Origin of the sequence: Labrenzia sp. PO1 (genome assembly GCF_012273635.1) — a bacterium.
GTDB lineage: Bacteria > Pseudomonadota > Alphaproteobacteria > Rhizobiales > Stappiaceae > Roseibium > Roseibium algicola.
In genome coordinates, this window is record NZ_JAAXCR010000002.1 from 1263576 (window position 1) to 1378918 (window position 115343).

Genomic DNA, 115343 nt, shown 5'->3' on the forward strand with positions numbered 1-115343 from the left:
GTCTGTTTTGTCGTCTTGCGGCGCGAACCCTCGGGTGCGCGCGAGAACCCTTCTTATTGCTCTTTTTCTGACGGCCTTTGGCACAGCATCGTCCTATGCGGACCCACTCGACCGGTTCAATCCCGCCACGACCGACCCTGACCTCTTCCGGCTAGCGGTCCGTTATCCCGACAGAATGAAGGTTCCGGATGGAGCCGCAACGGTTCATGTTGTCCTGTCCGACAAGGAAACCGGGCGCGTTGTCCAGGAAAAGCGGATCGAGCTGCAAAGGACCACAACCGGCGAACAGGCAGCTGAAGTGCGTACGGAGGCACCGGAAAACGTGGTGACTGTGTATCGGATCCCGGCAAAACAGGTGGCTGAATTGCGAGCACTGCAGGCCAAGTATCTGGCCATGCCCCAGTCTCGTCAGCAAACGATTGGCGGATCCCTGTCGATCGACGTCACCGGCTGCAAGCTCGATGCGGCCGACACCGGCGAAATGCTGATTTCGACTTATCTCAAGACATCGGAACTGGAGACCTTCGTGGCTCTGGCGGAGAATTTCGACCTGCGAAACACGCAGGCTTCAAGCCGCAACGACCTTGAGAGCTCGATCCCGCCCTGTTCATGACCGGGGAAGCGGGCAAGGCCTCCCCAGACCTTGCCCACCCCTGCCACGGACAATCACACTCTCCTGTCTTCGGATCGAAACGCACTTCCCATGTCGCCCCCCTTTTCAAGCCGCTCGCTGCATGCGGTTATGCTTTGCCTGCCCCTGTTTCTTTTGGCTGCATGCAGTCATGTTCCAGTTGCCACCATGGTCAAACTGGCAAACTTCGACCTTCTGAAAACCAACCCGGCAGGCTTGCGGGTTGCCGTCAGATATCCGGCCAGCATCCGTATCCCGGAAGGCGGAGCACGCATGATGCTGACGGTGAAGGACAAGAAGACCGGCAAACTGGTTATGGAGGAGAAACTTGCTTTCGTCCGCGTATCGTCCAAAGCCGAGCGGGCGGAGCTGAGCGCCGAACTGCAGGAAGGCCGGCGGATTGCGATCTACCGGCTACCGGACGACAGAATCCCCGCCTTCAAGGCCTTTCAGACGTACCTTCTGACAATGGACAAGGCGGAACGGGACAAGATCGAAGGCAATATGGAAGTCGGCGTCGACGGCTGCCTTGCTTTCGAGCACCGGCCCGCGCGTATCCTGGTCAGCACCTATCTGAAAGCGGATGAGCTGGGCGGCTACATACCACTGCTGCGCGATGTCGATCTTGAGGAACAGATGGCTGACGGCAAGAACGACGTCGATGGTGGCCTGCCGCGTTGTACGGACGCCCGCGCCGCTACTGAAGAATAACGGCTCAAGCGAGCGCACTGTCCGTCCGTCGAGACCGGCAGACGGCACACCTTTGGACGAGGCAGCGCATGTGCCCTGCCCGGTCCAACAGGATTACGCGCTCACCACACCTTCCGGTGCTGCTTCCAGGCGGAAGGCGGCAGCCATCAGGGCCTTGGTGTAATCGGTCCGGGGCGCATCGAAGATCTGTTCGGAAGCGCCCTGTTCCACCACCTTGCCCTGACGCATGACGATAACCTCGTTGGCCAGGGCGCGGACAACCTTCAGGTCGTGGGAAATGAACAGATAGGCAAGACCGTGCGCCTTCTGCAGATCTCGCAACAGATCGACCACCTGGGCCTGGACACTCATGTCGAGGGCTGAAGTCGGCTCGTCCAGCATGACGAACTTCGGCTCAAGAACCATGGCCCGTGCGATGGAGATGCGCTGACGCTGGCCTCCTGAGAATTCATGCGGATAGCGATGCCGGGTGGACGCATCGAGCCCGACTTCCTCCAGGGCCTTGGCGACCTTGCGGTCGCGCTCATCGGCCGAAATACCGGGGAAATGCACCTGCAGGCCTTCACCGACGATTTCAGCCACCGACATGCGCGGGCTCAGCGCACCAAAGGGATCCTGAAACACGATCTGCATGTCCCGGCGCAGCGGGCGCATTTCCTTCCAGGAATTCTTCTGGATTTCGGCACCGTTGAAGGCAATCCGCCCGGTGGAGGAAATCATGCGCAGGATCGCAAGACCGAGTGTCGTCTTGCCCGATCCGCTTTCGCCGACGATCCCGAGCGTCTGGCCCTGCCGCACTTCCACATCGATCCCGTCCACCGCCTTGATGTGGTCGACGGTCTTGCGCAGGAAGCCCCGCTTTACCGGGAACCACACCTTCAGATCGTCTGCCTGAACGACAATCGGCTTGCTCTTGTCCGTCGCCGGTGGTTCGCCCTTGGGCTCCGCGGTGAGAAGGTGCTTGGTGTAGGCGTGCTGCGGCCGGTCGAAGATATCGGCAACCGGTCCCTGCTCGACGATCTTGCCCTTGGTCATCACGCAGACCCGGTCGGCGAACTTGCGCACGATCCCAAGGTCGTGGGTAATGAACAGCATCGCCATGCCGTGGCGACGCTGAAGGTCCTTCAGCAACTCCAGGATCTGCGCCTGAACTGTGACGTCGAGCGCCGTGGTCGGTTCGTCGGCAATCAGCAGATCCGGTTCGTTGGCCAACGACATGGCAATCATCACGCGCTGGCGCTGGCCGCCGGAAAGCTGGTGGGGATAGGAGTTGAGACGTTTTTCAGGATCGCGGATGCCCACCTGGTTGAGCAGTTCCAGCACGCGCTCACGTGCCTTTGTATCGCTCATGCCCCGGTGGATCTTCAGAATTTCCGAAACCTGCTTTTCCACCGAGTGCAGCGGATTGAGCGAGGTCATCGGTTCCTGGAAAATCATCGAGATGCCGTTGCCGCGCACCTTGCGCAGTTCGGCTTCCTCAACCGCCAGAAGATCCTGACCATTCATCAGGATCCTGCCGGAGGGGTGCGAGGCTGCGGGATAAGGCAGAAGCCGCAGGACCGACTGAGCGGTTACGGACTTACCCGAGCCGCTTTCCCCCACCAGTGCGACGGTCTCGCCTTTCTTGATGTCGAAGGTGATCCGGTCGACGGCAAGGTTCTTGCTGCCGCCTTGGGAAAAGGCGACGGACAGGTCTTCGACGGAGAGGAGCGTTTCTTTTGTCATCTTGTGTTCCTCACCCCAGACTTTTACGCGGGTCGAACGCATCACGCACCGCCTCGCCGATAAAGATCAACAGGCTCAACATCAGTGAAATGACCATGAAGCCGGTGATCCCGAGCCAGGGCGCCTGAAGGTTGTTCTTGCCCTGCGCCAGCAGTTCGCCAAGTGATGCCGACCCTGGCGGCAGGCCGAAGCCGAGGAAATCCAGCGCCGTCAGGGTGGAAATCGAACCGTTGAGAATGAACGGCATGAAGGTAAGCGTCGCCACCATGGCGTTGGGAAGCAGGTGCCGCCACATGATCACCGGATTGGAAACGCCGAGTGCCCGGGCTGCGGATATGTATTCCAGGTTCCGGCCGCGCAGGAATTCCGCGCGCACGACACCCACGAGCGCCACCCAGGAAAACGCCAGCAGGATGGTGAAAAGGGTCCAGAAGCCGGGCACCAGAAACGACGACACGATCAGGATGAGGTAAAGCGTCGGCACCGCTGTCCAGATCTCGATGAAACGCTGGAACAGGAGATCGGTCCAGCCGCCATAATAGCCCTGCACGGCCCCTGCCGCGATGCCGATGACGGAGGATGCCAGCGTCAGCGCCAGGCCGAACAGCACGGAAATCCGGAAGCCGTAGACGAGACGCGCAAGCACATCCCGGCCCTGATCGTCCGTACCGAGCCAGTTCCAGTTACCCATGACGCAATTGGGGTCTTCCGCGCCAAGCGGATAGCGCGAACAACGCTTTTCCTTGTCCATCGTCCAGGAGGGAGGTGCAGGTGCCGGGACCGGAATGTCATTGTTGACCGATCGGTAGGAATAACGCACCGGCGGCCACAGCATCCAGCCGTTGGCGCTGATCTCTTCCTGGATGAACGGATCGCGGTAGTCGGTCACCGCCAGGAAGCCGCCGAACTTTTCTTCCGGGTAATCGACGAAGACCGGCGCCAGCAATTCGCCGTTGTAGGAAACAAGGATCGGCCGATCATTGGTCAGGAATTCTGCCAGCATCGCCATGACGAACAGCACCAGGAAGATCCAGAGCGACCAGTATCCGCGCCTGTTGGCCTTGAAGTTCACCAGCCGCCGCTGATTTATCGGCGAGAGGCGTGCCTTGGAACCCTTTGCCGGGACGACAAACGCTTCGCGATCATCCGTTACAGCTGCCTCGAAGTAGGCCGCCCTGGATCGCTCGCGGCTTTCGGCTTCATATCCGCCAGCCTCATGTCCGCCACTGCCGGTCTCGTAGTTTGCACTTCCTGCATCACTGTCTGAATCGGTCGCCATCGATCAGACCTCCCTGCTTTCGAAGTCGATCCGGGGATCGATCCAGGTGTAGGTCAGGTCGGAAATGAGGTTCACCAGAAGTCCCATGAGCGAGAAGATGTAGAGGGTTGCGAAAACAACCGCGTAGTCGCGATTGATCACCGATTCAAAACTGAGCAATCCCAGGCCATCGAGCGAGAAGATCGTCTCGATGAGGAGCGAGCCGGCAAAGAAGGACGAGATGAAGGCCCCCGGGAAACCGGCCACCACGATCAACATGGCGTTGCGGAACACATGTCCGTAAAGCACCTGGCTTTCCGTCAGTCCCTTTGCCCTTGCGGTGATCACGTATTGCTTGCGAATTTCATCCAGGAACGAGTTCTTGGTCAGCAAGGTGGTGGTGGCAAAGGCCGACAGAGCCATGGCCGTCAAGGGCAGGGCAAGGTGCCAGAAATAGTCGGCGATCCGGGCAGGCCACGAGAGCTGTTCCCAATTGTCAGACACCAGCCCCCGCAAGGGAAAGATATCCCAGAAGGACCCGCCGGCGAAAAGCACGATCAAGAGAACCGCAAAGAGAAAGCCCGGTATGGCGTAAGCCACGACGATGACACCGGAGGTCCAGACGTCGAACCGCGAACCGTCCGAAACGGCCTTGCGGATCCCGAGCGGTATCGACACCGCATAGGATATCAACGTCATCCAGAGGCCGAGCGAGATTGAAACCGGCAGTTTTTCGGCAATCAGATCGATGATCTTGATGTCGCGGAAATAGCTTTCACCGAAATCGAAGCGGGCATAGTCGCCCAGCATCTTCAGGAAGCGTTCCAGCGGCGGCTTGTCGAAACCGAACTGCGCTTCCAGTTCCTTGATGAATTCCGGGTCAAGCCCCTGGGCACCGCGATATTTCGAACTGGCCGAGTCTGCAGTTGCGCCACCACTGCCACCGGAGGCGTCGTTGCCGCCCCCCAGCATGTCGCTGCCACCACCGCTGATGCGTGATGTCGCCGAAACGTCCGTTCCCTGCAACTGGGCAATGACCCGCTCGACCGGACCACCTGGCGCAAACTGGATGATAACGAAGTTGATTGCCATGATCCCGACCAGCGTCGGTATCATCAGCAGCAAGCGGCGGAGGATGTAGGCGCCCATGGAGTGTGTGCAGTCCCTTTTGTCTTGGCCTTCTGGAGCGGGCCCGAGGTTTCGCTGGAAATATTACCCGGCTTTGCCGAGTTTTTCCGCCTTTTCCTTGTCTATCCACCACAGTTCTTCAACCGGGAAGAAGTAGCGCGGAGTTTCTTCGGGAAAGCCGTAGACATCCCACATGGCAACAGTGTGGACGTTCTTGAACCATTGCGGGATCCAGTAATGACCGGCCCGCAACACGCGGTCGAGGGCCCGCGCCGCGTTGGTCATCTCATCGCGCGTTGTCGCCGCGATGGCCTTGTCGATCAGTGCATCGACAACCGGGCTGGATATGCCGGATGTGTTGTAGGTGCCCGGAATTGTCGCCGCCTTGGAGCCCCACATCTCGCGAATGGTATCCGACAGTGTCGGCGAAAGGCTGAGCCTGCGGCTGGCGATATCAAAGTCGTAGTCGTTGAGCCTGGCCTCATATTGCGCCGGATCGACGATCCGCAGGCTCGCCTTGATGCCGAGCCGTTCCAGGTTCTTGATCATCGGATTGACGATCCGTTCGTAAGCGGCGGTGTTGTTCAGGAACTCGATCGTCAGCTGATTTCCGTCCGGGCCGATCAGGTCGGTCCCCTTCCGGGTAAACCCGGCTTCGGCCAGAAGTTCGCTCGCCCGTTTCAGCAGCTTGCGGTCATTGCCGGATCCATCGCTGACGGGCTGCATCACCGCTTCGCCGAAGACAGCCTCCGGCAACTGGTCCCGGAAGGGCTCCAGCAATGCAAGTTCCGCAGCCGAGGGCATCCCCTCCGCCTTCATGTCGGAGTTTTCGAAGAAGGACTGAGTTCTCGTATAAAGCCCGTAGAACAGGTTCTGGTTCGACCATTCGAAATCGAAGGCGTATCCAAGAGCCTCGCGCACACGCGGGTCCTTGAACTTGTCGAGCCGGGTGTTGATGAACCAGCCCTGCGCCCCTGACGGCCGGCCATCGGGAAACTCGCGGCGGATGACCTTGCCTTCTTCCACAGCCGGAAAATTGTACTCCGTCGCCCAGTTCTTGGACGTGAATTCCTCGCGGTAGAACGTCTTGCCCTTCTTGAAGGCTTCGAATGCCGTTTGGCGTTCGCGGTAGAACTCCACCCGTATAACCGCGAAATTGCAGTGCCCTACCCTGACCGGCAGATCCTTTGCCCAGTAGTTTTCGACCTGGTGGTATTCGACATAGTGACCGACGGCATGTTTTCCGACCTTGTAGGGACCGGAGGACAGGGGCGGTGTCAGGGTCGATTGCTTGAAATCGTAGGCGGTGTAATACCGCTTGGAAAAGATCGGATAATCGGCCGCAACGACGAGCGGCAGGTTGCGCGACTGCGAGCCGTCGAACTGCAGCGCGACCTTGTGATCGTCCAGAATGACCGCGTCCTTCAATGACGACAGCGGCTGGCTGAGCATGGGGTGACCGTCGGCCTTCAGAAGCAGAAGCGAAAAGGCGACGTCCTCTGCAGTCAGTTTGGAGCCGTCGTGAAATCTGGCTTCAGGCCTGAGATTGAACGTGAAGACGTTGCCGTCCTCCGACACCTTGACCGTTTCCGCCAGCAGGCCGTAGACCGCGTCCGGCTCATCGTAAGCGCGCACCATCAAGGTGTCGAAACACAGCTCCATGCGGGGCGGGGCATCGCCTTTCAGGATGAAGGCATTGAAAGTGTTGTAGGTCAGGACATTCTGGTTGAAGTACCAGTAGGGCGCCTGAAACGAGAAGGTCCCGCCTTTCGGAGCCAGCCGGTTGACATAGTCGAACTGGGTGAAATCCGGGCCGTATTTCAGATCGCCGAACACGGACAGGCCGTGAACGGGGCCATCCGGATAGGCGGTTTGTGACGCGAAGGCCGTGGACACTGGCCAGGGCGCTGCCGACGCAAACGCCGCGGCGCTGCTCATTTGCAGGAAACGGCGCCGGGAAGTCGTCAGAGCCCCACTCATCGCGCGGCTCCCGTCTTGGCGGCCAGGGCCTCGTCGTACCACCAGATAGTCGGGAACCCGGTGCTGTATTCCGGCATCTGTTGCGGATGGCCGAAGCGGTTCCAGCGTGCCGTGCGAGTTTCGTCGGAATAGAACTGCGGCACCACATAATGGTTCCACAGCAACACGCGGTCGAGCGCGCGGGTGGCAGCCACCAGCGTTTCCCGGTCTTCGGCAAAGATGACCTTGTCGATCAGCTTGTCGATCGCGGGGTTCTTGATGCCGGCATAGTTGGCCGAACTTTCGTTATCAGCAGATTCAGACCCCCAGTACTCCCGCTGCTCGTTTCCGGGCGACAGGGACTGGCCGATCGCCAGGACCACGGTGTCGAAATCACGGCTGCGGACACGATTGACGAACTGCGAGGTATCGACCAGACGCAGGATCGGCTTGATGCCAATGGCTTCCAGGTTCTGCGAATACGGCAGAAGAGTGCGTTCGCTGGCCTTGTCACGGTAGAGGAATTCGATGCTGAGCTGTTCGCCGGTTTTCGGATCGACCATCTTGCGGTCTTTCAGCTCATAGCCGGCCTTGCGCAGCAACTTGACGGCTTCACGCAGGTTCGCGCGCACGTTCTGCGGATTGCCGCCAACCGGGTTCTTGAATTCTTCCGTGAAGACTTCGGGCGGCACCATGTCCCGCACTTCCTCCAGGATCTCCAACTCCTTGCCCTGCGGCAGACCGCTGGATGCCAGCTCCGTGCCGGCGAAATAGGAATTGACCCTCTTGAGAAGATTGGCGGAAACGATCTCGTTGGTGGTTTCGAAATCGTAGGCATAGTTCAATGCCTGACGGACATCAGGGTTCTGGAATTTTTCACGGCGCTGGTTCAGGAAGAACCCCTGCATGACGCCCCTGGACTTGTCCGGGAAGATTTCCTTCACCACCCGGCCATCCTTGATGGCTGGGAAGTCGTAGCGCTTGGCCCACTGGCTCGAGCTGCGCTCGGTATGGAAGTCGTACTGGTCACCCTTGAAGGCTTCGAACTGCACGGAATCATCGAGGAAGGAGATGTAACGGATCTCCTCGAAATTATCGGTGCCGACGCGGATCGGCAGGTCCTTTCCCCAATAGTCCGGCACACGCTCGTAGATCACCTGACGGTTGGGCGAGAACTCTTTCATCTTGTAGGCACCGGAACCGAGTGGCGGCTCCAGGGTGGTGCGGGAGATGTCACGCTGTTCTCCCTTGCTATTCGTGCCTTCCCACCAGTGTCTGGGCAGGACAGTCAGCTGGCCCATGATCTTGGGAAGCTCGCGGTTTCCGCTGACATCAAAGGTGAAACGCACGGTGCCATCGCCGACAATCTCGGACTTCTGGACATTCTGGAAGTAGTACTTGCGCTGCGGGTCCAGCTCGATGGACTTTTCAAACGACCAGATGACATCGTCGGCGGTTACCGGCTCGCCGTCATGCCACCTTGCATCCGGGTTGAGCCTATATTCGACCCAGGAATAGTCGCCGGGAAAGCGGACCGCTTCGGCCAGGACACCGTATTGGGCACTGATGTCCTCTTCGTCCAGAGAGGGCTCCATCAGGCTTTCGTAGATATTCAGGATGCCAGGGGCGATATTGCCCTTCTGCGCCAGAATGTTGAACGTATCGAAACCGCCGCTGGCGGCTAGCCGAACCGTGCCGCCTTTGGGGGCATCGGGATTGACGTAATCGAAATGCTTGGCGTCAGCGCCGTATTTGGGTGTTCCGTTGAGGGCGGCCGCATGATGCCATTCCGGTTCAGCCGCGAAAGCCGGTACGGATCCGATCCCCGACATCACCACCACACTTGCCAGTGCAAGCCCAGCTGCGGCCCGCTTCCCTACATGCCATTTGAACACCATCGGCTTCTCCGTCCCCTTCCGGTTCCTGAACCCAAATCACGGGTTTAGAGAATCAGTGTAGGGACCTGTTGGCCCTGCGTCACCTGCTGGCTGTCGAGATGACAGAAATTTAACCTGTCTGGGGGAGGCCGTTTCCGGGAATATCCTGTGAATTTCTCTTGGACTTTGCCTTTTGCGCGTACATTCTACCGTCAGCAACCCTAAGTAAATCTTCCACCGTAGCGGCATCGCCGGGATAGCTTGCAGAACCAATACTGGCCTTCACGTCGATACGGGCACCCGAATACTCGAAAGCCTCGGTCACACGCTCACCAAGTCGATTGAGAAAGGTGTCCTTCTCCTGGCGCCGCATGTTGCCTGGCGTCAACACGATGAACTCGTCGCCACCGACCCTGGCGACGGTATCCGTCTGCCGGATCTGGTTCTGCAGCCGCTGCCCGACCTCGATCAGAAGCTGATCGCCAACTGCGTGACCATAGTTGTCGTTGACCGGCTTGAAGGCATCCAGATCGACGTAAAAAATCTCGAAGCCCGCGCCACTGCGCTCGCACATGGCGGCAAGCTGGTGCATGCGGTCTTCCAGCAGGCGCCGGTTCGCCAGTCCTGTCAGCGGGTCATGCAGCGCCATGGAGCGAACCTTGTAGACCTCGCTGATCAACAGAAACGCCATGGCGCCAAAGACGAGCGAGATCAGACTGCCGACGAGTTGCGTGATCCAGACCTGGTTGCCCGTGCTCGACCAGCCGGCCTCCGGAAGGCCGACAAGCTCCCAGTTCAGACCGCCGGGAAGATGCAGAGGCAGGGACACATGGTCCTTTTCAAGGAGAGACTGGCTGCCGAAAATCATGTTGTTGGAGGCAACCGCGCTCCGGTTCACAAGGCCGATGCGGATGCCGTTGATGACATCCGTGATGCCGGCAGTCTTCATCATGCCCTCTTCGTCCAGCACCAGGGTGGCGACACCCCAGTAACTGCGCTCCTTGAGCGGTTGCCCTAGGAAGCTGGCTGGAAAGATGGGAATTCGGATCAGGAGGGCCCTGCCCCCCTGCACAAGTTCCAGTGGGCCTGCAATAACGACTTCACGCGTCACCATCGCCTGCTGGATTGCGGGCCACTGCGCCGTGTTCATGCGGTAGTTCAGACCGAGCGCCGCCTGGTTTGGCTCCAGCGGAAACACTGCGCGAAGAATGTTGTTGGGCGCCAGGCCGATAGAGCGGATGGACGGATTTTCCTCGATCAGTTCGACCGCGATTTCCCGGTAGTCTTCCATATCGAATGGCTGTTCGACGAACTGGGACACATAGGCCCGGATCCCGAGACCGTGGGCCACTGTCCGGTTGATTTCGCCTTCAAGGCGCGCCCGCGCTTCGGAGAGCGAGGCGACGGCCTGACGTTTGTGCTGGGAAACAAGTTCGTTGCGGACCAGTTGACCGACGTGCGCAGTGACGGCGATACCAGCGAGAAAACAGACGGCAGCAACGATGGAAGCGATCCACGTTCCATTCGACTTAGAAAATACATTCCTCGTCAAGTTGATGCCCATAGGGTCCTTGCCCGACCTTAGCCCACTTTTAACAGAACTACGTAACGTAAGATTTGTTAATTTTTCTTATAAATCAAATAAAAAAGCCGGGTAGTTAACCCGGCTTCTCTACAATTCAAGTCACGTCTGCGATGTCGACGAGATTTTACTCGGTCGGCAGCGGTGCAGGCGAATCGGCCTGTTCACGCAGGTAGGCAATCAGGTCTGCCCGGTCTTCCGGTTTACGCAGACCGGCAAAACCCATCGTGGTGCCGGAGATGAAGTTCTTCGGGGACTCCAAGAAGTGATCCAGCTCTTCGTAGGTCCACTCCGGATTTTCTTCACCGAATGCGGTCATTGCGGAAGAATAGCCGAAACCTTCGTGGGAACCAGGCTTGCGGCCGACGACATCCCAAAGACCCGGGCCAACCTTGTTGGCACCGCCCTGCGTGAAGTCGTGGCAGGCGGCGCATTTCTTGGCCACCTTCGCGCCGTCTTCAGCAGATGCTTCGACCAGACGCTCGGAGATCGGCACCACTTCCGGAACCGCGCCGACTTCCGAGGTGCTATCCTCTGCAGACGCCACGACGATTTCATAACCCGGTTTACCCGGGATCGTCGGATGGAAGATGATGTCGGAGACAATGCCGACACCCATAGTCAGAATCAGAACCATCAGTACCGCACCAGCGGCCTTGTTCAGCGTGAAGGAATCCATTCTCTCCGGCTCCAAGCTCATACGCGTCCGGGCCCGCAGCGTCGCTGCGACCCCTATCAGCTTTTCGAATTTTGCCGGAACCTACAAATTTTTTGACCTTGCTGTCCATAGCTTTAAAAGGGCATCTGATACGACAAACGGACGCGGCACGTGTTTTTTTGCATTTCTTCCGCCCGTCCGGCTCCATGGAGACCCGATTGACCGCTGCTCTTGTGATTATCCCGGCCCGCCTCGCTGCCACCCGACTGCCGCGCAAACCGCTTGCCGACATCTGCGGAAAACCCATGATCGTGCGTGTTCTGGAACAGGCCCGCAACGCGGATATCGGCCCGGTGGCCGTTGCATGTGACGACAAGGACATTTTCGAAGCGGTGCAGGACCATGGCGGCAAGGCAGTCATGACGCGTGCCGACCACGCTTCCGGATCTGATCGCATTCACGAGGCAGCGGGACTGATCGATCCGGACGGAAAGCACGATGTCATCCTGAACGTGCAGGGCGATGTGCCGCTGATCGCACCGGAAGCCATCCGGGCGGCCTTTGCACCGCTCGCCATTGCCGATGTCGACCTGGGCACCATCATGACCGAGTTCACCAATACCGCCTTCCGGGACGATCCGAATTTCGTCAAGGCAGTCACCACGCCCAACGGCCACGGCCATCATCGCGCGCTTTACTTTACCAGAGCCGTCGCCCCGCACGGTGACGGCCCGTACTACCACCACATCGGCATCTATGCCTACCGCAGGGCAGCCCTGGCGAAATTCGTCCAGCTGCCGCCTTCGCCGCTGGAACAGCGTGAAAAGCTGGAGCAGTTGCGGGCCCTGGAAGCGGGTATGCGGATTGATGCCTCCGTCATCGACAGCGCGCCGATGGACGTGAACACGCCCGAAGATCTGGAACGAGCCCGGGCGGCCTATCAGACAAACTGACGAAAGACTGCCGAAAGGCGGAAAGACATATGACCGACAGAAAAAGAATCGTGTTCCAGGGAGAAACCGGTGCCAATTCGCACATGGCCTGCCGGAGCGTTTATCCCGATTACGAAGCCATCCCCTGCGCCACCTTCGAGGACTGCTTTTCGGCCATGGCCGACGGGTCGGCAGACCTTGCCATGATCCCGATCGAGAACTCCGTTGCCGGCCGCGTCGCGGACATTCATCATCTGCTGCCCAAATCGGACCTGCACATCATCGGCGAATATTTCATGCCGATCCGGTTTCAGCTCATGGCGGTCAAGGGCGCAAAGATCGAAGACCTGAAAAAGGTGCAAAGCCATGTGCATGCCCTTGGCCAGTGCCGGAACGTGATCCGTGAACTCGGCCTGACGGCCGTCGTCGGCGGCGATACCGCGGGCTCCGCCCGGCAGATCGCCGAGCTGGGTGATCCCAGCGTCGGCGCTCTTGCGCCGGAAATGGCCGCCGAAATCTACGGTCTGGACATTCTGCGCCGGGATGTGGAGGATGAGGCGCACAACACGACCCGCTTCGTCATTCTCTCGCGCGACAAGATGGAGGCCGCGCACAACGGCCAGCCGGTCATCACGACCTTCATCTTCCGGGTTCGCAACGTCCCGGCAGCGCTCTACAAGGCCCTGGGAGGATTTGCCACCAACGGGGTCAACATGACCAAGCTGGAATCCTATCAGCTTGAAGGGCAGTTTTTCGCGTCGATGTTCTATGCGGACGTCGAAGGCCATCCGGAAGATCCGAAGGTGGCCCTGGCGCTCGAGGAGCTGGCCTTCTTCTGTGCCGAGCTGAACATGCTCGGCGTCTACCGGGCAAGCCCGTTCAGGGACAAGATCAGGGAGCCGGAATCCAACCGTGCTCTCCGGCCCAATCCCTACTCGTAACGGCGGCTACCCGACACCACCAGAGGAACTCTATGACTGAAACAAGATTTGATGCCCTGTGCATCGGCAATGCCATTTGCGACGTCTTCGCCCATGTCGAAGAGGATTTCCTGCTTCAGGAAAACCTCGTCAAAGGCTCCATGCGCCTGATCGACACCGACGAGGCAGTACGCCTGTTCGACAAGATGGGACAGACCGTCCGCATTTCCGGCGGCAGCGCCGGCAACACGGCGGCTGGCATTGCCTCGCTCGGCGGACGCCCTGCCTATTTCGGCAAGGTTGCCGAGGACGAACTGGGCGACAGCTATTATCATGACATGAACGGCACCGGCGTCTATTTCAACACGCCCCGCCTCAAGGTAGGCAAGCCGACCGCCCGGTCGATGATCCTGATCACGCCGGACGGCGAACGCACGATGAACACCTATCTGGGTGCATGCACCGAATTCGGCATCGCCGATGTTGACGAGGAAGTCGTTGCCGCCGCAGCCGTCACCTACATGGAAGGCTATCTGTGGGACCCGGCAGACGCCAAGAAGGCGTTCCTGAAAGCTGCGGAAATCGCGCATACTAACGGGCGTCAGGTGGCGATCACTCTGTCCGACTCGTTCTGTGTCGACCGCTACCGCAGCGAATTTCAGGCCCTTCTGACCGATGGTGTCGTCGACCTGATGTTTGCCAACGAGCATGAGCTGAAAGCCCTTTACGAAACATCGGATCTGGACAGTGCGGTAAATGCGGCCCGGGACTCCGGTGCCCTGACCGCCCTGACCCTCGGCGAGAACGGCGCGATGGCAATCAGCCGCGAGGAAACCGTCAAGGTTCCTGCGCAGACTGTCGACAACGTGGTTGACCTGACAGGCGCCGGCGATCTGTTCGCCTCCGGCTTCCTGTTCGGCCTTGCCCGCGACTACAAGCTCGCGGAAGCCACCGAGCTTGGTTGCCTGTGCGCCGCGAGCGTCATCAGCCACGTCGGCGCCCGGCCGGAACGGGCCTTGAAAAACATCGCCGGCCAGAGCGGCTTCGAGATCTGAACCTTTTCAGGGGCGGCCTTCGGGCCGCCCTTTTCAGAACCGGCAACTGCTACCGACGCATGCCGTGTTCCTTCGATTGCATTGCTTCAATCGCCGCCGCGATTGCCAGCACCTTTCGATCTGCCCCCGGTAGCCCATCGATTTCCAGGCCTGCGGGTACTCCGCGAACACTCCGTGCCATTGGCAAACTCACGCCAGGGGCGCCAAAGAATGTCGCCGGCACCGTGTTGCGCATGGTCTTCCAGACAGACACTTCCTTGCCGTCAACGACGACACGCCCTTCTTCACCAAGTGCCGTTGCCGCAATCGGTGTCGTTGGAAAAATGATCGCGTCAAGTTTGTACTGCTCCAAATGCGCGCAGTATTGCTTGCGACACCGGGGGAGCGACACGGAAATCACATGCTCGTATCGTGCTGCCAGGTCCTTGGCGTCCGCACCACGCAAAGCCTCGTCGAATTCCTCACGAACGTATTGCCCGGCTATGCCGGCAACGAGCGACCGAACATCGACGGCAGCGCCAGAAACCGACAAGTACGCTTCCAGCGATCTTTCCAGCTCCCACGCACGGATTGGCTCCGAGATTTCGCCAAGCCAGCTTGAAACCTCCGGCATCTCTGCCTCAACCACCGTGACACCCCAAGAGACAAGCTGGTCAACGGTTTCCTCAAACGCCTGGGCGACGCCGCTTTCCAGGCCGGACAGGAAATACTTTCCGGGAAGGCCAAGCCGCAGGCTTCGAAGGTCGATGGCAGGCCGCTCACTCTGCTCACACAAAACGGCATCCAGAAGCAGCAGATCTTCTGCAGATCGCGCAAATGAACCAGGCACATCGCGCGTTGGAAACAAGGGCATGACACCGTCAGTCTTGTAGCGACCACTTGTGGGGCGAAAGCCGAAAACCCCGCAAAATGATGCCGGAATTCGCACCGAACCTGCCGTGTCCGTGCCAAGAGCAGCCGGAACCAGACCCGCGGCCACGGCAGCGGCAGAACCACTGCTGCTTCCCCCCGCTGAGCGAGAAGGATCGTGCGGGTTTCGAACGGGGCCAGTGTGATCGTTGTTGCTGGTGATGCCGAAGGCGAGCTCGTACATGTTTGTCTTGCCGAAGACCAATGCCCCGGCGTTTTCCAGTTTCGTGACCACCGATGCGGTCCTGTTGACCACGTGATCTTTCAGGCTTGGCGTTGCAGCAGTCGTCGCCATGCCGGCAACGTCGATGCAGTCCTTGATGGCAACGGGAATGCCATGCAGCGGCCCCAAAGGTCCACCGTTCGCCTGGTGCTCATCGGCCTTGCGCGCAGCGCTGCGGATGTTTTCCGGGGCAAACTGGGTGAAGGCATTCAGGTCAACGAACCGTTCTGATCTTTCAATCAACACCTCGACATAGTCTCGGCAGGACATTCTGCGGCCACGAAACATCTCCACTGCTTCAACAACTGTCAGCCGCCAAAAATCCATGTCGGTTTCACCCCAAGCATCGGAACCTTCGTATCATCGCTGGTTTGCAGCCCTTGTCACTTGCTGTTCTCAAAAATAATGAAGTTGGCCTACCCGGTTAGGCGGCAGCTTCAATCGCGTCTGTAACGCGCAAAATTTCCCTGACAAGCAACTCGAGGTCATCGCTTCGTGTGCGATGGTTGCAAATGGCGACGCGAAGGCTGTGACGACCCCTGACAGTGGTATCCGAGAGCGCTGCAATGCCTTCCTCCTGAAGGCGAAGCATGATTTCCGTATTCAGAGCTTTCAGCGAAGCTTCGTCCATTCCGCCCGGGTCGTACCGAAAATTCACGATATTGATCACGGTCGGGGCCATGAGCTGCAGCCGCGGTTCGTTTTCGATCCTTGCCGAGAGCTCTTTTGCCTGAGAGATGTTCTGATCGATCAGGCGTCCGAATTTTTCGACGCCGTTTTCCTTCAACGCCATCCAGATCTTCAGTGCTGCAAATCCCGCGGATGTGCCCATGTTGAGATCGTGCAGAAACGGCGCACCGGCGATCCCGCGAGGTTTCTCCTCCAGGTATTCCGGCGACAGGGTAAAGGCCTTTCGGTGAGCCTGGGCATCGCGCACCAGCGCGCACCCTGCAGTAAACGGAACATGCAGCCATTTGTGCGGATCGAGCGCCAATGAATCCGCGGTCTCCAGTCCGGCAACAAGCCCGCGGCTTTCCGGAGCAATCGCGATCAGGGCACCGATGCAGCCGTCGACATGAAACCAGAGCCCCTCGCGTTTGCACAAGGCACCGATTGCATTCAGGTCATCAATGGCGCCCGTGTTTACGGTGCCTGCAGTCGCGATCACGCAAGCAGGCTTCTTCCCGCCGGCACGATCGCCGGCTATCGCTTTTTCCAGTGCTGAAAGATCAATGTTTCCATCAGGTCCGGTTGCGACACGAACCAGCGCCTTGTTGCCAAGCCCCAAGGCTTCAAGCGACTTCTGGTGGCAAGAGTGGACCTGATCGGATGCGTAGAAACGCAACTGCGAGGGGATTGCCGCCACCCCTTCGCTTCGAACATCCACACCCGCCATCTGGTTGCGGGCAATGGTCAGGCCGATCATGTTCGCCATGGATCCACCGCTGACGATCGTACCACTTGCCCCTTCGGGAAACCCGACCATCTGCTTGAGCCAACCGACGACCTGTCTGTCGACGAGGGCAGCCGCCGTGTCGCCGCCACCAAGATTGGAACCGTCGATAGCAGCCAGGAAGTCCGCGAGTGCACCTGTAAAGCTGCCCGATCCCATGAACCACATCCAGAAGCGCGGATGCAGGTTTCCCATCGAGTAGGGAAGCAGGTCTTCCTTGAGTTCCTCCAGGACGTTGTCGAGCGACGTAGGTGCTTGGGGCGCGCCTCCGGTAAATCTGGCGCGCACCTCGGGCGGCAGCTGGCGCCAGAGTGGTCTGGAGCGAACGTTGCGGATATGCGCGAGCGAATACGCAAGCGCCTTTTGCGCCGTGGCTTCCATCCGGTCCCAATCATCGGGATCAAGCGTTTCCTCGGCCTTGCGGGATACGGCGCCTGCCTCGTTTATCATTACTGCTCTCCCTCGATTGGAACGAACGCACGGAATGCGAATTGCGACCGCGATGATCATCGGCCCAGCTGATGCCTGCGACTTTCAACGCGGGCGGTGCTGCTCGTTTGACCTTCCGCCTTTCGTGGCCTGGAAGCTTGGAGAGAACCTTCAGAAAAACTTTAGAACCCCCGATTTTTTGATAATCTCGAGGGATGCTATTCCGTTTTGACACTTTCGAACTGGATACGGATCGGGTTGAGTTGAGAAGATCCGACGGCACGGCTGTGCCTCTGGAACGGCAAGTCTACCAATTGCTTCTGTTGCTGGTTTCCAACGGCGATCGGTTGACGACACGTGACGAGATCGTCGAAAGCATATGGGATGGTCGGCCCATCTCCGACGCCGCGATCGACAGCCGCATCAGCGCCGTGCGTGCCGCCGTCGGTGATGCTGGGCGCGAACAACGGCTGGTGCGCACCGTTCACGGCAAAGGTTTTCGCTTTCTGGGACGTGTCACTTTCGGGCAGGCAGGTCCTGAGCGCACCGAGCGAGGCCCGCCCTCGATCGGCATCCTGCCGCTTCAGACCTACGAACCGGATCCGGACCTTCAGCTTCTGGCCGAAGCCTTGCCGCACGAACTCATCCTGCAGCTGTCGCGCTTGCGCTGGCTGACCGTCATTTCACGTGGCACGACATTTCGCTTCCGGTCCCTGCCGGAGGCAAAGGCGGAGACGATCGGCGCAGCCCTGGATGCCCGCTACCTTCTGTTCGGTCAGCTTGAAAGAGACGGTACACACTTTGCGGCTACGGTTCAGTTGCTCGATACGGACTGCGACACCGTCGTCTGGGCGGAACGGTACCTGCTTGCGAAAGATGATCTTCTTCATGCGCGGGCTGTCATTGCGAGTGCGATCACTGCGGAAATTGATCTCAGAATTCATACGCTCGAAGCTGCCCACGCCCAGAAAACGGGAACGGACCAGCTCGACGCCTGGTCGTCCTATCACCTTGGCCTGCAGCAGATGTACCGCTTCAACGCGAATGCCAATGCGGTTGCCGCAACGCATTTCCGCAGGGCCGTCGAACTCGACCCCAAGTTCGCCCGTGCGCATGCAGGCCTGTCGTTCACCCGGTTCCAGGACGCATTTGCACACTACGACGGCGACCGAGAGGCGGCCCTCACACAGGCCAAGACCCATGCGGCAAAAGCGATGGAAGCGGATTCCTTCGATCCGTTTTCGAATTATGTCTGGGGACGGACATTCTGGCTGGATGGTGAGCTGGATACCGGCATCGTGCACATCGAGCGTGCCGTATCCCTCAACCCGAATTACGCGCAAGGACACTATGCGCTCGGCTTTCTTCAGGGGTTGTCGGGAAACGCGGAAGAGGCGATTTCGCGCGGCCGTCTTTCCTACCGCCTGAGCCCTCTTGACCCGCTGGCCTACGGAACATTCGGCACGCAGGCCATGGGTTTCCTGCATCAGCACAGGCTTGCCGAGGCTGCCGAAATGGCCGAACGCAGTGCGCTGACACCGGGAGCCCACTACCTCGTCAGCATGATCGTCGTTTCATTTGCAACCCTGGCCGGACAAACCGAACGGGCCGAGCGTTGGGCGAAAGATGTACGGTCCCGACGTGCCGACGCGACCAGGCAAATGTTTCTGGAGGCTTTTCCCTTCAAGGACCCGCAATGGCGTGCCCGTATCGATGCCTCATTGGATGCGCATGGTTTTTAACCGCGTGTGAGACCGGTGACGGCAGCGTAAATTTGCCGCCGCCACCGGTCATTTCACCGGGTCTTACCAGGGCTGATTGGCCGGACCGACGGTGAATTCGTTGACCGTCGTGTCCTCCGGCAGCGACACTGCAAACTCGACGACCGCCGCGATCCGGTCGGCGGAGATGCCGTACTGGTCGTAAAGGGCCTGGAACGCTTCGGAACTGCCCTTGTCGCTGATCGTATTCAGAAGTTCGGTGTTGATTGCCGCCGGGTAGATGGTTGCCGTGCGGATGTTGGTGCCTTCCATGGCAGATTCCATCCGCAGGACTTCCATGAACGAGCGCACGAACCACTTGGTACCGCAATAGACCGCACCGCCAGGATAAGCCTTCAGACCAGCAACGGAAGAGGTCGCGATGACATGGCCGGACTTCTGTTCGGCAAAGGTGGGCATGACGGCTGCAACACCGTTCAGCACGCCCTTGACGTTGACGTCTACCATCTGCTCCCACTCGTTCGTCTTGAGTGCGGAAATCGGCGAGGACGGCATGAGCCCCGCATTCAGGAAAATGACGTCGAGTTTTCCGTAAGTGTCCTTCGCCAGTTTGACGATAGCCTCGTTTTCAGCCGGCACGGTGACGTCCAGCGCCTGATAGATGGCTTCGCCGCCAGCAGCCTTGATCTCGTTCGCGATGGTTTCCAGCTTGTCGGTGCGCCGTGCACCCAGCACGATCTTCGCCCCCTTGCTGGCCAGCAGCTTTGCGGTTGCTTCGCCGATGCCGGAGGAGGCTCCGGTAATGATGACGACTTTTCCCTTGATGTTGTCGGACATGATAGTCTCCTTGGGTTCTGAGTGTTCTTGTTCAGGCAGAGGAATGGCCCGGTTCACCGGGTCCAGACAGATCCGTTCTGCCGAAGCGAAAGCGTTTTCGAAGGTGTCGAAAATGAAGACACCTGCAGTCAGGCAATCCCGACGGGTGGACAGCCCGTTCCAGAATTTGCCGATCTTTGGCCGTATCAGTCGGCCGCTTCGATGCGGACCGAAAGCGGTCCATCACCCAGAAGGGCATCGATCGACCCGTCGAATACGCCGAGCCTCACGAGGCCCCGGGAATTCTGAAACGGCTTGTAGAAGATCGCGATGTTTCCCCAGGGCGCGTAGTGCGTGATGTCGCCCTTTCGCGGCGTGTAGCTTGCCGGGGCTTCGGAGATATCGAGCTTGCGTGGCAGGTCCGCGACCTTTTCTGTCCCGTGATAGTCGGTCAGGGTCAGGTCGAGTGGCAACTGGGCCGCGAAGTCCCTGCCGGCGAGCGTATCGTCAAGCGTCGCCGGAAGCACAACGTCTTCTACGATCACCTTGATGCGGATCATGCGAGCCTCGTTCGATGGTTCGGTTGCGTTTCCGGAAGCCCCCGCCCCGGCGCAAAACAGTGTCATTGCCAAGGAGAGCAATCTTGACCTGAAAGCGGGCATAGCGGGGTTCCTCCGTTCTGTTGCTTCCAATCTAGGCGTCAGACCGACAAGGATTAAGCCCCCTCCAGGTACTGCCTCTCATGAGCAGCACTCATTAATCCGCACCCAGGTCACACCGGAAGGAGTGGAGCTCGTGAACAGACGGACAGCTCCACCGGGTTCATGAGTGATCCTCATGACTGCTTCCGACAGAGCCACCATTATCCACGCGTGCGTCTTGCCTACGTTCTTGAGGAAGGCCGAAAGGCCGCCTCACGACTGATGGAGACGACCTGAGATGAAACGCACCCTTGCAACGCTCGCACTCGTTCTTGCGGCTCCGGCTGCATTTGCACAATCCATGGAAATAACCCGCTCCGAAACCCTGGCGGGCCAATTGGGAAGCGGCGACTATTTTACCGGTACAGCCTATGTCGCCCCTGTTTTCCCGCCCGTCATGAACGATGTCAGCGCCGGTCACGTCACGTTTCTGCCCGGAGCCCGCTCCGCCTGGCACACGCATCCTGCGGGCCAGATGCTGGTCGTGACATCGGGGACCGGCTGGGTGCAGGAGCGCGGTCAGGAAAAGCAGATCATGCAGGCAGGTGATGTGGTCTGGTGCCCGCCTGATGTCGAGCATTGGCACGGCGCGACCGACACCACGTCCGTTTCCCATTACGCAATTCAGGCGACGGTTGACGGGTCCGCCGTTGCCTGGGGCGATCATGTGACGGACGAAGAATATGGCCAGTAAGCTTGCCGTCCACTTTTGTGGCGTCTTGTTTGCGATGCTGGCACCGGTGTCCGCCTCTGCAGCGGACACCGTGCTGAACGGCCTCGACTATCCCTGGGATATCGAAGCCCATGGCGGCAAGATCTATGTGACAGAGAAGAGCGGAACAGTCGGCATTCTTGCCGAAGGTTCCTTCACGCGCCTTCCCGTCGAGACCAGTCAGCCGATCCTGGATGACCGCGGCGGCGGCCTGCTTGGTCTTGCCATCAGCCCGGACTTCCCGGACACCGGCCGCATCGTGCTCTACCAGCACTACGGCACCCCGGACGCCCGGATGAACCGTGTCATCGAGGCCGAGCGTCTCGGGGATCGATGGAAAGAGACACGTGTTCTTATCGACGCCATTCCGGGCCACCCGCTTTACAACGGCGGACGCGTGGCCTTCGGTCCCGACGGCATGCTTTATGTCACCACCGGCTGGACCGAAAACCGGGAGCGTCCGCAAGACCTCGGCAGCCTTGCCGGGAAGATATTGCGTGTGACGCCGGACGGCGAAATCCCTTCGGACAATCCGTTCGCGGGTTCACCGGTCTGGTCGCTCGGCCATCGCAATCCCCAGGGCCTTGCCTGGGACGCCTCCGGGCAGCTCTTCGCAGCCGAGCACGGCCAGTCCGGCCATGACGAGGTGAACCGGATTGAGCGGGGCGGCAACTACGGCTGGCCGCTGATCCAGGGCGATGAAACCCGCGACGGCCTGCTCGCACCGCTGGCGCATTCGGGCCAGAGCACCTGGGCGCCTTCCGGCCTGACCTCGGACGGTGACCGGCTGCTTCTTGCGGGCTTGAGAGTGAACGGCATTCTGGAAGTGAGCACCGATGGCCGGGTATCCGAAGCCTACCAGGCCGGAGAACGTATCCGGGACGTGCTTGTGTCGGATAGCGTGATCTATGCAATCACCACAAACCGGTCTCCCCGGCGGGAAGGGGCTTCTGAAGACAGGCTGATCCGGCTGGATCCCTGATTGCATAATCGATGGACCTCATGAGCCCGGCACATATATGTGGGAGAGACAGTGATGATTCTGGATGATCAGAACGGGACCTCCCACATGCTCCGAGAAAATATCAATGATCTCATCGCGCTTGCGGCTGTTGCGGAGGAACGCAGTTTCACGCGGGCCGCAGCGCGGTTGAACGTGTCTCAGTCCGCCCTGAGCCACACGATCAAGGGACTGGAGCAACGCCTGGGCCTGAGGCTTTTGACGCGGACGACCCGCTCCGTCGCTCCCACGATCGAAGGCGAAGACCTTCTGGCTACCCTGACACCGTGCCTCGAAAAGATCGAAGCCCGGCTTCAGGCACTCAACGATGCACGTGACCAGCCCACCGGAACAGTGAGGATCGTCGCCACGGAATACGCCATAGAAAGCCTCCTCTGGCCAAAGCTGTCTCCGGTTCTCAAGGCCCATCCGCTGGTCAATGTCGAATTCGTCATGGACTACGGCTACACGGACCTTGCCGATTCCCAATGTGACGCAGGTGTGCGGTATGGCGAACAGGTCAGCGAGGGCATGATCTCGATGCGTATCGGTCCGGACGAGCGCATGGTCTGTGTCGGATCACCCGACTATCTGGACAGGGTTGGCGAGCCGGAAACACCCCAGGATCTCGCGGACCATAGTTGCATCAACCTGCGGCTTTCCACCCATGGCGCACTCTATGCCTGGGAGTTCGAAGACAAGGACGGCAACGAAATCCGGGTGAAGGTAAAGGGACAAGCCTGCTTCAATACGATCAACCCGGTCATGCGTGCGGCCGTGGACGGTCATGGACTGGCACTGGTTCCCGAAAGGCTGGCGCAGGAACATCTTGCGGCCGGAACCTTGCGCACATGTCTTTATGACTTCAGCCCGTCGTTTCCCGGTTTTCACCTTTATTACCCCAGCCGGCAAAAGCCCTCGTTCGCCTTCCAGGTCGTCCTGGATGCCCTGCGGGATCGTGGTTGAGCCCACTCATGAGGTGACGTCATGAGTGGCTTGAAAGACCCGGTTATTAAGATACGTTTTTTGCGCTCCAGATTAGCAGGGTAATTGCCCACTTGCCGAAAGGGAGCTCCCGATGAAATCCATTCTCACCGCAGCCGGTCTGGCGTTGATGGCCACGACTGCAGCCGCTCAGGACGCGGCAGGAACCTTGCCTGCAGCCGTTGGCCGCGTTGCCCCGGCACTTGAAGCCTATGCGAAGGACGATCTATTCGGTGCGGAATGGAACGGGGCAGGCCTTTCCAAGAGAGACCGGGCACTGGTCACCTTTGCCGCCCTCATGACGCGGCACGAAACCGGAAATCTTGCAAGCCATGTATCGTTGGCTCTCGATTCAGGCGTTACCCCGGCAGAGATCTCCGAAACCATCACCCACCTCGCCTTCTATACAGGCTGGGGCAATGCCACCGCGGCCGCCGAAGCAGCCGCGCCGGTGTTTGAGGAAAGGGAGATCACCATTGAAGACCTGCCGGCCTCCGACCCGGACCTGCTGCCGCTCAACGAAGAGGCCGAAGCTGCCCGTGAAAACCTCGTACGCGGCAACTATGCGGATGTGAGCATGGGTGTCGTGGACAACACGCGTGAGCTGCTGTTCCGCGACCTCTGGCTGCGTCCCGACCTCGCGCCCCGCGACCGGAGCCTCGTGACGGTGGCCGCCTTGATTGCAGCCGGTCAGCCCGAACAGATGACATTTCACCTCAACCGCGCAATGGACAATGGCCTGACACAGGAAGAAGCCGGTGCCATGCTTTCTCACCTGGCATTCTATGCCGGTTGGCCGAAGGTGTTTTCGGCATTGCCGGTTGCCAAGGCCGTGTTCGAAAAACGCGCGCAGTAACCGGTACCCGCCGGAGCCGGCCTTGCCGCATGAAAGATCGGAACTGAGACATGAAGATAGGCATTCTGGGGTCAGGTCTGATGGGCGCCAAGCTCGGACAGCTCTGGGCGCGTTGCGGCCATGATGTGACCTTCGCCTATTCCCGCAGCCGCTCGAAGCTCGAGCGTCTCGCCCAGGCGGCAGGCGCCTCGTACGGGTCGGTGGCGGATGCGGTCGAGAATTCGGACGCGCTGCTGCTGGCCGTACACTGGTCGCGGGTGAACGACGTCCTCGCGCAAGCCGGGGATCTATCCGGAGCCGTGGTCCTGAACTGCTGCGTGCCCCTTGATCCGACGAACACGGATCTGGTGGTCGGTATCCAGTCGTCCGGAGCCGAAGAGCTGGCCGCCATGCGCCCGCAGGCCCGCTGGGTTTCCTGTTTCAACACGGTTCCCTCCGAGGCTTTCATGCCGGTTTTTTCGCAAAAGGAACGGACACCAAGGCCGCAAGTCCTGGTTTATGGGGACGATGCCGGTGCGAAGGAAGTCGCCGGTCTCCTGATCCGGGATATCGGTTTCGATCCTCTTGAAGCCGGCCCACTTCGCACGGCCCGCTTCGCGGAGCCCTTTGCCATGGTCACCGCCGAGTTGGCTTACAGCCAACCCGGTGGGCCTGCCTTAACCTACCGTTTTGAAAAGCTGCGCGGCTGACCGCGCAACAAGCAACAGGGAGTTGAAAATGAAAATCATCCGTTCCGGGACTGCTTCGTCCGTCAAGGGGCCCGACGACTGGTTCACTGGCACTGTGCGCATCGACCCGCTTTTCCAGGCCGAAGAACCCGGTCGGACCGGCGGTGCCCATGTCACCTTCGAGCCCGGCGCACGCACGGCCTGGCACACCCATCCGGCCGGACAGACGCTGATCGTGACCTTCGGCCGTGGCCGGGTTCAGCGCGAAGGCGGCCCCGTGGAAGAGATTTCCCAGGGTGACGTCGTCTGGTTTCCCGCAGGAGAAAAGCATTGGCACGGTGCCGCACCCGACACAGCCATGAGCCACATCGCCATTCAGGAAAGCATCGACGGCTCCCCCGTCACCTGGATGGAGAAGGTCTCGGACGAAGATTACACCGGCTGACCAACCGCCAGCCGGGCCCAAAGGCCCGGCTGCCATGCCTCGGAGAATGTCCGTTTTCCGACACCTGCGACTGACGTCCCCCGTGCTGTTCACCAACGGTTGGAGGACCTTCACGAATTCACACCGATTGCCGGCTGTTCCCGTCAGGCAATTCCTCGTCGTCGGCACTCCGGGGAGTGGAATTGGCGGCCTTGGACCTGCGGCCGAAGAGCTTCGAAACGACGACGTAGAATGTCGGCACCAAAAGCACTGCAAGCACCGTTGCCGATATCATTCCTCCAAGAACACCCGTACCGATTGCTCGCTGGCTGGCCGAACTGGCACCCGTCGCAAAAGCAAGCGGAACCACGCCGAGAATGAAGGCGAATGACGTCATCAGGATCGGCCGGAAGCGCAGTTTCGACGCTTCGACCGTTGCTTCCAGCAGGGAACGCCCCTCGTTCCTGAGATCCCGGGCAAACTCGATGATCAGGATGGCGTTCTTGGCAGACAGTCCGATGATCGTGATCAGCCCCACCGTGAAATAGATGTCGTTGGGCAGGTTTCGCATGGTGACCGCAACGATGGCCCCGACTGCGCCAAGCGGAACGACAAGCATGACGGCGATTGGAACCGACCAGCTTTCGTAGAGCGCGGCAAGGCACAGGAACACGAAGACGAGCGACAGGCCGAGCAGGAAGGGAGCTGCGTTGCCTGAAGCCTTTTCCTGGTACGACAAGCCCGTCCATTCGTAGCCGAAACCATGCGGCAAAGACTGGAAAAGCCGTTCCATTTCTGCCATCGCCTCGCCACTGGTGTGGCCGGGCGCAGGGCTGCCGCTGATCTTGATCGCCTGGAGACCGTTGTACCCGACCACTTGCGTCGGCCCCAGTTCCCAGCGCGCACTCGCGAAGGCGGAGAGCGGCACCATCTCGCCGCGGCTGTTGCGGGCGTTCAGGTCAAGCAGGCTCGCAACGTCCATCCGCTCGGCCGCTTCGGCCTGAACGATGACACGCTGCATCCGGCCAGCGTTTGGAAAGTCCGCGACATAGCTCGATCCGATCGACGTGGACAAGACCGCATTGATTTCATCGAAGGCGACCCCGTAGGCGTTCGCCTGCCGGCGATCGATATCGAGCATGATCTGCGGAGCAGGCGGCAGACCTTCGATGTAAGGGTATTGCAGGATCGGGCTTTGCCAGGCCATGCCCAACAGGGCGCTGGCAGCCTGCACAAGCGCGTCATTTCCGTGATTGGCACGGTCCTGCAAACGGAAACTGAACCCGCTGGCATTGCCGAGCGCTGCAATGGGCGGCGGCGTCAGGGTGAACACGGAGCCTTCCGGAATGCCAGCAAGTGCTCCCAGGGCCGAACCGACGATGGCTTCGGAAGAATCCCCCGGTCCTCTTTCCGCCCAGTCCTCGTAGGTTGCGAAGGAGATCCCCGCGTTCTGGCCGTTGCCGTTGAACCCGAAGCCAAGGATCGAGACGATTTTCCTGACGCCTGACCTGTTCATGAAGAAGTCATCGACCTGATCAAGAACACCGGCGGTCCGCTGCGCGGTAGACCCGGCCGGCAATTGCGTCGCGGCGATAGCATATCCCTGATCTTCCACCGGCAGAAAGCCCGAAGGCAGGCGAACATAGGTGTAACCCAGGCCCGCCAGGATCGCCATGTAGATCACCATCATGCGGTAATTGCGTTTCACGGCCCCGCCGACGACGCGGCCGTAGCCATTCGTCGTCTTGCCGATCAACCAGTCGAACCCACGGAAGAACCAGTTCTTGTGATGGGCATGGCCTTCGGGGATTGGTTTCAGGATCGTCGCGCACAGCGCCGGCGTAAGGGTCAGAGCCATGAAGGCCGAAAACACCATCGACATGACGATCGTCACGGAGAACTGCTTGTAGATGATCCCGATGGCCCCGGGAAAGAACGCCATCGGCACAAACACCGCAATCAGGACGACCGTGATGCCGATGACGGCACCCGTGATTTGCTTCATAGCCTTGACGGTGGCCTCCTTGGGTGGAAGACCTTCCTCGGCCATGATGCGCTCGACGTTTTCGACAACCACGATCGCATCATCGACCAGGATACCGATCGCAAGCACCATCGCGAACATGGTCAACACGTTGATCGAGAACCCGAATAGCTGCAGCGCGGCACATGTTCCCAGCAAGGCGATCGGCACGACAAGCGACGGGATCAGCGTGTAGCGGAGGTTCTGCAAGAACAGGAACATGATGACGAAGACCAGCACCACCGCCTCGATCAGCGTGTGAATGACCTTCTCGATGGAAATCGAAACAAAGGGCGTGGTGTCATAAGGGATCTCGAAACTGACGCCCTGGGGAAAGTTTGCCGCCAGTTCCGCCATCCTCGATTTGACAGCGTCGGCGGTCACCAGCGCGTTTCCACTCGCATTCAGCTGGATGCCGATCATCGCGGCTTCCTGACCGTTGATACTCGAGGAGATCGCATAACTTTGCGCGCCGAATTCCACGCGCGCCACGTCTCCGAGGCGCACCACGGATCCATCGGGGTTGGCCCGCAGTACGATTTCCGCAAACTCCTCGGTGGTCGACAACTGACCCGTGGTCGAGACGGTGGCCGTAATTTCCTGGCCAGCCGCACTCGGCTGGGCTCCAATGCTGCCGGACGACACCTGTGCGTTCTGTCCAGCAATCGCACCAGTCACGTCCCTGGCTGTCAGGTTGAGGCCGACGAGCTTTTTCGTGTCGATCCAGACGCGCATCGCCCGTTCTGTTGCGAACAGTTGCGCCTTGCCGACACCAGGCAAACGCCGCAATTCATCAATCACATTCCTGGCTGCGAACTCGCCCAGGTCGACAGCGTTCAAACGGCCATCCGTCGAGACAAGGCCGACAAAGAGCAGAAAGGAGCTGCTGGTTTCCTCGACCCGCACCCCTTGCTGGCGAACCGAAGGCGGCAAGCGCGCCTCCACACGGCTGATCCGGTTCTGCACATCCACGGTCGCGACCTGCGGATCGGTGCCCGCTTCGAACGTGATGTTGATGGTCACGCTGCCTTGCGCATCGCTGACGGAATCGAAATAGAGCATCCCCGTCGCGCCGTTCATCTCCTGTTCGATGAGCTTGGTGACACTGTCATAGAGATTTTCCGGTGTGGCGCCGGGATAGCTGGTTGTCACCGCAATCGTGGTTGGTGCCACGTTCGGATATTGGGAGATGGGCAGGAACGGAATTGCGATCGCACCTGCCAGGGCAATGGCAAGTGCGATGACCCAGGCAAAAACGGGCCGTTCGATGAAATACTGCGGCATTTGGAAGGACCTGTTCTAGCTCGGGATATCGCACGGTTCTGCGGCACTGCAGTCTGATACCGTGCCGCGTTCGGCGGCCTTTTCTGCAGCCGCCTTTGCCGGAGCGGCCGAGACGGGCTGACCGGGCATCGCACGATCGAGGCCGTCGACGATCACCTGATCGCCTGACTTCAGTCCCTGGGTGACAAGCCAACGGTTGCCGACGGAACGACTTGTCAGGATAGGCTGAGCGGCCGCCTTGCCGTCCCTGACTGTCATCACGCTCGCCTGGCCCAACGTGTCCCACTGGACGGCCCTTTGCGGAACGAGCACTGCCTGGTGAGCGACGCCTTCCGTCACACGGACGCGGACATAGGTGCCTGGCAACAGTTTGCCCTGCGGATTTTCGAACTCGGCGCGGAGCAGAACCTGACCCGTGGTTTCATCGACCACGGCAGACGAAAACAGCAGTCGGCCCGGATGTTCATAGGTGCTGCCGTCGTCAAGGATCAGCTCGATGGCATTGCTGCTTTCGACCGGCTGCATGTCGCCTGCATCGATTTCGCGGCGGACCCTGGACAGTTCCGCGAGCGGCGCGATGAAGTCCACATAGAGTGAACTGATATCCCGCACGATCGCCATTTGCGTTCCGTCCTCCTGGCGAACCAGAGCGCCTTCGGACACCAGCGCAGCGCCAATATGACCGTCAATTGGTGAGCGGACCGAGGCATAGCTGAGTTCAAGTTCCGCGGTCTGGAGATTGGCCTTGGCAACGGCAACTTCCGCCTGGGCCTGCTTGCGGTCCGCCAGCGCAACATCGTGCTGTTCCGTGCTGGCGACATTTCGCGCGAGCAGACGCTTCACCCGGTCTGCCCGCTGGTTCGCCAGGCTGAGCGCTGCTTCCGCCCGCGAAAGCTGCGCCTTTGCGGAAGCGACGGCGGCCGCGAATTTGGCCGGGTCGATTTCAAACAGCACGTCGCCCTTGTGGACGTCGCTACCTTGTTCGAATTGCCGTTCCAGTACGATGCCGGAAACCCGCGCCCTGACTTCGGCCAGACGAATGGGCACCAGTCGACCCGGATAATCTTTCTTGAGCGGCATGTCCTCGCCGGCCACCGTGATCGTCTTCACGGCCGGCGGTGGGAAACTGGCATGCGAAGTTTCTTCGGAAGGACTGCAGCCACTGAGTATTATCAGAACCGCAAGGAGCGGGAGTAAGTCGGGAAAGAGCCTGACGTGCATTGGTTATCCGGTAATGAGTACGAGGTACCGGCGGCAGGTTTTGGCACGCCGATGAGCCTGTAGACGCAGACCCGGACGCCTTCTTAAGACCTCAACCTAAGTTGAGGTCAAGGGCAAATTTCGGCTTCTTCAAATCCGTCACTTTCCGCATGCCACATCACCGTGCAAAGGCTGGACTTCGCCAAGTTCCGGGTCACTCATCGATTGACAAGTACGATCCCGGCGACGACGAATGCCGCTCCTGCAAGAAGTGAAAATGTCAGCTGCTCCCCCAGCAGGAGCACTGCCAGGATGCTGCCGAAGATCGGCATCAGGTGGACAAATTGCCCGCCGCGTTCCGGGCCGATGATGCCAATGCCGTAGGACCAGAGCAGAAACCCGATCGCCGACGCAAAAACCGCAATATAGGCGACAGCCAGCAGCGACTCTTCGGTGAACTCAGGCCGTTCCACCCCGCGCACGAGGAGGAAAGCCGCCATCACGCAAAGCGCCACCAGAATGCTTGCCACCAGCGTCACGCTCTGCGGCACGGCGGACGGCTTGTGGCGCAGCAAAAGCGTATACCAGGCCCAGATCAAAATCGCGCCGAGCATCCAGACCTTGCCGGTATCAACCTGAAGAAGGGACACGCCGACGGTTCCGCCAGCCAGGACCAGAACCGAGGCACCCAGCAGCGACACAAGCAGCCCGGCGATCTGGAACAAGGTCGGCCGGAACCCGCTCCAGATCATTCCACCGGCAACTGTCGCGACCGGAGCCAGCGCCAGGATCAGGAGACAGTTCACCGCGGCAGTCTGTGAGAGCGCCTGGTAGACCATCGTGTGAAACGCGGCGATGCCGGTGATCCCAAGCAATGCGACCACGCGCCATGAGGCAACAAGCTCCCGGCGATAGGAGACCAGGCCTCGCAACGTGAAAGGCAGCATCATCGCCAGGCAAAGGCCCCATCGGATCGTGTTGAGTTCCAGGGGCGTGATCTCACCGCGGATCGCACGTCCGGCGATAAAGTTTCCCGACCAGAACAGGGTCGCAAAAACGAGCGCGGCAATTGCCGCCGTGGTGTCTTTTTGGATTGCTTGTCTCATCTTTCGGTCATCCTTCGGCTTGATCTGTGGAGATCAGACGCCAAAACCGACCGGCGCACATGAGATCGATGTCCCGCTGCGCTTGATAAAGTGACGTATTGCCTAGGGTGTTTGTCCCGTCTGTGCCGACAGAACGCGCACGATCAACTCGGAACGGGTGTGCACCCCAACCTTGTCGAAGAGCGAAGAGACCTGATTTCTCACGGTCTTTTCGCTCTTGTCCAGAAGCTCCGCAATTTCCGAATTGCTCAGCCCCTTCGCCACCAAAGTCAGCACCTGTTCCTCCGCGGTGGTGAGACCGAAGTCCGCGTCGGATACCGCGAGGTCGGCGCTGGTTCCGAGGAAATCCTGCAAAGAAGAAAGAAGAACGTTCCACGCAGGTTCCGTGTCCAGCAATACGTGATTGTTGCTGTCCAGGGGCACGAATTTGGCGTCGGGGATGGTCATGGCAAGCTCGCGTCCCTGAGCGAAGGGAACGCGTGCGTCGCCATTTGCATGCAGCACCAGCGTCGGCACTTTCAATTGCGCAGCCAGATTCAGGACGTCGATACGATGAAGCGTTTCCATCGTGCGGGCTGCAATGTCTGCAGATGCGGTGTCTTGTTCAAGAGACCGCCACCATTTGTGCTGCGCAAGCGTTCCGTCCGGAATGAAGAGATGCGTAAAAACCTGATTGAAAGCAGAATCGTCCCTGCCCCACCCCAGCCGCATCAGGTTGGTCAGCGTGGCCGCTTCCAGTCTCGCCCTGTCGCTGGTGTCGCGAGCCAACAGTCCGCGCGCGTAACCGCCGATCAAGACCAGTCGTTCCACCTTGTCCGGATGGCGAAGCGCGTAAGCGATGGAAAGCGCGGCACCTTGAGACATGCCGAGCAGGGTAAAGGGTTCGTCGATTGCTTCGGTCACGGCTTCCAGGTCCGACAGCCAGGCCTCGAAGCTGATCTCGGAGATGTTTCGCGAAGAAAGACCGCAGCCGCGAAGGTCGTATCGCACGAGACGTCCGAAGCCAGTCAACTCGGCAAGCCAGTGTTGCCAGACGGGACTGTCAAGATCGCGGGAAATATGGGTCAGCCAGTGCGCGGCTCGAACGATGGTCGGCCCACGCCCTGACGAGGCGCAGGCAATGCGCGCACCATCTTTGGCGGTGACAAAGAAGATGTCTTGTTTTGGAACTCCACGCCGCATCATGGGCAGGAGTATGACATCTCTTCGCATGGGGGCACAGTATTGCCTTGGCGCGATTGCTGTTCATTTCACACCCCATTGCACCCGGCACAAACGCGCACGGCCTCCGGGATGGGCGGAGGCCGTGAAGCGTTTTTCAGTTTTTACAGGGACGCGATTACTGCAGTCGATTTCCGATCCGGGCATCGACGCTAAAGCGGCCGGCGCCACAGGCTACGATCTGCAACAGTCCACCGGCGATCGATATGTTCTTGAAGAAGTGGATGAACTGGTTCTGATCACCGAGCTGATTGTGGAAGGCCAGAGCTGCTGCCACAGTAAAGAGTGCCATGACTGCGGCAACGAGACGGGTCTGATAACCCGCGATCAGAGCAAGACTGCCGATGATTTCAACCGCAACTGCGCCGATATAGGCGAGCGTTGCGAAGGGCAGGCCTGCTGCATCGATCCAGGCGATGGTAGCTTCTGCAGACCCAAGTTTGGAAATGCCGGAAAGCAGAAACAAAGGGGCGATCAGCAGGCGTGCGGCCAGCGGCACGGCGCCGTCCAGACTGCGGGTGAGTGCGGAGCCGCCTTCAGGTGCGGCCGATACATCGAGATTTGCCATTTTCAGTACTCCTGTTTTGCCGGACCTTTCCTTATTCGTCCGGGCCTGGTTAAAAGATATCGTCTACTTTTCTGATTATAAGCCATCAAAATCAGATAACATTGTAATCGATTATTGAACAATCCAATCCGACCTGCCGTAAGCGGCGGGATGAAATCTGTGCGCCCGGGAGATTCAGCGACGGCAATTTCGAACCGAAATCTGCCGGCGCCGAAGTTTCAACCTTCATCAGGCGTTGCGGACAAAACTGGCGATGATATCCGCCGTCAGTTCAGGATGCTGATGCTGGGGCCCATGGCCTGCGCTGGGGTAAGTCACCAGTGTGACTGTCGGCAGGCCCCCGTTCAGCGCGTACCAGTTCTCGACCGGGAAGATGATGTCGTGATCTCCGCCGATATGCAGGATCGGCACGCTGGTCGTCTTCAGCATCTCCATCACCGGCGGAGCGGGGAAAGCCGGATTGGCCGGACCACCGGCAATGCGAGCCCGCGCAAAATCTATCGGAACCGCCGGGCTGGTATCGCCCTCACGCGCTTCGATGCGTGCCTGGGACCGGCTTGCGGCCGCGCGGCTTGAAGCCGATTTCGGTTCGAAGAAAAGGGCAACCACGTCTTCGAAGTCGTTCACGTCCTTGCCGGCAAGGTCGTAAAAAAGCTGCTCTGCCGGTTTCACCAGATCGCCGGGAGGTGTCGAGCCCAAGAGCACAAGGTGGCTGATCTCCTGCGGATAAAGCGTCAGCGCCACCTGGGCCGCCATGCCGCCGATCGACCAACCGAGCAGGATCACGTCCTTCAGGCCCAGCGCCTGGATAAGATCACGCGGATCTGCGGCCATCTCCAGGGGATTGTAACTGGGTGTGCCGGTGGACAGGCCAAGGCGCGGTCATCTGGCTTGTTCCCCTGATTTCTTCCACCGTGGCGGGGGTCGGTTGCATAACGATGGATACGGCCCCGCCGATCGCGGGGGCCGATGCCAGTCCTTCAAGAACGAAGCGTCGCGTGACAGATTTCATGGACATGTTGTTCCCCGTAGCTGATGCAGGCGGTGCCTGCGGTGACGTCATCAGCCTGCGGGAAAGCGCACCGTGGAACCATTGTACGGCAGGTCGTACCGCTCATACATCGGTATGGTTGTATTGAGCCCCGTGTTTGATTGAAGCTGGTGTCGAGCCAATTTCGTCAACGAAAGCCGGCTTGTTTCATGAGTCCCTCTCATCAGTGCAAGCTGGGCTCAGTGCATATTTTCCAACCGGTCTGCGGGGTAATGTGTCAGTTCCAAATTCGACTTGCCTCCCAGGCGCCTTGAAACCGGAAGCAACGCATCAAATGCAACGACCTTTCATCATCTGCCACATGATCACCTCTCTCGACGGCCGCCTCCTTCCCGGTCGCTGGCCGGCCAGCGAGGAAGAAGTCATGACAGCCTATGAAAGCGCTGCCGAACGTCTGGACAATGACGGCTGGATTGTCGGTCGGCGCACAATGGAAGATTTCATTGCCTCAGCTGAACCCTGCATCTCCGCAGGTCCGGTTCCGCGTCCGGATCTCATAGCCAGCTCTTCTGGAAACAAGGTCGCAATCTGCTTTGACCGCTCCGGACGTCTACGCCCCGAAACCGGAGACCTCGAAGGCGAACATCTCGTGATCGTGCTCTCGGAAAGAGTTGCGGACGACCATGTCCAGGACCTGTACGCCCGCGGTATTTCCGTTTTCTTTGCCGGTGCGGAGGGAACCGACCTGTCCGGTGCGCTGACAAGGATTTCGGAAGCCTTCGATTGCCGGCGCCTGTTGCTGGAAGGCGGCGGTACTCTCAACGGCGCGTTTCTGGCAGCCGACATGATCGATGAAACCAGCACACTCGTCTTCCCGGTTATTGATGGACAGAGCGGCATTCCAGCCATTTACGAGCATACGCAACCGTGTGATGCCCGCAGGCTCGAACTCATCTCCTCCAGCACATTCGACGACGGAACCATCTGGATCCGCCACAAGGTGATCCGGGACACGTCCCATCGAGACCGGAATGACAGTGACATCTGAATCTCATCCCCCTGCCGCGGCCCTGATCATCATAGCCTTCGCGACGTTCCTTGCACTCGTCGTCTTCACCGCGCCGCTGACGACGCTGGAAGCGATGACACGTGAACTGAACCTGTCGTCGGCCGGTCAGGCGTGGGTCATGGGCGGCATGCCACTGGGTGCGGCCTGCGGCCTGCTGACCGCAGGCGCCCTCGGCGATACACTCGGCCGGCGAATGACGTTCACCGGCGGATTGTGGCTCACGGTTCTGTCGTCGGTTGCCGCAGCGCTTGCCACCAGCGGCCTGTTTCTGATCCTCATGCGCATCGTACAGGGCCTTGGAAGTGCCGGTATCATGGCCTGTGGCCTAGGGTTGCTCGGACAGATCTACCAGGGCGAAGCTCGCCGGCACGCAGCGGCAATCTGGGCGGCGGCACTTGGCGGCGGTGTGGCTGCAGGTCCGATCATCGCATCGCTCCTGCTCGGGGTTTCGGGCTGGGCCGCGATACACTGGCTGATAGCGGTGACCTCGGCCCTGCTCGCCCTCGCGGCCCGGGCACGCCTTCCGGAAAGCCAACCCAGCGGTCAGAAGGTCGATCTGGCCGGAAGCGTCGTTCTGATGGCCGGGCTCGGGTGCCTTCTTTCGGCATTGACCGAGGCGCGGGTCGGGTCCGCGATGACGGTCGTAACCCTTTCGGCTTCCGGTCTTCTGCTCGTCGCGATTTTCGTGGCGATCGAAAAACGGGTCAGAAATCCGATCCTGACACTGGATCTTTTCGGCGATGCCAATTTCGCGGGAGCCACAATTGCGGCCTTCGCCTCGGGCGCAGGTGTGCTTGCCCTTATGTCCATGGTTCCGACTGTTCTGGTCCGCGGCCTTGGAATGGAACCGCTGTTTGCTGCCGTTGTTCTTGTCGCCTGGTCCGGGGTCACCGTTATCGCCGCTCTTGCGGCACGCCTGCTGCCGGATCGGTTCACTTCTAGACAAAGGGTTATCTGGGCCATTCTCGGTTGTGCACTTGCCCAGTTCCTGATGATTGCCGCTGATGCCGATACGACCTGGGCGGCCGTTCTTCCCGGTCTGTTCATCGCCGGGCTGGCCAATGGCGTCCTGAACGCTTCCCTGGGCCACGAAGCTGTGCAGACGGTCCCCCCAGAACGCAGTGCCATGGGGTCCGCCGCCAACAACACGGCCCGCTACCTCGGTTCGGCCATCGGCATTGCACTTGTCTCCCTTCTGATTGCAGAACCGACGGACGAGGGCTTTTTTGCCGGCTGGCATGGGGCGGTCATTGTCAGCACCGTCAGCAGCCTGATCGGCGTTGCAGCCATGCTGTTTGTCAGTCGTCGTGGTACCCGACCGACAGTGTGACGCTGGCGGCAGAAGCGCCCTCGACATCGCTCAATGACCAGACCTTGTCTGCTTTGTCAGTGGGCTGTCGCCGTGTGCAGGCCAGGGACATCCACTTGGTTCGCCCGGTTCGTTTCATGAGGCCAGATCATAACTCGTTTCAAGAGACGCGCCTTAATCCCCCGGCCTGATGACTTCATATTACCCGTGACGCGCCGGGCATGACGCTGCCTGAAGCGAAACGGACGCAAGCATGCTGCCGCGTTGCGCAATCAGCCGTCGGCACGCCTTCATGAAAGCTCGAGGAGAGGCACCATGGAACTGAACATCAATGGATCCCGGCACGAGGTTGACGTTGAACCCGACACCCCGTTGCTGTGGGTATTGCGGGACACGCTCGGAATGACCGGTACCAAATACGGATGTGGCCTTGCTCAATGCGGAGCCTGCACGGTGCTTGTCAACGGTTACGCGACCCGTACCTGTGTCACTCCGGTCGAAAGTGTCGCCGGTTCCGAGATCACGACCATCGAAGCAATTGAACAAGATCCGATCGGCAGGAAAGTGGTCGACGCCTGGGTGGAAAACCAGGTGCCGCAATGCGGCTATTGCCAGTCTGGCCAGGTCATGGCTGCCACGTCCCTTCTCAAGGAAAACGCCAGCCCATCGGAAGACGACATTGCCGCAGCAATGACCAATCTGTGCCGATGCGGCACTTACAATGCGATTTCGAAAGCCGTGCGTCAGGCTGCGGAAGCTTAAGGAGGCGCTCCCATGAATATTGATGAAAATTCCGGTTTCACGCGCGCCGATATAAACACAGCGCGCCCGCTGAACGTCTCACGCCGCGGCTTTCTCGCCGGTTCTATCAGCGCGCTGGTTCTGACCGTATCTCTTCCTGCTGGAACCGGGCGGGCGATTGCGCAGGCCGGCCAGACCACGCCGGGTACCCGGATCGATGCCTACCTGGAAATTCTGGCCGACAGCACGGTGAAATTCCGCAGCGCTTTTGTGGAAGGTGGGCAGGGTATCTACACCGCAATGGCCCAGATCGTCGGTGAGGAACTGGATGTCGAGCCGGGCAACTTTCAAGTTGAAACGGCGCCCCCGGGACCCGACTACCTGCTGATCGGCGGGCAAATTCGCTTTACCGGCGGCAGCATGTCCGTGCGCATGAGCTATGACGCCATGCGCAAGCTTGGTGCGACTGCCCGTCAGATGCTGCTGCAAGCCGCCTCTGGGCGCCTTGGCGTGCCCATTGAAACCCTCACGACCGAACCCGGGAAAGTGGTTCATCCGGCCTCCGGGCAATCGATCCCCTATGGAGACCTTGCGACAGCTGCGGCGGACCTTCCGGTGCCGGAAACAGTCGAATTGCGGTCGAAGGATGAATTCCGCTGGATCGGAAAGCCGCACGACAGGCTGGACGTTCTCGACAAGTCCACGGGACGGGCGCAATACGCGATCGATCTTTCGGTCGATGGTATGCTCTACGGTGCGGTACAACATGCGCCGCGTCTTGGCCAGCAATCTGGCGCATTCGCCAATGAGGCAGACGTCGCGGCGATGCCAGGCGTGCATTCCCTTCACAAATTGCCCGGTGCCGTTGCGGTTCTGGCCGACAGCTGGTGGCGCGCCCGGATGGCCGTTGAGAAGCTGGAAGTCGAGTGGACAGAAGCTCCCGCAGGTACCGCTCGCGCCATGCCGGACACCTTCTCCTCCGAAGCGCACAAGGAAATGCTCAAGGCGACGGCCGGTCAAGGGATCGCGTTTGAAGCCGAAGGAGATGCCGATGCCGCGCTAGCATCCTCCGCCAAGGTGATCGAAGCCGCCTATGACGCCCCCTATCTGGCGCACGGTCAGCTTGAGCCGCCCTCTGCACTTGTGCGCTGGAACGACGACGGCACCCTGGAAATGTGGGTCCCGAACCAGGCTCCCGAGATGTTCCAGGCCGATGCCGCGAAGGTGGCCGGGATATCTGCGGACAAGGTCATTGTTCATTCCCCGATGCTCGGGGGTTTCTTCGGCCGTCATTTCCTCTATCAGACGGCAAATCCCTATCCGCAGGCGATCCTGCTGTCCAAGGCGGCTGGCCGCCCGGTAAAACTCCTTTGGAGCCGCGAGGAAGAATTCCTGCGCGACGCTCTTCGGCCAATTGGCACGGTGCGGTTCAGGGCTGCGATCGGCCCGGATGGCCATCCCCTGGCTTTCGATGCGGTTGCCGTCGGCGAAGGCCCCACCGGACGCTGGTACGGTCGTCAGCCGGACAAGGTCGACAGCTCATCGGTCGAGGGAATTGCCGGCAAGCCCTACGCGATCGCAAACAAGCGCGTGGGTCAGATCCATGTCGATGATCCGGCCATTATCGGGTTCTGGCGTTCCGTCGGTCATTCGATGAATGATTTCTTCTATGAGTCCTTTTTCGACGAAATGGCTGATGCCGGCGAGCAGGATCCCTTTGAACTGCGTCTCAAGTTGCTGGACCACAGCCCACGCCACAAGACACTGTTGCAGACGGTTGGTGACTTGTCCGGGGGTTGGAAAAGAGGGCCCTTTGAGGCGGAAGACGGAACGCGGCGCGCCCGCGGCGTTGCAATGGCCTCTCCTTTCGGCAGCGAGGTGGCAACGATTGCAGAAGTCTCCCTGGATGGCGGCGAAGTGGTCGTTCACGATGTCTGGGTCGCGATCGATCCGGGCAGCATCGTCAATCCAGCGATTATCGAAGCTCAGGTAAACTCCGCCGTGGCACTCGGTCTTTCTTCCGCATTGCTGGAAGAGGTCGTTTACACCGATGGTATGCCCGAAGCCCGCAATTACGACATGTATCCGATCCTGCCTCCTGAGCGCATGCCGCGCGTTCATGTCCGTATCGTGGAGAGCGGTGCGCCGATGGGAGGTGTCGGTGAACCCGGGCTTCCAGGCGTGCCGCCGGCAGTCGCAAATGCCGTAGCTGTTCTCACCGGCGAACGGATCCGGAGCCTGCCGCTTTCCAGGTTTGATTTTTCGGGAGCAAACGGATGATCAGCAAGATTATTGCAGCCATCGGCATTTCGCTGATGATTTATGGTGCTCCCTGCGCTTTTGCGCAGGGAGGTGAACTTTCGGGACAACAAGCGCTCCTTGAAAAACAGGACCTTGGCCTTCAAGCTGGCAGGAGCTGATTGCTGCGAACCATGAACGCTCGTCAGCACCCTTCAGACGACGCCTTGAAGGACAATGTGCTGGTTCTCGCCTTGCCGCTTTTCCCGACATATTTGACCTTCGCCCGCATGAAGGCGGGATAACCGGCCCCAATCGTCTTGGTCGAGAACCCGTAACTGTTCGTCACGGTGACCGCTCCATTGATCCGGCTTGAATAGAATTCTCCCGTAGCTGTGTTCAGGCTCAGTTTCTCCGTGCGCGTGAAACATTTGCGCCCTTCGGGGCAGACCTGCGTATGAACCCCGCACCGGTTTTGCTTGTAGTCGTTGAAGAAGTAGACGGACTTCACCGGCCCCTTGGAACCGGTCTTGATGAAGCAACCAACAGGATGGTTGAACGGACAGGCTTGTGGTTGACCTGTCACTCCCTCATTGGAGCGCGACTGTGCTGTCGCAAATTCTGCCGGCAGACCCAGCAGAAGGCCAGCTGCAAGAGCGTAGGCGTATTTCATCAGATTGTCTCCTTTGAGCCGAAACTCGGGAAGGAGTAGGCGATCCTTGCAGACCGCAAATGTCCCATATGGGAGAGCTTGAGCGGAAACCGAAGATACTTAGGCGGCGAAGCATCAAGCTCTCGCGTCTCTTTCAGCAACCTTGCGAAGCGCCAGGGACTGGCCCGGGGCAAAGCGTGACACTGCCCCATACAGCAGCCAGGACAGAAGACAGCCGACCAACGCCGCGGAATTCAGGTCCACCGTTGTCAGCAGCACGGTGACCGCGATCCCGACGTTCAGCGACACGATCGCCGCCGGCGCGCTCACACGCCGGCCGCGAACCGACGCCCAGACAACCGGCAAGAACACCGCCAGCGAACTGAAGGCGGAAATGATCGAGTTCAGGACATCCGCGAACAAGGCCGCTGAAAGACCGAGCAACGTGAACAGCGCGGCAACGATCAACTGCAATCTCCCCAGCGACAGTTCTGTCCGCTCCAGACCGGCCATCAGCGGCATCACGAACGTGTCCATCGTCGACATCACCACGGCGATGAGCATCAGGTCGACAAGCCATATCCAGGTCTGCGGCACCGACGTGTGCAGGATCTGCATCACGTCCCCGCCAGGCATGCTGTGCAGCCCAAGCCAGACAATAATGAGGTATCCCGCGAGGCATATCGGGGCACCGAGCAGGAATGCGCGCCGGGCGACCGACGGCTCCCGTGCGGTCGCCATCCGCTGCCAGTTGTCGACAGCCAGAACCGCGCTTGCCGGTATGAACAGCCAGATGCCGATCAGGATCGGAAAGCGGTAGGGACCAAGGTCGAAAAACACGAGCTCCCGCGAAGGCGCTTCCATGTTCCACATCCCGAGGATCGCAATGCCGACGAGAATGACCACAGCCTGCGGAATGTCGGTTTCCGTTGCCACCCTGTAGCCGCCAATCGCCGTATAGGCCCCTGCAACGAATGTTGCGAGCACGACTGCCGCAAGAGGGGGAATTGGAAGGACAGCCGTCAGGATAACGGCCAGGGCAATCAATTGTACCGAGGCCCGCAGAAGAAAGACAAAGGCAACCGGCACCCATATCAGGATCGGGTGCCGCACCTTGTGGGTGACCACGATGAGGTCGATCAGTCCCCTCACCCCGTATTTTTGCGACAACCTGTGCACACCCGGAGCGACAAGGGCACACATCATCAGCCCGGAGCCATAGGCCAGCGCGAGCGACAGGCCGATGACCGGGCTTGCCGCGGAAAACAGCACCAGGGCAACGAATGTACCGATGCCGATATTGCCGCAAATGATACCGGCGACCGTGGCCAGCAACCCCGTGCGACCCGAGTTGAAAATGTAATCGGCTCGCGTCCCCTTGCGGCTGCGCCAGAAGGCGTAAACCAGCGGCCCCAACAGAAACGTTCCAAGGACGATTGTCTGTGATCCCGTACCTGTCACGTCAGAAGCGGCCCCTCGAAAACGTGTTCCGTCCGACGGGCCCTGGTCAGGTAAAAATCCCCGTGAACTCTAACCGTTGTCCGATGTAACCCGGCACCCTATGATCTCCAATATATGGAAAACCATAGTTTATGCTTGGACAGACGCAGTGCCGCCCAGTTTGATCGAGAAATTGCCTGAAGGAATTTCTTCCAACAGTGCCTGGACAGCCAGTGCGCAATTCTTCGAATCCTTTGGCTTCGACAAGCTCATTTACATCGACCGCACGATGGCGGGTCTCTCGATGTTCACCACCTTTCCGGAAAGCTGGACCTCTCATTACCGCGCCGCCGCCTATGAGCGGATCGACCCCTTTTTTGCCTATTGCTGCACCTCGACTACTCCTATGGGGACAGGCATCGACTATCTTTCGGACTACCCGTATCTGTGCAATGCCCAGCGCCAACTCATTCAGGAAGCTGGAGAAACCGGCATGCGTGCCGGCATGTCCTGTATCGTGCGGCAAGCGGGCCCTGGTGGAGCTGGTGGCTGGAACCTCGGATCAAGCCTGCCGCGCCACGAAATCGAGAAGATATTTTCAGAACATGCCGACCTGCTCCGGCTGACAGCCTTCTTTGCGCACCAGCGCCTGCAGGCCGCGCTGGAAAACGAGCACAGGGACATCGCGCTGAGCCCAAGGGAAAAGGAATGCCTCCTTTGGGTCGCGCAAGGCCTGCGCAGCAAGCAGATTGCAGACAAGCTCGGCCTCCGACCGGTTACCGTCGAACTTCATCTCAAGAACGCCCGCACGAAACTTCGCGCCGCGACCCGCGAACAGGCAATTGCCATCGCGCTGCTCAACGGGCTGATTTCCCCTTAGTCAGGAATGTGGAAAAGGTGTCCTGTGCCTTTCACGTGTTCAAGCTCCCTTAAATGGGAGAGGGCGCGTACCACCCCAACTGTTCTGTTGTCTTCCGGACATGGGTTTTCCGGAGACATGCATGACGACGCTTTTCATCCTACTGATCATGAGCCTTGGCGGGTTCGTCTACCTGCAGAATCGCCTGGCAGCGGCCAGAAATGCCGTTGCGAACGGGCGTTCGGGCATTCAGGTTCAACTCAAGCGGCGGCATGACCTTGTTCCCGGGCTGGTGAGTGCGGTCCGCTCCGCCATCCGTCAGGAAAACCATGTCTTCGACCGTCTTCTGGACGTGCGGGAGAAGGCGATTGCGGTTCGGCAGGGCAGCCTGGAAGATATCGAACGGGCCGAAGGCGACCTGACCGCGGGGCTGAGCACCTTCCTTGGCTACGCGGAACATCATCCTGATGTGACTTCGACGGAAAACATCCTTCAACTGCAAAAACAGCTGGAGGAAACTGAAGACCAGATCAGTGCCGCGCGCCGGCTCTATAACGGCAATGTGGATCGCTACAACACGCTGCTGGATGCCATCCCTTCGTGTTGGGTCGGCTCGCTCCTCGGCTTCGAACGGGCAGCGTTTTTCGCACTCGATGCAGACCAATTGAAATCCGCTGAAGCCGTACCGCCAATCGACCTGACAAGAGCGCCGTCATGAGTGGGCGCGTCACGCACTGGGACCCGATCAAGGGTGAAATCTCCGTGGAGACTCCCGACGTCTCCGACATCCGATCAGGTGTTGTTCTGCCTGCTCCGGTCCGGCGCATGCTGCCGATAGGGGCGATCCTTGCCCTTTTGTGGACCATGGTGCAGGGCTTCTGGACGGACGGCTTTCCGTTTGTGCCTGTTGCGGTCACGACCGTGATGTTCGCGCTCATGTTTCTGGCGGGGGAGCTTGAAAACAGGGACGGCCGACAGTTGAAGCGCCGGGTCGAACTCGCACACAGGAAAGGCTGGAGCTACACCGGCAAGCTCATGGAGCGCGTGCGCGAATTCGGCACCGTCATGACATCGGACGGCGCGGATCGCCGAACGCGCCTGGTCAAATCCGAAAGGGCGCTTGCCGTGGAAGACCGCGTCCCCGAACTGACCAGGCTTCAGGTCGGATCCTTTGTCGGTGCCCAATTCGATGGCGAATTCTGGGGCACAAGCAGCAGCGACGGATTGCCGTTCTGGGTCGCAATCGGTGCCATGGAAATGGAAGCCGGCCTTGCGGCGAACCCTGCCCTGAGGCGTGACGCCCGTGGCGGCAGAGGGGGCTTCGGCGTGTTCTACTCCCTTTTGGGAGCTTATAAACTTGACCGCAAGACAGGCGTCCGGGCCGCAGTGCGACCGGAGAACCTCTTCCACAAGGGCCCTCTGGATCGGGACGTCAAGACGGAGTCCATCGCCTTCAACGAGGCATTCCATGTCTCCTGTTCAAACGATGTCGGAGCGGATGCGGACCTTGCCGTTCTCAGCATCCTGACGCCTGCTACTCAGACCACCCTGCTCGATCTGCTTGAGCGGTATCATACTGTCGGCTTCGTAATTGACGACGATGTCCTGTTCTTTCTGGCACAGGACAAGCTTGTCGGCGCCAACGCGCACCCGGACCGGGTCGATGCACATCTCGCCGACCTGCTCACCGAGTTCGAGGCCGCAAAGTTCTCTCTCAAGAATACCGTCGAATAGGGGCACTCGGCATGAAACGCCGCTTTTGCAGCCAGACCCTATGGATTTTCATAGATTTGCAACGGCGGCTTTCTGCTGCAGTCTCGCGGCGGGCGTCTGCAAGGGGACTTTTGACACATTGGGCAGATGTGGTTCTGAGACGAGATCTGCGCATGGAAGCAAAATACCTACCGAGACCTGACGGGCCTTCGCTTTATTACCGTCATTGGCCCGTCAACATGACGCGCCGTCTCTATTCGGGAAAAAGAACCGTTTTCCTGGGCCACAGCCAACCAACGCATTCAGGAATGCTGCAGCCACTCGCAGCGGGATTCCGCGCCTCCGGCTGGGACGTCCACTCCGGTGATATCCGGGGACACGGCAAGAGTTTCGACAAGACCTCGGTTGCCGGGCACCTGGATCCGCGAGACGGCTGGAAATCCGCTGTAGAAGACATGCGGCACCTGCTGGAGCGGAGCTTTGAGGACACGCCCTGGCAGGACCGGTTGATCGTCGTTCCCAATATCACCGCCCTGCTGACCTTGGAAGTCATGAAGACCTGGCCGGACCTTGCCCGGCACATCGTGTTCATCTCGCCGCCGCCCAACCAGAAGACGCTGGCGTTGTTCGGCAAGACTTTTTCCGAGGTTCGAATCCGCCTGAAAGGCGCGGATACGCCCGACGAACAGACCCTGCACCATCTCTATTCCTTCCTTGGCGCGCACCTGAAGGATCGCAGGCACCTTGCTGATGTCATGAGTACGGATCACCGCGTCATTCAGCAGGTCCTGGAAGACCCGCACGGCTGGCCGACACCGACACCCGCATATTGGAAGCAGATCTTCGAAGGCATGCTCAGTGCGTGGTCGTGGCCGCGTGACGCTCAGATGAAACCGGGCACGCGGTGCCTTGTCGTCTTCGGCGGCGAAGATGCAATGCTCCGCGACGGCGGTTTCCTGCCGCCCATCGAGCGCTTCCTGTCGCGGATTGGCATTGAGGACGTTGCCTCCGAACGTGTCGACGGAGCCCGGTCGGCGCTGTTTCTGGAAGAGGACAAATTCTCGATCAGCGGACGGATCCTGGACTGGGTCCAGAAAAACAGACGCCCTGAGGCCGATATCAGGGAAGTCGGCGTGGAAGAGCTTGCCTCGGACATCCTCAACCGGATCAGCGAAACCGGCGCACGGCAGCTGGAGCCGGATGAACTTGTCGAGCTCTGTTACAACGCCATCGACGACGACAGCCGATGGACGGAAATCATCTACCGGATGATCCATGAGGCAGAACTCTCCGGGAACGTCAACGAGGAAGAACTGCACGAGCGCATCAGCCGGCTGATGCCGCACTGGGAACGGGCGTTCAACCTGAACAAGCAGGTCATGATGAGCGCGACGCTCGGCGTTCTTCTGGAAAGCGTGATCGAGCGGCTGCAGATCGGTGTTGCCCTGCTGGACAGGCAAAACGACCTCCTGCATTGCAACGGCGCCTTCGAAACTTCGCTCTCGGGCCTGTTGCCGCAGGACGACGCTTGTCAAATTCAAGAAACCGCGAAGGCGCGGGTAAAGTCGCTGCTGGCAGAAAACGAAGCGGCAGTCATTTCTCGCCAGAACGGGGAAAGACTGATTGTCCATGAGGGCAAGCCTGTCGGCTTTCAGTTTTTTCCTGCCGCCCTCAAACAGACCAGCCTTCAGAGGCACGGGCCTGCCAGCTTGTTGTTGTTGAGGGTGCAGACCGGCGAAGACACCTCCGAAACCCGAAAGACCCTGATCGAACTGGCCTATGGCCTGACCGGCAAGGAAGCGGAGATTGCCCTCGAGATCGCCGAAGGACGATCGCTGGACCAGATTGCAGACAACCAGGGAATTCTGGTCAGCACGGCACGCGGGCATCTTAAAAAGAGTTTCCAGAAGATCGGCGTGCACAGTCAGTCGGAGCTTGTGGCCCGGCTGATGGCCGGGCCTGTCGGCTGGTTGAAATAGACCGTCCGCACGCATTCCATTCGGGAAGTATTCCTACCGCCTGTCACCTGCCAGCGGCGTAGACGGAACATCCCTGCTTCAAGGCGGCGCGACGGTCGCTCTGGCACTCGCAGGAAGGGGTGATCCCGGTGCCGGTGAGGCAGGAAACGCCTTTGACGTAGCAACCCTGGGCGCGAACCACCACCCTGTGGTTAAACCGGGTGCCATCGAACTTGGGATAGCCTTTTGTCACCCGGGCCATGGAAACGGCAAACCGGCGGCCATGGCTGTTCCTCATCTTGCCTTGCCAGTTTACCCAGGCTCTTGCCTCGGCACCGGCCCGGGTCTTGTGACCCTTGCTGAAAGCGCTCTCCGCCTGGATCGTGCAGATCGTTTTGGCCTGCGCCGAAAAGGTTGGCAGCAGGAAACTCGTCCCCAGTGCCAGAAAAAGTATCATCCAAATCTTCCGCATTTTCAGTCTCCGGTCTTGTTGGCGAGACATGTCGATGACGCAAGACTGACGTTTCGATCCGGCTGAAGCCTCTCCCATTTGGGTGAGCATCGATGCGGTTCCGGCACCGGACGGCGCTTATTTGCAGACAACGAAACCAAAAGCGGGACACTCGCCGGTTTCACAATAGGCGTCGACAGTGGCGGCCTTGCCGACGAGCTTGATGTCGCCGAAGCAGGCAACGTCCGGCAGACCGAATTTCAAACAATAGGCACGGGCGGGTGCCTTGCCGCATTCGCTGTAGCGATTGTCCGCTCCCTTGAAACAGGCGAGCACCCGGATGTCCGGTTGCCCCTGCACGAAGATCGGATCGACGGACACATTGCCCGGACATGGTGTCTCGGAAAATCCGTCGAGACTTGCGAAGTCGGGCAAGGCTTGTGCACCGCTGTCATTCGGCGATGCGCCGGTGTCCTCGGTACCCGAATTTGAAAGGCTGCCCGCGCCGATGCCTATACCGGAACCGGCAGCCTGCAAGCATTCGGATGGTGGCAAGGCTACGTTTCTTGCCACCTCCGTAAACCGTGCGGGATAAGCCTGGGCGAACAGGTCCCGGGCCTCTCCCGTCGTCATCAAGCCCAGCATCGCCAGGACGTCGCATTGCGAAGACGAAACGCCTTGGCAGCCATATCCCGCCGCACAAGCGAGGTCTTCGACCCCTGGGGCCTGGACGCCGGGACCTTGCGCGAAAACCGCTTCCAACAGGAACCAGGGGATTACAAAGGCCAGACAAGCACGGCGAGGACGAATCCTCATTGCGAAACCAGCTCGATTGCAAACCTGTCGAACTCGAAATGGCTCTCTTGCGACTTTGCCTTGTTCCACTGACCGGCGAGCACGCTCGGCTTGCCGGCAAGGCGCAGCACGGTAACCGGATCGGTCTCAAGAACGTAGGGGCCGCCCTCCTGACCGTCAGCAGCGGGCAATTCCAGTTCGATGGCAGCGGAGAGCGCACGTCCTCGCCGTTTCAGACGCAGCAGAGCACCATCGGTCGAAAGCGATTCCAGAACCTTGTTGCCATAGGCCCTGCCCGCCTTGTCGCACACGGTCTTGACGATCTGCTTGCCGAACAGATTGACATCGAAACGCGAGACTTCAGGCTTGCCTTCGGGATCTCCGGAGAGGCGGGTCAAGGACAGGTTCAGATAAGAACCGCAGCCTTTTGTCCAGATCCAGGCCATTGCGCCAATCTGGTTGTTCGTATCCTCCAGCAGCGACAACGATACGCTTTCATGACCGCTTTGTTCATGCAGCTTGAACTTGAGACTCAGGTCGAAATCACCGTCAGGCAGCGGCTCGTCAAGAACGAGGCGGTTCAGCGCGTTCTTGTTGTCGTAGATCGTGTCGCCCCCCAGTGCGGAGACAAACAGGGTGCCGCTTCCGGTAAACCTGGCCAGCCTGTCGGTTCCATTCAGTGTCTGCCAGCTGGCTGCCAGCTCCGGGCCGTCAAACGTTTCCTCAAACACAAGGGTGCTGGCCGGAACGACCTCTTCGGCTTCCGGCGCCGGTGCGGGAGGTTCCGCTGCCTTGCCTGTGTCCGCGACAGCCTGCTTGACGGCCTCGGTGAAGCTTTCGGCATTGTTGGCGGCGTAATAGTTGCCGCCGCCATTTTCGGCGATGCACTGAAGGGCCTGGTTCTCCTCCTGCGTCAGGTCAAACCCGACCACATGGACGCGGGTGTTGATACCGCGCTCGGCCAATGCCTTCGCCGCGGCGCATGGGTCACCGCCGCAGGTTTCCAGCCCGTCTGAAATCAGAAGCACGTTTGCCGGCCGGTTGGAGGCGGGCATGGCGGAAGCCGCCTGTTGCAGGGCGGCTGCGATGGGGGTTTTTCCACGAGGCGTAATCGCGTCGATAACCGGCTTCAGACGTTCGGTATCGAAGTTGGAAACCGGATACAGGATCTCGGTGTCTCCGCAATCCCCCTCCCGGCGGTGTCCGTAGGCCATGAGGCCGACGTTGGTCTGAGCCGGCAGGTCACCGATAAGGCCTGTCAGCGCCTGCTTCGCAGTGGTGATCTTGGCAACACCGTCGACCTGCCCCCACATGGAGCCTGAACCGTCCAGAACGAACAGAAGGTCGCTCCCTTCAGAGGACAGGCCGTTTCCGGGAAGGTCCCCTTCTTCCATGCCGGGTATTACCGCGTCTCCGCCGTTTGCAGCCTGTGTCTGCCCCGATCCAACGGTGGACCCGGCCGCTGAACTGCCCTTGAGCGTGATCTCGGAACCTGGATCCGATCTGATGTCCACACCGGCGGACTGCAGGAGATCAGACAACGACCAGTCGTTTGTTTCGGAATAGATGTCGTTGATCTGCCAGGAACCGTCCGGCACGGTTATCAGCGTGTAGATGTGCCGGATCGGCATTCCGAAGTTGGTAAAAGTCACCTTTATCCGGGCAGCGCCCTGCAAGAGGGGTGCGTCCGGATCGGGCTGAATGCTGAGATCGGAAATGCTCGCGTCCTGTGCATCATAGACCGGATCGAATTGCAAAATCCCCTGAAGCTCCCCTTGCACGAGGCCGTCGACGAGGAACTCCTTTGCGGCCGGAGCGTCGTTCAGGAGCGGCGTATCGCCGTCGTTGAACCGCTTGGAATGTTCGGCATAAAACAGCCGCACGAGGTTCTCTGCGGCGGCGACATCACCTTGCTGAGCATGAGAAGGTAAAGCTGCACAAAGGGCGAGCGAGAAAGGAACCACGAGCCGCAGTACGCGCGCCCGAGTGGGAAGAGCAGACATGGGAAACTCCGGGCTCATTGTTGCGGACGGCGGATGCTGAAGTGGTCGAACTCGGCCAGCGTTTCACCGCTGCCGGCGCGGCTGCCCTGGCCAAGCAGGAAAACCGGTTTGCCGAAAGGCGCCATGCGGGCAATCCAGTTGGTGTGAATGGTCTCGAGACCGGCGGGCTTTTGCGCCCCTCTGTCCGGAACGGTCAATGTCAGGGAGGTCCGGTAGCGCAACCCTCTTCTGGAGAGGGTCAGCTCAAAACCTTCTGCAAACAGGTTCGACAAGATCTGATCCCCGAGGGGCCGGCCGGCCTTGTCGCAAACGGACTTGATGATGGGACCGTCAAACAGGCTGTGGTTGGCGGCGGTCAAAACCGGCTCGCCTTCCGGCATTACCGGCTGATTGGCGACAGTCCGCAGGAACAGTGCAGGACCGCACCCCTTGGTGAGCACATAAAGATGGGCTGCAATAAAATTGTCCGGACTTTCCCGAAGTCCCAGCCAGACTTCGTCGTAACCGGTTTTCGGATCGAGCTTGCCCTTGATAGCAAGATCGAAGTCTCCCTCAGGCGGCACGCCTTGCAGCTCGAAGATGTTGCTCGTATCCGCATTTCGCAGACTGTTCTTGCCGCCGCTCGTGAGCGCAAGCAGGATGCCGTTCTCTACAACGAAGGAGTCCTTGTCAGCATTCAGGATTTGCCAGTGCCCGGCCAGATCCTTGCCGTCAAACGGCTCTTCAAAGGGAAGTTCGATCGCGGTGGCAGTCGGTGCCAGGCCGCCGTCGGCTGCGGCCAGCCTGGCCTGTTCTTCAGCTGTCAGGTTTGTCTGGGCCTGCGCCGAAACCGCGCCGAGCAGAAAAACTGCAGTTGCCTGAAATAGCGAACGTCCCGATTTTCCTGATCTGCGCGCCAGCTTCTGCAAGCGGGAAGAAACTTTCGTGCATACGGCCATCTAAAAATGCTCCAACCGTGGTCGACGGCTGGAAGCCTATAGAGGCGTGGCAGATCGGCCCTCCCTCAAATGGGAGAGACACTGAATGCAAATCACTATTCAGGACTGTTTTTGCAAAGAAATTGCCGGGGGATTGCAGACGGTACATGCCCGCTTCAAAGGCTCATTCGATAACGCCGCGGGCAACGCAGGCACCTGGCGGGCTGCCTTTCAAAAACAAGTCCCGCTGCCTCCTGGAAGCAGCGGGACATGAATTTCGGCAATGCAGACTGGTCTCAGTCGGCGAGATCCTGGACGCTGACCACGCCGCCGTTTTCATCGAGGCGATAGATGATCGGCGTTCCGGTGCCCAGTTCACGCTTCAGGATTTCTTCCGGTGAAAGATCTTCCAGATCCATGATCAGCGACCGCAGCGAGTTGCCGTGCGCGGCAACGATCGTGCGGCTGCCAGCCAGGACGCGCGGCAGAATTTCCGACTTGTAGTAAGGCAGAACGCGCTCTGCGGTCATCTTCAGGCTTTCACCGCCCGGAGGCGGAATGTCGTAGGAGCGGCGCCAGATATGGACCTGCTCTTCGCCGAACTTCTCGCGCGCTTCGTCCTTGTTCATGCCGGTGATGTCACCGTAGTCACGCTCGTTGAGAGCCTGATCCTTGAAGGTTTCAAGGCCGGTCTGGCCCAGTTCTTCCAGGATGATGTCCAGCGTCTTCTGTGCACGCGACAGATCGGAGGTGAAAGCAACGTCGAAGGACAGCTTCAGATCCCTGAGCTGCTCGCCGGCCTTGTGAGCCTCCGCCACGCCCTGCTCGGTCAGGTCCGGGTTTTTCCAGCCGGTGAACAGGTTCTTCAAATTCCAGTCGCTCTGTCCGTGACGGACAAGCACAAGAAGGCGGTCCATGCCATTCTCCTCAAGCTAAATGCGTATCTTCAAGAATCCAGGCCGAGGACATCGGCCATCGAATAAAACCCGGGCTTCTGGTCAAATCCCCACAGTGCCGCCTTGACGGCCCCGCGGGCGAACAGTTGCCGGTCTTCCGCCCGGTGAGTGAGTTCGATGCGCTCGCCTTCACCTGCAAAAATCACTGAATGCTCCCCGATGACCGACCCGCCCCGCAGGGTTGCAAAGCCTATGTCGCCGGTCTTGCGAGGGTCCATGATACCGTCGCGCGAACGGACCGAATGGGCGGCCAGATCCAGGCCCCGGCCCTGTGCAGCCGCTTCGCCAAGCAACAGCGCCGTGCCCGAGGGGGCATCCACCTTGTGCTTGTGATGCATTTCCAGAACCTCGATGTCGAAATCCGCGTCAAGCGCGGCGGCAGCCTTGCGCACCAGGCTCGCCAGCAGATTGACACCCAGGCTCATGTTTCCGGATTTGACGATCCGGGCATGGCGGGCAGCTGCCTTCAGAGGTTCGTCCTGCCCTTCAGCCCAACCGGTGGTGCCGATGACATGGACGATGCGAGCCTGCGCGGCCAGCTCGGCAAACCAGAGGCTTGCCGCCGGCGCCGTGAAATCCAGGACGCCGTCAGAGGCGGCAAAGGCGGTCAAGGGATCGTCGGTGACAGGAACGCCCAAGGAACCTGTTCCAGCCAGGTCGCCCACATCCTTGCCAAGAAACTCGGAGCCCTCGCGTTCGATCGCCGCGACGACGGTAGCACCTGTTGTTTCCGTGACCGCCCGCGTCAATGCCCGGCCCATTCGGCCACCGGCTCCAACGACTACCAAGCGCATCTGCCCCATCAAGTGGCTCCGTCTTCCTCAATAGGCCAATCGACCCCAATTCACTTCACGATGGGGGTATACCAGTTTCACCGGGGGAGGCAAACGCCCGATCATGCGAGAGGACAGCAGCGCTAAATAGAAATGGCTCCTGTCAAATATTACCATATTCAACCGCGACATTATTAATGAACAGCAAGTTAAATTGACAATAAAGTCGCAACATCTTCACCATTCCAATTCACCAAAGGTAAACCTCGAGCAGTTACGTTTAAGTCTGCAAGTGTTTTTTCTTACAATTGCAAAACGAGGACCAGGTTTCATGATACTGTGCTTATGGACGCATCGGTTCGTCACAAGCTGTCTTTTCCCGAAGCTGTCCATACCCGCCGCCGGGTGCCTTGTACTTGCAAGACCAGCAACAACCTGTTGTTCCAACCGAGAAGGACCCCGCCCCGCCTTGCTTCCCGTCACGTCCCATTATCCTGTCAGATGATGCCCGCCGGTTCAGGAGCGCTTCGTTGAAGGCCAGTTTTTCCATTCCCTTCAGCCGCCTTGTCATGGCTCTGTTTGCGTTCGGCCTCATGGGAACGGCGATCGCACTCTTCTGGATTACGTACCTTGGCAGCCTGTCGATTGCCGAACATGAAATTGCCCGCAGCGCGAAATCCAAGGCAACACTCGCAAGGCTCGTCTTCACCCAGCATCTGGACAAACTCGAAACGCAGATCCGCGCGGTCGCGGCCAACCCGGATATCCGGCAGGCTCTTTTGGACAACGACAAGGAGACCGCCAAGGTCATCATTGAACGCGCTTCCGAAGGTATGACCAGCGCGGTTCTGGACATTCTCCTGATCGATCTTCCAGGTGAAAACGGCTGGGTAAACGGCAGTCTCGGCCTGATCGACCTGAGCCACCAATTGCCGGTGAAGATACGTGCGGCCATGCCGCCCGACATCTGGGTAACTTACGCGGACCATGATTCCGATCCCATACAGATCACTGCAGCGCTCTCTGTTCTGGTTCTCGATCCCGATACCGGCCGAGTCCTCGGCAGGATTTATGGCGGGACGACTATCACCGATTCCTTCTCCCTGCCGGGTGTCCTCGCCAAGGCGCTACGGGTGGAAGATATCGCCTTCTATCACCATGAGGATGTTGTGGCGGGCATCGGCGACCTGACCACGGAAGTGCTTCCCGAACGGCTCTACGCTACACCTGACGACGTCAATTACGCGCTGAACGGAGAGAACCTTTTCGTTTTTGCTCCGCTGATGCAGGGTCTGGACGGCCACATGCTTGCGACCGTGATCAAGCAGCCCGTGGACACCCTGCAAAAGGTCGAGGAAACCTACAGCCAGCTGTTCACGCCTTTCCTGCTTTATACCGCGATACTGGCAATCGGTGCTGCGCTTCTGGTCAATCGCATCACCACGGCCGGCCTGGGCAGGCTGCTGAACTACGCGATGAGCCTGCGGCAGGACAAGGTGGTGTCGCCGCCGCCGCCCGGGCTGATCTTCGAATTCAACAAACTGGCGACCATGTTCCAGGCGGCGTTTGAATCCGTTCGTGACCGCGATGCCCAGTTCAAGGACATGATCGACGGCTCGATGCACGGCGTGCTGGTTCATGCCAATCATCGCATCCTTTATGTGAACGACGCCCTGCTGAAAATGTGCGGTTACGCCCCCGGTGAACCCGAGCAGCTTGTCGAGTCCCCCACACTGGTGATCTACGCGCCGGAAGAGCACAGCCGGCTGCGCAGCTATTACAACATGCGTGAAAACGGCGAAGGCGCTCCGCGCGCCTATGAGGTCAAGGGCATCCGCAAGGATGGAGAGACCATATGGCTGGAGCAGCATGTTCGGTTGACGGAATGGCGCGGGGAACGCGCCTATTACGCTACCATCACGGACATCAGCGAGCGCAAGCGCCAGGAAGAACTGGCAACCAAGAATGCCAACTTCGACATTCTGACCGGTCTGCCGAACCGGCGTCTGTTCATGGACCGTTTGCGCCAGGCCATCCAGCGCGGCAAACATATGGGCGACCTGACGGCGCTGATGATCCTCGACCTCGACAGGTTCAAGACCGTCAACGAAACCTATGGCCCCAAGGCCGGGGACAAAGTCATCGAAACCGTAGCTGCGCGTCTGACCAGGACCCTTGGTCCGGACCAGACCGTGGCCCGCATGGGCGGCGACGAATTCGCCATTATCCTGTCGAACCCGGAAGACCGCTGGCAGATCGAACAGACCGCCCGTGACATTCTGAAGGCGATCGGTGACCCGATCGAACTGGAAGACGGCAATGAAGCCGTGCTTGCCGGCAGTCTCGGCATTACCGTCTGTCCGCACGACGGCACACACGAGGAAGCGCTGCTGATGCAGGCCGACACCAGCATGCTGCAGGCCAAGGCCGATAGCGGTGCCAGTTACCGGTTCTTTGCCACGCGTATGAATGAACAGGCCGCCCGCGCAAGCCAGATCGAGATCTGCCTCCGGCAAGCCATCGAGAAGGGTGAGCTGCACCTGAATTTCCAGCCGATCATGGACTATCAAAAGAACCGCGTGGTGAGCTGCGAAACCCTGGCACGCTGGACCGATCCCAAGTTGGGCGTCGTTCCGCCGACCGAATTCATCAAGGTGGCCGAAGACTGTGGGCTCATCGTGCCGCTTGGTGAACAGGTGCTGCGCGAGGCCTGCGAATTCTTCCAGTCCTGCAACCGTAACGGCCTGCAGCTCGACGGGATCAGCGTCAACATCTCGCCGCGCCAGTGCAGGGACGCGGATTTCCTGCCTCGGCTGAGAGAAATCCTCGACGAGACCGGCATGGACCCGACACGTCTGCAACTGGAAGTCACCGAAAGCGTGATGTTCGACGACCAGCGCGTCAACCCGGTCGAAATTCTGGAAGCCATCAGCAACCTCGGCATCAAGATCTCCCTGGATGATTTCGGCACCGGCTATTCGTCGCTCAGCTACCTGAAGCGCCTGCCGATCGACACGCTCAAAATCGACCGGACCTTCATCATGGGCCTGGAGCGGGATGTGGACGGCCAGGCACTGGTTCAGGCGATCATTTCAATGGCCGGCTCGCTGCATATCGAAGTCGTGTGCGAGGGAGCCGAAACGCACGAACAATGTGAGCTGATCCATTCCTTCGGCTGCTCGCTCATCCAGGGGTACAGCTTTTCGCGCCCGCTTTCCGGCGTCGACTTCCACCGCTATCTCGCCAAGATGAACGGCGTCGATTCAGTTGCCGCCCGGGCCGGCTGACCAGCCTTTCTCGCTTCAAGACAAACAAAAAACGGGGACCTTTCGGTCCCCGTTTCATATCTTGCGTCAGTCGGACGGAAGCTTATTCAGCTTCTTCCTTCTTTTCGATTTCCTTGCCGGTTTCCTGGTCGACAACCTTCATGGACAGGCGGACCTTGCCGCGCTCGTCGAAGCCCATGAGCTTGACCCAAACCTTGTCGCCTTCCTTGATCACGTCGGTGACCTTGGCAACTTTCTTCGGAGCCAGCTGGGAGATGTGGACCAGACCGTCCTTCGCACCGAAGAAGTTCACGAATGCGCCGAAATCAACGCATTTGACGACGGTGCCTTCGTAGATCATGCCCACTTCCGGCTCAGCGGCGATGGAGTTGATCCAGTTGACGGCAGCCTTGATCGCCTTGCCGTCGGCAGATGCGATCTTGACGGTGCCGTCGTCTTCGATGTTGACCTTCGCGCCGGTCTTTTCCACGATTTCGCGGATGACCTTGCCGCCCGAACCGATGACTTCACGGATCTTGTCGACCGGGATCTTCATCACTTCGATGCGCGGAGCATGTTCGCCGAGCTCGGCACGAGCCTCGGTGATGGCCTTGGACATTTCGCCGAGGATGTGGATACGGCCGTCCTTGGCCTGACCCAGAGCGACCTTCATGATCTCTTCGGTGATACCGTCGATCTTGATGTCCATCTGCAGCGAGGTGATGCCGTCCTGGGTACCGGCGACCTTGAAGTCCATGTCGCCGAGGTGATCTTCATCGCCCAGAATGTCGGACAGAACCGCAAAACGGTCGCCGTCCTTGATCAGGCCCATGGCGATACCGGCAACCGGTGCCTTCAGCGGAACGCCGGCATCCATCAGCGACAGCGAAGTGCCGCAGACGGTTGCCATGGAAGAAGACCCGTTGGATTCGGTGACTTCGGAAACGACGCGGACGGTGTACGGGAACTCGTGATGCGGAGGCATCATCGGGTTGATTGCACGCCATGCCAGCTTGCCGTGACCGATTTCGCGGCGTCCCGGGGAGCCCATGCGGCCGGTTTCACCGACGGAGTAAGGCGGGAAGTTGTAGTGCAGCATGAAGTGAGACTTCACGGTGCCTTCCAGAAGATCGATGAACTGCTCGTCTTCGCCGGTGCCGAGGGTGGCAACGACCAGGCCCTGGGTTTCACCACGGGTGAAGAGTGCGGAACCGTGCGCACGCGGCAGAATGCCGACTTCGGAAGAAATCGCACGGACGGTCGACAGGTCACGTCCGTCGATACGGGTGCCGGTGTCGAGGATCGCGCCACGAACGATTTCTGCTTCCAGTTTCTTGAACTGCTCGCCCAGAACGGTGCTTTCGACGGCTTCGCCTTCGGCAGCGTTGGTGATCAGCGCTTCAACGACCTTCGCCTTGGCAGCGTCGACTGCGTTCTTGCGGTCGGTCTTGGACGTGATCTTGTAAGCGGCAACAAGCTCGGCCTCGGCCAGAGCCTTGACCTTGCCGAACAGCTCGGAATGATCCGGCAGGACCAGCTCGCGCGGTTCCTTGGCAGCGGTTTCAGCCAGTTTGATGATCGCGTCGATCACCGGCTGGAAGCCCTTGTGGCCGAACATCACAGCGCCGAGCATGATGTCTTCGTTCAGTTCCTTGGCTTCGGATTCAACCATCAGAACGGCGTCATTGGTACCGGCAACAACCAGATCCAGCGAGGATTCCGGCATGTCGTCGACCAGCGGGTTCAGCACGTATTCGCCGTTGATGTAGCCAACGCGCGCGCCGCCGATCGGACCCATGAAGGGAACGCCCGACAGGGTCAGAGCAGCGGAAGAAGCCACCATCGCCAGGATGTCCGGAGCGTTTTCCAGATCGTGCGACAGAACGGTGATGACCACCTGGGTGTCGTTCTTGTAGCCGTCTGCGAACAGCGGGCGGATCGGACGGTCGATCAGGCGGGACGTCAGCGTCTCGTGCTCCGACGGACGGCCTTCACGCTTGAAGTAGCCGCCCGGGATCTTACCAGCGGCAAATGCCTTTTCCTGGTAGTTCACGGTGAGCGGGAAAAAATCCTGGCCCGGCTTCGGAGACTTGGCGGAAACAACCGTCGCCAGAACCTTCGTTTCGCCATAGGTCGCCATGACGGCGCCGTCGGCCTGACGGGCAACCTTGCCCGTTTCGAGGACGAGCGGGCGTCCGCCCCACTCGACTTCTACACGATGAATATCAAACATCATCTGTCCTTACAGCTTTGCCTGCCTTTGGCTGCTTTCGGTACAGCACGGTCATGGCAGACACATTCCCGGTCGGCCCCGTATGGGCCGGTTACCGGCGGACAGGTCACGGGCAAGACGACGAGCTGCTTTCGGCTCAAGACGGAAAGAAGCCGGCAATCCTGCCCCATGACGTGTCACGAGGTCTCTATAGAGCGTTCCACTCGAATTTGAAACACTCAAAGCTCTTTCGCGGAACAAAGACCCGAAGTGGATCAGTGTTTTGCCCGCAAGAGCTGCGTCCGGCAAATGCCGTCACGCAATACAAAAACGCGGCGGGTTCTCACCCACCGCGCTTTCAGGTTCTGAGTTCTTAGCGGCGAATGCCAAGACGCGTGATCAGCGACTTGTAGCGTTCTTCGCTCTTGCCGCGCGTGTAGTCCAGAAGGGACCGGCGCTGCGCAACCATTTTCAGAAGACCGCGGCGGGAGTGGTTATCCTTGCCATGACCCTTGAAGTGTTCGGTCAGGTTGTTGATCCGCTCGGTGAGGATCGCGACCTGTACTTCCGGGGAACCGGTGTCGCCTTCTTTGATGGCGTATTCCTTGATGAGCTCAGCTTTGCGCTCTGCAGTAATCGACATCGCTCTTTCCTTTCAAAGAGTGGGGTCCGTTGACCGGACACGTTGAAATGCCGGAGACCGGCCTGATCCGGACGTTTCCAGAGCCGAGATGTCGTTCAGCAAAGGATCCTTCCGGACGAATTGGGCATCAGTGCCCAATGGCGGCGGAATATGGCGGAAAACCCTTCGAAAATCCAGAGGTTTCTCAGGTTTTTTCGCCACACCAGAATTTACAGGTGAAACACCCTGGTCGGCTGGAACCGGCCCTTGTCAATTGAGCCGATGGCAACCGGCACGCTGGCGTGGCTGGCAAAGGCGACTTCCGTGTTGAGCGGAGCATCCCGGCCGCGCAGCAGCACGGCCATGCCCTTGCGGATCCTGGCCGCGTCATCGAGCGAAACCGGTACCTCGATCAGATTGTCCATCGCCTCGCGAACCGGCAGAACGAACTCCTCGACCAGAGCCTCAATGCCGGCGCCTTCCTCAAGCGCCTCGGCTGCTTCCTGGATTTCGTCCAGCCCGATCAGGTCCTCTTCGCCGAACGGACCGACCAGCAAACGGCGCAACTCGGTCACGTGACCGCGGCTGCCGAGCCGGCGGCCGAGATCGCGTGCGATGGCCCGCACATAGGTGCCCTTGCCGCATTCAGCCTCGAAGACGGCGCGGTTCTCATCCGGACATTCAACCAGATCCAGCCGGTGCACGTCGATCGGGCGGGCTTCCAGTTCGACTTCCTCACCGTCGCGGGCCAAATCATATGCCCGTTCACCGGCAACCTTGATGGCGGAGAATTTCGGCGGGACCTGCATGATCGTGCCGACAAACTCGCCAAGGACTGCCGAGATTTCATCCGCACTCGGCCGCACGTCGGACGTTGCAACCGCTTCGCCTTCAGTGTCGTCGGTATTGGTTTCCACGCCCCAGGTCACCTCGAAACGGTAGACCTTGCGGCCATCCATGACGAAGGGCACGGTTTTCGTGGCTTCGCCGAAGGCAACCGGCAGGAGGCCGGACGCGCGCGGATCAAGCGTTCCGGCATGGCCGACCTTTTCCGGCGAGAAGATCCGCTTGATCTTGCCAAGCGCCTCGTTGGAGGAGATGCCATATGGCTTGTCCAGCACCAGCCATCCGTTGATTGCGTTCTTTTTTCTTTTGAATTGTTTTTGGCGTGCCATGAGTGCGTTTCAATACGATTGCAATTGTTTTACGGCGACAAAAGAAACACTGACTGTCGGCCCCACCATCCATGCGCAACAGCGAGACCCTGAAGACATCAGCTTTCGTCAGCGATCATTCTCGAGTTTTTCAAGTCTGTTGTGGTCACAGTAAGTCACCTGGTTTCCAACTTTATGCGCCTTCGCCAAGTCGCATGCCCCACTTATCTTTGAAGGGACACTTCCTGTTCCACTATCAGAGAAGCCTATCAACTCGGTGCTCCCAGCCCTGATAACGAGATAGTACCCAAGTAGTTCGTCGCCATACACATGAACCGTTTTGATTCCTGACAGCGGCCCCACTTTGAATTTGCCATCTGCATCCGTTCTGGTGACTGCATGCCTTGACCCTGGCGGGTTATCTTTTGATGCGTCTGATGGAGCCAATGCTGCCACCAACTCAATCTCTGCATTTGCAACCGGCATACCATCGTTTAACAGCACGCCCGAAACCTCAGGCGCGAGGACGCGTGGAACGGGAAACACGACACATGCAGAGGTCGCTGCACCAAGTGCGATTGCTGCGATAGTTCTGAAGAGCGCCATCTTCTTTCACATCAAGTGACTTGCAGACACGGCACACATTCAAGTCGACCGACCAGACAAATTCAGTTTTCCATTTCCCGGCGAGGCTACAATTACCGAGGGCTAAGAACTCGAATTCACGCAATTTCAAATTGAACCGTGAATTGTGGTTTCAACGCGGCAATCAATCCTTGGCTGGGTCGCCGTCCTCTTCGTCCGCGTCGAGATCGCGGGACACTTCCGGAGAATGCAGCAGCGTGCCGATGCGGTCGTCGTCGTCGAACCGCGTATCTAGAACGAAGCGCAGGTCCGGCATGTATTTCATGGTCAGCCGGCGGGACACCTGGCCGCGCAGATATTTGGCGCTGCGGTTCAGGGCCTTTTCGACATTTTCAGCGTTGACACCCCCAAGCGGCATCACCAGGCAGGTGGCCAGGCGCAGGTCCGGCGTCATGCGCACTTCGGGGATCGTGACGATCACCCCGTCGAGATCAGGGTCGGAGAACCGTCCCCGGGTCAGAATATCGGACAGCTCCTTGCGAACCGTCTCGCCAACGCGCAACTGGCGCTGGGAGGGGCCGCGGCTGTCCTGTCCGTGTTGTCTTGCCATTTTGTTGTTCCTGCATCTCTGGCAGTGCAATGCGTCCCGACGTTTCGGGTGCCTTTGCCGGACCATTTCAGGCTATCCACGCCTTTGCCGTGCCCCAAGCACAGACATTGGCCAGACTGCCCGGATGGTGCGAATACCACGGCCGAGCCATGGCATGACGGCGTTACCTGCGACCAGATACGACGTCAGCGGCTTAATTGAATAAGCCGCTGACATCAGTTTCAAGTAGATTTCTGACTTCGATCAGAGTGTCCGTGCGATCTGCTCGACGCGGAAGCACTCGATGACGTCGCCCGGACGCATGTCCTGGTACTTGACGAAGTTCATGCCGCATTCCTGACCGGACTCGACAGACTTGACCTCGTCCTTGAAGCGCTTGAGCGTGCCCAGTTCGCCTTCGTGGATGACCACGTCGTCGCGAATGAGGCGAACGTTGGCGCCACGTTCCACGACACCTTCGGTGACCAGACAGCCTGCAACCTTGCCGACCTTGGAGATGTGGAAGATTTCCTTGATCTCCGCATTGCCGAGGAAGGTCTCGCGGCGCTCCGGCGACAGCATGCCCGACAGGGCCGCCTTGATGTCATCGACCAGGTCGTAGATCACGTTGTAGTAACGGATCTCGATGCCTTCGCGGCTTGCCGCTTCACGGGCCTGCTTGTTGGCACGCACGTTGAAGCCGATGATCGGAGCCTTGGAAGCGAGCGCCAGCGTGACGTCGCTTTCGGTGATGCCACCGACACCGGACAGCAGGATGCGTGCGCCGACTTCCTCGTTGCCGAGTTCGTTGAGCGCATGGGCAATCGCTTCCGCGGAGCCCTGCACGTCGGCCTTGAGCACCAGCGGGAACTCTTTTTTGCCGGTTTCCTGCAGACGGTTCATCATCTGCTCGAGCGAACCACGCGTACCGGAGGCGACCACGGAGGCCTTCTCGCGGATCTGGCGCTGACGGTAGTCGGTAATTTCACGGGCGCGGGCTTCGTTGTCGACGACCGCAACCATGTCACCGGCTTCCGGAGTGCCCTGGAAGCCCAGAACCTCGACCGGTTTGGCCGGACCGGCTTCCTTCACCTGGTTGCCATTCTCGTCGAGCATGGCGCGGACGCGGCCCCACTCGGCACCGGCAACAAGAATGTCGCCCGGCTTGAGAGTGCCCTTCTGCACCAGAACGGTGGCAACCGGACCGCGGCCCTTGTCGAGCTGCGCTTCGATGACGATACCTTCCGCCTTGCGGTCCGGATTTGCCTGGAGTTCCAGAACTTCGGACTGCAGCAGAATCATTTCCAGAAGCTTGTCGAGGCCCTGGCCACTCTTGGCCGAGACTTCCACATCGATCACGTCACCGCCCATGGATTCCACAACGAGGCTCTCGCTGAGAAGTTCGGTACGGACGCGGTTCGGATCGGCTTCCGGCTTGTCCATCTTGTTGATGGCCACGATGATCGGCACGTCGGCAGCCTTGGCGTGCGCAACGGCTTCCTTGGTCTGCGGCATGACGCCATCATCGGCAGCAACAACAAGGATCACGATATCGGTCGACTTTGCACCGCGAGCACGCATCTGCGAGAACGCAGCGTGGCCCGGGGTATCGATGAAGGTGATCTTGTTGCCGTCCTGATCGACCTGATAGGCGCCGATGTGCTGGGTAATGCCGCCGGCTTCGCCGGTGACAACCTTCGACTTGCGGATCGCATCGAGCAGCGAGGTCTTGCCGTGATCGACGTGACCCATGATGGTCACGACCGGAGGACGCGGCAGCAGGGTGGACGGTTCGTCTTCCGTGGTGAACAGACCTTCTTCGACGTCTGCTTCAGACACGCGCTTGACCGTGTGGCCCATTTCCTCGGCGATCAGTTCGGCGGTATCGGCGTCGATTACGTCGTTGATCTTGAGCATCTGGCCCTGCTTCATGAGAAGCTTGATCACGTCCACAGCTCGCTCTGCCATACGGTTGGCGAGTTCCTGGATCGTGATGGCTTCCGGCAGAACGACTTCACGCATGATCTTCTCACGCACGACCTGCTGCTGTCCGCGCTTCGCCTTTTCCTGGCGACGGCGCATGGAGGCCAGAGACCGCGCACGCTGGCCGTCGTCGCCACCGGTGGCGGCGGAGATGGTCAGCTTGGAGCGGCGGCGGTCGTCGCCGGTGCGCGGACGCGCGGCGGGAGCCGGAGCCTGCTTCGGGCGCTTGACCGCACGAACGCTCTTGTTGTTGCGATCGTCTTCTTCGGATTCTCCGCGCTCGGGTTTCGCACGTGCGGCCGGAGCTTCCGGCGCCTTGCGCTTGCCCATGTCGTCAAGGCTGGGCGGCTTGCCGCCGTCGGCGTGAGCCGGCTTGCGAACCACGGTGCGACCGGTTGCTTCCTTGCGCACAGGCGCAGCAGCTTCCGTTGCCGCTTCGGCGACAGGTTCGCTCTTCGGTTCGGCCTTGGCCTGTTCCGCAGCCTGGAGAGCTTCTTCGGCTTCACGCTTTGCGCGCTCTTCCGCTTCCACCTTGGCGCGGGCCTCTTCTTCGGCCTGACGCTGCGCGGCTTCAACAGCCCGGCGCTTGTCTTCTTCTTCGCGGCGCTTGCGGTCTTCCTCGTCGCGCACCTTCGCCATCTGAAGGGCTGCCGCACGGGCTGCCGCTTCTTCCTTGGTCAGGGTGCGCAGAACGTTGCCGTTGCCCTTCTGGCGTTGGCCGGAGGCAGACCGGCGGGCCTGCTTGGTCGCCTGTGGATCTGGCTGTGGCGGCGTACGCGGCGCTTCAGCCGGCCGCTCGAGGCGCTGTGTTGTCGGCGCAGGAGCTTCTGCTTTCGCTTCCTGCCCCGGGAGTACAACACGACGCTTCTTCTTTTCCACGACGACGGCTTTGGTCCGGCCATGCGAGAAGGACTGCCGAACAGTTCCCTGATCGCCACCGCCGCGCTTTAGGCCAAGCGTTTTGCCACGCTCAACGCTGATTGTCTTGTCGCCTGGATTTTTCGTATCGCTCATATTGCCTTCAGTCCTGCGCAACCGCCTTTTCAAGCGTTGCCATTATCGCTGCTTGCCCCGGAGGAGTTGCGAAAACGCTCCAGGTCACGCACCCGCGACAGGAAGTTTTCGCTCGCCTGCCCCGCAAGCAGTGCAGCATGTATCACATTTGACCGGCCCAATGCCAAATCCAATTGGTCCGAATCGAACAAACGGACGATTTGGCATCCGTTTGCGTGTTCCTGAGTGCCGGCAGCCAGTGCCGCCAGCTTCCTTACCCCGTCTTCTGCAGCGTCCGAGGCATGGACCAGCCCGGCGACATCTTCCTGCCGCAGAGCTGCTTCAACTTTCGCATATCCCGTCACCAGCTCGCCGGCCTTGCGCGTCATGGAGAGCGCTTGCAGCGCCGATCGTTCCATGAGCGCATCAACCCGATCCGCCAGTCCCGGCTCGACAGAGGCTTCCCCTTTAAAGCCCCTGCCGAAGACCTTTTTCCGGTCCTTTTCGGCAACAGCTACGACTTCTTTCGTGGCGGTTATCCAAACACCACGCCCTGGAAGAACCCGCTTCAGATCCGGAACCACCTCGCCTTGCGGGTCGAGGACGAACCGGATCAGCGCACTGACGGGCTGAACCTCCCGGGTCACGGCACATTGCCGTTCGGTCGGCTCACTCTTCCTGGGCACGCTGCCACTCCTTTAGATCAACCTGCTTTCCGGTGCGAACACCTTCGGCGCAGAAAAGTTGATCGAACTTGCGAATTCGAAGCTGCCGATCGGCCGGGGCCAGACCGGAAGCTTCATACAGGAGGCTTTTGCCTCTCTCGTTACCCGTTCAGGATCGCGCCGCCCTGCGGCTCTTCTCCAACGGTCTCGGCCATTTCGGCCTCGTCTTCTTCTTCGGCTTCTTCTGCCTCAGCTTGAGCTGCGAGTTCTTCCTCGGTGATCCAGCCGGCTGCCAGACGAGCGGCCATCACGACGTTTTCCGCTTCAGCGCGGGACATGTCGAATTCCGAAAGAGCACCTTCGAAGCGCTTGGTTTCGCCGTCCTTGCGTTCGGTCCAGCCGACGAGATCGTCAGCAGCGCAACCGGCGAGGTCTTCCATCGTCTTGATGTCGTCCTTGCCCAAGGCAACCAGCATAGCCGTTGTCAGGCCATCAATCGACCTCAAGTCGTCGGCAACACCGAGCGAAATACGCTCTTCGTCGAGTTTTGCTTCCAGTTCGGCCAGGTAATCCCGGGCACGTGCCTGGATTTCGACGGCGGTGTCGTCGTCGAAGCCTTCGATCATGGAGATCTCGTCGAGCTCCACATAGGCAACTTCCTCAACCGAGGTAAAGCCTTCGGTCGCCAGCAACTGTCCGACCATCTCGTCCACGTTGAGGGCTTCCATGAACAGCTGCGAGCGCTCCAGGAATTCCTTCTGGCGGCGGTCGCTTTCTTCCTGCTCGGTCATGATGTCGATGGCCCAGCCGGTCAGCTGTGAGGCCAGACGCACGTTCTGGCCGCGGCGGCCGATCGCCAGTGATAGTTGGTCATCAGGAACGACAACTTCAATACGTTCGGCGTCTTCGTCCAGAACAACCTTGGCAACTTCGGCCGGCTGCAGGGCGTTGACGATGAAGGTTGCCGCTTCTTCGTTCCACGGGATGATGTCGATCTTTTCGCCCTGGAGTTCGCCAACAACGGCCTGGACGCGGCTGCCGCGCATACCCACGCAGGCGCCGACCGGGTCGATGGAGCTGTCCTTGGAGATCACGGCGATCTTCGCGCGCGAACCCGGGTCACGGGCAACGGACTTGATCTCGATGACGCCGTCGTAGATTTCCGGAACTTCCTGGGCAAACAGCTTCGCCATGAACTGCGGATGCGTGCGCGACAGGAAGATCTGCGGGCCGCGCTGCTCGCGGCGAACGTCGTAAATGATGGCGCGGATGCGGTCGCCCGTGCGGAAGATTTCGCGCGGGATCAGCTCGTCGCGGCGGACGATGCCTTCGCCGCGGCCAAGATCGACGATGACGTTGCCGTATTCGGCGCGCTTGACGACACCGTTGACGACTTCGCCGACACGGTCCTTGAATTCTTCGTACTGACGGTCACGCTCGGCTTCGCGCACTTTCTGCACGATAACCTGCTTGGCGGACTGGGCGGCGATACGGCCGAAATCGAGCGGCGGCAGCGGCTCGGCAATGAAGTCGCCGATGCTGGCTTCCGGATTGCGGGCCTGCGCATCATCAAGAGAGATGTCGGTGGAAACGTTCTCGACAGTGTCAACGACCTGAAGCAGGCGCTGCAAACGGATCTCGCCGGTCTTCGGATTGATTTCGGCGCGGACTTCCGTTTCCGTACCATAGCGGGAGCGGGCTGCCTTCTGGATCGCGTCTTCCATTGCATTGATGACGATCATCCGGTCGATGGATTTTTCCCGTGCGACCGCGTCAGCGATTTGCAGCAGTTCCAGCCGGTTCGCGCTGATTGCCATATTCCACTCCTCTTGCGCCAAGGATCGGTTCGGGCGCGTTCTTCTTCTTTCCCTTAGAGCCTGTGGCTCAGTTGGGCATGTTGTCCTGCGACAGCTCGTCATCCTGGCCACGGGCGGCAAGCGCCGCCTTTTCCGCCTGAAGAGCTGCGGTAATCAAGTCATCGGTCAGAACCAGCTTGGCTTCGCCGATGTTCTCCAACGGCAGCGCCACGGTGTCCTCTTCGCCTTCCCGCACATCGGGCAGCCGAAGGTTGGCCTTGCCGTCTTCCGCGCCGAGGAGCTTGCCCCGGAATCGCTTGCGGCCATCCAGCATGACGGCCATCTCGACCTTCAGCTCATGGCCGGCCCAGCGATTGAAATCGCCGGCCCGCACGAGCGGACGGTCGATACCTGGAGATGAAACTTCTAGATGATATGCCCGGTTGATCGGGTCTTCGACGTCGAGCGCAGGCGAGACAGCCCGGCTGATGGTTTCGCAGTCCTCGACCGTCATGGTGCCGTCCGGGCGCTCCGCCATGATCTGCAGGGTGCAGCCGTTCTGAGCACTGATCTTCGTACGCACCAGTCGGTAGCCGAGGTCCTCGATGACCGGCTCCACAATTGCGGCAACACGGGCATCAAGACCCTGTTCCGTCACAATTCTCGGTTCGTGTGCGCTCACACTTGGCTCCTGTTGGCGGCCGTTACCGGCTCTTGAGCATCAGATGCACCTGATTGTCGATTTACATAGGGCAGTCCTGCTCGAACTCGTTGGTTTCCGGTTATGTAAGCAAAAAAGAGCGGGTCCCCGGCGGGCCCACTCTCAAAGTGCTCAGATAAGCCGTTTGAGGTGAAACACGGGCTGTATAACGCCAAAGGGGGCAAAAAGGCAAGAGGCCGGGCCAAATTCCTCAAAGAAGTTGGCGCCAGTCCGGAATCCCCCGATAAACGGCAGCAAACGCGCCATTCTCCGCGATGCGCCGCTACACCCTGCGGAAAGTCAGGTACCGTCCGATACGCCCCTCGCGGATGGCCTTCGCCTCGTAGCGTGTACTCGGCCAGCCTTCCCAGGGTGTTTTCCAGTCGGACGCTGTTTCCGCCGCCCATTCGAACGCCGCATGGTCGCGGCAATGGCGCAGTGTCCAGTCGACGTAGGTATCGATGTCGCTGGCAAAACGGAATTCGTGGCCGGGCTTGATGGCCCGGGCATAGCGATCGAGATTCTGTTCGTTGATGAACCGGCGCTTCCAGTGGCGCTTTTTCGGCCAGGGATCCGGATAGAGCTGATAGGCCAGGTCGAGACTTGCCTCGGGCAACCAGTCCAGAACATTGACGGCATCATCATCGTAAAGGCGGATATTGCGGAACCCCTCCCCCACGACGGCATTCACGGCCTTGGCCATGCTGCCGACGAAAGGTTCGACGCCGATGAAGCCGACACGCGGATTGGTTCTGGCCCGGTGAAGCAGATGCTCACCGCCACCAAAGCCGACCTCCAGACACACCTCGTCGACATCCGCATCAAAGAGGGTCTTCAGATCCTCCGGAGCGGGTGTTGCCAGGTCCAGCGCCAGGCGCGGCAGTTCGTTTTCCATCAGCGCCTCACGGCGCGGGCTCAACGGCTTGCCCTTGCGGCGGCCGTAAAAGGAACCTTCGTAGCGGTCAGTCATAATTCAACTTCAAAACGACAGATCGCCGGCACTGAACCGGCGATCTGCTTCACTTCTTCCATGTTCAGCGTAGGCGCAGCTTATCCCGCAAGCGGGCGCAGCGCGTCAACCAGATCCGTCTTTTCCCAGCTGAAGCCGCCATCGGCCTCAGGTTCGCGGCCGAAGTGGCCGTAAGCGGCGGTGCGCTCATAGATCGGGTTGTTCAGCTTCAGGTGCTGGCGGATGCCGCGCGGGCTGAGGCCCATGACATCGCGCAACGCTTTTTCCAGCTTGGCTTCATCGCAACGGCCGGTGCCATGCAGGTCGACGTAGACCGACAGCGGCTCCGGAACGCCGATGGCGTAGGAAAGCTGAATGGTGCAGCGGTCGGACAGATCGGCTGCAACAACGTTCTTGGCAAGATAGCGCGCCGCGTAGGCTGCCGAACGGTCCACCTTGGTCGGGTCCTTGCCGGAGAATGCGCCGCCGCCATGCGGAGCCGCACCACCGTAGGTGTCGACAATGATCTTGCGGCCGGTCAGGCCGGCATCGCCGTCAGGGCCGCCGATGACGAAGGCACCGGTCGGGTTGACGTGCCAGACGGTGTCGCCGGTGATGAAGCCTTCCGGCAGTGCAGTGCGGATGTAAGGCTCGACAATGGCGCGTACGTCGGAGGAGGTCAGGGCCGGATCCAGATGCTGGGTCGACAGAACGATCGAGGTTGCCTCGACCGGCTTGCCGTCGACGTAGCGGACGGTTACCTGGCTCTTCGCGTCCGGGCCGAGCGCAGGCTCCTGACCGGATTTGCGGACGTCGGCCAGAAGACGCAGGATCTTGTGCGAAAACAGGATCGGAGCCGGCATCAACTCTTCGGTTTCACGGCAGGCGTAACCGAACATGATGCCCTGATCGCCAGCACCTTCGTCCTTGTTGTCGGCGGCATCAACGCCCTGGGCGATGTGTGCGGACTGCGCGTGAAGGTGAACGGCGATATCGCAGTTTTCCCAATGGAAACCGTCTTGCTCGTAGCCGATATCTTTCACTGCCATGCGGGCAAGATGAGCGATGTAATCGTTGGTGATGGTTGACGGACCGCGGGTTTCGCCGGCGATCACGATACGGTTGGTCGTTGCCAGGGTTTCACAGGCAACGCGCGCTTCCGGCATTTCCTTGAGGTAGGCATCTACAACCGCATCGGATATACGGTCGCATACTTTATCCGGATGCCCTTCGGAGACGGACTCGGAGGTAAACAGGTAATTCTGACGTGCCATTGGCGATCGTCCTTCTGGGAATGAATATGACAGGAGCGGCGATTGTCATCGCCGCTCCGTCTGCATCAATCTTAGAAGTTCTTCGCCGCGTCAAGCGCGCGCGTGAATTTTGTCAGTCGTCGCCAGCCAGAGACCGGACCAGATCGACGATCCGGCGGCGTACTTTCGGGTCTTCAATCCGCACGAATGCCTTGTTCAGGGACAGGCCTTCGGAAGAAGACAGGAAGTCGACGACATAAGAGGTCGGCTGCGTTTCGCCGAAGCCTTCCGCCTCTTCAGGCGTACCGGGCGCATCTTCGAAGAAAAAGGAAACCGGGACTTTCAGAACGGTTGCGATGTGTTGCAACCGGCTGGCACCGATACGGTTGGTGCCTTTTTCGTATTTCTGGATCTGCTGGAAGGTGATGCCCAGACTTTCGCCAAGCTTTTCCTGACTCATGCCTAGCATCATGCGGCGAAGCCGGACGCGGCTGCCAACATGAATATCGATCGGATTCGGAGACTTTTTACTGGGCATCTGTGTCGCTCTTTCTTTTTCTCGCGGAAAAAGCCCGCTCGTTTTCGTTTGCACAAGCTCTCCTGACATCCCCCCACAGGCTCAAGAGACCGAAGTTTGCCCGCAACCTTTCACTTGTACATGAAGCAGCCTTCAATCGGCTATTTCACGGTTGTATCACAGTTCCTTCACTCAACTCAAACAAAAAATATCAATTTACACGCGAATCGCGGTTGTATTGGTAAAACCCGGCAAATACTACGATAAGAAACGAGATAACGAGCACGGGCAGATCGCCAAAAATGCCGTAGAGAGTATTGTCTAGTCTCTGCGGAAGCTTGGAATCGATCAGACCTTTTTCGAATATCGCGAGTTTCGCGACCACCTGACCTTTGGCATCAATCACCGCTGAAATGCCTGTATTTGCAGCTCTAATCAGCGGCAGGCCGGTTTCGATGGCACGTAAACGAGCCTGCGCGAGATGCTGATAAGGGCCGGGCGTCCGGCCAAACCAGGCGTCGTTGGTAACGTTCAGCAGAAAGTCCGGCCTTCTGGAAACACCGTTCAGAGATCCCGGAAAAATTGCCTCATAGCAAATCATGGGTAGAAAACTAAAACTTTCGGAGGTGGTCAGTACACGCGGTTGATACCCGGCCTCGAACCCATCCATGGGGCCCGCAAGGTTAGAAATTCCCAGTGATTCAAGCAGAGGTTTAAACGGAACGTATTCGCCGAAAGGCACGAGCCGAACCTTGTCGTAGATGCCCTGGACGGTGCCCTCGGTGCCGATGACGAAGACGCTGTTAAAGTAATCAGCCCCTCTCATGCCGGGCTCGGCCCGGATCGCGCCGGTCACCAGTTCGGTCTTGTCACCGAGCGACTGACCGATCCGGAACAAGGCTCCCGGCTCCTGTGTCAGCAGGAAGGGAACAGCCGATTCCGGCCAGACCACCATGCGCGGCTGTCCGACGCGCGCGGCACCGCCAAGCGGCGCTTCGGTCATGTCGAGGAAGGTCTGAAAGATCTCGTCGCGCAGCTCCGGCCGCCATTTGTCTTTCTGATCGATCGATGGCTGTACAATTCGGATGTCGAGATCGGCAACGGGCAATGCCGTCTGCCAGAGCCTGACGGCGCCATAACCCGCAACCGCGGCCAGGGCAACCGCCGCAACGACAACGGCCGTCGCACGCTGGCGAAACGGGCGAGCGTCTGCCAGAACGGCCGGCGTCGAAAAGACCGCAACCACGAAGAAGCTGAGACCATAAAGCCCGACGAGACTTGCCGCCTGCGACACGCTCAGCGATCCGGACACGCCATAACCGAAGGCATTCCAGGGAAACCCGGTCAGGACATGGCCGCGCAACCAGTCCGTCAGGGTCAGGCCGGCAGCAAGCACCAGGATGCGGCGAAACTGGTCACTCCAGAATATCGCGGCCAGCCCCACCCCAAGGCCCGTGAACAGCGCCAGTCCGACAGGCATTGCCAGCACGGCAAAGGGCATCAGCCAGGCAAAGCGCTCCGCTTCCACCAGAAACGCCGCGCCGATCCACCAAAGACCCGAGAGAAAATAGCCGAAGCCGAACAACCAGCCGAGCGCGAAGCCCGTGCGAAACCGCTGAACCCGCTTGCCGGGTGCGGAATCGACCGCTCCGTCCAGCATCCAGACCAGACAGGGAAACGTGACCAGAAGCACGAAGGTGAAGTCATAAGGGGGAAGCGCAAAGGCCGTCAGCGCACCGCAGGCGGCGCACAAGAGACGGCGCTGCCAGCCCCACGCCAGAAGAAAGGTATTTGGCAGGGCCGACAGGCGGTGTGACAACCATTGCATCAAAGAGCTTCCCCATACTTGCGGTCAGGAGATTTGTCGGCTCGCCGCAGTGGGGTCAAGGGTTAATACCAACGGCGCGCGAAGAAGTCGCTTCGAGACGACGGGCCATCGGCACCGTTGGCAAGCATCCTTTTGGCTGGTTTCAGCGTCCGGCCGCTCATCCGTTTCCGCTGGACGCAGCAACCTTGGTCTTGGTGCTTTCGCTGTCCTGGCTGCTCTCGCCGGAAACGGAATCGGTCCGCTTTGGACGGCGGCGAAGGTCCGGCGGGCGCGCGTCGGCGCGGCGGCGGCGGATCTTCAGGCGCTTGATGCGGCGCGGATCCGCATCCATTATCTCGAATTCGAACCCGGGCACTTCATCCGGCACCAGCAGCAGCTCTCCGCGGACCGGTACGCGGCCAACGGAGACATAGAGCAGACCACCGAGCGTATCGACGTCCTCGGAAATCTCGCCGTCGTTCAGCTGCGTGCCGAGCGCTTCGTCGAGTTCCTCAAGCGGCAGACGCGGATCTGCGATCCACACGCCCTCGCCGGCGGCAGCCAACATGGCTTCCTCGTCCTCGTCGTGTTCGTCTTCGATATCACCGACAACTTCCTCGACAAGATCTTCCAGCGACACAAGTCCGTCGGTTCCGCCGTATTCGTCGATCACCAGCGCCATCTGGATACGATCGGCCTGCATTTTCGCCATCAGGTCCGTCGCCGGCATGGACGGCGGCACGAACAAGAGATTGCGCAGCAGATCCGTGTCCTTCAGCGAGACCGACAGGTCGACGCAGGACAGGTCCAGGTCGGGCATGTTGTGACCGTTCCGCGCAGGCGCATTCGAATTGGACGGTTGAAAGCCGGTTGTATCGTTTTCATTGTCCACAGAAGTTGCAGGACGGTTCGAAGCGCCACGTTCCGCGATATAGGCCATCAAATCCTTGATGTGGACCATGCCCCGCGGATCGTCGAGCGTCTCTTCGTAAACCGGCATGCGCGAATGCCCGCTCGTCTGGAACAGTTCCATGACGCGGCTCAGGCTGGTTTCCAGATCGACCGCGTCGATATCCGCACGCGGGATCATGACGTCGTCGACGCGCAATTCACGCAGTCTCAGAATGTTTCCGAGGAGCATTCGCTCCTCCGGCGAGAAGGCAGCATCACCACCCTCCCGAGCAAGCTCGTCCTCCAAGTTCTCGCGCAAGCTCGAAGACTGGCGGCCCAAGCGCAGGAAGCGTTTGAGAAGATCGAGAAAGGCCGCAGGTTTCTGCGGCTTCAGCTGTTGCGGGTCTTCCCCGTCCTGGTCCTGTCCGGTGCTGGCAGGCTTCTGCCCGGTTGCCGGACTTTGCGGTTCAATTGAGTTCATCATCCATCAATCAAGAACATCACGTCCCATGATGCCACTTAACCGCCGTCGGCCACAAGTGGCCTGTCCGCGTAAGGGTCATCGATGCCAAGAGACGCCAGAATGGACTTCTCAAGGCTTTCCATCAGTTCCGCCTCTTCACTTTCCTGATGATCATAATCGAAAAGGTGAAGCAAACCATGAACAGTCAGATGGGTAAGGTGATCGGAAAATTCAATTCCAAGGTCTGCAGCTTCCGCTGCGACGGTTTCATAGGCGAAAACGATGTCCCCCAGAAGGGGGCCATAAACGTCGCCTTGCGGATCACTGCCGGGAAAGGACAGGACGTTCGTTGCCTTGTCCTTGTCGCGCCATTTCGCGTTCAGCTGCCGGATCGACGCGTCGTCGGTAAACAGCAGCGAGACTTCCGTTCCCTCCAGCACTTCCAGATCCGCCCCTGCAAAGGCAGCGGTGATGGCCTTTGCAGTTATTGCATCCAACTGGCTTTCCGCCGGCCAATCGCCTGCTTCTATCGACAGGTCTATCTGAAAACTATCAGGCAATCGGTCTGGCATCGTCGGCAAGGGCTTTTCAGGAATTTGCGGCTTCACGAGGGCGCGCAGAGGCACCGTCGCGGTCCGCACCACGTTGTCGCTCGGCAAAGCGGCGCTCGCGCGCTTCCGATTCTTCCCGAGAGGCGTTGTCGTAAGCGGTCACGATCCGTCCGACCAGCTCGTGACGGACAACGTCCTTCTCGTTGAAGCGGATATGGGCAACTTCAGGAATGTCCGTCAAAAGCCCCAGCGCTTCGCGCAGACCGGACATCTGTCCTGACGGCAGGTCGATCTGGCTCGGATCGCCGGTGACGATCATCTTCGAGCCTTCCCCAAGACGCGTCAGGAACATCTTCATCTGCATGGAGGTCGTGTTCTGCGCCTCATCAAGCAGGACCACCGCGTTGGAGAGCGTGCGGCCGCGCATGAAGGCGAGCGGCGCCACTTCAATCATGCCGGACTGCAAGCCACGATCGACCTTCTCGGCCGGCATCATCTCGTAAAGCGCATCGTAGATCGGCCGCAGGTACGGATCGACCTTGTCCTTCATTTCACCCGGCAGGAAGCCGAGGCGCTCACCGGCTTCCACGGCAGGACGGGACAGGATCAGTCGGGCCACATCGCCGCGCTCCAGAAGAGCTGCTGCATAGGCAACCGCCAGAAAGGTCTTGCCGGTACCGGCCGGGCCGGTTCCGAAAATCAGGTCGGCCCGATCCATCGACCGGATATAGGCATCCTGGGTCGGTGTGCGGGCGACGATCGTTTTCCGGCGGGTCGCGATCTGGGCGAAGGCCAGCCGGGACTTCGGCTCCAGCGTCGGCAACGGCAGCTGCGCTTCCGCAGCCGCTGCCATGCGCAGCGCGCCATCGACATCACCCGGGTGGATTTCCTGCCCCTGCAGCAAACGCTGATACATGGCTTCCAGAGCCGTGCGCGCCTGGGCGCAGCCAACCTGGCTGCCTTTCAGTGTCACCTGGTTGCCCCGGGCAATCGCGTCGATGCCGAGGCGCTGCTCGATCAGCGCAAGGTTCTGGTCGAATTGCCCAAACAGATCTCCGATCAGCCGGTTATCTTCAAAGGCAAGAACAATATGGGTCATGTCGGAGGCCGAACCGGCCGCAGAGGATTGTACCGAAGACTTGCGGGATGAAGAGTGGCTGTCGCGCGTCAAATGACGTCTCCTTTAGGCCGCCGGAGCCGGGATGCGTCCGGACCTTCCAAGATCATCTTGCCCCGCAATCAGCCGCCCGAACAGGGAATTGGACCCGATGTCGACGATTTCCACCGCTTGTATCGACCCGATGAGGTCTTCAGGTGCATCCAGCTGCACCGGCTGCAACCACGGCGACTTGCCGACCAGCTGTCCGGGATTGCGGCCGGTCTTCTCCAGAAGCACATCGCAGGTCATGCCCAGACGCGAGGCGTTGAACGCCTTCTGCTGCTCGGCAACCAGCGCCTGAAGCGCGGCCAGCCGTGCGGACTTGACGTCCTCCGGCACCTGTTCGTCCATGGTCGCGCCGGGCGTACCGGGCCTGGAACTGTATTTGAACGAGAAGGCCGAGCCGTAGCCGACCTGTCGAATCAGATCCATCGTGTCTTCGAAATCCTGGTCGCTCTCGCCCGGGAAACCGACGATGAAATCGCCTGAGAGCGCAATGTCGGGAGATACGTCGCGAATGCGGTCGATCAGGCGGAAATACTCATCGCGCGTGTGCCGGCGGTTCATCGCCTTCAGGATCTTGTCGGACCCGGACTGCACCGGCAGGTGCAGATACGGCATCAGGCTTTTCAGGTCCCGATGCGCCTCGATCAGGTCATCATCCATATCGCGCGGATGGCTGGTGGTGTAGCGCAGCCGGTCCAGACCGTCGATTTCCGCCAGACGACGCAGCAACCGGCCAAGACCCCAGACGGCACCATCCGGCGATGTGCCGTGATACGCGTTAACGTTCTGGCCCAGCAGCGTGATCTCGCGTACCCCGGCCGCGGCCATGCGTTCGGCTTCGCTGACGATCTGTTCGACAGAGCGGGAGACTTCGGCCCCGCGCGTGTAGGGAACGACGCAGAAGGTGCAGAACTTGTCGCAGCCTTCCTGCACGGTCAGGAAGGCGGATGGCGGGCGTTTGAGAACCTGCTTTTCGGCACGTTCCGACAGGTGATTGAACTTGGCGTCGATATCAAACTCGGTCTCGACAACCTTGGAGCCTGCGCGGGCCTTTTCCAGAAGGGACGGCAGCTGATGATAGCTCTGCGGGCCCACCACAAGATCAACAATCGGAGCCCGGCGAGAAATTTCCTCGCCCTCCGCCTGCGCAACGCAGCCGGCGACACCCACCATCATGTCCTTGCCGGATTTTGCCCGCTCTTCCTTGACCTTGCGGATGCGGCCAAGCTCCGAATAGACTTTCTCGGCAGCCTTTTCACGAATATGGCAGGTGTTCAGAATGACAAGATCCGCGTCTTCCAGATCGTCCGTCGCCTCGAATCCTTCCGGTGCCAGCACATCGGTCATGCGCTCGCTGTCGTAGACGTTCATCTGGCAGCCATAGGTACGCACGAACACCTTGCGGGTGTTTCCGCCCTTGCGGGCGTCTGTCATATCGGCGGCGGAAACGGCGGTGACGTTCGTTTCCATGTCTTGTTCAGGGCGGCTTGTCATTCGCTCCTCGTGGGGCTCCTCATGGCCTTGATACGCTGGCCTTTTTCAGGCGGCCGGATGTCGTGAATGTCGGTACCTTCATCGGGCAGTTCACCCGGCACAGGCACAGGATCGATCCGTCCTTCATGCCCGGGACCCGCGCCTGAGACCGGCGGCGGACGGCACCTTGCAAATTCAGGCGCCAGCTTTAGCGGTTTTTTCCGCGTTTGAGAAGAACTCGAGTGTCTCGATTTCGCTGAAATCTTCGGTGTCGACCGGCTTTTGCAGCAGCGAGGCTATCGTCATGGCCCGAACCTCCGTTTCCAGACGGCGGGTCAGGGCTTTCCGGTCCGTTGTCCGGTCAACCAGAACCGGCTCGCCCCAGCGCACCACCACGTCGAGCGCGCCGCGCGAAAAGATGCCCCACAGATGGCCGGCGAGTTCCATATCGCCATACCAGGCGACATGCGGCCGATGGGCCCGGCCCATCGGCAGGCCGTAGAAGCCCTGATAGGCGACCGAAAGCGGCTGCACCCAGACTTTCGAGGTTTCGTCCTCGCCGACCGCACGGGTGGCGGCGCCCAGTAGGGCCGAGCGAAACGGCAGGACGCAATTGCCGTCGTTGGAGGTACCTTCGGCAAACAGGACCATCGCGTCGCCGGCAGCCATGCGAACGGCGATGGCATCGGCAACCTGGGCGGTTTCCGTGCGCCGGGTGCGATTGACGAACACCGTGCGCTGAAGCTTGGCGAACAGACCGAAAATGGGCCAGCCGGAAACCTCGGACTTGGCGATGAAGGAGAGAGGCATCAGCGAGCCGACCACGGTGATATCGACCCAGGATGCGTGGTTGGAGGCGATCAGCAATGGCCGGTCCACTGCCGGGGCCCCGATCTGCTCGATCTTGATCCCCACGAGCCGGGTGGCGATCCGGTGCCAGAGCTGGGGCAGTTTTCGCTGCATCTTCAGCCCGAGCTTCACCGCCAGCCACTGAAGCGGGATCAGCACCAGCGAGACCAGCGTCAGAAGGAAGATGATAACCCCGGCCTTGAGCTCAGCCATCGCCCTGATTATCCTTCGGGACATCGAGTGGGACGCCATAAAGTTCCAGCCGGTGATCGACCAGACGGTAACCCAGCTTCTTGGCGATGAATTCCTGCAAGGCCTCGATTTCCTCGTTGCGGAATTCGATGACCTGGCCGGAGCGCAGATCGATCAGATGGTCGTGATGCTCGTCCGGAACGGTTTCATAACGCGACCGACCGTCACGAAAATCGTGCCGTTCGATCATGCCGGCGTCCTCGAACAGCTTCACCGTACGATAGACCGTCGAAATGGAAATGCCGGGATCGATCGCCACGGAGCGGCGGTAGAGTTCCTCAACGTCCGGGTGCTCGTCGGACGCGGCTTCGATGACGGAGGCAATGACGCGACGCTGTTCGGTCATGCGCATACCTTTTTCGATGCACAAGTCCGCTAGCGTTGATTGCCGCTCTTCCGCCATTGCGATGCCGTCCGCTGTCTGTTTCCGATACCGTATCCGTTTCCGCTACAGCGCTTAACCAAGATCGACGCGCATGACAAGCGCGGTGCCGTCTCCTCCACTGTCGCTGTAATAGCCTTTGCGGCTGCCGACTTCCTTGAAGCCGAGCGCCCGGTACAGCAGCAGAGCCGGTTCGTTGGCTGCGTCCACTTCCAGAAAAAGGTGTTTGCAACGTTCACCGTAGAGCCGAAACAGGCCGGCTTCCATCAGCTTCTTGCCGATGCCGCGGCCGCGCTGGCGCGGGTGAACCGCAATGGTGATGACCTCGGCTTCGTCGGCAACGGTGCGCACGATCAGGAAACCAAGCGGTGCGCGCGTGCCATAGGGGCTCGCCCGGCGTGCCACCAGAAACATCGTCCCCGCATGCGCTTTCATCCGCGCAAGCTCGTCCGTATTCCATTTGTGCTTGAAACAAAGCGCGTGGATGTCGGCAATCTTCGGTAGATCCTCGTCCAGCGCCTCTTCTATCACCGGCGGCTGGGTCCAGAACCACCAAAAGCTCATTGCCGTTCTATCCTTCCCTTCGTTTGCGGCGTCGCATCGGGCGGCCGCAAATAGAGTGGCGAAGGGGATGACCTCGAAGGATCGGCGGAGATCCCCAGTTCCGCGACATCCCGAATACCCGGGAAAGTGCTGCGGGACAATATCGCGCTTTCCGGAAGCTCAAGCTCCATCGCGATTTTTTCCGATGCCGATCCTGCCAATCTTATGTCCTTGGGCAGGTTCGCCGCAAGATCTGCGATGGTGCGGACACCGGCTTCATCGGCAGCGGTGCCGGACGCATGATAAAGCTGGCAGTAGACCTCGTCTGCCTTTCCTGTCAGCGCCACCAGCACGGGACCGCCATCATCTCCCGGCACGGCGGAACGGGCAATGGCTGCCAGGGTCGTTACGCCGACAACCGGCTTCCCGAGCACGAGACCAAAGCCGCGGGCAACCGCCAGTCCGACGCGAAGGCCGGTAAAGCTGCCGGGTCCGATGGTCACGGCAACGCGGTCAAGCTCGGAAAAGGTGGTGGACGACTCGGCCATGACCTCACCGATCATGTCCATCAGCTTCTCGGCATGGCCGCGGCCGATCTCCTCGCCGCACGCCTCGAAACACGCGGTTTCGACACCGTCGTCGAGAACGGCGGCGGCGCAATTGGCAAGGGCTGTATCGATGGCGAGGACGCGCATTCCGGTTTGGCTCATGGTTTTCGTGTCCCACATGCCACTACCCCGCCCCGGCCCGCGAGTCGAGCGGGGCTTTGGACCTAAGTCCAAAGGGGGGCTTGCCTTCCACAAAGAATGGGAGTCGAAAATATTAAAGGCCCGGACAAGAGGCCGGGCCTTTGAAATTCTTCAGGAATGCTCCGATCAGATCGGGCGGACTTCCTCGACTTCCGGAACGAAGTGACGCAGCAGGTTCTGGATGCCGTGCTGCAGTGTTGCCGTGGATGACGGGCAGCCGGCGCAGGCGCCGCGCATGGACAGATAGACCACGCCTTCCTTGAAGCCCTTGAAGGTGATGTCGCCACCATCCTGCGCCACAGCCGGACGCACCCGGGTTTCCAGGAGTTCCTTGATGGTGCTGACGGTGTCCGCGTCCCCTGCCTCGAAGAATTCGCCTTCCTCGATATTTTCCGCTTCGCTGGTGGCCATGACCGGCTGTCCGGACATGAACTGCTCCATGATCACGCCCAGGATGGCGGGTTTCATGTGCTGCCAGTCGGTTTCGTCCTTGGTCACGGTCACGAAGTCGTGGCCGAAGAAGACCGCGACCACGCCCGGCACGTCGAACAGTTTCTGTGCAAGAGGCGACACCCCGGCGTCGGTCCTGGAGCGGAAATCGTAGGTTCCCTCCGGCAGGACAACCCGTCCCGGCAGGAATTTCAGTGTCGCCGGATTGGGAGTGGCTTCGGTTTGAATGAACATCTTGTCTCGTCCTTGCGCTTCAGGTCGCGCCCATGTTGCCGGCTTCGTTTTGCGCCTCACCTCCATCGCAAAACGCCGATGAATGTTTCTAACGTATCTCTCGGCAGTTTGGAACCGTTAAAAACTAGATAGGTGCAGATCCTGCCTGGTCAAGCCGTCTTCTTGAATCCGGCCGCCCTGCGATCGCTCGTCAAGCCAGCGCGGCGATGGAATCATCATCCAGGTTACCCGGCACGATCGTCACTGGAATGGGGAAGGTTCCCGCGGATTTTCCGGCAATCGACGACACCAGCGGTCCCGGCCCTTCAGAGCCCGTGCTGGCGGCCAGGATCAGGATCGCGATGTCGGCATCCGCCTCGATCAGCTCCATGATCTCCTCGGCCTTTGTCCCTTCCCGCACCACCGATTCCGGTTCGGTACGGGCAACGGACCGCACGCGCTCGGCGGCTTTCGCAAGCGCTGCCTCGGCTTCTTCCTGGGCTTCCGCCCGCATGATGTCTTCAACCCCCAGCCAATGCTGGAAGTCGCCAGGCGCAATGATGAAGACCAGCGTCACGACGCCGCCGGTCCGGGCCGCCCGTTTCGCGGCATATACGATCGCCCGGTCACATTCGGGCGTCTCGTCGACCACGACCAGAAACTTCCGGCGGTGGCCTTCCTCGTTGCTTTTTCTGATAGCTACCATGGGCCGCATGCTGCCACCGGTCCGCGCACTCCGCAAGCGGCGAAATCGCCGCGCACGAAGCGCTCAACCGGTGTCTTTCCGCATGCCTCCTAGAGGATGAACTTCGACAGGTCGACGTTCTTGGCAAGGTCGCCGATGTTGTCGCGAACGAATTTGCCCGTGATCTCCACCTCTTCACCCGGACGGTCCGGCGCCGTGAAGGAAATCTCGTCGAGAATGCGCTCCATCACCGTCTGCAGACGGCGGGCACCGATGTTCTCGACAGAGGCATTGAGATCAACCGCAATCGAGGCGATCTCGTCGATGGCATCCTCTGTGAAGTTCAGCGTGACCTTTTCCGTTTCCATCAGCGCCACATACTGCTTGATGAGGCTGGCTTCCGGTTCGGTCAGGATCGCGCGGAAATCGTCCTTGTCGAGCGCACGCAGCTCGACCCGGATCGGCAGGCGGCCCTGCAGTTCCGGCAAAAGGTCCGAAGGCTTTGCGACGTGGAATGCACCGGAAGCGATGAACAGGATGTGGTCGGTCTTGACCGGTCCGTGCTTGGTGGAGACGACTGTTCCTTCGATCAGCGGCAGCAGGTCGCGCTGCACGCCTTCACGAGAGACATCGGCTCCCGCACGGCCTTCACGGGCACAGATCTTGTCGATCTCGTCCAAAAAGACGATGCCGGAATTCTCGACAAGTGAGATTGCTTCTTCCACCACCTTGTCGTCGTCGAGCAGCTTGTCAGATTCCTCGTTGATCAGGAGCTGGTAGCTGTCGCGAACGGTGGTGCGTTTGGTCTTGGTCTGGCCGCCGAACGCCTTGCCCAGCAGATCGGAGACATTCATCACCCCGACGCTGGCACCCGGCATACCCGGCAGATCAAAGCTCGGCATCTGTGCCTGGGCCCGGACCTCGACCTCGATTTCCTTCTCGTCCATCTCGCCATTGCGCAGCTTGGTGCGGAAGCTGTCCCGGGTTGCCGGGCTTGCGTTCTTGCCGACCAGCGCATCCAGCACGCGTTCCTCGGCCAGCATGTGTGCCTTGGCCTTCACCGCTTCGCGCTTCTGGTCGCGCACCAGCGTAATGCCGGCTTCCACCAGATCACGGACGATCTGCTCCACGTCGCGGCCGACATAGCCGACCTCTGTGAACTTGGTGGCTTCCACCTTGGTGAAGGGGGCATTTGCGAGCTTTGCCAGACGGCGGGAAATCTCGGTCTTGCCGACGCCGGTCGGGCCGATCATCAGGATGTTCTTCGGCAGAACTTCCTCGCGCATCTGGCCTTGCAGCTGCTGGCGGCGCCAGCGGTTGCGCAATGCAATTGCGACCGCGCGCTTGGCATCTTTCTGGCCGACGATGTAGCGGTCGAGTTCGGAAACGATCTCACGCGGAGAAAAATCGGACATTGTTTAAGACACGCCTTCTTTACTTACGAGTTCCATCAGCAGGCAGTCGCCGGTGCGTCCCAGAAGCGCTTCGATCTCCTGAAAGCCCGCCTTGCGATAGGCCTTCAGGGCCCTGAGATTGGCCGGATCCGGATCGATGATGATCCGCTCGTGACCTTCCTCGCGCAACTGGCGGACAAACGCCTGCAAAGTTCTAGTTCCAAGTCCCCGGGACAGATCTTCCTCGAATGCAATCGAGAGGTCGACACCGACAGCCTCTGCCGGCAGCCGCTCCAGCCAGGGATAATCCGCCGCAAATGCGCTTCCCTGCTGATCGCCGACACACCAGACCTGGATATAGCCCTTGTCGGTGCCGTCTTCCTGAAAGATGAAAGGCCGGGTCGTATCCCTGCCTTCGACCATGTCCCGGATGTTGCTCAACTCTTCGTCCGGATCGCCCCACCATTGCCGCCAGTGCGGCCGCGCCAACCAACTCGCCAACGTGGGCAAATCGTCGGCGGTGACGGGGCGAAACGAAATCATCGGCCCTTACTCGGACGTATCCAGCGACTCGACCGTCACGCTGGCGTTTGTGTAAACGCAGATTTCCGCCGCAACCGCCATCGCCTTGCGGGCTATGGTTTCTGCGTCAAAGTCGGTATCTGCCAGGGCACGTCCGGCCGCAAGTGCATAGTTGCCGCCAGACCCGATACCCATGACGCCCCCTTCGGGCTCCAGAACGTCGCCGGTACCGGTCAGCACCAGCGACACGTTCTTGTCGGCCACCAGCATCATCGCTTCCAGTCGGCGCAGATAGCGGTCGGTCCGCCAGTCCTTGGCAAGTTCCACGCAGGCGCGCATCAGCTGGCCGGGGTACTGTTCCAGCTTCGCTTCAAGGCGCTCGAACAGGGTGAAGGCATCGGCGGTTGCGCCGGCAAAACCGGCAATAACCTCGCCCTTGGCCAGCAGGCGTACCTTGCGGGCGGTGTGCTTGATCACGGTCTGGCCGAGGGAGACCTGGCCGTCACCGGCGATCACCACCTTGCCACCCTTGCGCACCATCATGATCGTCGTACCGTGCCACTGGGCCGGTTCGCGCGTTTCGCTCATTCAATCCTCTTGGCAATCTTCATGGTCATCTTGTCTGCCGCCCTATGTAGGCGGCAAATCCGGTATTTCCAAGCAGTCAATGGGATGCGGCCCTGTTAAACCCGGCTATGAAGCCGGCCGAAATCGGCTCAAGACACACAATTTCAGGGCGATTTCTGCCGGCAATTCGAAGCCTCAGTGCGACATCTCGATCCGGGTTGCCCGCAAAAGTGCGTCCACCAGCTTGTCGAGCTGGCCGCCTGCCCGTTCATCGGAAAGTTCGCCCTTGTCGTCGAACGCGCCCGCCGCCTTGGGTACGGCCACCATCTGCGGCAGGACCATTGCTCCAAGGCCGACTTCCAGAATGGTGCGCATGCCGATCAGACCGCGCATGCCGCCGAACGCGCCGGTCGAAGCTGCACCGAGTGCAAAGACCTTGGTCTTGTAGGGATCGCCCGGTTCCTTCACGCGGCTGACCCAGTCCAGGGTGTTTTTCAGCAGCGGCGAGATGCCGGCGTTATATTCCGGACAGGACAGAAAAATGCCATCCTGCGCCAGGAACAAGCGTTTGAGTTTCCTGGCATTTTCCGGAACGCCATTCGTATCCTCCAGATCGCCGTCGTAGATCGGCAACGGATAGTCTTTCAGCGACAGATGCGTCACCTGAGCATCCAGGATCGCAAGTTTCTTGGCGGCCAGCGCCGTCAGTCTGCCGTTGAAGGAACCGCTTCGGACCGAGCCCGAGCAAACGAGGATCTTCGGATTGCGCATCAGAACCTACCCTACAAGTGTCCGGCTCGCGCGTGGCACCGCGGTGAACCGCCTGAGAGCAAGTTTAAGGCGCTTTTCGGGAAATGGGAGTGCTTCCTGCCCGCTGTCCCCTGCCGTCTGAGCCCTCAATGGGCCTTGCGGTAAACCCAGACGCGTGCCGGAGGCAGGTTTTTCCAGACCCAGTCCGAACTGAAGACGGAGACAGAGCGGTTGTCCGGCTTAACCGGAGCGACCAGCCCGTAGGAAAACTGGATGAAGGGCGCGCCCGGTTTCAGAATTTCCAGAGCTTCCGCCAGCAGCGCCTTGCGGACCGTTTCCGGTCGCGTCAGCAGCGGCAGGGACGAGACGATGCCGTCAAGCGAATGGCGCTGGTCTTCCGCAGCCGACAGCGTATCGCCGGCGCGCGAGAGAGTGGCGCCAAGGGCGTAGGCATCACCCTGGACAATTTTCAGGCCGGGGTATCTGCGGGTCAGCAGTTCGCAAAATTCCGGGCAATACTCGATGAGCCTGAGCTGCTGGGAGGAAAATCCACGGTCCAGAATCGCCTTCGTGACGACGCCGGTTCCCGGTCCGAGTTCCACAACCCTTGAATGGGGACGCGGTGTCAGAAAGGACGCCATCTTGGCGGCGAGCTCTGGCCCGGAAGGGGCGACGGCACCGGTTCGAAGCGGGTTCTGAGCCCAGGAACGGATGAATTTGACTTCATCGAGCACCTTCGCCCGAACGGCACTTGCCTTCTCAAGCTTTTCCCGAAAAGCTTCCCGGCGCGAGCTATTGCGTTTCAGCATCTTTCCTCACTCACATCCCCCACGCGGGGAATATAGGAGTGATTGCAATAAGATGCCATGGGCAAGCGCACATATTGCACGCATACGTCACCCTTTGCAGACTGCTTATGCACCGAGATTATCGATGAAATCCTTCACCTTGGAGAAAAACCCAGCCGATTCCGGGTGGTTTTCACCGGAGGATTCCTTCTCGAATTCCGCCAGAAGCTCACGTTGGCGCCGGGTCAGATTGGTCGGTGTTTCGACCGTGACCTGAATATACATGTCGCCGTGCTGGCTGGAACGCATGATCGGCATGCCCTTGCCGCGCAACCGGAACTGCTTTCCGGTCTGGGTGCCTTCAGGCACCTTCACGCGGCTGGTCGCCCCTTCGACCGTCGGCACGTCGAACTGACCACCCAGGGTCGCGGTCGACATGGAAATCGGCACGCGGCAGTAAAGATCGGCGCCATCGCGCTGGAAAAGCTCGTGCGGCCTTATGGAGAGGAAGATATAGAGATCGCCCGCGGGGCCACCGCGCACGCCTGCTTCACCTTCACCTGCCAGCCGAATACGGGTTCCGTCCTCGATACCGGCCGGAATGTTGACCGACAGCGTGCGCTCCTGGGTCTTGCGTCCGGAGCCGCTACAGCTTTCGCACGGATCGGTAATCACCTGGCCGCGTCCCTGACAGCTCGGACAGGTGCGTTCCAGCGTGAAGAAGCCCTGCGCGGCACGCACGCGGCCTGCCCCGCCACAGGTGCGGCAGGTCGTCGGGCTGGTTCCGGGCTTTGCGCCCGAACCGGAGCAATCGTCGCAGGTAACGCTGGTGGGAACCTCTATCTCCACCGTCTTTCCGGTGAAGGCATCCTCCAGCGTGATATCCAGATTGTAGCGCAGGTCCGCGCCACGTTCGCGTCCGCCCGACCGGCGGCCACCGCCGCCACCCATGCCGAAGAATTCCTCGAAGATATCGGACATGGTGGAGGAAAAGTCGTGGGCACCGGCACCGCCGCCGCCAAAACCACCGTTTTCGAAGGCCGCATGGCCGAAACGGTCATAGGCCGCACGCTTCTGGCTGTCCTTCAGCGTGTCATAGGCCTCGTTGACTTCCTTGAACTTGGCTTCGGCGGCCTCGTCGCCCGGATTGCGGTCCGGGTGAAATTGCATGGCCATCTTGCGGTAGGCGCTTTTCAGCGCTTTTTCGTCCGCCTCACGCGAAACACCCAGCACCTCATAGAAATCACGTTTCGACATCAAGATCTTCCGGTCTTGTTGTTGCACCGCTGGCGGCCTGGCAAATGCCGGCGCCAATTACGGCGAAGGCGCCGCGCACAAGTGCCCTTTCATCAGGCAGTCGAGCGACCGGCGCCAGGATTGGACCAGCCAGCCGGAACACGGCTGGCTGGTATTTTTCGGTTATGCGGATTTTTTGTCGTCGTCTTCTTTGACTTCTTCAAAATCCGCATCAACGACATCGTCTTCGGCCTTGGCTTTCGGATCGGCTTCCTCGCCGTCTTCTGCCTGGGCGTCAGCCTGAGCTGCCTGATACATGGCTTCGCCAAGTTTCATGGAAGCTTCTGCCAGAGCCTGGGTCTTGGCCTTGATGTCTTCCAGGTCTTCACCTTCAAGAGCAGACTTCAGGGAGGCGAGCGCGGTCTCGATCGCGGACTTGTCGTCCTCGGAAACCTTGTCGCCGTAGTCCTTCAGGGACTTGTCGGTGGAATGGACCAGAGATTCACCCTGGTTCTTGGCTTCCACCAGTTCCTTCCGCTTCTTGTCCTCATCGGCGTGGGATTCAGCGTCCTTGATCATCTGGTCGATGTCGCTGTCGCTGAGGCCGCCGGAGGCCTGAATGCGGATCTGCTGTTCCTTGCCGGTGCCCTTGTCCTTCGCGGACACGTTGACGATACCGTTGGCGTCGATGTCGAAGGTGACTTCGATCTGCGGAACGCCGCGCGGTGCCGGCGGCAGGCCGACCAGGTCGAACTGACCGAGGATCTTGTTGTCCGCAGCCATTTCGCGCTCACCCTGGAAGACGCGGATGGTCACGGCCGTCTGATTGTCTTCAGCGGTCGAGAACACCTGGCTCTTCTTGGTCGGGATCGTCGTGTTGCGATCGATCAGACGGGTGAAGACACCGCCAAGCGTTTCGATGCCGAGCGACAGCGGGGTCACGTCGAGCAGCAGCACGTCCTTGACGTCGCCCTGCAGAACGCCGGCCTGGATCGCAGCGCCCATGGCCACGACTTCGTCCGGGTTCACACCCTTGTGCGGGTCCTTGCCGAAGAAGGTCTTCACGGTTTCCTGGATCTTCGGCATGCGGGTCATGCCGCCGACCAGAACCACTTCGTCGATTTCACCGGGAGCAAGACCTGCGTCCTTCAGAGCGGCTTTCATCGGCTCAATGGTGCGCTTGACCAGATCTTCAACCAGCGACTCGAACTTGGCGCGGGTGAGTTTCAGCGTCAGGTGCTTCGGACCGGAAGCGTCCGCCGTGATGAACGGCAGGTTGATTTCGGTCTGGGAAGAGGACGACAGTTCGATCTTCGCCTTTTCCGCAGCTTCCTTCAGGCGCTGCAGGGCCAGCTTGTCGTTCTTCAGGTCGATGCCCTGGTCCTTCTTGAACTCGGACGCGAGGTAGTCGACGAGAACCATGTCGAAGTCTTCACCGCCGAGGAAGGTGTCGCCGTTGGTGGACTTCACTTCGAAGACACCGTCGCCGATTTCCAGGACGGAAACGTCGAACGTACCGCCACCAAGGTCGTAGACCGCGATGGTTTTACCGTCGTTCTTGTCGAGACCGTAGGCAAGCGCTGCTGCCGTCGGCTCGTTGATGATGCGCAGGACTTCAAGACCCGCGATCTTGCCGGCATCCTTGGTTGCCTGGCGCTGCGCGTCGTTGAAGTATGCCGGAACGGTGATGACCGCCTGGGTCACTTTTTCGCCGAGATAGCTCTCCGCGGTTTCCTTCATCTTCTGAAGGATGAAAGCGGACACCTGGGACGGGGAGTATTTGTCGCCGTTGGCTTCCACCCATGCGTCGCCATTGTCGGCCTTGACGATTTCGAACGGGACAAGCTTCTTGTCCTTGTCGACGGTCGGATCGCTGTACCGGCGACCGATCAGGCGCTTGACTGCAAAAAGGGTGTTGGTCGGGTTCGTGACCGCCTGGCGTTTTGCCGGCTGGCCGACGAGACGCTCGCCATCGTCGGAGAAGGCCACCATCGACGGGGTGGTGCGGGCGCCTTCTGCGTTTTCAATTACCTTGGAATCCTTGCCGTCCATGACGGCGACGCACGAGTTCGTCGTGCCGAGGTCGATACCAATGACCTTTGCCATATCTGCCTCTCTTTCTAGCAAACCGGATAGACCCAAAAAGGCGTCATTCCGGCTCCTCTCAGTTGGGTTCCGGGTTCCCCCGGACATCGCGCCAGAACGCTAGGCTCATGATTTGGCGCGAAGCTTGACCGCTATATAGGTGGATGAAACTTTGCCTGCAAGACATCTGTCCACTGACATTTCACAGACCTTCCGTTCTTCGCCGATATTTCTTCCCAGATCGTTACCAGCATTGTCAGCTTTGCGAATTCCACATGCAATCGGCACATGAAGGCGAGGTTTTGCTCAAACCTTGCGGACAATACGGTTAACATCGCCCCGTCACCGCAATGGCAACGCGGAAAGGAGATCCGAATTGCAAGATCCCAGCCTCTGGAATCGGCTTCAAGCCTGCCACCCGGACGATGTGGAAGCGGATTTCCCGTTCTCCGCGCGCCTTGCCCGAGACAATGGCTGGAGCAAAAGCTTTGCGGGACGGGTCGTTGTCGAATATCTGCGGTTTGCCTATCTCAGTCGGCTTGGTGAAGGCATCGTGACGCCGAGCGACGAAGTGGACCAGGCCTGGCATCTGCATCTGACCTACACCAGACATTACTGGGGCCCATTCAAGGAAGCGCTCGAAGGTCCACTGCATCACATGCCGACAAAGGGCGGCCCGGAACAGGAAGTCCGGTTCCAGCAGGCCTATGCAAGAACGCTCCGGCTCTACCGGTCGGAATTCGGCGACCCGCCTGTGGACATCTGGCCACCGGAGGAAATCCGGTTCGGCAAGGCGCCGGGCTTTGTCCGCGTGAATGCGCAGGATGTGTGGATCATCCGCAAGCCGGACTGGCCGAGCCAGGTCGCAAGACTTGCCGGGAAGGTTGCGAATGCGCCCACCGCCGTCCACTGCGCCCTGCTGGCCGCCATGTCACTTCTTCTGGGCACCAGGCTGGCCTTTGCCCATGGCGAGGCGCAAGGCGATACCCTCATCGAGCGACTGCGCAACATGGTCTGGCACTGGGCCACCATGCACACGGCCGAATTCCTGATTTCCCTGTTTATCATCGCCGTGGTGCTGATCATCCTCTTCAAGAAATCGACCGGTGGAAGTTCTTCCGGGTGCAGCTCAGGCTGCGGTACCAGCAGCAGCGGTGACGGAGGCGGCGGTGGCAGCTCCGGCTGCAGCGGTTGCGGCGGGGGCGACTGACGACCGGCGACAATGACCATGCAGGAAATTCCCATAAACGGCCTGAGCGGGCTTTATTATCTGCCGGGTTATTTCGACCGCGAGGGCCAGGAACAGCTCCTGGCACACATTCGCGCGATCGTTGCCGAAGCGCCCTTGTTCCAGCCGGTAATGCCGAAAACCGGAAAGCCCTTTTCGGTGCGCATGAGCAACTGCGGGCCGCTCGGCTGGGTGTCGGATATCCGAGGCTATCGCTACCAGCCGGCGCACCCCGAAACCGGCCGGCCATGGCCAGCCATGCCGGATGCCTTGACGCACCTGTGGAAGGACGTTGCCGGAACGGCGCCACCACCCGAAGCCTGCCTGATCAATTTCTATGATCCCAGCGCCCGCATGGGTCTGCACCAGGACAGGGATGAACAGATGTTCGAAGCCCCGGTCGTCTCGGTTTCCCTGGGAGACACTGCGACCTTCCGTGTTGGCGGCGTGAACAGGAAGGATCCGACCAAATCCTTCCGCCTTCAATCCGGTGACGTCGTCGTACTCAGCGGTGAGGCGCGACTGGCCTTTCACGGCATCGACCGCGTGTTGAAGGGAACTTCGACGCTTCTGAAAAACGGCGGCCGGATCAACCTGACCCTTCGGCGCGTCACTCCGCCCTGAATTCCTACGTTTCCACGTAGGTTGCCTCGAAGCTCACCGGAAAATTCACCGAGCGGGCGATGAAGCAGACCTTGTGGATCTCGTGGTGGATCGCATCGGCCGTTGCCAGGTCCGTGCCCTTAGGCACGGTGATGACCGGCTTCAGCACAGCGCGCAGAAAACGGCCAGCACCCGAGGGCTCGGTTTCCCCCGTCGCTTCCGGCGCGTCCTCGTATCCCATGACGGCAATGCCTGCATCGCTTGCCAGATGCAGGTACCAGAGCATATGGCAGCTCGCCAGGGAGGACAGGAGCAAGTCCTCCGGATTGTGGAGCGCGGGATTTCCGCCCAGTAGCGGGTCGTTCGAACAGGAAACCGGAGGCTTTCCAGGTGTTCGTATCTCCCAGGTTCGGTCATAGGACCTGTAGCTCTTCGTCCCCTCGCCCCGGTTTCCCGTCCAGTGGATGAGGGATGTGTAGCCGTGCTCTTTGCTCATGCTTCCTCCGAAATGTATACATTTATACATTTTTGATTTACAGGCTGCTGTCAAGGCTCTATTGGAAATTTCGGGAGGCGCCATGTCCGCAGAAAAAATCGCAGCCACGCTTGAAACCGATATCGTCTCCGGGATCTTCCGGCCGGGTGAGGAACTGAAACAGGGAGAGCTTGCTGCCCGCTTTTCGGTCAGTCGCATTCCCGTGCGCGACGCCCTGCAGCTGATGGCTGCACGGGGCCTGATCGACCTTGAGCGCAATCGACGGGCTCGAGTGATCAGCCTTACCCCCGCGGAGATTGATGAGGTCTACCATCTGCGCGTGCTTCTGGAGACCGATTGCCTGCGGCAATCAATCCGGCGGCTGGAAGCAGACGATCTTGTGAAGATCGGAGCAGCCCTTGCCCACTCCAGCATCGACGCGGCAACCGACCGGTGGGCCGACGGCGACTGGGCCTTTCACAAGAGCCTTTATATGCCTGCAAGACGTCCAAGAGAGCTGGCGATGATCGAGGGTCTTCGGCGGACCTGCCGCATTCACATTGCCGGCTACGGCGTCCTGCCGACGCTCACCGACAGGTGGCTGAAGGACCATGAAGAGCTGGTGGCAGCGATGAAATCACGCGCGGAAGACCAGGCGGCAGACATTCTGGCCCGCCATATCGCGGACGCGCGGCAGACATTGCTGGACGCAATGCCCGGCTGAACCTTCAAAGTGCCAACCGAACCTCAGAAAAGCATGTAGGTCGCCACAACCGCACAGGCTGCAATGACCCACAAGGCAGCCCGCCCCGAGCGGGTGTGACGCGCCTCTGCACGGCCAATTGCTTCGGCGGTCCCGTCGTCGAACCTGAGGCCGCCCTGTGTCATCCTTTCCAGCTCTTCCGACATCCGACCGATCCTGTCGGCAAAGAGCGGCATGTCGTTGGCAATGCGCGCCAGTGCCGACAGTGCATCACCGGCATCACGCAGTTTTCCGACCGGACCAAGGTTGTCCTTGATCCAGGTGCCGACAACGGGTTCCGCCGTCCGCCACATGTCGAGATTGGGATTGAGCGAACGCGCCACGCCTTCGACCACAACCATGGTCTTCTGCAACATGATCAGCTGGGTCTGGGTGCTCATCTCGAAGAGTTCCGTCACTTCGAACAGCTGGGTCAGCAGGCGGGCCATGGAGATTTCGCTGGCATCGTGACCGTGGATCGGCTCGCCGATGGCACGGATCGCCTGGGCGAACATGTCGACATCCTGATGCGCGGGCACATAGCCGGCCTCGAAATGCACCTCCGCCACCCGTCTGTAGTTGCGGGTGATGAAGCCGAACAGAATTTCTGCCAGAAACCGGCGTTCGCGCTTGTTGAGACGGCCGATGATGCCGAAGTCGACTGCAACCAGGGTGCCGTCGGGCTCAACGAAGAGATTGCCCTGGTGCATGTCTGCATGAAAGAAGCCGTCGCGCAGCGTGTGGCGCAGGAAGCTCTGGATGACGGCAGCCCCAAGCGCTTCCAGGTCATGGCCATCTTCCTTGAGGCCCTCGACGTCCGACATCTTGCGGCCGTCGATCCATTCCATTGTCAACACGCCCTTGGCGGTGCGCAGCCACTCGACAGCCGGAACGCGGAACCCCGGATCGTCAGCGGTGTTCTCGGCCATTTCCGACAGGGCCGCGGCCTCCAGACGGAAGTCCATTTCCATCGCGACCGACTGGGCCAGCGTGTCCACGACCGCGACCGGCCGAAGGCGCCGCGAGGGCGGATGGAACCGTTCGGCCAGGCGGGCGACGAGGTAGTAGCTTTCGAGATCGCGCTGGAAGCGGCGGGAAACGCCCGGCCGCAGCACCTTGACCGCAACCTTTCGCTCCGTGCCGTCCTGATCGAGGATCACGGCGGGATGAACCTGGGCAATCGAGGCGGCGGCAACGGCTTCGCCGAACGACACGAAGACCTCATCGAGCGGCTTGCCGAGCTGCTCGGCTACCGCGGCGCAGGCCGCATCATGATCGAACGCCGGCAACCGGTCCTGAAGGGCTGACAGTTCGCGTGCGGCTTCCTTGCCGACTACATCGGCCCGGGTCGCCAGGAACTGGCCAAGCTTCACATAGGACGGTCCAAGCTTGTTCAGCGCGTCGGACAGGCGAAGGTCTGCCCGCTTGTTGCGAACCGACCGGCGCTCCAGAAGCCGCGCCATGGCAATGGCGAACCGAGGCCCGGCCGGCAGGTCCGGAAGCGAAACGAGGCCGAAAACGCCCTCGCGCGCCATCACGAAACCCGCCCGCGCCAGACGGAGAAAAGGCATCACGGGAAGGGCCATGTATCAGAGTTTCCAGCCGTAATGCAGGGCGGCGATACCGCCGGAATAGTTGCGGTAGCCGACACGCTCGAACCCGGCTTCGCGGATCATGTCCGCAAAGCGTTCCTGGTTCGGGAAATTACGGATCGATTCCACCAGATACTTGTAAGGGTCACCGTCCCCTGTCACCCAGCGGCCCATGGCCGGGATCGCGTTGAAGGAAAAGGTGTCATAGACCTTGTCGAGCATCGGCACGTCGACTTCGGAGAATTCCAGACACATGAAGCGGCCACCCCGCTTCAGGACCCTGCGCGCTTCCCGCAGTGCCTTGGGAATATCCGGGACGTTGCGGATGCCGAATGCGATCGTATAGGCATCGAAACTCTTGTCGGGAAACGGCAGCTCCTCGGCATTGCCCTGGCTGAAGGTGATGAGATCCGACAGACCGGCCTTTTCGGCCCGGTCGCGGCCGACGCCGAGCATGCTTTCGTTGATGTCGCACACCACGGCACGGGCCGTGTCGTTGGACCGGCGAACCACGCGGGTGGCGATGTCGCCGGTTCCGCCGGCCACATCCAGCAGCCGCCAGTTGGAGGCAGCTGTCTTGGGCGGTGCCAGGAACGAGACCATGGCATCCTTCCAGACCCGGTGAAGGCCGCCGGACATGAGGTCGTTCATGAGGTCGTAGCGCTCGGCAACCTTGTGAAACACATCGTCCACCAGTGCCTGCTTTTGCCCTTCGGCAACCTTGGTAAAGCCGAAACTGGTCGGCATTTCTTCCGGTGCGCGGTTCGACCTGGCCGAATGCCCCTGTGCCTGTTGCGTCATGAAAGCGCCTCCAAGATCACCCCGCGCCGCGACAAGACTGCCGGGCGGCGGCGGGTTCGATCACTTCTTACCCGTTGGACAAGCCACCTGTTGAAAGAGCTGGCGGATTGCCGTTTCGAAACTATCTTCAAAGTGCGCCGGACCATAGTACAAGCCATTGGCGAGCGCTATCTGTGCCGGCCACCAAAAACCATATGCCGCAGGCCTATAGCCTGCCATGACAGCGGATACCAGACCTCTCATGCCCGAACTCCCGGAAGTCGAAACCGTCAAGCGCGGCCTTGCCCCCACTTTCGAAGGGGCTCTGATTGCCAAGGTCGACCAGAACCGGCCGGACCTGCGCTTTCCTTTTCCGGACGGTTTCGCCGACCGATTGACCGGACGAAGGCTGACCGTGCTGTCTCGCCGGTCGAAATACCTGTTGGGCGATGTCGACAGCGGCGATGTGCTGGTCATGCACCTTGGCATGTCTGGATCGTTCCGGATCGAAAACGATCTTTCCGCGGATACGCCAGGCGCTTTTGCCCATGCGCGCAGCAAAGACCCCAAACACGACCACGTCGTCTTCCATCTGGAGACCGTTGACGGCGGGCGAGCCCGGATCGTCTACAACGACCCGCGCCGGTTCGGCTTCATGGATCTCATTGCCCGTCCCGTGCTCGCAGACCATCCCTTTTTCCGTGAGCTCGGCCTGGAGCCTCTCGGCAACGACCTTGGCGGCGAAACACTGGCGCGGCTTTTCAATGGCCGGAAGACGCCGCTGAAGGCGGCCCTGCTCAACCAGAAACTGATTGCGGGCCTCGGCAACATATATGTGTGCGAAGCGCTCTGGCGCACCGGGCTCAGCCCGGAACGGGCTGCCGGCACGCTGGTGACGAAAACAGGCAAGCCGACAAAAAAGGCGGAAGAACTGGCCGCCAATATCCGCGCCACCCTGGAAGACGCCATCCGGGCGGGCGGGTCCTCGCTGCGCGATCACACCCAGGCAGACGGCACACTTGGCTACTTTCAACACTCGTTTGCCGTCTACGACCGCGAAGGCCAGGCCTGCCGGACACCAGGCTGCAAGGGCACCGTCGCCCGGCTGGTCCAGTCCAACCGGTCAACCTTCCACTGCCCGGCCTGCCAGAGCTGACTTGTCCTATCGGTCAAGCTTGCCAGACCCGCCCGACCTCGGGTAGGCATTGCCGGTGAAGTACACGTCCAGGAAACCGCAGGCACCAGGAGCCGGGCTCGAGAAAGACCTGGTCATCCGGCCCGCCGCGGTTTCCAGCACTGGGAGCGGGCAACATGGGATATGAGAACATCCGCGTCGAAAAACGCGGAAAAGTCGGTCTGATCACTCTCGATCGGCCGAAAGCCTTGAATGCACTCAATTCGGCCCTGGTTGCCGAACTCGGCACGGCGCTTGACGGGTTCGATGCGGACGAGCGGATCGGCTGTATCGTCATCACCGGCTCGGAAAAGGCCTTTGCTGCCGGTGCCGACATCAAGGAAATGCAGCCGCACAATTTTTCGTCCGCCTATCAGACGGACCTGATCACGCCCTTCGACCGGGTATCGCGCAACCGCAAGCCGATCATCGCCGCCGTGGCGGGATATGCGCTTGGCGGCGGCTGCGAGCTGGCCATGCTGTGCGACTTCATCATTGCCGCGGACACGGCCAAGTTCGGCCAGCCGGAAATCACGCTCGGCGTTATTCCGGGTGCCGGCGGCACCCAGCGTCTGACGCGGTTCGTCGGCAAGTCCAAAGCCATGGAAATGGTCCTGACCGGCCGGATGATGGACGCGGAAGAAGCCGAGCGCAGCGGTCTCGTCAGCCGCATCGTACCGGCGGACGACCTGCTTGAAGAAGCGCTGAAGGCCGCTGAAAAGATCGCCGATTTCTCTCTGCCTGTCGTCATGATGGCCAAGGAAAGTGTCGACCGCGCCTATGAAACCACCCTGTCGGAAGGCGTTCGCTTCGAACGGCGCGTGTTCCAGGCCCTCTTTGCCCTGGAAGACCAGAACGAAGGCATGAGCGCCTTCACCGAGAAACGTACGCCGCAGTTCCGGAACAAATAAACTACGGCGTTCAACGATAAAGCCGTTGACGGCGTCCGAAAGCGCGATTATAAGCAGCGCCCAATCGGTGGCGGTTTTCCGCCGCCGTTGTTTTTTGATCGGGTCTTGCAGCTTTGGCTCCCTTGTCCCGATCGCCACCGGACACTAGTCCCAATTACCGATCAGGATAGAGCCCATGGCCAACACACCATCGGCCAAGAAGGCGGCCCGCAAGATTGCCCGCCGGACGGCCACGAACAAAGACCGCCGCAGCCGCGTGCGCACGTTCCTGCGCAAGGTTGAGGAGGCAATTGCTTCCGGCGATCAGGCCGCTGCAAACGAAGCCTTCAAGGTTGCGCAGCCGGAAATCATGCGCGCTGCCGGCAAAGGCACGATGCATGCCAACACGGCCTCCCGGAAGGTTTCCCGCCTCAATGCCCGTATCAAGGCACTCAGCGCGTAACCGAGCCGTCATACGACCGTTAAAAAGACCCGGCCACAGTGCCGGGTTTTTTTTAGCCACGCAATTTTGTGGATGACGAAATTTGACAACTCATACGCGCAATATTGCAATTTCTACCGAGTATAATAGTGTCAGGAAAAACGTTTATTTTTCAGATATTTACGCACATGTACCATTGAGAGAAGGTGATCAATCCGGATTCGATACGAGTCAAGCTATCAGTTCCGAAATTTTTTTTGAAATTGTTGTTTTTGAAATGTGACAGGGCACTTCAGAGCGAAAAGTCATTGCGGTAAAACACATTTGCTCGCTCGCCAGCAGGGGCCAAAAACACAGTGACGCGGGGGGAGAAACCGGCACTTTCCGCCATTCGCAAAAACCCGCTGTTGCCCCTTCGGTCGCGGTCTGTATATTAACAATACGGCTGGCGGGTAAGACCAGCGACCAACTTAAAAACGGTGCTTGGAAAACAATGAAAAAGTTAAACCGGACCATCGCTGAGCACATCAAATCCAGTTCACGGAATGAATACGTTAGCGTATTCGAACACTCAGGCATTTAGCCTGAAGTAACCTACTTCTTTCTCAAGAAAATCTTGAAGAATACTTTTGATCAATAGCGTCACGCTATTGAAGGGGGCGGCTTTGCAATTTCAGGGTGGATATGCAGGAAATGTGACTGCGCAGGAGGCCTTTGACGGTCTTGCCGAGCAGCAGGAAGCAACTCTTGTCGACGTGCGCACACAGGCCGAATGGTCCTTTGTCGGGGTGCCGGACCTTCGTCCGCTCGGCAAGGAGCCGATCCTGGCCGAATGGCAGAGCTTTCCGTCGACCGGACCCAATCCGGCATTCGCGGAATCGGTTTCTGATGTTCTCGTCAAAAAAGGACTTGACCGGAACGCGCCAATCTATTTCTTGTGCCGCTCCGGAGCACGGAGCCAGGCAGCTGCGATCGCCCTGACGCAGGCCGGCTTTACGCAGTGCTTCAATATCTCCGATGGTTTCGAGGGCCCACTCGGCCCGGATGGCCACCGTGGGACCCAGTCCGGCTGGAAGGCCGCCGGATTGCCCTGGATTCAAAGTTAGTTACCCTGCCCATCGACAGGGTCAGGTGAAGGGAGATTTTCCTTCGCCATATAAATAACCGTCCCAAAAGGGACATTATAATGCTGCAAAAGCAGCAAGGCGTCGAAGAACGGCTGTGGCGGACTGTTCTTCACATATACAGGAGGCAGATGACATGCAGGTTCAGGAGGCAGGCGGCTCCGAACAGTGGAAACGGGTGAAGAAGCAGCTTCGCGCAGAATTGGGCGATGATGTTTTTACCAGCTGGTTTGCACGTGTAGACCTCGAGGAACATCAGGACGGCACCGTTCGTCTGTCTGTTCCGACCCGGTTTTTGAAGCAGTGGATTCAGAACAATTACAACGATCAGCTGATGGGTCTCTGGCAGCGTGAATGTGACAACGTTCACCGCATCGAACTGACGGTACGCGGCGCAATCCGCCCACGTCAGACCCCGATTGCCAAGCCGAGCCTCGCAGCACCCCAGGGCAGCAAGCCGGCGGCTGCAGAAACCCGTTCCGACGCACTTTCCGACGCGGCACAGGTAACCCGGGCCCAGGCGGCAACCGCGGCTCTCGGCCGAGGTGAGACCAGCTCGGACAACGCTCGTGACGTCCTGCAAGGTGCGGCGCTCGATCCGAAATACACATTCGAGACCTTTGTCGAAGGCGAGTCCAACAATCTGGCCCTGGCTGCGGCCCGGCAGGTTGCTGCCGGCGGCGCGGTCACATTCAATCCGCTTTACCTGCATGCCTCCGTCGGTCTGGGCAAGACCCACCTGATGCAAGCCGTGGCCGCAAAGGCACGGGCGTCCGGTCGCAAGGTGCTCTACCTGACGGCCGAGCACTTCATGTACAAATTCGTTGCCGCCCTGAAGTCCCAGTCCGCACTGGCCTTCAAGGAGAACCTGCGCACGATCGATCTTCTGCTGATCGACGACATGCAGTTCCTGCACGGCAAGCAGGTGCAGCAGGAGTTCTGCCACACCCTCAACGCCCTCATCGACGGGGCCCGCCAGGTGATCGTGGCCGCAGACCGCGCGCCGTCCGAACTTGATACTCTCGACGACCGTGTCCGTTCACGCCTGTCCGGCGGCCTGGTGGTCGGCATTCAGGAACCGGATTTCGCACTGCGCCGGAACATCCTGGCCACGCGCGTCGATACGGCCCGCAAGACCTACCCGCAGTTCGACGTTCCGGAAGGAGTGCTGGATTACGTCGCGCGCCATGTTGCCTCCTCGGGCCGCGACCTTGAAGGCGCGCTCAACCGGCTGATCGCGCACAACCAGCTGACCAACCAGCCGATCACGCAGGAAATGGCCGAGATGACCCTGCGCGACCTGGTTCGCTCCAGCGAGCCGCGCCGGGTGAAGATCGAGGACATCCAGCGGGTGGTCTCCAAACACTACAATGTCACCAAGGCGGATCTGCTGTCGGCCCGGCGTACCCGGACCATCGTTCGCCCGCGCCAGATCGCCATGTATCTTGCCAAGGTGATGACCCCGCGCTCGCTGCCGGAAATCGGTCGCCGGTTCGGCAACCGGGACCACACAACGGTTCTGCACGCTGTCCGCAAGATCGAGGAAATGGCGCGTGCCGACTATGCCCTGGCGCAGGAGCTGGAACTGCTCAAGCGCATGCTTGACGCCTGAGGCGGCAAGCTTCGGAAACGGGCCTTTTGCGGATGCCTGCCTGAATTCAAACGGGCATCCGCCAGCCTGATCCCGGATCGCGCTAAACCAAGGTTAAAATACACGATATTCTACCAAAATTGGGGGCGTTCGGGCAGAACGCCCCCTTGCTTTTGGAGCCGGTTAAGGGCAGTGTCGTCCACCCCGCTCCACACCGGAGCCAAGAATATTCAATCAGCCCGGCAGTTCAGCCAGGCGCTTCATGAGTACGGAACGAGAGTATGAAAGCGACCCTCGAGCGGACCGACCTCCTCAAGTCCTTGACCCATGTTCACCGCGTGGTCGAACGCCGGAATACCATTCCGATCCTGTCGAACGTTCTTCTGCGCGCCGATGGCGGCGCGATCAACCTGAAGGCAACGGACCTCGATCTGGAAATCGTCGAAAGCGTTCCGGCCATGATTGAATTGCCGGGTGCGACCACCGTTCCGGCACACATGTTCTACGACATCGTTCGCAAGCTGCCGGAAGGCTCGCAGGTGGTTCTGGAAACCACCAGCGACAACGCCACGCTGGAAATCCGCGCCGGCCGCTCGAAGTTCACCCTGCAGATGCTGCCGGAAACCGACTTCCCGGACCTGACCGCGGGCGACTTCAGTCACGGTTTCGCACTGACAGGCGCCGATATCCGCAAGCTGATCGACGCGACCCAGTTCGCGATTTCGACCGAAGAGACCCGTTACTATCTGAACGGTATCTACCTGCACACGGTAGACGCGGGCTCCGGTCTCCAGTTCCGCGCTGTTGCCACAGATGGCCACCGTCTGGCCCAGGCAGAAGTGCCGGCGCCTTCCGGTTCGGCCGGCATGCCGGGCATCATCGTGCCGCGCAAGACCGTTGGCGAGATCCAGAAACTGCTCGAGAACCCGGAAGCCAATGTCCAGGTCGAGCTTTCCGATACCAAGATCCGCCTCACGACCGGCTCCGTCATCCTGACGTCCAAGCTGATTGACGGCACCTTCCCGGACTACGGCCGGGTGATCCCGCAGAACAACGACAAGGAAATGCGCGTCGACCGGGACGAGTTCAAGGAAGCTGTCGACCGCGTGTCGACGATCTCTTCCGAACGTGGCCGTGCCGTCAAGCTGTCGCTAACCGAAGGTCGCCTGGTGCTGACCGTGAACAACCCGGATTCGGGCAGCGCGACGGAAGAACTTGCCGTCGAATATGATGCCGATCCGTTGGAAATCGGCTTCAACTCCCGCTACCTGCTCGACATTGCCAACCAGCTGTCGAGCGATACGGCCCTGTTCCGTCTGGCGGACAGCGGCTCGCCGACCCTCATTCAGGACAACACGGTCGACGACTGCCTGTTCGTTCTCATGCCGATGCGGGTCTGATCTAGCCGGCACGCCCAAACAGTAGCGGAAGTGGGGTCATGACAGATTACCGGACGGCGCGGCTGACCCGTCTGTCGCTGACCGGCTTCCGCAACTACAACACGCTGACATTGCCGATGGCGGCCAGGATGGTCGCCTTCGTCGGCCCCAATGGCGCCGGCAAGACCAATATTCTGGAAGCCATATCCTTTCTGACTGCCGGCCGCGGCCTGCGCCGGGCGGCCCTTGCCGACATTGCGCGCAAGGACGGCGATGGCAGCTGGAGCGTTGCCGCAACAGTTCTCTTGGATGGGTTCGAAACCAAAATCGGCACAGGCTTGGTGGCCGGCACCTCCGGGCGCAAGGTGCGTATCGACGGCGAGGAAGTTCGCGGCTCGGAAAGTCTTCTGGACTACATGCGGGTGCTCTGGCTCGTGCCTTCAATGGACGGGCTGTTCACCGGCCCCGGCTCCGACCGTCGCCGTTTTCTTGACCGGCTGACGCTGGCGATCGACCCGACCCACGGCCGCCGGGTCAGCGACTTCGAAAACGCCCTTCGTCAACGCAATCGCCTTCTCGATCAGGGCGGCTCCGATGCCTTTCTCAGCGCGCTGGAACAGCAGGTCGCCGAGCTCGGCACCGCCGTCTCCATCGCCAGGGCAGAGACCGTCGACCTGCTCAGCCGGATGATTGCCGGCCAGGCGGCCCAGGACCTGCCGTTTCCCCATGCTTCAGTTTCCCTCGAAGGTGCCTTCGAGGCGGAAACTGCCGGTTTGAGCGCCTCCGACCGGGAGGACCGCTACCGCCAGATGCTGCAGGACGGCCGACACCGCGACCGGGCCGCCGGGCGCACGCTCAACGGACCGCATCTGAGCGATCTCACCGTTCATCACGCAGCCAAGGCGATGCCGGCTTCGCAATCCTCGACCGGGGAACAGAAAGCGCTGCTGATAGGCCTTATCCTTGCGCATGCCGAACTGACGGCAAAGGTGTCGGGAATGACGCCTGTCCTGCTGCTTGATGAAGTCGCCGCGCATCTCGATCCCGACCGTCGTTCGGCCCTGTTTTCGAAGCTGGATTCCCTTGGCGGACAAGTCTTCATGACCGGTACGGACGAGGCCCTTTTCGAGGCTTTGCCGGTGGAAGCCGAAGTGTTTGAGATCCGGGAGCACCAGGGGCGCCTGCTGAAGCGAGGCGAGGCCCCTTAAATCCGCCGGAATCTTATGGTTTTCCACCAGAATCCCTTCGCTGGCTTGGCTATGGCCGGCACGTGGTTGAACCCCCGCCGGAACCCCGTATAACGGGGGTGGAAAAGATAAATCGATTGGTGATTGATTCGCATGAGCGACACGTCCACGCCTGAGAGCAGCCCGACCCCCGAAACCAATGGCGGTGCCGAATATGGCGCCGACAGCATCAAGGTCCTCAAGGGCCTCGATGCCGTGCGCAAGCGGCCCGGCATGTATATCGGCGACACCGATGACGGCTCCGGTCTGCACCACATGGTCTACGAGGTGGTCGACAACGCCATCGACGAAGCGCTGGCCGGCCACGCCGACCATGTGACCGTGACGCTCAACCCGGACGGATCGGTTACGGTTTCCGACAACGGCCGCGGAATTCCGACGGACCTGCACCCGGAAGAAGGCGTGTCGGCTGCCGAGGTCATCATGACCCAGCTGCACGCGGGCGGTAAATTCGACCAGAACTCCTACAAGGTCTCCGGCGGCTTGCACGGCGTGGGCGTTTCCGTGGTCAATGCGCTGTCGACAAAGCTGGAACTGCGCATCTGGCGCAACGGCGAAGAACACTCCATGACCTTTGCCCATGGCGATGCCCAGGCACCGCTCAAGGTGGTTGGCCCGGCCAACGGTAGAAAAGGGACCGAGGTGACCTTCCTGCCGTCACCGGAAACCTTCACCAAGACCGAGTTCGATTTCAGCACGCTGGAACACCGGCTGCGCGAGCTGGCCTTCCTGAACTCCGGCGTCCGCATCATCCTGACGGACAAGCGCGGCGTTGAGGACAAGGTCGAGGAGCTGTTCTATGAAGGCGGCCTGGAAGCGTTCGTGCGCTATCTGGACCGTGCCAAACATCCGTTGATCGAAGAGCCGATCAACATGCGGGCCGAGCGTGACGGCATCACGGTCGAAGCCGCCATGTGGTGGAACGACAGCTATCATGAGCATGTGCTGTGCTTCACCAACAACATTCCGCAGCGCGATGGCGGTACCCACCTTGCCGGTTTCCGGGCTGCGCTGACCAGGCAGGTTACCGGCTATGCGGAAGCAACCGGACTGATGAAAAAGGAAAAGGTGAACCTTTCCGGCGATGACTGCCGCGAAGGCCTGACCTGCGTTCTTTCCGTCAAGGTGCCGGATCCGAAATTCTCGTCCCAGACCAAGGACAAGCTGGTTTCCTCCGAAGTGCGTCCGGTGGTCGAAAACCTGATCTCGCAGATCCTGAGCGAATGGCTCGAGGAAAACCCCGCGCCGGCCAAGACGATCGTCTCCAAGGTGGTGGAAGCGGCTTCCGCGCGTGAAGCCGCCCGCAAGGCACGCGAGCTGACGCGCCGCAAAGGGGCCCTCGACATCGCCTCCCTGCCCGGCAAGCTTGCCGATTGCCAGGAGCGCGACGCCTCCAAGGCCGAACTCTTCCTGGTGGAGGGTGATTCCGCAGGCGGCTCGGCCAAACAGGGCCGTCACCGCGAAAACCAGGCCGTGCTGCCTCTGCGCGGCAAGATCCTCAACGTAGAGCGGGCACGCTTCGACAAGATGCTGTCCTCGAACGAAATCGGCACGCTGATCACGGCGCTTGGCACCGGGATCGGCAAGGAAGAATTCAACGTCGAGAAGCTGCGCTATCACAAGATCATCATCATGACCGATGCTGACGTGGACGGCGCGCACATTCGCACCCTGCTGCTGACGTTCTTCTTCCGCCAGATGCCGGAGCTGATCGAAAACGGCTACATCTATATTGCGCAGCCACCGCTCTACAAGGTCAAGCGCGGCCAGTCCGAGCAGTACCTGAAAGACCAGAAGGCGCTGGAAGACTATCTGATCGGACAGGGTCTGGACGAAGCTTCGCTGACGCTTGCCAACGGCGAGGTTCGCACCGGCCAGGACCTTCGTGCCGTCGCCGAAACCGCACGGACCATTTCCGACATCTTCGACGGGTTGCATTCACGCTACAACCGCGATGTTGTCGAACAGGCCGCGATTGCGGGTGCGTTGACACCGGAGATCCTGGACGATCAGGGCAAGGCTGAGGAAGCTGCCGCCTATATCGCCCGCCGGATGGACATCTTGGCCGACGAATTCGAACGGGGCTGGACCGGCGAAGCGCGGGACGACGGCAGCCTTGTGTTCAAACGGATGGTTCGCGGCGTGCAGGAAGCCGCAACGATTGACGCTGCCCTGCTTGGCTCCACGGACGCACGCCGTCTTGCAGCACACGCAGCCCATCTGAACGAGATCTACGGCAAGGCCGCCGTCTTGCGGCGCAAGGATATCTCGACGGAAATTCGGGGGCCTCGCGCCTTGCTGAACCAGATCTACGCCGCCGGCCAGAAGGGTATCTCGCTGCAGCGCTACAAGGGTCTCGGCGAGATGAACCCGGAACAGCTCTGGGAAACGACGCTCGACCCGAATGTCCGCTCCCTGCTGCAGGTGAAGGTGCGCGAGGCGGACGACGCCGACGACATCTTCACCAAACTGATGGGAGACGAAGTCGATCCACGGCGCGAATTCATCCAGGAAAATGCCCTGGCCGTGGCCAACCTCGACATCTAAGGCCTTGGCAAACAAACAAAAAAGCGGCGCATAGCGCCGCTTTTTTTTACGATTTCAGGTTTCGTTCAACCGCCGGGCCAGGGTTCGGGCCTACCGAAAAAGAAGCCCTGTGCCGCCTCGATATCGAGCTCCCTCAGCAGACTGGCCTCTTCCGCCGTTTCCACATGTTTGGCGATCACCTTGATGCCGAGCTCGTGGGCGGCGCGTACCAGCCCGTTCAGGATGGCCGCCTTGGCGGGCTCTTCCACCACCTGCTGAGTGAGGCTCGATTCAAGCTTCAGCCATTCGACACGCAGGTTGGTCAACCGCGACAGAACCGGCCAGTGTCCGGCAAAGTCGTCAATGGCGGTCTGGCACCCCAGTTCGTTCACGAACTTGAAAAACGCCTGAACACTCGCCGGCTCCCGCAAAAAATCCTTTTCCGCGATTTCGAGGCACAGCTTGGATGCCAGCAGCGGATTGACCGACAAACGATGATAGAGCCCGTCACGGAAAATCGGATCGCGGGCGGATTCAGCCGAGACGTTCATCGTCAGGATGGTACGGTCGGGATTGCGTTCTGCCGCGTCCAGCACCTTGTCCAGCGTCCAGGCATCCACCTGTGCAATGAAACCGGAGCGTTCGGCAGCCGAGATCCAGGCACGTGAAGACAGGCCCCGGGCGCGGTCCCCCTGCAGGCGCAGAAGGATTTCAGATCCGCAGGCCCTGTTCCGTTTCAGGCAGACGATGGGCATCGCATAGAGTGTCAGCTCGTTGCCGCGGAAACTTCCCGGCTCGGGTAGATCCGCCAGCTCACCACCCGCCCCTTCGCAGTCCTGCGGCTGCACCGAATGAACCTGCACGGAACGGCCGCCAAATCGCTTGCCGCGCAAACATGCCCGGTCGGCCAGCCCCAGAAGAGCTGCCGCATCACCTTCACGCAGCTTCACATTGCTGTCGAGGAACGCCACACCGATGGACCCGCCAATGGTGAACACCCGGTCCCCCACCTCCAGACGGATACGGTCAAAACCGGCCAGAATTTCCTCGGCGATATCGAGAGCGGCTTCCTCGTTGACCACCGGCACCATGCCGGCAAATTCATCACCGCCGATCCTGGCGGCTGTCCCGAATTCACCCAAGGTCAGGCGCAGGCAAGCCGCGACCCGCTGGAGCATGTCATCACCCGCATCGTGGCCACCGAGATCATTGACCTTCTTGAACTCGTCGAGATCGATATAAAGAACGGCGAGGCCGATTTCATCTTCTGCGGCAAGCCGGGTCAGCTCACGTTTCAAGGCCTTGGTAAAGGCACGGCGGTTTTCCAGGCCCGTCAGCGGGTCGAGATAGGCCAGGCGCCTGTTTTCGGCGGTTTCCTGAGGGCAGTCGACATTGCGCCGGATAACCGCCATTGAGGCACCCATACCCGGCTTACTCTTCACCGAACCGGGAATGGGAACGAGCCGCACTTCGCACATCTGGCGATCGGTCACGTAACCTGCTGCCTGGAAGCTTCGATTTTCCGGAATATAGAAGGTCTGCGGCAGTTCGCCCTCCAGGTTTTCCAGGGCTTCGGCCAAGAGGTCCATTTCATAGTCGCTGTTGATCAGCTTCAGCAGCTTTCCCGCCATTTCATCGAGGCTTTCGGAACCGTCGAACACAAGAACGTCGTCCGGAAAATGCTCCAGAAGATCGAGATCTCTTGCGGACTTTGCGGAGCGGATTTCATTTCGCGCCGGCTCTGGCAGGGTAACGATCTCGTCCTGGCCGTGTTCTTCCAGATCGAACTGTACCAGGACGGCCTGGCGCTCGCCCGAGAGGGAGACAAAGGATGTGCAAATCATGTGGTGGCAGAAGGTTTCGCCCGACTGCAGCACGATGGCCCCGCTCGCCTGCGCGGGAACACCGCTGAAAGCCGCCGACAGAACCGCCTCGCACCGCCGCCAGCTTGTTTCCGACAAAAGCGACGGCAGGCTGACCGGCACCGGAAAGACGCCTTTTGCGGCGCAAAGCGCCTTCATCTGCTTGTTGTGAACAAGGACGCTGCCATCCTGCGCGACATAGGCCGCAGCATGGGGAAGAACCTCCAGCAGGGACGTGTGGAAGCCTGTAAGATTATTATTTTCCGCACGACCGGATTGTTCCAGCCGGTCGCTTAAGAACCGATGGCTGACTTGCACCAGACCGCCCTTTCAAATTGCCGTTAAAATGGCGCTAATCAATACACACATGCGCCGCTCCTATGTAAAAATTACTAACACAGTTCAGTTGGCAAAATCGAAACAGAAAAACTACCCACAACTCTTAGAATTTTTATAGTAAATCAAAATTTAATGCGACTCCTGCAAATGTATTTAAAATTTTATGTTTATTTTATACTAACGCCTCATTTGCCCCGAAAACTGCCACATTTTGATCACCCTGACGACGCAAAGGCGCCGCTACGGAATGTTACCAGCGTCGTCACGAAACTGTGTTCAAGATCGATCGGGGCGGGCTCACTTGCCCCAGGGGGACTATCATGAAGAGAATTGTTCTCGCGCGGCACTTATCGCGCGTTGCCTTGGCGGGTGCCTTGCTTGCAGCAGCAGGTGTCGTCAGCGGTGCTCAGGCGGGCGTCTATCAACAATGCGGGAAAGCGTCCTGGTACAAGCTCGGTGGCACCACCGCCAGTGGTGAACGCGCAAACCCCAACCAACTGACCGCAGCCCACAGGAGCCTCCCCTTCGGTACGCTGGTGGATGTGACCAATCTTGCCAACGGAAAGACTGTCACGGTCCGTATCAACGACCGGGGCCCCTTTGCCAAGGGCCGTGTTATAGATGTGACCTGGGCGGCAGCAAAAGAGCTCGGTTTTGTCCGCAGAGGCATCACGCGCGTAAAACTTTCCAGCAAAGCCGGGAAAATTTCTTCCGAATATAAGCAAATTTGCCAATAAATTTGCGGCAGGAAAGACAACATTTCCTTGCCGCAACGGCGCTTCTAAATTGTATGACAAATTTAAAGCGCTGAAATTAATGAATTAATTTGTACGACACATTATTTCATATATGACTCAGTATGAATAACGATCAGTCGCATTACAGTGAATCAAAAAATAAAATATTTTACGGTAATGACAATCGAGAAAGATGCCGCTAGAGTTGCCGCCGTGGTCGATGGGGCCACGTGCACAGTAACTTTATTCGCGCAGTCTAACGGCTGCGCGTTTTTTTTGTAACATTCCTCATCCCGCCGTAACCGGCTCGAAACTGCCCTCGATAGCCTCTGCTTTTGCTTACGCGGACGCGCCAGTTTCAGACCTCCTCCCCCTCAAACAGACGTTTCAGGAAGTCCGCAGCACTTTCCTTGAGTAACTGCTGTTTTTCCGGCCCCATCCTGTGCCAGGACGCGTAAGGCTGACCGAGCCGCGGATTGCCCTTGAGCACCTCCTTGTTGCGGTCCAGAAAGTCCCAGTAAAGCGCATTGAACGGACAGGCCTTCGGCCCCGTCTTCTGCTTCACGTCATAAGAGCATGCGCCGCAATAGTCCGACATCCGGTCGATATAGTTGCCGCTCGATACATAGGGTTTGGAGCCGAGAAGCCCGCCATCGGCAAACTGGCTCATGCCAATGGTGTTGGGCGCTTCCACCCATTCATAGGCGTCGGCGTAGACCATCAGATACCATTCATGCACTTCCTTCGGCCTGACGCCCGCCAGCAGGGCGAAATTGCCTGTCACCATCAGTCTTTGAATGTGGTGGGCATAGGCTTCTTCCAAGGTCTGGCCGATCGCTTCCGACAGGCAGCGCATGCGTGTCTGTCCGGTCCAGTAGAAATCGGGCAACGGACGGTCGGCGCCAAGTGCGTTGCTGTCGACATAGTCCGGCATCTTCAGCCAGTAGATCCCGCGCACATATTCCCGCCAGCCAAGGATCTGCCGGATGAACCCTTCGGCGGCATTGAGCGGAACCTTGTCCGCTTTCCATGCCTCTTCCACCTTCCGGCACAACACCTTGGCATCCAGCAGGCCGGCGTTCAAATAGGCCGACAGCACCGAGTGGAACAGAAACTTCCGGCCGCTCAGCATGGCATCCTGATAGGTTCCGAAATCGGCCAGCATGTCGGCCAGGAAGTGCTCACAGGCCTCTTCCGCGTCCTTGCGGGTCACTGCGAACCAGAATGGCTCAAGATCGCCTATGTGCCCGGAAAATCGACTGGCGACCAGGTCCAGCACCTCTCGCGTGATTGCGTCCGGCTTAAAGCGTTTCGGCTCTGGCATGAACAGGTCCGGCTGCGCGGGCTTGCGATTGTCCGCATCATAGTTCCATTTGCCCCCCGCAGGCTTGTCACCGTCCATCAGCAGGCCGGTGGAACGGCGCATCTCGCGGTAGAAATATTCCATGCGCAATTGCTTGCGTCCGTCCGCCCATGCCCGAAAATCCGCCACCGTTGAGAAGAACCGCGTGTCGGTCAGGATCTCCACCGGAAGGCTGAAAGCGTCGGACCAGGCGCGCATGTCCTCCAAGACCCGCCACTCGCCGGGTTCGGTAACCACCATCCGCTGTGGCCGCAGGTGTTCGCAGGCCCGCTTCACCTCGCCCTTGAAGCTGCCGCTGTTGGCAGGGTCATCCAGCTTGACGTAATCCACCGTCCAGCCGGCTTCCTTCAACTCTTCGGCGAAGTGGCGCATGGCGGAAAACAGGAAGGCAATCTTCTTCTTGTGATGGCGCACATAAGTGGCCTCCGCCATCACCTCGACCATCAGCACCCTGTCGTGGGCCGGATCGGCCCGCTTCAGGCTGGACAGGTCAAGGCTCAGCTGGTCTCCCAGCACAAGTACAAGCGAACGGCAGTGGTTGGTCTCGGTCATGGGGCTCTGTTTTATCCGGTCCTGGCCTTCCTACGCACAACCCCCGCCGCCCTATCACCTCTGCGGCCATTTTTTCCTCGCGCTCCCGCGTCAAACGCGGACCGCCCTACTCTGTCCGGCCAGTTTCTCCCTGACCAGCCAGGCTCGAGCACCCAAAAACCACCGGCAGCTGCGCAGATAACCCTGCGTTCATCCAGCCCCGACAACCCCGCCGATATCTTGTCCAAAATTTCAGAAAGCGATTGCCCCGGATCGCCGGATCTTGTATCAGACCCCTCTATCCGCCGCGCAGCCCTTGCGCGCGCGAAGAGCACCCGTAGCTCAGCTGGATAGAGCGCTGCCCTCCGAAGGCAGAGGTCACAGGTTCGAATCCTGTCGGGTGCGCCAATTTTCCTGACTTTCAGTATCGTAATCTGCCATTGGGCATTGGCTCGCTGCGATGGGCGTTTTTGCCTTTCTGTGAACACCCTTCTCTACCTGAATTTCAAAGCGACCAAATCGGGCGCTCAGAGGACCGGCCTGGGCAGGCAGGCTGCACGATATTTGTTCGAAAGACGGCTTTCTGTTCGTGGGCGGGGCCTGAGGGCACTTTGCAGCCCGTTTGCGGTTGACTGAAACGCAAACAGCCCCAGTGGTAACCGGGGCTGTGCAGGTTGATCCGCTGGAAAAGGCCTGGACCTAGAACTCCAGGGCGCGATCGCCGTTGGCGTCCTTGATGCGGGTCGGCAGGCCGATGCGGTTGAGGATGCCGAGGAAGGGATGCGGCGGCAGTTCTTCCACGTTGGCCATCTTCTTCACGTCCCATTCCCCGGTGGCTATCAGCATGGCGGCCGCGACCGGCGGAACGCCGGCGGTGTAGGAAATGCCCTGGCTGCCGACTTCCTCGTAGGCTTCCTTGTGGTCGGCAACATTGTAGATGAACACCTCGTGTTCCTTGCCGTCCTTGGTGCCCTTCACGAAATCACCGATGCAGGTCTTGCCGGTGTATTCAGGCGCCAGCGAAGACGGATCCGGCAGACACGCCTTGACCACCTTCAGCGGTACGACTTCCAGTCCTTCCGCCGTCTTGACCGGCTGCTCGGACAGGAGGCCGATGTTCTTCAGAACGGTGAAGACGTTGATGTAGTGCTCGCCGAAGCCCATCCAGAACCGGACGTCCGCGCCGTCCATGTTCTTTGCCAGGGAATGCACTTCGTCGTGGCCGCACAGATAGGCCATGCGCTTGCCGACCACCGGCAGGTCATATTCCTTGCCGATCTCGAACATCTTGTTTTCCTGCCACTTGCCCTGCTGCCAGGAATAGACCGTGCCGGTGAACTCCCGGAAGTTGATCTCCGGATCAAAGTTTGTGGCGAAATAGCGCTGGTGGCTGCCGGCGTTGATGTCGACGATATCGACCTCGGTCACCTTGTCGAGATAGTCGTCCTTGGCAAGGCGGGCATAGGCGTTGACGACGCCCGGGTCGAAACCGGCGCCCAGAATGGCGGTGACGCCCTTGGCGGCGCATTCCTCGGCCCGTTTCCATTCGTAGTTGCCATACCAGGGCGGGGTCTCGCAGATCTTGCCCGGCTCTTCATGAATGGCCGTGTCGATATAGGCCGCTCCCGTCTCCAGACAGGCGCTGAGGACGGACATGTTCAGGAAGGCGGTGCCGACATTGATGACGATCTGCGCACCGGTTTTGCGGATCAGCGCGCTGGTGGCGGCAATGTCCAGAGCGTTGAGTTCGTGTCCTTCCAGAACACCCGGCTGCTTCAGCGCCTTCTTGGCATGCACGGTTGCGATGATGTCGTCGCATTTGGATTTGGTGCGCGAGGCGATATGTATATCGCCGAGAACATCATTGTTCTGAGCGCACTTATGCGCCACCACCTGAGCGACACCTCCGGCGCCGATGATGAGAACAGTCTTTTTCATTTGATAAAGATACCTTCCTTGGACCTTGGGGGTGTTCGGGGTTCAAGTCTCAAGACAGACTTTGCTCGTAGTCCTGGTATGAAAACTCACGAGCAACGTGGACTGTTCCGTCCACTTCCTTGACCGCAATCGCGGGCATTTTCACGCCATTAAACCAGTTTTTCTTGACCATCGTGTAACCCGCCGCATCCTGAATGGAAACCCGGTCACCGGTCTTGAGTTCGGCAGGGAAGTTGAACTCGCCGAATATGTCGCCGGCAAGGCAGGACTTGCCACAGATCATGTAGCTGTGCGGCCCTTCGTTGGGGGTCACCTTCGCGGTCTCGCGGTAAATCAGCAGATCGAGCATATGAGCTTCGATGGACGCATCGACGATGGCCAGGTTCTTGCCGTTGAAGAGCGTGTCCAGCACCGTCGTCTCCAGTGTGGTCGACCGGGTGATCGAGGCTTCGCCCGGTTCCAGGTAGACCTGAACGCCGTATTTTTCGGCGAAGGCCTTGAGGCGGTCGGCGAAGAGGTCGAGTGGGTAGTCGTCCCCCGTGAAATGGATACCGCCCCCAAGGCTCACCCATTCCGCCCGGCTCAAAAGCCCGCCGAACTTTTCCTCGATATCGCCAAGCATGCGGTCGAACAGCGCAAAATCGGCATTTTCGCAGTTGTTATGGATCATGAAACCGCTGATCCGGTCCATGACCTTTTCAATCTTGGCCACGTCCCATTCTCCGAGGCGGGAGAAAGGCCGGGCCGGGTCGGCAAGGTCGAAACTGGAGGAGCTGACCATCGGGTTGAGGCGAAGCCCGCGCACGATGCCTGCGGATTTGTCCGCGAACCGTTCCAGCTGGCTGATGGAATTGAAGATGATCTTGTCGGCATGGGAGATCACTTCATCGATCTCGTAGTCGGCATAGGCCACGGAATAGGCGTGGGTTTCCTTGCCGAAGCGCTCATGCCCCAGCCGGACTTCGTTCAGCGACGACGAAGTGGTGCCGTCCATATACTCGCGCATGAAGTCGAAAACACACCAGGTGGCAAAGCACTTGAGCGCCAGCAAGGCCTTTGCGCCAGACCGCTCTCGAACGTAGGCGATCTTCTCCATGTTACGGAGCAGCTTCGCCTTGTCGATCAGATAGTAGGGTGTCTCGATCATCTGGTTCCGTCGCCATCTTTGCCTGCGACCGGTTCGGGCCGCGCGGACAGGTGATTGGGAGCGATTTCCGGTTGCCCGGTTGTCCGGACCGGCCGGTTCGCCACAAGGCGTTCCAGCTTCGCTGTCGGCGTGACGGATACCGTCTCCATGCAGGACCTTGCAAGGGCCCGAGGCGTCTTTCTTGCTACAGCCGGTCAGCCGGCTGAACCGCAATCTCCCGGTTTCACCGAGTTGCTATGCTTTACGTGAATGGAACGCAGAACAGTTATGCAAAAATAGGAGGGAGATTCGTGCTTTCACTCATTGAAATCTTAACTTTCCTCCCGTATTTGTCCGGCAGATCAAATATTCACCAGCCCGCTCAAGAGTTGGGCAAATTCTGGAGGTCGGCATGACCCGGGACGATCTCATTCGCGAATACAAGGCACAGAGCGGCTCCTGGCCGGCGCTTGTTGGCGTTTACGCCGTTATCGTGGGTGCGATGGCTCTTTCCGGCTACCTGATGGTCGGCTGATCCCGCACGCCTGACGAAAAGTCGGCAGAGTTTCAATCACCCCCGGAGCGACCTCCGGGGGTGATTGCATTTCAGGGCAGGCAAACCGCCTGCAATCAGACGTCGGCGGCTTCCCCAATGGCATCGGTGCCGCGCTCTTCCAGAAGCGTCGTCAGCCAGTTCGGGTCCATTTCGGGAACCGAAGACAGAAGCAGATCCGTGTAGGGATGATGCGGCGGCGTGAACATCTCGTCCTTCGGCCCCTGCTCCACCACCTTGCCGCGCTGCATCACCACAACCTCGTCCGCGATGGAGCGCACCGTCGCCAGGTCATGGGTAATGAACATGTAGGCCAGGTTGAACTCCTGCTGCAGCCGATCGAGCAGCTTCAGGATACCTTCCGCCACGAGCTGGTCGAGCGCGCTCGTCACCTCGTCACAGATGATGAAGGCCGGATCGGCCGCCAGGGCCCTGGCAATGCCCACACGCTGTTTCTGGCCGCCGGAAAGTTCCGGCGGATAACGATTGTAGAATTTTGACGGGTCCAGCTCGATCAGGTCCAAAAGCTCGTCGACACGGTTTTTCAGTTTCGCGCCGTGCAGCCCGCCATAGAACTGGGCAGGCCGGCCGATGATCTCGCTGATCCTGATCTTCGGGTTCAGTGCGGTATCGGCCATCTGGTAGATCATCTGCGCCTGGCGAAGCTGATCCTTGCTGCGGTCCTGATAGCGCGGCGGCAACGGCTCCCCCTTGAACAGGATCTGCCCCTTGGTGGGTGGCAACAGACCAGTGATGCAGCGCGCCGTTGTCGACTTGCCGGAACCGGATTCGCCGACAACCGCAACCGTCATGCCCGGATAGATGTCGAAGGAGACATCATCCAGCACCTTGGTCTTGCCGTAGGCCGCATCAATTCCCTGCACGGAAACGATCGGAATGGCACCTGCCTCGGTCGGCCGCTGCTTCTGCGGCCGCTGGAAGCTGCGGACGGCCCAAAGGCTCTTGGTGTAGTCTTCCTTTGGAGACCCGAGCATCTGCTCGGTCGGCGCCTCTTCGACTTCCTCGCCCTTGAGCAGCACCTTGATGGTGTCGGCCATCTGCGCCACCACCGCCAGATCGTGCGTGATGTAGATCGCCGCGGTGTTGAACTGATCGACAATGTCCCGGATCGCCGCCAGAACCTCGATCTGCGTGGTCACGTCCAGTGCGGTGGTCGGCTCATCGAAGATGATGAGATCCGGCCGGCACGCCATGGCCATGGCGGTCATCGCGCGCTGCAACTGGCCGCCAGAGACCTGGTGGGGATAGCGGAAGCCGATTTCGTTGGGGTTGGGAAGGCGCAGCCGCTCGTAAAGCTCCATGGCGTCTTCCTGCGCCTCGACCCGCTTTTGAATGCGGTACTGGATCGGCGCTTCCGTGTGCTGGTCGATAATCCGGTGTGCCGGATTGAACGAAGCAGCAGCCGACTGGGCGACATAGGCGATGCGCGATCCGCGCAACGCCCGGAGATCGCTCTCCGGCGTCGTCGTCAGTTCCATGCCGTCGAACTCGATGGAACCGCCGGAAATCCGGCAGCCGTCGCGGGCAAAGCCCATGGAGGCGAGGCCGATGGTCGATTTGCCGGCACCCGATTCTCCGATCAGCCCCAACACTTCCCCCTTGTGCAGGGTAAGATTGACGCCATGAACGATCTCGACCCATTTTTCGTCCGAGTACCCCTCGATCCGGAGATCGGTGACCCGAAGCAGTACGTCTTTTTTCGGCACCATTCTCAAACCTCCTTCAGGCCGGAAGACCGGAACAGCATCCAGTCGACGACGAAATTCACCGCGACAGTCAGAAGCGCAATGGCGGCCGCCGGGATCAGCGGCGTCATTTCGCCAAAGGAAATCAGTGTCGCGTTCTCACGCACCATGGAGCCCCAGTCGGCGGTCGGCGGCTGAATGCCGAGGCCAAGGAACGACAGGCCTGCGATGAGCAGGAACACGAAGCAGAATTCGAGACCGAATTCGGCGATCAATGGTGCTGTCGAGTTAGGCAGGATTTCCCGGCGGATCAGGTACCAGGTGCCCTCGCCGCGCAGCTTGGCCGCTTCGATGTAGTCCATCACCACCACGTTGCCGGCAACCGCCCGGGTAAGGCGGAAGACGCGTGGCGAATAGATGACGGCAACGACGATCACGATCACCACAAGGTTGGTGCCGAAGATACTGAGCATCAGCAGGGCGAAGATCAGTGACGGTACCGACATGATGACGTCTGCGACACGGCCGATGAGCTGATCGAACCAACCGCCCTTGGTGGCGGCAAGCAGGCCTGCAAATGCTCCCATGAAGAAGGCCAGCATGGTTGCCAGCAGCGCGAGGCCGACAGAGTTGCGCGCGCCGTAGATGATGCGGCTGAACATATCGCGGCCGAGCTGGTCGGCCCCCAGAAGCATGGTTTCATCCGGCGGTGCAAAGGCCGACGAAATGACCTGCGCTTCACCGAAAGGTGCAATCACGGGGGCAAAGACCCCTGCGATGGCGTAGGTGAAGATCACGAACATGCCGAAGGCGGCCGTGAGAGGTGCGGTCCGCAACTCCTTGGAGACACCGGCGGGCGTGATGATGATCAGGAACTCCCGGAACGCGAAGGATGTCCCGGCGGCCAGTGCCAGAAGACCGGCAGCCGTGGTGATGAACCGGAGCGCCGGAGCGCCGCCGATGATCCCCGCGATGAAGGAGATCATCGTCAGGGAAAAGACAAGAATGAAGATCTTGCGCTTGTTGAAATAGGCCGCCAGGCAGGAAGCCCCGATCAGCAGCGCATAGTAGCCAATAACGAATGTGCTCATGTCGCTGCCCTTACTTCGGATGCCGCAAACGCGGATTGGTCAGGATCGCGCCCACATCGGCTGCCAGGTTCAGCAGGATGAAGGTTGCCGCGAAGATCAGACAGCAGGCCTGCACGATCGGGAAATCGCGTTTGGCAACCGCGTCCACCAGAAGCTGGCCCACGCCCGGATAGACGAAGACCACTTCGACCAGAACCACGCCGGTAATGAGGTAGGCGAGATTGAGTGCGACGACGTTGATGATCGGCGCCCAGGCGTTGGGCAGAGCGTGTTTGACGATCACCTTCCAGGGCGGAACGCCTTTCAGCCGCGCCATCTCGATGTAGGGCGAGGCCAGTAGGTTGATGATCGCCGCGCGTGTCATGCGCATCATGTGGGCCGTCACCACCAGCACCAGGGTCAGCGCCGGCAGGAAGGTTCGATGCAACAGATCCCCGAAGCTCATGTCCGCGCTGAGGCTGGCAATGGCGGGGAAGTAGTTGGTCTTGACCGCCAGATAGAGAATGAGGATGTAGCCGAGAAAGAATTCCGGAGAGGAAATCGATGTCAGCGTGACCACGTTGGCGACCCTGTCGAACAGGGTATTGCGCAGGAGAGCGACAATCACGCCGAGAACGATGGAAACCGGCACCGCGATGACAGCCGCATAGGTCGCCAGGAAAAGCGTGTTGACGAACCGGTCGCTGATGGCAGCACTGACCCGCTCGCCAGAGACGAGCGAGACGCCGAAGTCACCGGTGAGTGCACCGCCGAGCCATTGGAAATATCGCAGGATCGCGGGCTGGTCGAGGCCGAGCTTCTCTCGCAGGGCGGCGACGGTTTCAGGCGTTGCTCCCTGTCCAAGAACGGCCTGGGCAATGTCGCCGGGCAGCAGTTCAACTGCAAAAAAGATCAGGATAGAGACCACTAGTAGCGTGATCGCACCTAAGCCAAGTCTCTTAAGGACCAGCTGTAGGATGTCCCCCATTTGTCCCTCCAGAATAGGAAAGCCCGGCACGGCACATAGCGCCGCCGGACACATATCGGGCAGGTTCCTGTCAGCTCTTTTTGCTTTGCGTTGGCAGGAGCCCTGTCCGTCCAGGTCGGCCCGTCCCGCGTCCGGGGCAGGGCCAAATTGCAGGCGGCGGCCTTAGCCGCCGCCTAACCCCTCAATCAGGACTCGAACCACCAGCGGCTGGCGGCGCGCGCGCCGTCATTTTCCCAGCTGGCAGCCAGTTTCTCGGGCGTGCCTACCTTCGCGCTGTTGGCGTAAACGAAGTTGTTGAAGAACGGGATGATGGTGCCGCCATCGTCCCGGGCCAGCATCGCCATCTCGCGGTACATTTCCGCGCGCCGGGTGTCGTCCAACTCGGCCTTGGCCTGAAGCAGAAGCTCGTTGAAGCGCGGGTTTTTCCAGTGAGACTCGTTCCAGGCCGCGTCGTTCTTGTAGGCCAGCGTGTACATGACATCAGGTGTCGGACGCGCGCCCCAGGACACGAGACAGAACGGCTTCTTCAGCCAGACGTCGGAATAATAACCGTCATTCGGTTCACGCACGACATTGATGTTGATACCCGCCGCCTTGGCGTGTTCGGCATAAAGCACCGCCATGTCGACTGCACCCGCA

General features: G+C 59.9%; 100 protein-coding genes and 1 tRNA gene (2 of these 101 cut by a window edge). 35 read left to right on the forward strand and 66 right to left on the reverse strand.

The genetic code is table 11. From position 1 onward, the window contains the following. Both HCG46_RS13750 and HCG46_RS13755 read left to right on the forward strand, forming a co-directional pair. Window positions 1-613, forward strand: partial view of a hypothetical protein gene (locus HCG46_RS13750; protein ID WP_168686516.1) — the 3' portion only. The gene continues 2 nt to the left of window position 1, outside the view; 613 of the gene's 615 nt are visible here — the last part of the coding sequence; its start codon straddles the left edge of the window (only 1 of its three bases is visible, at window position 1); its stop codon occupies window positions 611-613. A 186-nt stretch (window positions 614-799) separates the two neighbouring features. Then, complete coding sequence (locus HCG46_RS13755; protein WP_168686517.1) at window positions 800-1342, forward strand: hypothetical protein; 543 nt, start codon at window positions 800-802, stop codon at window positions 1340-1342. Between the two features lie 93 nt (window positions 1343-1435). Here HCG46_RS13755 and HCG46_RS13760 read toward each other — a convergent pair whose 3' ends face one another. From HCG46_RS13760 to HCG46_RS13790, 7 genes are all read right to left on the reverse strand, one after another. After that, on the reverse strand, window positions 1436-3067 hold the full coding sequence (locus tag HCG46_RS13760; protein ID WP_055659277.1) for an ABC transporter ATP-binding protein: 1632 nt from the start codon (window positions 3065-3067) through the stop codon (window positions 1436-1438). A 10-nt stretch (window positions 3068-3077) separates the two neighbouring features. Then, window positions 3078-4346 (reverse strand): ABC transporter permease, encoded by a 1269-nt coding sequence (locus HCG46_RS13765; protein ID WP_022999056.1) that lies wholly within the window; start codon window positions 4344-4346, stop codon window positions 3078-3080. Between the two features lie 3 nt (window positions 4347-4349). Further along, the gene (locus HCG46_RS13770) at window positions 4350-5474 is read right to left on the reverse strand and encodes a microcin C ABC transporter permease YejB (RefSeq protein ID WP_022999057.1); all 1125 of its coding nucleotides are present in this window, start codon (window positions 5472-5474) and stop codon (window positions 4350-4352) included. Window positions 5475-5537: 63 nt separating this feature from the next. Further along, window positions 5538-7433, reverse strand: coding sequence for an extracellular solute-binding protein (locus tag HCG46_RS13775; RefSeq protein WP_205838492.1), 1896 nt, complete (start codon window positions 7431-7433; stop codon window positions 5538-5540). Continuing rightward, window positions 7430-9310 (reverse strand): extracellular solute-binding protein, encoded by a 1881-nt coding sequence (locus tag HCG46_RS13780; protein WP_168686518.1) that lies wholly within the window; start codon window positions 9308-9310, stop codon window positions 7430-7432. Before HCG46_RS13780 ends, HCG46_RS13775 begins: the two co-directional genes overlap by 4 nt. Window positions 9311-9419: 109 nt before the next feature. Next, window positions 9420-10841 carry a diguanylate cyclase gene (locus HCG46_RS13785; protein ID WP_208992167.1) on the reverse strand — a complete coding sequence of 474 codons (1422 nt, stop codon included), beginning with the start codon at window positions 10839-10841 and terminating at the stop codon, window positions 9420-9422. Between the two features lie 157 nt (window positions 10842-10998). Beyond that, window positions 10999-11550, reverse strand: a complete 552-nt coding sequence (locus HCG46_RS13790; protein WP_022999061.1) for a cytochrome c family protein — start codon at window positions 11548-11550, stop codon at window positions 10999-11001. Between the two features lie 185 nt (window positions 11551-11735). Here HCG46_RS13790 and HCG46_RS13795 point away from each other — a divergent pair, with 185 nt between their 5' ends. The 3 genes from HCG46_RS13795 to HCG46_RS13805 are packed head-to-tail and all read left to right on the forward strand — an operon-like array spanning window position 11736 to window position 14436. After that, a complete protein-coding gene (locus HCG46_RS13795; RefSeq protein WP_022999062.1) occupies window positions 11736-12482 on the forward strand; it encodes a 3-deoxy-manno-octulosonate cytidylyltransferase in 747 nt (248 codons plus the stop codon). Window positions 12483-12511: 29 nt separating this feature from the next. Beyond that, complete coding sequence (locus tag HCG46_RS13800; protein ID WP_022999063.1) at window positions 12512-13402, forward strand: prephenate dehydratase; 891 nt, start codon at window positions 12512-12514, stop codon at window positions 13400-13402. A 32-nt stretch (window positions 13403-13434) separates the two neighbouring features. Further along, window positions 13435-14436 (forward strand): adenosine kinase, encoded by a 1002-nt coding sequence (locus HCG46_RS13805; RefSeq protein ID WP_168686519.1) that lies wholly within the window; start codon window positions 13435-13437, stop codon window positions 14434-14436. A gap of 49 nt (window positions 14437-14485) precedes the next feature. Here HCG46_RS13805 and HCG46_RS13810 read toward each other — a convergent pair whose 3' ends face one another. Together HCG46_RS13810 and HCG46_RS13815 are read right to left on the reverse strand one after the other, a co-directional pair. Continuing rightward, window positions 14486-15895: an amidase family protein gene (locus HCG46_RS13810; RefSeq protein WP_168686520.1), complete on the reverse strand. Its 1410-nt coding sequence runs from the start codon at window positions 15893-15895 to the stop codon at window positions 14486-14488. A gap of 97 nt (window positions 15896-15992) precedes the next feature. After that, window positions 15993-17471, reverse strand: a complete 1479-nt coding sequence (locus HCG46_RS13815) for a pyridoxal-dependent decarboxylase (RefSeq protein WP_168686521.1) — start codon at window positions 17469-17471, stop codon at window positions 15993-15995. A 242-nt stretch (window positions 17472-17713) separates the two neighbouring features. On the opposite strand from HCG46_RS13815, the gene HCG46_RS13820 reads away from it, so the two are divergent. Continuing rightward, window positions 17714-19192, forward strand: coding sequence for a winged helix-turn-helix domain-containing protein (locus HCG46_RS13820; protein WP_168686522.1), 1479 nt, complete (start codon window positions 17714-17716; stop codon window positions 19190-19192). Between the two features lie 63 nt (window positions 19193-19255). Here the strand turns inward: HCG46_RS13820 and HCG46_RS13825 are convergent, their stop codons facing one another. Both HCG46_RS13825 and HCG46_RS13830 read right to left on the reverse strand, forming a co-directional pair. Then, complete coding sequence (locus HCG46_RS13825) at window positions 19256-20008, reverse strand: SDR family oxidoreductase (RefSeq protein WP_031268692.1); 753 nt, start codon at window positions 20006-20008, stop codon at window positions 19256-19258. Window positions 20009-20193: 185 nt separating this feature from the next. Continuing rightward, window positions 20194-20547 (reverse strand): cyclophilin-like fold protein, encoded by a 354-nt coding sequence (locus HCG46_RS13830; RefSeq protein WP_205838493.1) that lies wholly within the window; start codon window positions 20545-20547, stop codon window positions 20194-20196. A 379-nt stretch (window positions 20548-20926) separates the two neighbouring features. On the opposite strand from HCG46_RS13830, the gene HCG46_RS13835 reads away from it, so the two are divergent. The 6 genes from HCG46_RS13835 to HCG46_RS13860 all read left to right on the forward strand — a co-directional run bounded on the left by HCG46_RS13835 (window position 20927) and on the right by HCG46_RS13860 (window position 25353). Next, entirely contained in the window at window positions 20927-21382 is a 456-nt protein-coding gene (locus HCG46_RS13835; protein ID WP_062490854.1) for a cupin domain-containing protein, read from the forward strand. Next, complete coding sequence (locus HCG46_RS13840) at window positions 21372-22382, forward strand: PQQ-dependent sugar dehydrogenase (protein ID WP_168686523.1); 1011 nt, start codon at window positions 21372-21374, stop codon at window positions 22380-22382. Before HCG46_RS13835 ends, HCG46_RS13840 begins: the two co-directional genes overlap by 11 nt. A gap of 87 nt (window positions 22383-22469) precedes the next feature. Next, window positions 22470-23366, forward strand: a complete 897-nt coding sequence (locus HCG46_RS13845) for a LysR family transcriptional regulator (protein ID WP_075281755.1) — start codon at window positions 22470-22472, stop codon at window positions 23364-23366. A gap of 112 nt (window positions 23367-23478) precedes the next feature. Beyond that, the gene (locus tag HCG46_RS13850; protein WP_022999073.1) at window positions 23479-24240 is read left to right on the forward strand and encodes a carboxymuconolactone decarboxylase family protein; all 762 of its coding nucleotides are present in this window, start codon (window positions 23479-23481) and stop codon (window positions 24238-24240) included. 50 nt (window positions 24241-24290) lie between these two features. Further along, the gene (locus HCG46_RS13855) at window positions 24291-24929 is read left to right on the forward strand and encodes an NAD(P)-binding domain-containing protein (RefSeq protein WP_055657113.1); all 639 of its coding nucleotides are present in this window, start codon (window positions 24291-24293) and stop codon (window positions 24927-24929) included. A 28-nt stretch (window positions 24930-24957) separates the two neighbouring features. Then, window positions 24958-25353 carry a cupin domain-containing protein gene (locus HCG46_RS13860; RefSeq protein ID WP_022999075.1) on the forward strand — a complete coding sequence of 132 codons (396 nt, stop codon included), beginning with the start codon at window positions 24958-24960 and terminating at the stop codon, window positions 25351-25353. Window positions 25354-25471: 118 nt separating this feature from the next. Here HCG46_RS13860 and HCG46_RS13865 read toward each other — a convergent pair whose 3' ends face one another. The 6 genes from HCG46_RS13865 to HCG46_RS13890 form a co-directional block, all read right to left on the reverse strand. Then, window positions 25472-28639 carry an efflux RND transporter permease subunit gene (locus HCG46_RS13865; RefSeq protein WP_168686524.1) on the reverse strand — a complete coding sequence of 1056 codons (3168 nt, stop codon included), beginning with the start codon at window positions 28637-28639 and terminating at the stop codon, window positions 25472-25474. A gap of 15 nt (window positions 28640-28654) precedes the next feature. Then, window positions 28655-29860: an efflux RND transporter periplasmic adaptor subunit gene (locus HCG46_RS13870; RefSeq protein ID WP_286185341.1), complete on the reverse strand. Its 1206-nt coding sequence runs from the start codon at window positions 29858-29860 to the stop codon at window positions 28655-28657. Window positions 29861-30057: 197 nt separating this feature from the next. Beyond that, window positions 30058-30945 (reverse strand): DMT family transporter, encoded by an 888-nt coding sequence (locus tag HCG46_RS13875; RefSeq protein WP_075281710.1) that lies wholly within the window; start codon window positions 30943-30945, stop codon window positions 30058-30060. 102 nt (window positions 30946-31047) lie between these two features. Then, window positions 31048-32157, reverse strand: a complete 1110-nt coding sequence (locus HCG46_RS13880) for an alpha/beta fold hydrolase (protein WP_205838494.1) — start codon at window positions 32155-32157, stop codon at window positions 31048-31050. Between the two features lie 127 nt (window positions 32158-32284). Then, the gene (locus HCG46_RS13885) at window positions 32285-32734 is read right to left on the reverse strand and encodes a DoxX family protein (protein WP_168686526.1); all 450 of its coding nucleotides are present in this window, start codon (window positions 32732-32734) and stop codon (window positions 32285-32287) included. A gap of 228 nt (window positions 32735-32962) precedes the next feature. After that, window positions 32963-33604, reverse strand: a complete 642-nt coding sequence (locus HCG46_RS13890) for an alpha/beta hydrolase (RefSeq protein ID WP_286185389.1) — start codon at window positions 33602-33604, stop codon at window positions 32963-32965. A gap of 455 nt (window positions 33605-34059) precedes the next feature. Here HCG46_RS13890 and HCG46_RS13895 point away from each other — a divergent pair, with 455 nt between their 5' ends. The 4 genes from HCG46_RS13895 to HCG46_RS13910 all read left to right on the forward strand — a co-directional run bounded on the left by HCG46_RS13895 (window position 34060) and on the right by HCG46_RS13910 (window position 39124). After that, entirely contained in the window at window positions 34060-34773 is a 714-nt protein-coding gene (locus HCG46_RS13895) for a dihydrofolate reductase family protein (protein WP_168686528.1), read from the forward strand. Then, on the forward strand, window positions 34757-36124 hold the full coding sequence (locus tag HCG46_RS13900; protein ID WP_168686529.1) for an MFS transporter: 1368 nt from the start codon (window positions 34757-34759) through the stop codon (window positions 36122-36124). Before HCG46_RS13895 ends, HCG46_RS13900 begins: the two co-directional genes overlap by 17 nt. 294 nt (window positions 36125-36418) lie before the next feature. Further along, the gene (locus tag HCG46_RS13905; protein ID WP_168686530.1) at window positions 36419-36865 is read left to right on the forward strand and encodes a (2Fe-2S)-binding protein; all 447 of its coding nucleotides are present in this window, start codon (window positions 36419-36421) and stop codon (window positions 36863-36865) included. A 12-nt stretch (window positions 36866-36877) separates the two neighbouring features. Further along, window positions 36878-39124, forward strand: a complete 2247-nt coding sequence (locus HCG46_RS13910) for a xanthine dehydrogenase family protein molybdopterin-binding subunit (RefSeq protein WP_168686531.1) — start codon at window positions 36878-36880, stop codon at window positions 39122-39124. A 163-nt stretch (window positions 39125-39287) separates the two neighbouring features. Here HCG46_RS13910 and HCG46_RS13915 read toward each other — a convergent pair whose 3' ends face one another. Then, a complete protein-coding gene (locus HCG46_RS13915; protein WP_168686532.1) occupies window positions 39288-39755 on the reverse strand; it encodes a hypothetical protein in 468 nt (155 codons plus the stop codon). Window positions 39756-39869: 114 nt separating this feature from the next. Further along, entirely contained in the window at window positions 39870-41195 is a 1326-nt protein-coding gene (locus tag HCG46_RS13920) for a hypothetical protein (RefSeq protein WP_168686533.1), read from the reverse strand. A gap of 148 nt (window positions 41196-41343) precedes the next feature. Between HCG46_RS13920 and HCG46_RS13925 the strand changes: the two genes are divergently transcribed. The 4 genes from HCG46_RS13925 to HCG46_RS13940 all read left to right on the forward strand — a co-directional run bounded on the left by HCG46_RS13925 (window position 41344) and on the right by HCG46_RS13940 (window position 45725). After that, window positions 41344-42054, forward strand: a complete 711-nt coding sequence (locus HCG46_RS13925) for a LuxR family transcriptional regulator (RefSeq protein WP_168686534.1) — start codon at window positions 41344-41346, stop codon at window positions 42052-42054. 121 nt (window positions 42055-42175) lie between these two features. Next, complete coding sequence (locus tag HCG46_RS13930) at window positions 42176-42751, forward strand: LemA family protein (protein WP_168686535.1); 576 nt, start codon at window positions 42176-42178, stop codon at window positions 42749-42751. Then, entirely contained in the window at window positions 42748-43767 is a 1020-nt protein-coding gene (locus tag HCG46_RS13935; protein WP_168686536.1) for a DUF3137 domain-containing protein, read from the forward strand. Before HCG46_RS13930 ends, HCG46_RS13935 begins: the two co-directional genes overlap by 4 nt. 218 nt (window positions 43768-43985) lie before the next feature. Next, window positions 43986-45725, forward strand: coding sequence for an alpha/beta hydrolase (locus tag HCG46_RS13940; RefSeq protein ID WP_286185391.1), 1740 nt, complete (start codon window positions 43986-43988; stop codon window positions 45723-45725). 43 nt (window positions 45726-45768) lie between these two features. Here the strand turns inward: HCG46_RS13940 and HCG46_RS13945 are convergent, their stop codons facing one another. The 6 genes from HCG46_RS13945 to dapB form a co-directional block, all read right to left on the reverse strand. Next, the gene (locus HCG46_RS13945) at window positions 45769-46161 is read right to left on the reverse strand and encodes a hypothetical protein (protein ID WP_022999097.1); all 393 of its coding nucleotides are present in this window, start codon (window positions 46159-46161) and stop codon (window positions 45769-45771) included. A gap of 132 nt (window positions 46162-46293) precedes the next feature. Beyond that, the gene (locus HCG46_RS13950; protein ID WP_168686538.1) at window positions 46294-46788 is read right to left on the reverse strand and encodes a hypothetical protein; all 495 of its coding nucleotides are present in this window, start codon (window positions 46786-46788) and stop codon (window positions 46294-46296) included. Window positions 46789-46967: 179 nt separating this feature from the next. Beyond that, window positions 46968-48953, reverse strand: a complete 1986-nt coding sequence (locus HCG46_RS13955; RefSeq protein ID WP_168686539.1) for a VWA domain-containing protein — start codon at window positions 48951-48953, stop codon at window positions 46968-46970. A 14-nt stretch (window positions 48954-48967) separates the two neighbouring features. Beyond that, window positions 48968-49891 carry a hypothetical protein gene (locus HCG46_RS13960; protein WP_168686540.1) on the reverse strand — a complete coding sequence of 308 codons (924 nt, stop codon included), beginning with the start codon at window positions 49889-49891 and terminating at the stop codon, window positions 48968-48970. 275 nt (window positions 49892-50166) lie between these two features. Next, window positions 50167-50787, reverse strand: coding sequence for a 2,3-bisphosphoglycerate-dependent phosphoglycerate mutase (locus HCG46_RS13965; protein ID WP_022999102.1), 621 nt, complete (start codon window positions 50785-50787; stop codon window positions 50167-50169). A 29-nt stretch (window positions 50788-50816) separates the two neighbouring features. Beyond that, window positions 50817-51629: a 4-hydroxy-tetrahydrodipicolinate reductase gene (dapB, locus tag HCG46_RS13970; RefSeq protein WP_200863749.1), complete on the reverse strand. Its 813-nt coding sequence runs from the start codon at window positions 51627-51629 to the stop codon at window positions 50817-50819. Window positions 51630-52129: 500 nt separating this feature from the next. Here dapB and HCG46_RS13975 point away from each other — a divergent pair, with 500 nt between their 5' ends. Then, complete coding sequence (locus tag HCG46_RS13975; RefSeq protein WP_168686541.1) at window positions 52130-54886, forward strand: EAL domain-containing protein; 2757 nt, start codon at window positions 52130-52132, stop codon at window positions 54884-54886. A gap of 82 nt (window positions 54887-54968) precedes the next feature. On the opposite strand, the gene pnp is transcribed toward HCG46_RS13975, so the two are convergent. The 30 genes from pnp to dnaK form a co-directional block, all read right to left on the reverse strand. Next, window positions 54969-57098, reverse strand: coding sequence for a polyribonucleotide nucleotidyltransferase (pnp, locus tag HCG46_RS13980; RefSeq protein WP_031268705.1), 2130 nt, complete (start codon window positions 57096-57098; stop codon window positions 54969-54971). Between the two features lie 352 nt (window positions 57099-57450). Then, entirely contained in the window at window positions 57451-57720 is a 270-nt protein-coding gene (gene rpsO, locus HCG46_RS13985; RefSeq protein WP_022999106.1) for a 30S ribosomal protein S15, read from the reverse strand. Window positions 57721-57929: 209 nt separating this feature from the next. Then, entirely contained in the window at window positions 57930-58874 is a 945-nt protein-coding gene (truB, locus tag HCG46_RS13990; RefSeq protein ID WP_075281729.1) for a tRNA pseudouridine(55) synthase TruB, read from the reverse strand. 108 nt (window positions 58875-58982) lie between these two features. Continuing rightward, complete coding sequence (locus HCG46_RS13995) at window positions 58983-59459, reverse strand: DUF4198 domain-containing protein (protein ID WP_139314051.1); 477 nt, start codon at window positions 59457-59459, stop codon at window positions 58983-58985. A gap of 163 nt (window positions 59460-59622) precedes the next feature. Then, complete coding sequence (rbfA, locus tag HCG46_RS14000; RefSeq protein ID WP_055657070.1) at window positions 59623-60048, reverse strand: 30S ribosome-binding factor RbfA; 426 nt, start codon at window positions 60046-60048, stop codon at window positions 59623-59625. Between the two features lie 243 nt (window positions 60049-60291). Then, window positions 60292-63024 carry a translation initiation factor IF-2 gene (infB, locus tag HCG46_RS14005; protein ID WP_022999109.1) on the reverse strand — a complete coding sequence of 911 codons (2733 nt, stop codon included), beginning with the start codon at window positions 63022-63024 and terminating at the stop codon, window positions 60292-60294. 29 nt (window positions 63025-63053) lie between these two features. Continuing rightward, the gene (locus HCG46_RS14010; protein WP_031268706.1) at window positions 63054-63689 is read right to left on the reverse strand and encodes an RNA-binding protein; all 636 of its coding nucleotides are present in this window, start codon (window positions 63687-63689) and stop codon (window positions 63054-63056) included. 140 nt (window positions 63690-63829) lie between these two features. Continuing rightward, window positions 63830-65485, reverse strand: coding sequence for a transcription termination factor NusA (gene nusA / locus HCG46_RS14015; protein ID WP_022999112.1), 1656 nt, complete (start codon window positions 65483-65485; stop codon window positions 63830-63832). A 67-nt stretch (window positions 65486-65552) separates the two neighbouring features. Continuing rightward, complete coding sequence (gene rimP, locus HCG46_RS14020; RefSeq protein WP_031268707.1) at window positions 65553-66146, reverse strand: ribosome maturation factor RimP; 594 nt, start codon at window positions 66144-66146, stop codon at window positions 65553-65555. Between the two features lie 301 nt (window positions 66147-66447). Next, a complete protein-coding gene (locus tag HCG46_RS14025; RefSeq protein WP_022999114.1) occupies window positions 66448-67134 on the reverse strand; it encodes a tRNA (guanine(46)-N(7))-methyltransferase TrmB in 687 nt (228 codons plus the stop codon). 80 nt (window positions 67135-67214) lie between these two features. After that, window positions 67215-68387, reverse strand: a complete 1173-nt coding sequence (gene metK, locus HCG46_RS14030; protein ID WP_022999115.1) for a methionine adenosyltransferase — start codon at window positions 68385-68387, stop codon at window positions 67215-67217. Between the two features lie 112 nt (window positions 68388-68499). Continuing rightward, complete coding sequence (locus tag HCG46_RS14035) at window positions 68500-68904, reverse strand: helix-turn-helix transcriptional regulator (protein WP_023014432.1); 405 nt, start codon at window positions 68902-68904, stop codon at window positions 68500-68502. Between the two features lie 190 nt (window positions 68905-69094). Continuing rightward, on the reverse strand, window positions 69095-70711 hold the full coding sequence (gene lnt, locus HCG46_RS14040) for an apolipoprotein N-acyltransferase (RefSeq protein WP_209009457.1): 1617 nt from the start codon (window positions 70709-70711) through the stop codon (window positions 69095-69097). Window positions 70712-70868: 157 nt separating this feature from the next. Then, the gene (locus tag HCG46_RS14045) at window positions 70869-72065 is read right to left on the reverse strand and encodes a hemolysin family protein (protein ID WP_022999118.1); all 1197 of its coding nucleotides are present in this window, start codon (window positions 72063-72065) and stop codon (window positions 70869-70871) included. A 35-nt stretch (window positions 72066-72100) separates the two neighbouring features. Beyond that, window positions 72101-72616, reverse strand: a complete 516-nt coding sequence (gene ybeY, locus HCG46_RS14050) for an rRNA maturation RNase YbeY (protein ID WP_168686701.1) — start codon at window positions 72614-72616, stop codon at window positions 72101-72103. A gap of 16 nt (window positions 72617-72632) precedes the next feature. Continuing rightward, complete coding sequence (locus HCG46_RS14055; RefSeq protein WP_022999120.1) at window positions 72633-73694, reverse strand: PhoH family protein; 1062 nt, start codon at window positions 73692-73694, stop codon at window positions 72633-72635. A gap of 84 nt (window positions 73695-73778) precedes the next feature. After that, window positions 73779-75194, reverse strand: coding sequence for a tRNA (N6-isopentenyl adenosine(37)-C2)-methylthiotransferase MiaB (gene miaB / locus HCG46_RS14060; protein WP_286185392.1), 1416 nt, complete (start codon window positions 75192-75194; stop codon window positions 73779-73781). A 234-nt stretch (window positions 75195-75428) separates the two neighbouring features. Further along, the gene (locus tag HCG46_RS14065; protein ID WP_077291048.1) at window positions 75429-76295 is read right to left on the reverse strand and encodes a lysophospholipid acyltransferase family protein; all 867 of its coding nucleotides are present in this window, start codon (window positions 76293-76295) and stop codon (window positions 75429-75431) included. Next, on the reverse strand, window positions 76288-76737 hold the full coding sequence (locus HCG46_RS14070; protein ID WP_031268709.1) for a Fur family transcriptional regulator: 450 nt from the start codon (window positions 76735-76737) through the stop codon (window positions 76288-76290). Before HCG46_RS14070 ends, HCG46_RS14065 begins: the two co-directional genes overlap by 8 nt. Window positions 76738-76791: 54 nt before the next feature. Further along, complete coding sequence (gene rimI / locus HCG46_RS14075) at window positions 76792-77280, reverse strand: ribosomal protein S18-alanine N-acetyltransferase (protein WP_022999124.1); 489 nt, start codon at window positions 77278-77280, stop codon at window positions 76792-76794. Further along, entirely contained in the window at window positions 77277-77969 is a 693-nt protein-coding gene (tsaB, locus tag HCG46_RS14080) for a tRNA (adenosine(37)-N6)-threonylcarbamoyltransferase complex dimerization subunit type 1 TsaB (protein WP_230057636.1), read from the reverse strand. The genes rimI and tsaB overlap by 4 nt, the downstream gene beginning before the upstream one ends. 165 nt (window positions 77970-78134) lie before the next feature. Further along, window positions 78135-78692 carry a NifU family protein gene (locus tag HCG46_RS14085; RefSeq protein WP_031268711.1) on the reverse strand — a complete coding sequence of 186 codons (558 nt, stop codon included), beginning with the start codon at window positions 78690-78692 and terminating at the stop codon, window positions 78135-78137. A 190-nt stretch (window positions 78693-78882) separates the two neighbouring features. Further along, entirely contained in the window at window positions 78883-79377 is a 495-nt protein-coding gene (locus HCG46_RS14090) for a universal stress protein (protein WP_031268712.1), read from the reverse strand. Between the two features lie 89 nt (window positions 79378-79466). Further along, on the reverse strand, window positions 79467-80771 hold the full coding sequence (gene hslU, locus HCG46_RS14095; RefSeq protein ID WP_022999128.1) for an ATP-dependent protease ATPase subunit HslU: 1305 nt from the start codon (window positions 80769-80771) through the stop codon (window positions 79467-79469). A gap of 3 nt (window positions 80772-80774) precedes the next feature. After that, on the reverse strand, window positions 80775-81293 hold the full coding sequence (locus tag HCG46_RS14100) for a GNAT family N-acetyltransferase (protein WP_168686542.1): 519 nt from the start codon (window positions 81291-81293) through the stop codon (window positions 80775-80777). 6 nt (window positions 81294-81299) lie between these two features. Next, window positions 81300-81860: an ATP-dependent protease subunit HslV gene (gene hslV, locus HCG46_RS14105; protein ID WP_168686543.1), complete on the reverse strand. Its 561-nt coding sequence runs from the start codon at window positions 81858-81860 to the stop codon at window positions 81300-81302. A gap of 174 nt (window positions 81861-82034) precedes the next feature. After that, window positions 82035-82610, reverse strand: coding sequence for an NAD(P)H-dependent oxidoreductase (locus HCG46_RS14110; RefSeq protein WP_168686544.1), 576 nt, complete (start codon window positions 82608-82610; stop codon window positions 82035-82037). 125 nt (window positions 82611-82735) lie between these two features. Beyond that, complete coding sequence (locus HCG46_RS14115) at window positions 82736-83398, reverse strand: rRNA adenine N-6-methyltransferase family protein (protein WP_083660359.1); 663 nt, start codon at window positions 83396-83398, stop codon at window positions 82736-82738. 105 nt (window positions 83399-83503) lie between these two features. Beyond that, window positions 83504-84634: a molecular chaperone DnaJ gene (gene dnaJ / locus HCG46_RS14120; protein ID WP_168686545.1), complete on the reverse strand. Its 1131-nt coding sequence runs from the start codon at window positions 84632-84634 to the stop codon at window positions 83504-83506. Between the two features lie 162 nt (window positions 84635-84796). Next, a complete protein-coding gene (gene dnaK / locus HCG46_RS14125) occupies window positions 84797-86719 on the reverse strand; it encodes a molecular chaperone DnaK (protein ID WP_022999135.1) in 1923 nt (640 codons plus the stop codon). A 355-nt stretch (window positions 86720-87074) separates the two neighbouring features. Between dnaK and HCG46_RS14130 the strand changes: the two genes are divergently transcribed. Continuing rightward, window positions 87075-87908, forward strand: a complete 834-nt coding sequence (locus HCG46_RS14130) for a hypothetical protein (RefSeq protein ID WP_168686546.1) — start codon at window positions 87075-87077, stop codon at window positions 87906-87908. 18 nt (window positions 87909-87926) lie between these two features. Further along, entirely contained in the window at window positions 87927-88550 is a 624-nt protein-coding gene (locus tag HCG46_RS14135; RefSeq protein ID WP_168686703.1) for an alpha-ketoglutarate-dependent dioxygenase AlkB, read from the forward strand. Window positions 88551-88554: 4 nt separating this feature from the next. Here HCG46_RS14135 and HCG46_RS14140 read toward each other — a convergent pair whose 3' ends face one another. After that, window positions 88555-89025 (reverse strand): OsmC family protein, encoded by a 471-nt coding sequence (locus HCG46_RS14140; RefSeq protein ID WP_168686547.1) that lies wholly within the window; start codon window positions 89023-89025, stop codon window positions 88555-88557. Window positions 89026-89107: 82 nt separating this feature from the next. Here HCG46_RS14140 and HCG46_RS14145 point away from each other — a divergent pair, with 82 nt between their 5' ends. Further along, window positions 89108-89728 carry a GntR family transcriptional regulator gene (locus tag HCG46_RS14145; protein ID WP_168686548.1) on the forward strand — a complete coding sequence of 207 codons (621 nt, stop codon included), beginning with the start codon at window positions 89108-89110 and terminating at the stop codon, window positions 89726-89728. Window positions 89729-89751: 23 nt separating this feature from the next. Here the strand turns inward: HCG46_RS14145 and ubiB are convergent, their stop codons facing one another. Both ubiB and ubiE read right to left on the reverse strand, forming a co-directional pair. After that, window positions 89752-91332: a 2-polyprenylphenol 6-hydroxylase gene (gene ubiB, locus HCG46_RS14150; RefSeq protein ID WP_168686549.1), complete on the reverse strand. Its 1581-nt coding sequence runs from the start codon at window positions 91330-91332 to the stop codon at window positions 89752-89754. Window positions 91333-91335: 3 nt separating this feature from the next. Then, complete coding sequence (ubiE, locus tag HCG46_RS14155) at window positions 91336-92139, reverse strand: bifunctional demethylmenaquinone methyltransferase/2-methoxy-6-polyprenyl-1,4-benzoquinol methylase UbiE (RefSeq protein WP_022999142.1); 804 nt, start codon at window positions 92137-92139, stop codon at window positions 91336-91338. Between the two features lie 241 nt (window positions 92140-92380). Here ubiE and mutM point away from each other — a divergent pair, with 241 nt between their 5' ends. The 8 genes from mutM to gyrB all read left to right on the forward strand — a co-directional run bounded on the left by mutM (window position 92381) and on the right by gyrB (window position 102512). After that, entirely contained in the window at window positions 92381-93274 is an 894-nt protein-coding gene (mutM, locus tag HCG46_RS14160; protein ID WP_075281761.1) for a bifunctional DNA-formamidopyrimidine glycosylase/DNA-(apurinic or apyrimidinic site) lyase, read from the forward strand. A 155-nt stretch (window positions 93275-93429) separates the two neighbouring features. Further along, window positions 93430-94203 carry an enoyl-CoA hydratase gene (locus HCG46_RS14165; RefSeq protein ID WP_022999145.1) on the forward strand — a complete coding sequence of 258 codons (774 nt, stop codon included), beginning with the start codon at window positions 93430-93432 and terminating at the stop codon, window positions 94201-94203. A gap of 175 nt (window positions 94204-94378) precedes the next feature. After that, window positions 94379-94645, forward strand: a complete 267-nt coding sequence (gene rpsT, locus HCG46_RS14170; RefSeq protein ID WP_022999146.1) for a 30S ribosomal protein S20 — start codon at window positions 94379-94381, stop codon at window positions 94643-94645. Between the two features lie 674 nt (window positions 94646-95319). Beyond that, window positions 95320-95730 (forward strand): rhodanese-like domain-containing protein, encoded by a 411-nt coding sequence (locus HCG46_RS14175; RefSeq protein ID WP_152504881.1) that lies wholly within the window; start codon window positions 95320-95322, stop codon window positions 95728-95730. 154 nt (window positions 95731-95884) lie between these two features. Next, entirely contained in the window at window positions 95885-97360 is a 1476-nt protein-coding gene (dnaA, locus tag HCG46_RS14180; protein ID WP_022999148.1) for a chromosomal replication initiator protein DnaA, read from the forward strand. 260 nt (window positions 97361-97620) lie between these two features. Then, on the forward strand, window positions 97621-98739 hold the full coding sequence (gene dnaN, locus HCG46_RS14185) for a DNA polymerase III subunit beta (protein WP_022999149.1): 1119 nt from the start codon (window positions 97621-97623) through the stop codon (window positions 98737-98739). Window positions 98740-98777: 38 nt separating this feature from the next. Further along, window positions 98778-99926, forward strand: a complete 1149-nt coding sequence (recF, locus tag HCG46_RS14190) for a DNA replication/repair protein RecF (RefSeq protein WP_168686550.1) — start codon at window positions 98778-98780, stop codon at window positions 99924-99926. Window positions 99927-100058: 132 nt separating this feature from the next. Beyond that, window positions 100059-102512 carry a DNA topoisomerase (ATP-hydrolyzing) subunit B gene (gyrB, locus tag HCG46_RS14195; RefSeq protein WP_168686551.1) on the forward strand — a complete coding sequence of 818 codons (2454 nt, stop codon included), beginning with the start codon at window positions 100059-100061 and terminating at the stop codon, window positions 102510-102512. A 65-nt stretch (window positions 102513-102577) separates the two neighbouring features. Here gyrB and HCG46_RS14200 read toward each other — a convergent pair whose 3' ends face one another. Next, complete coding sequence (locus HCG46_RS14200) at window positions 102578-104671, reverse strand: GGDEF and EAL domain-containing protein (protein ID WP_168686552.1); 2094 nt, start codon at window positions 104669-104671, stop codon at window positions 102578-102580. A 341-nt stretch (window positions 104672-105012) separates the two neighbouring features. Between HCG46_RS14200 and HCG46_RS14205 the strand changes: the two genes are divergently transcribed. Then, window positions 105013-105429, forward strand: a complete 417-nt coding sequence (locus HCG46_RS14205; protein ID WP_075281742.1) for a septal ring lytic transglycosylase RlpA family protein — start codon at window positions 105013-105015, stop codon at window positions 105427-105429. Between the two features lie 358 nt (window positions 105430-105787). Here the strand turns inward: HCG46_RS14205 and HCG46_RS14210 are convergent, their stop codons facing one another. Continuing rightward, window positions 105788-107344, reverse strand: a complete 1557-nt coding sequence (locus tag HCG46_RS14210) for a cryptochrome/photolyase family protein (RefSeq protein WP_168686553.1) — start codon at window positions 107342-107344, stop codon at window positions 105788-105790. A 310-nt stretch (window positions 107345-107654) separates the two neighbouring features. Between HCG46_RS14210 and HCG46_RS14215 the strand changes: the two genes are divergently transcribed. Further along, a tRNA-Arg gene (locus HCG46_RS14215) sits at window positions 107655-107731 on the forward strand. Window positions 107732-108022: 291 nt separating this feature from the next. On the opposite strand, the gene HCG46_RS14220 is transcribed toward HCG46_RS14215, so the two are convergent. After that, window positions 108023-109261, reverse strand: a complete 1239-nt coding sequence (locus HCG46_RS14220) for a saccharopine dehydrogenase family protein (protein ID WP_075283753.1) — start codon at window positions 109259-109261, stop codon at window positions 108023-108025. A 49-nt stretch (window positions 109262-109310) separates the two neighbouring features. After that, window positions 109311-110408 carry a carboxynorspermidine decarboxylase gene (gene nspC, locus HCG46_RS14225; RefSeq protein WP_062490984.1) on the reverse strand — a complete coding sequence of 366 codons (1098 nt, stop codon included), beginning with the start codon at window positions 110406-110408 and terminating at the stop codon, window positions 109311-109313. A 391-nt stretch (window positions 110409-110799) separates the two neighbouring features. On the opposite strand from nspC, the gene HCG46_RS28585 reads away from it, so the two are divergent. After that, a complete protein-coding gene (locus HCG46_RS28585; RefSeq protein WP_022999159.1) occupies window positions 110800-110922 on the forward strand; it encodes a hypothetical protein in 123 nt (40 codons plus the stop codon). A gap of 95 nt (window positions 110923-111017) precedes the next feature. Here the strand turns inward: HCG46_RS28585 and HCG46_RS14230 are convergent, their stop codons facing one another. The 4 genes from HCG46_RS14230 to HCG46_RS14245 form a co-directional block, all read right to left on the reverse strand. Continuing rightward, window positions 111018-112670 (reverse strand): ABC transporter ATP-binding protein, encoded by a 1653-nt coding sequence (locus HCG46_RS14230; RefSeq protein ID WP_022999160.1) that lies wholly within the window; start codon window positions 112668-112670, stop codon window positions 111018-111020. A gap of 2 nt (window positions 112671-112672) precedes the next feature. Continuing rightward, a complete protein-coding gene (locus tag HCG46_RS14235) occupies window positions 112673-113737 on the reverse strand; it encodes an ABC transporter permease (protein ID WP_022999161.1) in 1065 nt (354 codons plus the stop codon). A gap of 10 nt (window positions 113738-113747) precedes the next feature. Next, complete coding sequence (locus HCG46_RS14240) at window positions 113748-114704, reverse strand: ABC transporter permease (RefSeq protein WP_031268720.1); 957 nt, start codon at window positions 114702-114704, stop codon at window positions 113748-113750. Between the two features lie 185 nt (window positions 114705-114889). Continuing rightward, window positions 114890-115343 carry the 3' portion of an ABC transporter substrate-binding protein gene (locus HCG46_RS14245; RefSeq protein ID WP_022999163.1) on the reverse strand. Its footprint extends 1157 nt past the window's final position, so 454 of the gene's 1611 nt are visible here — the last part of the coding sequence; the start codon falls outside the window, past its right edge; it ends in the stop codon at window positions 114890-114892.

Excerpts from the sequence above, each read along its gene's own strand:
- HCG46_RS13905 (WP_168686530.1), top strand. The coding sequence starts at position 36,419 with ATGGAACTGAACATCAATGGATCCCGGCACGAGGTTGACGTTGAACCC.
- dnaN (WP_022999149.1), top strand. The coding sequence starts at position 97,621 with ATGAAAGCGACCCTCGAGCGGACCGACCTCCTCAAGTCCTTGACCCAT.
- tsaB (WP_230057636.1), bottom strand. The coding sequence starts at position 77,969 with ATGAGCCAAACCGGAATGCGCGTCCTCGCCATCGATACAGCCCTTGCC.
- HCG46_RS13755 (WP_168686517.1), top strand. The coding sequence starts at position 800 with ATGGTCAAACTGGCAAACTTCGACCTTCTGAAAACCAACCCGGCAGGC.
- pnp (WP_031268705.1), bottom strand. The coding sequence starts at position 57,098 with ATGTTTGATATTCATCGTGTAGAAGTCGAGTGGGGCGGACGCCCGCTC.
- dnaA (WP_022999148.1), top strand. The coding sequence starts at position 95,885 with ATGCAGGTTCAGGAGGCAGGCGGCTCCGAACAGTGGAAACGGGTGAAG.
- HCG46_RS14220 (WP_075283753.1), bottom strand. The coding sequence starts at position 109,261 with ATGAAAAAGACTGTTCTCATCATCGGCGCCGGAGGTGTCGCTCAGGTG.
- HCG46_RS14235 (WP_022999161.1), bottom strand. The coding sequence starts at position 113,737 with ATGAGCACATTCGTTATTGGCTACTATGCGCTGCTGATCGGGGCTTCC.
- HCG46_RS13850 (WP_022999073.1), top strand. The coding sequence starts at position 23,479 with ATGAAATCCATTCTCACCGCAGCCGGTCTGGCGTTGATGGCCACGACT.
- HCG46_RS13845 (WP_075281755.1), top strand. The coding sequence starts at position 22,470 with ATGCTCCGAGAAAATATCAATGATCTCATCGCGCTTGCGGCTGTTGCG.
- HCG46_RS13790 (WP_022999061.1), bottom strand. The coding sequence starts at position 11,550 with ATGGATTCCTTCACGCTGAACAAGGCCGCTGGTGCGGTACTGATGGTT.
- HCG46_RS13825 (WP_031268692.1), bottom strand. The coding sequence starts at position 20,008 with ATGTCCGACAACATCAAGGGAAAAGTCGTCATCATTACCGGAGCCTCC.
- HCG46_RS13835 (WP_062490854.1), top strand. The coding sequence starts at position 20,927 with ATGAAACGCACCCTTGCAACGCTCGCACTCGTTCTTGCGGCTCCGGCT.
- HCG46_RS14035 (WP_023014432.1), bottom strand. The coding sequence starts at position 68,904 with ATGCCCAGTAAAAAGTCTCCGAATCCGATCGATATTCATGTTGGCAGC.
- nusA (WP_022999112.1), bottom strand. The coding sequence starts at position 65,485 with ATGGCAATCAGCGCGAACCGGCTGGAACTGCTGCAAATCGCTGACGCG.
- HCG46_RS14135 (WP_168686703.1), top strand. The coding sequence starts at position 87,927 with ATGCAGGAAATTCCCATAAACGGCCTGAGCGGGCTTTATTATCTGCCG.
- HCG46_RS14025 (WP_022999114.1), bottom strand. The coding sequence starts at position 67,134 with ATGACTGACCGCTACGAAGGTTCCTTTTACGGCCGCCGCAAGGGCAAG.
- metK (WP_022999115.1), bottom strand. The coding sequence starts at position 68,387 with ATGGCACGTCAGAATTACCTGTTTACCTCCGAGTCCGTCTCCGAAGGG.
- dnaJ (WP_168686545.1), bottom strand. The coding sequence starts at position 84,634 with ATGTCGAAACGTGATTTCTATGAGGTGCTGGGTGTTTCGCGTGAGGCG.
- HCG46_RS14065 (WP_077291048.1), bottom strand. The coding sequence starts at position 76,295 with ATGGCTGAGCTCAAGGCCGGGGTTATCATCTTCCTTCTGACGCTGGTC.
- HCG46_RS14210 (WP_168686553.1), bottom strand. The coding sequence starts at position 107,344 with ATGACCGAGACCAACCACTGCCGTTCGCTTGTACTTGTGCTGGGAGAC.
- HCG46_RS13775 (WP_205838492.1), bottom strand. The coding sequence starts at position 7,433 with ATGAGTGGGGCTCTGACGACTTCCCGGCGCCGTTTCCTGCAAATGAGC.
- HCG46_RS13870 (WP_286185341.1), bottom strand. The coding sequence starts at position 29,860 with ATGCACGTCAGGCTCTTTCCCGACTTACTCCCGCTCCTTGCGGTTCTG.
- HCG46_RS13805 (WP_168686519.1), top strand. The coding sequence starts at position 13,435 with ATGACTGAAACAAGATTTGATGCCCTGTGCATCGGCAATGCCATTTGC.
- rpsO (WP_022999106.1), bottom strand. The coding sequence starts at position 57,720 with ATGTCGATTACTGCAGAGCGCAAAGCTGAGCTCATCAAGGAATACGCC.
- HCG46_RS13940 (WP_286185391.1), top strand. The coding sequence starts at position 43,986 with ATGACGCGCCGTCTCTATTCGGGAAAAAGAACCGTTTTCCTGGGCCAC.
- HCG46_RS14100 (WP_168686542.1), bottom strand. The coding sequence starts at position 81,293 with ATGATTTCGTTTCGCCCCGTCACCGCCGACGATTTGCCCACGTTGGCG.
- HCG46_RS13995 (WP_139314051.1), bottom strand. The coding sequence starts at position 59,459 with ATGGCGCTCTTCAGAACTATCGCAGCAATCGCACTTGGTGCAGCGACC.
- HCG46_RS14045 (WP_022999118.1), bottom strand. The coding sequence starts at position 72,065 with ATGATGAACTCAATTGAACCGCAAAGTCCGGCAACCGGGCAGAAGCCT.
- dnaK (WP_022999135.1), bottom strand. The coding sequence starts at position 86,719 with ATGGCAAAGGTCATTGGTATCGACCTCGGCACGACGAACTCGTGCGTC.
- HCG46_RS13950 (WP_168686538.1), bottom strand. The coding sequence starts at position 46,788 with ATGACGACGGGAGAGGCCCGGGACCTGTTCGCCCAGGCTTATCCCGCA.
- HCG46_RS13960 (WP_168686540.1), bottom strand. The coding sequence starts at position 49,891 with ATGGCCGTATGCACGAAAGTTTCTTCCCGCTTGCAGAAGCTGGCGCGC.
- HCG46_RS13915 (WP_168686532.1), bottom strand. The coding sequence starts at position 39,755 with ATGAAATACGCCTACGCTCTTGCAGCTGGCCTTCTGCTGGGTCTGCCG.
- HCG46_RS13880 (WP_205838494.1), bottom strand. The coding sequence starts at position 32,157 with ATGCGAAGAGATGTCATACTCCTGCCCATGATGCGGCGTGGAGTTCCA.
- HCG46_RS13895 (WP_168686528.1), top strand. The coding sequence starts at position 34,060 with ATGCAACGACCTTTCATCATCTGCCACATGATCACCTCTCTCGACGGC.
- HCG46_RS13765 (WP_022999056.1), bottom strand. The coding sequence starts at position 4,346 with ATGGCGACCGATTCAGACAGTGATGCAGGAAGTGCAAACTACGAGACC.
- HCG46_RS13875 (WP_075281710.1), bottom strand. The coding sequence starts at position 30,945 with ATGAGACAAGCAATCCAAAAAGACACCACGGCGGCAATTGCCGCGCTC.
- rpsT (WP_022999146.1), top strand. The coding sequence starts at position 94,379 with ATGGCCAACACACCATCGGCCAAGAAGGCGGCCCGCAAGATTGCCCGC.
- HCG46_RS14110 (WP_168686544.1), bottom strand. The coding sequence starts at position 82,610 with ATGCGCAATCCGAAGATCCTCGTTTGCTCGGGCTCGGTCCGAAGCGGT.
- HCG46_RS13770 (WP_022999057.1), bottom strand. The coding sequence starts at position 5,474 with ATGGGCGCCTACATCCTCCGCCGCTTGCTGCTGATGATACCGACGCTG.
- HCG46_RS13780 (WP_168686518.1), bottom strand. The coding sequence starts at position 9,310 with ATGGTGTTCAAATGGCATGTAGGGAAGCGGGCCGCAGCTGGGCTTGCA.
- HCG46_RS13900 (WP_168686529.1), top strand. The coding sequence starts at position 34,757 with ATGACAGTGACATCTGAATCTCATCCCCCTGCCGCGGCCCTGATCATC.
- HCG46_RS13815 (WP_168686521.1), bottom strand. The coding sequence starts at position 17,471 with ATGATAAACGAGGCAGGCGCCGTATCCCGCAAGGCCGAGGAAACGCTT.
- ybeY (WP_168686701.1), bottom strand. The coding sequence starts at position 72,616 with ATGCCAGACCGATTGCCTGATAGTTTTCAGATAGACCTGTCGATAGAA.
- HCG46_RS13795 (WP_022999062.1), top strand. The coding sequence starts at position 11,736 with ATGGAGACCCGATTGACCGCTGCTCTTGTGATTATCCCGGCCCGCCTC.
- HCG46_RS13800 (WP_022999063.1), top strand. The coding sequence starts at position 12,512 with ATGACCGACAGAAAAAGAATCGTGTTCCAGGGAGAAACCGGTGCCAAT.
- HCG46_RS14165 (WP_022999145.1), top strand. The coding sequence starts at position 93,430 with ATGGGATATGAGAACATCCGCGTCGAAAAACGCGGAAAAGTCGGTCTG.
- HCG46_RS13935 (WP_168686536.1), top strand. The coding sequence starts at position 42,748 with ATGAGTGGGCGCGTCACGCACTGGGACCCGATCAAGGGTGAAATCTCC.
- HCG46_RS13760 (WP_055659277.1), bottom strand. The coding sequence starts at position 3,067 with ATGACAAAAGAAACGCTCCTCTCCGTCGAAGACCTGTCCGTCGCCTTT.
- HCG46_RS13930 (WP_168686535.1), top strand. The coding sequence starts at position 42,176 with ATGACGACGCTTTTCATCCTACTGATCATGAGCCTTGGCGGGTTCGTC.
- gyrB (WP_168686551.1), top strand. The coding sequence starts at position 100,059 with ATGAGCGACACGTCCACGCCTGAGAGCAGCCCGACCCCCGAAACCAAT.
- HCG46_RS13910 (WP_168686531.1), top strand. The coding sequence starts at position 36,878 with ATGAATATTGATGAAAATTCCGGTTTCACGCGCGCCGATATAAACACA.
- HCG46_RS13955 (WP_168686539.1), bottom strand. The coding sequence starts at position 48,953 with ATGTCTGCTCTTCCCACTCGGGCGCGCGTACTGCGGCTCGTGGTTCCT.
- truB (WP_075281729.1), bottom strand. The coding sequence starts at position 58,874 with ATGGCACGCCAAAAACAATTCAAAAGAAAAAAGAACGCAATCAACGGA.
- HCG46_RS13860 (WP_022999075.1), top strand. The coding sequence starts at position 24,958 with ATGAAAATCATCCGTTCCGGGACTGCTTCGTCCGTCAAGGGGCCCGAC.
- mutM (WP_075281761.1), top strand. The coding sequence starts at position 92,381 with ATGCCCGAACTCCCGGAAGTCGAAACCGTCAAGCGCGGCCTTGCCCCC.
- HCG46_RS14090 (WP_031268712.1), bottom strand. The coding sequence starts at position 79,377 with ATGGTAGCTATCAGAAAAAGCAACGAGGAAGGCCACCGCCGGAAGTTT.
- rimI (WP_022999124.1), bottom strand. The coding sequence starts at position 77,280 with ATGAGCTTTTGGTGGTTCTGGACCCAGCCGCCGGTGATAGAAGAGGCG.
- dapB (WP_200863749.1), bottom strand. The coding sequence starts at position 51,629 with ATGGGGCAGATGCGCTTGGTAGTCGTTGGAGCCGGTGGCCGAATGGGC.
- HCG46_RS14055 (WP_022999120.1), bottom strand. The coding sequence starts at position 73,694 with ATGACCCATATTGTTCTTGCCTTTGAAGATAACCGGCTGATCGGAGAT.
- HCG46_RS14140 (WP_168686547.1), bottom strand. The coding sequence starts at position 89,025 with ATGAGCAAAGAGCACGGCTACACATCCCTCATCCACTGGACGGGAAAC.
- lnt (WP_209009457.1), bottom strand. The coding sequence starts at position 70,711 with ATGCAATGGTTGTCACACCGCCTGTCGGCCCTGCCAAATACCTTTCTT.
- HCG46_RS13810 (WP_168686520.1), bottom strand. The coding sequence starts at position 15,895 with ATGGATTTTTGGCGGCTGACAGTTGTTGAAGCAGTGGAGATGTTTCGT.
- infB (WP_022999109.1), bottom strand. The coding sequence starts at position 63,024 with ATGAGCGATACGAAAAATCCAGGCGACAAGACAATCAGCGTTGAGCGT.
- hslV (WP_168686543.1), bottom strand. The coding sequence starts at position 81,860 with ATGAGCGAAACGCGCGAACCGGCCCAGTGGCACGGTACGACGATCATG.
- HCG46_RS14240 (WP_031268720.1), bottom strand. The coding sequence starts at position 114,704 with ATGGGGGACATCCTACAGCTGGTCCTTAAGAGACTTGGCTTAGGTGCG.
- HCG46_RS13830 (WP_205838493.1), bottom strand. The coding sequence starts at position 20,547 with ATGATCCGCATCAAGGTGATCGTAGAAGACGTTGTGCTTCCGGCGACG.
- HCG46_RS14145 (WP_168686548.1), top strand. The coding sequence starts at position 89,108 with ATGTCCGCAGAAAAAATCGCAGCCACGCTTGAAACCGATATCGTCTCC.
- rbfA (WP_055657070.1), bottom strand. The coding sequence starts at position 60,048 with ATGGCAAGACAACACGGACAGGACAGCCGCGGCCCCTCCCAGCGCCAG.
- HCG46_RS13840 (WP_168686523.1), top strand. The coding sequence starts at position 21,372 with ATGGCCAGTAAGCTTGCCGTCCACTTTTGTGGCGTCTTGTTTGCGATG.
- hslU (WP_022999128.1), bottom strand. The coding sequence starts at position 80,771 with ATGTCCGATTTTTCTCCGCGTGAGATCGTTTCCGAACTCGACCGCTAC.
- HCG46_RS14205 (WP_075281742.1), top strand. The coding sequence starts at position 105,013 with ATGAAGAGAATTGTTCTCGCGCGGCACTTATCGCGCGTTGCCTTGGCG.
- nspC (WP_062490984.1), bottom strand. The coding sequence starts at position 110,408 with ATGATCGAGACACCCTACTATCTGATCGACAAGGCGAAGCTGCTCCGT.
- ubiB (WP_168686549.1), bottom strand. The coding sequence starts at position 91,332 with ATGGCCCTTCCCGTGATGCCTTTTCTCCGTCTGGCGCGGGCGGGTTTC.
- recF (WP_168686550.1), top strand. The coding sequence starts at position 98,778 with ATGACAGATTACCGGACGGCGCGGCTGACCCGTCTGTCGCTGACCGGC.
- HCG46_RS14070 (WP_031268709.1), bottom strand. The coding sequence starts at position 76,737 with ATGGCGGAAGAGCGGCAATCAACGCTAGCGGACTTGTGCATCGAAAAA.
- HCG46_RS28585 (WP_022999159.1), top strand. The coding sequence starts at position 110,800 with ATGACCCGGGACGATCTCATTCGCGAATACAAGGCACAGAGCGGCTCC.
- HCG46_RS14230 (WP_022999160.1), bottom strand. The coding sequence starts at position 112,670 with ATGGTGCCGAAAAAAGACGTACTGCTTCGGGTCACCGATCTCCGGATC.
- HCG46_RS13885 (WP_168686526.1), bottom strand. The coding sequence starts at position 32,734 with ATGGCAAATCTCGATGTATCGGCCGCACCTGAAGGCGGCTCCGCACTC.
- miaB (WP_286185392.1), bottom strand. The coding sequence starts at position 75,194 with ATGACAGACGCCCGCAAGGGCGGAAACACCCGCAAGGTGTTCGTGCGT.
- HCG46_RS13865 (WP_168686524.1), bottom strand. The coding sequence starts at position 28,639 with ATGCCGCAGTATTTCATCGAACGGCCCGTTTTTGCCTGGGTCATCGCA.
- HCG46_RS13945 (WP_022999097.1), bottom strand. The coding sequence starts at position 46,161 with ATGATACTTTTTCTGGCACTGGGGACGAGTTTCCTGCTGCCAACCTTT.
- HCG46_RS14115 (WP_083660359.1), bottom strand. The coding sequence starts at position 83,398 with ATGCTGAAACGCAATAGCTCGCGCCGGGAAGCTTTTCGGGAAAAGCTT.
- HCG46_RS13965 (WP_022999102.1), bottom strand. The coding sequence starts at position 50,787 with ATGGACCGCCTTCTTGTGCTTGTCCGTCACGGACAGAGCGACTGGAAT.
- ubiE (WP_022999142.1), bottom strand. The coding sequence starts at position 92,139 with ATGACGCAACAGGCACAGGGGCATTCGGCCAGGTCGAACCGCGCACCG.
- HCG46_RS14085 (WP_031268711.1), bottom strand. The coding sequence starts at position 78,692 with ATGTTCATTCAAACCGAAGCCACTCCCAATCCGGCGACACTGAAATTC.
- HCG46_RS13855 (WP_055657113.1), top strand. The coding sequence starts at position 24,291 with ATGAAGATAGGCATTCTGGGGTCAGGTCTGATGGGCGCCAAGCTCGGA.